At 63.6% G+C, this 111,545-nt stretch carries 113 protein-coding genes, 1 other RNA gene, 2 pseudogenes and 1 riboswitch (1 of these 117 running past the window's edge); of the genes and pseudogenes, 44 read left to right on the forward strand and 72 right to left on the reverse strand.

Going from position 1 to position 111,545, the window contains the following annotated elements:
• Positions 1–32 precede the first annotated feature (32 nt).
• Positions 33–1,100 (forward strand): alpha/beta hydrolase, encoded by a 1,068-nt coding sequence (locus FJ948_RS05225; protein ID WP_140702277.1) that lies wholly within the window; start codon positions 33–35, stop codon positions 1,098–1,100.
• Positions 1,101–1,164: 64 nt separating this feature from the next.
• Here FJ948_RS05225 and FJ948_RS05230 read toward each other — a convergent pair.
• From FJ948_RS05230 to FJ948_RS05240, 3 genes and pseudogenes are all read right to left on the reverse strand, one after another.
• Positions 1,165–1,897 (reverse strand): annotated as a pseudogene (locus FJ948_RS05230) (L,D-transpeptidase).
• Positions 1,898–2,111: 214 nt separating this feature from the next.
• Positions 2,112–3,545: a pyruvate kinase gene (gene pyk / locus FJ948_RS05235; RefSeq protein ID WP_140702279.1), complete on the reverse strand. Its 1,434-nt coding sequence runs from the start codon at positions 3,543–3,545 to the stop codon at positions 2,112–2,114.
• Positions 3,542–4,060: a DUF1036 domain-containing protein gene (locus FJ948_RS05240; RefSeq protein ID WP_181173617.1), complete on the reverse strand. Its 519-nt coding sequence runs from the start codon at positions 4,058–4,060 to the stop codon at positions 3,542–3,544. Before FJ948_RS05240 ends, pyk begins: the two co-directional genes overlap by 4 nt.
• A gap of 214 nt (positions 4,061–4,274) precedes the next feature.
• Here FJ948_RS05240 and FJ948_RS05245 point away from each other — a divergent pair, with 214 nt between their 5' ends.
• The 3 genes from FJ948_RS05245 (at position 4,275) to FJ948_RS05255 (ending at position 6,672) form a co-directional block, all read left to right on the forward strand.
• A complete protein-coding gene (locus FJ948_RS05245; protein ID WP_140702281.1) occupies positions 4,275–5,072 on the forward strand; it encodes an N-formylglutamate amidohydrolase in 798 nt (265 codons plus the stop codon).
• 11 nt (positions 5,073–5,083) lie between these two features.
• Positions 5,084–5,392 carry a DUF1244 domain-containing protein gene (locus tag FJ948_RS05250; protein WP_140702283.1) on the forward strand — a complete coding sequence of 103 codons (309 nt, stop codon included), beginning with the start codon at positions 5,084–5,086 and terminating at the stop codon, positions 5,390–5,392.
• A gap of 98 nt (positions 5,393–5,490) precedes the next feature.
• Complete coding sequence (locus FJ948_RS05255) at positions 5,491–6,672, forward strand: MFS transporter (protein ID WP_140702285.1); 1,182 nt, start codon at positions 5,491–5,493, stop codon at positions 6,670–6,672.
• Here the strand turns inward: FJ948_RS05255 and FJ948_RS05260 are convergent.
• Positions 6,630–7,544, reverse strand: a complete 915-nt coding sequence (locus tag FJ948_RS05260) for a LysR family transcriptional regulator (RefSeq protein ID WP_140702287.1) — start codon at positions 7,542–7,544, stop codon at positions 6,630–6,632. The two genes, FJ948_RS05255 and FJ948_RS05260, sit on opposite strands and share 43 nt — an antisense overlap.
• A gap of 119 nt (positions 7,545–7,663) precedes the next feature.
• Between FJ948_RS05260 and FJ948_RS05265 the strand changes: the two genes are divergently transcribed.
• On the forward strand, positions 7,664–7,873 hold the full coding sequence (locus tag FJ948_RS05265; protein WP_140702289.1) for a DUF680 domain-containing protein: 210 nt from the start codon (positions 7,664–7,666) through the stop codon (positions 7,871–7,873).
• Between the two features lie 145 nt (positions 7,874–8,018).
• A complete protein-coding gene (locus tag FJ948_RS05270) occupies positions 8,019–8,978 on the forward strand; it encodes an SDR family oxidoreductase (RefSeq protein ID WP_140702291.1) in 960 nt (319 codons plus the stop codon).
• A 65-nt stretch (positions 8,979–9,043) separates the two neighbouring features.
• Here FJ948_RS05270 and FJ948_RS05275 read toward each other — a convergent pair whose 3' ends face one another.
• The 5 genes from FJ948_RS05275 to FJ948_RS05295 all read right to left on the reverse strand — a co-directional run bounded on the left by FJ948_RS05275 (position 9,044) and on the right by FJ948_RS05295 (position 16,965).
• Positions 9,044–9,202 (reverse strand): DUF3309 family protein, encoded by a 159-nt coding sequence (locus tag FJ948_RS05275; protein WP_140702293.1) that lies wholly within the window; start codon positions 9,200–9,202, stop codon positions 9,044–9,046.
• A 96-nt stretch (positions 9,203–9,298) separates the two neighbouring features.
• Positions 9,299–12,475, reverse strand: a complete 3,177-nt coding sequence (locus FJ948_RS05280; protein ID WP_140702295.1) for an efflux RND transporter permease subunit — start codon at positions 12,473–12,475, stop codon at positions 9,299–9,301.
• Between the two features lie 79 nt (positions 12,476–12,554).
• A complete protein-coding gene (locus FJ948_RS05285; protein WP_140702296.1) occupies positions 12,555–13,730 on the reverse strand; it encodes an efflux RND transporter periplasmic adaptor subunit in 1,176 nt (391 codons plus the stop codon).
• A gap of 795 nt (positions 13,731–14,525) precedes the next feature.
• A complete protein-coding gene (locus tag FJ948_RS05290) occupies positions 14,526–15,656 on the reverse strand; it encodes a patatin-like phospholipase family protein (protein ID WP_140702298.1) in 1,131 nt (376 codons plus the stop codon).
• Positions 15,657–15,876: 220 nt separating this feature from the next.
• The gene (locus FJ948_RS05295) at positions 15,877–16,965 is read right to left on the reverse strand and encodes a citrate synthase/methylcitrate synthase (protein ID WP_140702300.1); all 1,089 of its coding nucleotides are present in this window, start codon (positions 16,963–16,965) and stop codon (positions 15,877–15,879) included.
• A 93-nt stretch (positions 16,966–17,058) separates the two neighbouring features.
• On the opposite strand from FJ948_RS05295, the gene FJ948_RS05300 reads away from it, so the two are divergent.
• On the forward strand, positions 17,059–18,201 hold the full coding sequence (locus tag FJ948_RS05300; RefSeq protein WP_140702301.1) for a citrate synthase: 1,143 nt from the start codon (positions 17,059–17,061) through the stop codon (positions 18,199–18,201).
• Positions 18,202–18,221: 20 nt separating this feature from the next.
• On the opposite strand, the gene phaR is transcribed toward FJ948_RS05300, so the two are convergent.
• Together phaR and FJ948_RS05310 are read right to left on the reverse strand one after the other, a co-directional pair.
• Positions 18,222–18,830: a polyhydroxyalkanoate synthesis repressor PhaR gene (gene phaR, locus FJ948_RS05305; protein ID WP_140702303.1), complete on the reverse strand. Its 609-nt coding sequence runs from the start codon at positions 18,828–18,830 to the stop codon at positions 18,222–18,224.
• An 81-nt stretch (positions 18,831–18,911) separates the two neighbouring features.
• Positions 18,912–19,145 carry a hypothetical protein gene (locus FJ948_RS05310; RefSeq protein WP_140702304.1) on the reverse strand — a complete coding sequence of 78 codons (234 nt, stop codon included), beginning with the start codon at positions 19,143–19,145 and terminating at the stop codon, positions 18,912–18,914.
• Here FJ948_RS05310 and FJ948_RS05315 point away from each other — a divergent pair.
• The 6 genes from FJ948_RS05315 (at position 19,126) to FJ948_RS05340 (ending at position 27,189) form a co-directional block, all read left to right on the forward strand.
• A complete protein-coding gene (locus FJ948_RS05315; protein ID WP_140702306.1) occupies positions 19,126–20,304 on the forward strand; it encodes an acetyl-CoA C-acetyltransferase in 1,179 nt (392 codons plus the stop codon). The genes FJ948_RS05310 and FJ948_RS05315 overlap by 20 nt on opposite strands.
• Positions 20,305–20,425: 121 nt before the next feature.
• The gene (gene phbB / locus FJ948_RS05320) at positions 20,426–21,151 is read left to right on the forward strand and encodes an acetoacetyl-CoA reductase (RefSeq protein WP_140702307.1); all 726 of its coding nucleotides are present in this window, start codon (positions 20,426–20,428) and stop codon (positions 21,149–21,151) included.
• A 727-nt stretch (positions 21,152–21,878) separates the two neighbouring features.
• Positions 21,879–25,268, forward strand: a complete 3,390-nt coding sequence (locus tag FJ948_RS05325; RefSeq protein WP_140702309.1) for a helicase-related protein — start codon at positions 21,879–21,881, stop codon at positions 25,266–25,268.
• Positions 25,269–25,281: 13 nt separating this feature from the next.
• Positions 25,282–25,668 carry an RNA-binding S4 domain-containing protein gene (locus FJ948_RS05330; RefSeq protein ID WP_140702310.1) on the forward strand — a complete coding sequence of 129 codons (387 nt, stop codon included), beginning with the start codon at positions 25,282–25,284 and terminating at the stop codon, positions 25,666–25,668.
• Between the two features lie 231 nt (positions 25,669–25,899).
• On the forward strand, positions 25,900–26,238 hold the full coding sequence (fdxA, locus tag FJ948_RS05335) for a ferredoxin FdxA (RefSeq protein WP_015315302.1): 339 nt from the start codon (positions 25,900–25,902) through the stop codon (positions 26,236–26,238).
• Between the two features lie 369 nt (positions 26,239–26,607).
• Positions 26,608–27,189, forward strand: a complete 582-nt coding sequence (locus FJ948_RS05340) for a CarD family transcriptional regulator (RefSeq protein ID WP_006327799.1) — start codon at positions 26,608–26,610, stop codon at positions 27,187–27,189.
• An 80-nt stretch (positions 27,190–27,269) separates the two neighbouring features.
• Here FJ948_RS05340 and FJ948_RS05345 read toward each other — a convergent pair whose 3' ends face one another.
• The 3 genes from FJ948_RS05345 to FJ948_RS05355 form a co-directional block, all read right to left on the reverse strand.
• Positions 27,270–28,037: an amino acid ABC transporter ATP-binding protein gene (locus FJ948_RS05345; RefSeq protein WP_140702312.1), complete on the reverse strand. Its 768-nt coding sequence runs from the start codon at positions 28,035–28,037 to the stop codon at positions 27,270–27,272.
• Positions 28,034–28,714, reverse strand: a complete 681-nt coding sequence (locus FJ948_RS05350; protein ID WP_140703861.1) for an amino acid ABC transporter permease — start codon at positions 28,712–28,714, stop codon at positions 28,034–28,036. The genes FJ948_RS05345 and FJ948_RS05350 overlap by 4 nt, the downstream gene beginning before the upstream one ends.
• Before the next feature lie 138 nt (positions 28,715–28,852).
• Entirely contained in the window at positions 28,853–29,626 is a 774-nt protein-coding gene (locus tag FJ948_RS05355; RefSeq protein WP_140702314.1) for an amino acid ABC transporter substrate-binding protein, read from the reverse strand.
• A gap of 310 nt (positions 29,627–29,936) precedes the next feature.
• Between FJ948_RS05355 and FJ948_RS05360 the strand changes: the two genes are divergently transcribed.
• Positions 29,937–30,800, forward strand: a complete 864-nt coding sequence (locus FJ948_RS05360) for an RNA polymerase factor sigma-32 (RefSeq protein ID WP_140702316.1) — start codon at positions 29,937–29,939, stop codon at positions 30,798–30,800.
• A 15-nt stretch (positions 30,801–30,815) separates the two neighbouring features.
• Here the strand turns inward: FJ948_RS05360 and FJ948_RS05365 are convergent, their stop codons facing one another.
• The 4 genes from FJ948_RS05365 to thiB form a co-directional block, all read right to left on the reverse strand.
• Positions 30,816–32,222 carry a M48 family metalloprotease gene (locus FJ948_RS05365; protein WP_246677489.1) on the reverse strand — a complete coding sequence of 469 codons (1,407 nt, stop codon included), beginning with the start codon at positions 32,220–32,222 and terminating at the stop codon, positions 30,816–30,818.
• Between the two features lie 321 nt (positions 32,223–32,543).
• Entirely contained in the window at positions 32,544–33,320 is a 777-nt protein-coding gene (gene thiQ, locus FJ948_RS05370; RefSeq protein ID WP_140702319.1) for a thiamine ABC transporter ATP-binding protein, read from the reverse strand.
• Entirely contained in the window at positions 33,313–34,932 is a 1,620-nt protein-coding gene (gene thiP / locus FJ948_RS05375; RefSeq protein ID WP_140702321.1) for a thiamine/thiamine pyrophosphate ABC transporter permease, read from the reverse strand. The genes thiQ and thiP overlap by 8 nt, the downstream gene beginning before the upstream one ends.
• Positions 34,933–35,451: 519 nt before the next feature.
• On the reverse strand, positions 35,452–36,450 hold the full coding sequence (thiB, locus tag FJ948_RS05380) for a thiamine ABC transporter substrate binding subunit (RefSeq protein ID WP_140702323.1): 999 nt from the start codon (positions 36,448–36,450) through the stop codon (positions 35,452–35,454).
• A 43-nt stretch (positions 36,451–36,493) separates the two neighbouring features.
• Positions 36,494–36,608: riboswitch (TPP riboswitch) on the reverse strand.
• Between the two features lie 86 nt (positions 36,609–36,694).
• Between thiB and FJ948_RS05385 the strand changes: the two genes are divergently transcribed.
• The 4 genes from FJ948_RS05385 (at position 36,695) to FJ948_RS05400 (ending at position 39,905) form a co-directional block, all read left to right on the forward strand.
• Positions 36,695–37,354 (forward strand): thiamine diphosphokinase, encoded by a 660-nt coding sequence (locus tag FJ948_RS05385; protein WP_140702325.1) that lies wholly within the window; start codon positions 36,695–36,697, stop codon positions 37,352–37,354.
• Between the two features lies 1 nt (position 37,355).
• Positions 37,356–39,173, forward strand: a complete 1,818-nt coding sequence (locus FJ948_RS05390) for an ABC-F family ATP-binding cassette domain-containing protein (protein ID WP_140702327.1) — start codon at positions 37,356–37,358, stop codon at positions 39,171–39,173.
• Between the two features lie 190 nt (positions 39,174–39,363).
• The gene (locus tag FJ948_RS05395; protein ID WP_140702328.1) at positions 39,364–39,606 is read left to right on the forward strand and encodes a type II toxin-antitoxin system CcdA family antitoxin; all 243 of its coding nucleotides are present in this window, start codon (positions 39,364–39,366) and stop codon (positions 39,604–39,606) included.
• Complete coding sequence (locus FJ948_RS05400; protein ID WP_140702330.1) at positions 39,606–39,905, forward strand: CcdB family protein; 300 nt, start codon at positions 39,606–39,608, stop codon at positions 39,903–39,905. The genes FJ948_RS05395 and FJ948_RS05400 overlap by 1 nt, the downstream gene beginning before the upstream one ends.
• 26 nt (positions 39,906–39,931) lie before the next feature.
• Here the strand turns inward: FJ948_RS05400 and FJ948_RS05405 are convergent, their stop codons facing one another.
• Positions 39,932–41,650 (reverse strand): hypothetical protein, encoded by a 1,719-nt coding sequence (locus FJ948_RS05405; RefSeq protein WP_140702332.1) that lies wholly within the window; start codon positions 41,648–41,650, stop codon positions 39,932–39,934.
• 75 nt (positions 41,651–41,725) lie between these two features.
• Entirely contained in the window at positions 41,726–43,024 is a 1,299-nt protein-coding gene (locus FJ948_RS05410) for an adenylosuccinate synthase (protein ID WP_140702334.1), read from the reverse strand.
• Positions 43,025–43,235: 211 nt separating this feature from the next.
• Here FJ948_RS05410 and FJ948_RS05415 point away from each other — a divergent pair, with 211 nt between their 5' ends.
• Positions 43,236–44,129 carry a DMT family transporter gene (locus FJ948_RS05415; protein WP_140702336.1) on the forward strand — a complete coding sequence of 298 codons (894 nt, stop codon included), beginning with the start codon at positions 43,236–43,238 and terminating at the stop codon, positions 44,127–44,129.
• 13 nt (positions 44,130–44,142) lie between these two features.
• Here FJ948_RS05415 and FJ948_RS05420 read toward each other — a convergent pair whose 3' ends face one another.
• From FJ948_RS05420 to glmM, 8 genes are all read right to left on the reverse strand, one after another.
• Positions 44,143–45,360, reverse strand: coding sequence for a cytochrome c (locus tag FJ948_RS05420; protein ID WP_140702338.1), 1,218 nt, complete (start codon positions 45,358–45,360; stop codon positions 44,143–44,145).
• Positions 45,357–47,123 carry a GMC family oxidoreductase gene (locus FJ948_RS05425; RefSeq protein ID WP_140702340.1) on the reverse strand — a complete coding sequence of 589 codons (1,767 nt, stop codon included), beginning with the start codon at positions 47,121–47,123 and terminating at the stop codon, positions 45,357–45,359. The genes FJ948_RS05420 and FJ948_RS05425 overlap by 4 nt, the downstream gene beginning before the upstream one ends.
• Positions 47,124–47,125: 2 nt before the next feature.
• On the reverse strand, positions 47,126–47,836 hold the full coding sequence (locus tag FJ948_RS05430; RefSeq protein WP_348642959.1) for a gluconate 2-dehydrogenase subunit 3 family protein: 711 nt from the start codon (positions 47,834–47,836) through the stop codon (positions 47,126–47,128).
• Positions 47,837–48,299: 463 nt separating this feature from the next.
• Positions 48,300–49,901, reverse strand: coding sequence for a phosphoglycerate dehydrogenase (serA, locus tag FJ948_RS05435; protein ID WP_140702342.1), 1,602 nt, complete (start codon positions 49,899–49,901; stop codon positions 48,300–48,302).
• Positions 49,902–49,964: 63 nt separating this feature from the next.
• On the reverse strand, positions 49,965–51,140 hold the full coding sequence (locus tag FJ948_RS05440) for a phosphoserine transaminase (protein WP_140702344.1): 1,176 nt from the start codon (positions 51,138–51,140) through the stop codon (positions 49,965–49,967).
• A gap of 233 nt (positions 51,141–51,373) precedes the next feature.
• Positions 51,374–52,234 (reverse strand): outer membrane beta-barrel protein, encoded by an 861-nt coding sequence (locus FJ948_RS05445; protein WP_140702346.1) that lies wholly within the window; start codon positions 52,232–52,234, stop codon positions 51,374–51,376.
• 207 nt (positions 52,235–52,441) lie between these two features.
• On the reverse strand, positions 52,442–53,302 hold the full coding sequence (locus FJ948_RS05450; RefSeq protein ID WP_140702348.1) for an outer membrane protein: 861 nt from the start codon (positions 53,300–53,302) through the stop codon (positions 52,442–52,444).
• Between the two features lie 237 nt (positions 53,303–53,539).
• Positions 53,540–54,892 (reverse strand): phosphoglucosamine mutase, encoded by a 1,353-nt coding sequence (gene glmM, locus FJ948_RS05455; protein ID WP_140702350.1) that lies wholly within the window; start codon positions 54,890–54,892, stop codon positions 53,540–53,542.
• Between the two features lie 369 nt (positions 54,893–55,261).
• Between glmM and FJ948_RS05460 the strand changes: the two genes are divergently transcribed.
• Entirely contained in the window at positions 55,262–56,101 is an 840-nt protein-coding gene (locus FJ948_RS05460) for a hypothetical protein (RefSeq protein ID WP_140702352.1), read from the forward strand.
• Between the two features lie 220 nt (positions 56,102–56,321).
• Positions 56,322–56,780, forward strand: coding sequence for a hypothetical protein (locus tag FJ948_RS05465; protein WP_140702353.1), 459 nt, complete (start codon positions 56,322–56,324; stop codon positions 56,778–56,780).
• Between the two features lie 229 nt (positions 56,781–57,009).
• Here the strand turns inward: FJ948_RS05465 and ftsH are convergent, their stop codons facing one another.
• The 10 genes from ftsH to ybgC form a co-directional block, all read right to left on the reverse strand.
• On the reverse strand, positions 57,010–58,938 hold the full coding sequence (gene ftsH, locus FJ948_RS05470; RefSeq protein ID WP_140702355.1) for an ATP-dependent zinc metalloprotease FtsH: 1,929 nt from the start codon (positions 58,936–58,938) through the stop codon (positions 57,010–57,012).
• A 123-nt stretch (positions 58,939–59,061) separates the two neighbouring features.
• The gene (tilS, locus tag FJ948_RS05475) at positions 59,062–60,429 is read right to left on the reverse strand and encodes a tRNA lysidine(34) synthetase TilS (protein WP_140702357.1); all 1,368 of its coding nucleotides are present in this window, start codon (positions 60,427–60,429) and stop codon (positions 59,062–59,064) included.
• 58 nt (positions 60,430–60,487) lie between these two features.
• Positions 60,488–61,582 (reverse strand): tol-pal system protein YbgF, encoded by a 1,095-nt coding sequence (ybgF, locus tag FJ948_RS05480; protein ID WP_140702358.1) that lies wholly within the window; start codon positions 61,580–61,582, stop codon positions 60,488–60,490.
• A gap of 179 nt (positions 61,583–61,761) precedes the next feature.
• Positions 61,762–62,268, reverse strand: coding sequence for a peptidoglycan-associated lipoprotein Pal (pal, locus tag FJ948_RS05485; RefSeq protein ID WP_140702360.1), 507 nt, complete (start codon positions 62,266–62,268; stop codon positions 61,762–61,764).
• A gap of 245 nt (positions 62,269–62,513) precedes the next feature.
• The gene (locus FJ948_RS05490; RefSeq protein WP_140702361.1) at positions 62,514–62,891 is read right to left on the reverse strand and encodes a four helix bundle protein; all 378 of its coding nucleotides are present in this window, start codon (positions 62,889–62,891) and stop codon (positions 62,514–62,516) included.
• A gap of 54 nt (positions 62,892–62,945) precedes the next feature.
• The gene (gene tolB / locus FJ948_RS05495; RefSeq protein WP_140702362.1) at positions 62,946–64,250 is read right to left on the reverse strand and encodes a Tol-Pal system beta propeller repeat protein TolB; all 1,305 of its coding nucleotides are present in this window, start codon (positions 64,248–64,250) and stop codon (positions 62,946–62,948) included.
• Positions 64,251–64,288: 38 nt separating this feature from the next.
• The gene (locus tag FJ948_RS05500) at positions 64,289–65,446 is read right to left on the reverse strand and encodes a TonB family protein (RefSeq protein ID WP_140702363.1); all 1,158 of its coding nucleotides are present in this window, start codon (positions 65,444–65,446) and stop codon (positions 64,289–64,291) included.
• Between the two features lie 7 nt (positions 65,447–65,453).
• Positions 65,454–65,909 carry a protein TolR gene (gene tolR / locus FJ948_RS05505; RefSeq protein WP_140702364.1) on the reverse strand — a complete coding sequence of 152 codons (456 nt, stop codon included), beginning with the start codon at positions 65,907–65,909 and terminating at the stop codon, positions 65,454–65,456.
• A gap of 10 nt (positions 65,910–65,919) precedes the next feature.
• The gene (gene tolQ, locus FJ948_RS05510) at positions 65,920–66,630 is read right to left on the reverse strand and encodes a protein TolQ (RefSeq protein ID WP_140702365.1); all 711 of its coding nucleotides are present in this window, start codon (positions 66,628–66,630) and stop codon (positions 65,920–65,922) included.
• Between the two features lie 300 nt (positions 66,631–66,930).
• Positions 66,931–67,404, reverse strand: a complete 474-nt coding sequence (ybgC, locus tag FJ948_RS05515) for a tol-pal system-associated acyl-CoA thioesterase (RefSeq protein ID WP_140702366.1) — start codon at positions 67,402–67,404, stop codon at positions 66,931–66,933.
• 53 nt (positions 67,405–67,457) lie between these two features.
• Between ybgC and FJ948_RS05520 the strand changes: the two genes are divergently transcribed.
• Positions 67,458–68,708 carry a cellulase family glycosylhydrolase gene (locus FJ948_RS05520; protein ID WP_140702367.1) on the forward strand — a complete coding sequence of 417 codons (1,251 nt, stop codon included), beginning with the start codon at positions 67,458–67,460 and terminating at the stop codon, positions 68,706–68,708.
• Positions 68,709–68,716: 8 nt separating this feature from the next.
• Here the strand turns inward: FJ948_RS05520 and FJ948_RS05525 are convergent, their stop codons facing one another.
• From FJ948_RS05525 to FJ948_RS30440, 11 genes are all read right to left on the reverse strand, one after another.
• Positions 68,717–69,613 carry a metallophosphoesterase gene (locus FJ948_RS05525; RefSeq protein WP_140702369.1) on the reverse strand — a complete coding sequence of 299 codons (897 nt, stop codon included), beginning with the start codon at positions 69,611–69,613 and terminating at the stop codon, positions 68,717–68,719.
• Between the two features lie 165 nt (positions 69,614–69,778).
• The gene (gene ruvB / locus FJ948_RS05530) at positions 69,779–70,816 is read right to left on the reverse strand and encodes a Holliday junction branch migration DNA helicase RuvB (protein WP_140702370.1); all 1,038 of its coding nucleotides are present in this window, start codon (positions 70,814–70,816) and stop codon (positions 69,779–69,781) included.
• Complete coding sequence (locus tag FJ948_RS05535; protein ID WP_210242264.1) at positions 70,813–71,217, reverse strand: type II toxin-antitoxin system VapC family toxin; 405 nt, start codon at positions 71,215–71,217, stop codon at positions 70,813–70,815. The genes ruvB and FJ948_RS05535 overlap by 4 nt, the downstream gene beginning before the upstream one ends.
• On the reverse strand, positions 71,214–71,498 hold the full coding sequence (locus FJ948_RS05540) for an AbrB/MazE/SpoVT family DNA-binding domain-containing protein (protein ID WP_140702371.1): 285 nt from the start codon (positions 71,496–71,498) through the stop codon (positions 71,214–71,216). The genes FJ948_RS05535 and FJ948_RS05540 overlap by 4 nt, the downstream gene beginning before the upstream one ends.
• Before the next feature lie 64 nt (positions 71,499–71,562).
• The gene (gene ruvA / locus FJ948_RS05545; protein WP_140702372.1) at positions 71,563–72,183 is read right to left on the reverse strand and encodes a Holliday junction branch migration protein RuvA; all 621 of its coding nucleotides are present in this window, start codon (positions 72,181–72,183) and stop codon (positions 71,563–71,565) included.
• A 28-nt stretch (positions 72,184–72,211) separates the two neighbouring features.
• A complete protein-coding gene (locus FJ948_RS05550; RefSeq protein ID WP_140702374.1) occupies positions 72,212–72,631 on the reverse strand; it encodes a type II toxin-antitoxin system VapC family toxin in 420 nt (139 codons plus the stop codon).
• Positions 72,609–72,878 (reverse strand): AbrB/MazE/SpoVT family DNA-binding domain-containing protein, encoded by a 270-nt coding sequence (locus FJ948_RS05555; protein WP_140702376.1) that lies wholly within the window; start codon positions 72,876–72,878, stop codon positions 72,609–72,611. Before FJ948_RS05555 ends, FJ948_RS05550 begins: the two co-directional genes overlap by 23 nt.
• 56 nt (positions 72,879–72,934) lie before the next feature.
• Positions 72,935–73,444, reverse strand: coding sequence for a crossover junction endodeoxyribonuclease RuvC (ruvC, locus tag FJ948_RS05560; RefSeq protein WP_140702378.1), 510 nt, complete (start codon positions 73,442–73,444; stop codon positions 72,935–72,937).
• A 93-nt stretch (positions 73,445–73,537) separates the two neighbouring features.
• Entirely contained in the window at positions 73,538–74,071 is a 534-nt protein-coding gene (locus tag FJ948_RS05565; protein WP_140702380.1) for a DUF1465 family protein, read from the reverse strand.
• 385 nt (positions 74,072–74,456) lie between these two features.
• Complete coding sequence (locus FJ948_RS05570; protein ID WP_140702382.1) at positions 74,457–74,837, reverse strand: hypothetical protein; 381 nt, start codon at positions 74,835–74,837, stop codon at positions 74,457–74,459.
• A gap of 1 nt (position 74,838) precedes the next feature.
• Positions 74,839–75,195, reverse strand: coding sequence for a hypothetical protein (locus tag FJ948_RS30440; RefSeq protein WP_140702384.1), 357 nt, complete (start codon positions 75,193–75,195; stop codon positions 74,839–74,841).
• Here FJ948_RS30440 and FJ948_RS05580 point away from each other — a divergent pair.
• Positions 75,173–75,724, forward strand: a complete 552-nt coding sequence (locus FJ948_RS05580; RefSeq protein WP_140702386.1) for a DUF2269 family protein — start codon at positions 75,173–75,175, stop codon at positions 75,722–75,724. The genes FJ948_RS30440 and FJ948_RS05580 overlap by 23 nt on opposite strands.
• A gap of 35 nt (positions 75,725–75,759) precedes the next feature.
• Here the strand turns inward: FJ948_RS05580 and FJ948_RS05585 are convergent, their stop codons facing one another.
• From FJ948_RS05585 to FJ948_RS05595, 3 genes are all read right to left on the reverse strand, one after another.
• Positions 75,760–76,530: a sulfite exporter TauE/SafE family protein gene (locus FJ948_RS05585; protein WP_140702388.1), complete on the reverse strand. Its 771-nt coding sequence runs from the start codon at positions 76,528–76,530 to the stop codon at positions 75,760–75,762.
• A gap of 116 nt (positions 76,531–76,646) precedes the next feature.
• Complete coding sequence (locus FJ948_RS05590; RefSeq protein WP_140702390.1) at positions 76,647–77,375, reverse strand: class I SAM-dependent methyltransferase; 729 nt, start codon at positions 77,373–77,375, stop codon at positions 76,647–76,649.
• Positions 77,376–77,451: 76 nt separating this feature from the next.
• Positions 77,452–77,910, reverse strand: a complete 459-nt coding sequence (locus tag FJ948_RS05595) for an Lrp/AsnC family transcriptional regulator (RefSeq protein WP_140702392.1) — start codon at positions 77,908–77,910, stop codon at positions 77,452–77,454.
• 130 nt (positions 77,911–78,040) lie between these two features.
• On the opposite strand from FJ948_RS05595, the gene FJ948_RS05600 reads away from it, so the two are divergent.
• The 9 genes from FJ948_RS05600 (at position 78,041) to FJ948_RS05640 (ending at position 86,126) form a co-directional block, all read left to right on the forward strand.
• Positions 78,041–78,946, forward strand: coding sequence for a DMT family transporter (locus FJ948_RS05600; protein ID WP_140702394.1), 906 nt, complete (start codon positions 78,041–78,043; stop codon positions 78,944–78,946).
• Positions 78,947–79,076: 130 nt separating this feature from the next.
• On the forward strand, positions 79,077–79,724 hold the full coding sequence (locus tag FJ948_RS05605) for a thiamine phosphate synthase (RefSeq protein WP_140702396.1): 648 nt from the start codon (positions 79,077–79,079) through the stop codon (positions 79,722–79,724).
• A gap of 1 nt (position 79,725) precedes the next feature.
• Positions 79,726–80,766: a tetratricopeptide repeat protein gene (locus FJ948_RS05610; protein ID WP_140702398.1), complete on the forward strand. Its 1,041-nt coding sequence runs from the start codon at positions 79,726–79,728 to the stop codon at positions 80,764–80,766.
• A gap of 165 nt (positions 80,767–80,931) precedes the next feature.
• Positions 80,932–81,498: an elongation factor P gene (gene efp, locus FJ948_RS05615; RefSeq protein ID WP_019861758.1), complete on the forward strand. Its 567-nt coding sequence runs from the start codon at positions 80,932–80,934 to the stop codon at positions 81,496–81,498.
• Positions 81,499–81,584: 86 nt separating this feature from the next.
• Entirely contained in the window at positions 81,585–82,385 is an 801-nt protein-coding gene (locus FJ948_RS05620; RefSeq protein WP_140702400.1) for an inositol monophosphatase family protein, read from the forward strand.
• Between the two features lie 138 nt (positions 82,386–82,523).
• The gene (locus FJ948_RS05625) at positions 82,524–83,210 is read left to right on the forward strand and encodes a hemolysin III family protein (RefSeq protein WP_140702401.1); all 687 of its coding nucleotides are present in this window, start codon (positions 82,524–82,526) and stop codon (positions 83,208–83,210) included.
• Positions 83,211–83,391: 181 nt separating this feature from the next.
• On the forward strand, positions 83,392–84,417 hold the full coding sequence (locus tag FJ948_RS05630; RefSeq protein WP_140702403.1) for a MotA/TolQ/ExbB proton channel family protein: 1,026 nt from the start codon (positions 83,392–83,394) through the stop codon (positions 84,415–84,417).
• 1 nt (position 84,418) lies between these two features.
• On the forward strand, positions 84,419–85,450 hold the full coding sequence (locus FJ948_RS05635) for a peptidoglycan -binding protein (protein WP_140702405.1): 1,032 nt from the start codon (positions 84,419–84,421) through the stop codon (positions 85,448–85,450).
• Between the two features lie 250 nt (positions 85,451–85,700).
• Entirely contained in the window at positions 85,701–86,126 is a 426-nt protein-coding gene (locus FJ948_RS05640) for a hypothetical protein (protein ID WP_140702407.1), read from the forward strand.
• Positions 86,127–86,276: 150 nt separating this feature from the next.
• Here the strand turns inward: FJ948_RS05640 and FJ948_RS05645 are convergent, their stop codons facing one another.
• Entirely contained in the window at positions 86,277–86,630 is a 354-nt protein-coding gene (locus FJ948_RS05645; protein WP_140702409.1) for a DUF1304 domain-containing protein, read from the reverse strand.
• 140 nt (positions 86,631–86,770) lie between these two features.
• Here FJ948_RS05645 and FJ948_RS05650 point away from each other — a divergent pair, with 140 nt between their 5' ends.
• Positions 86,771–88,255, forward strand: coding sequence for a carboxypeptidase M32 (locus tag FJ948_RS05650; protein ID WP_140702411.1), 1,485 nt, complete (start codon positions 86,771–86,773; stop codon positions 88,253–88,255).
• 87 nt (positions 88,256–88,342) lie between these two features.
• On the opposite strand, the gene FJ948_RS05655 is transcribed toward FJ948_RS05650, so the two are convergent.
• On the reverse strand, positions 88,343–90,142 hold the full coding sequence (locus FJ948_RS05655) for an ABC transporter transmembrane domain-containing protein (protein ID WP_140702413.1): 1,800 nt from the start codon (positions 90,140–90,142) through the stop codon (positions 88,343–88,345).
• Between the two features lie 204 nt (positions 90,143–90,346).
• Here FJ948_RS05655 and rpmE point away from each other — a divergent pair, with 204 nt between their 5' ends.
• Both rpmE and FJ948_RS05665 read left to right on the forward strand, forming a co-directional pair.
• Positions 90,347–90,568: a 50S ribosomal protein L31 gene (gene rpmE, locus FJ948_RS05660; RefSeq protein ID WP_140702415.1), complete on the forward strand. Its 222-nt coding sequence runs from the start codon at positions 90,347–90,349 to the stop codon at positions 90,566–90,568.
• A 96-nt stretch (positions 90,569–90,664) separates the two neighbouring features.
• Positions 90,665–91,003, forward strand: coding sequence for a hypothetical protein (locus FJ948_RS05665; RefSeq protein WP_140702417.1), 339 nt, complete (start codon positions 90,665–90,667; stop codon positions 91,001–91,003).
• Here the strand turns inward: FJ948_RS05665 and FJ948_RS05670 are convergent.
• On the reverse strand, positions 91,000–91,635 hold the full coding sequence (locus FJ948_RS05670) for a TetR/AcrR family transcriptional regulator (protein ID WP_140702419.1): 636 nt from the start codon (positions 91,633–91,635) through the stop codon (positions 91,000–91,002). The genes FJ948_RS05665 and FJ948_RS05670 overlap by 4 nt on opposite strands.
• Positions 91,636–91,805: 170 nt before the next feature.
• On the opposite strand from FJ948_RS05670, the gene FJ948_RS05675 reads away from it, so the two are divergent.
• Complete coding sequence (locus tag FJ948_RS05675; protein WP_140702421.1) at positions 91,806–92,282, forward strand: DUF1772 domain-containing protein; 477 nt, start codon at positions 91,806–91,808, stop codon at positions 92,280–92,282.
• A 33-nt stretch (positions 92,283–92,315) separates the two neighbouring features.
• Here the strand turns inward: FJ948_RS05675 and FJ948_RS05680 are convergent, their stop codons facing one another.
• The 3 genes from FJ948_RS05680 to FJ948_RS05690 all read right to left on the reverse strand — a co-directional run bounded on the left by FJ948_RS05680 (position 92,316) and on the right by FJ948_RS05690 (position 93,931).
• Entirely contained in the window at positions 92,316–92,642 is a 327-nt protein-coding gene (locus FJ948_RS05680; RefSeq protein WP_140702423.1) for a SelT/SelW/SelH family protein, read from the reverse strand.
• Between the two features lie 16 nt (positions 92,643–92,658).
• On the reverse strand, positions 92,659–93,408 hold the full coding sequence (locus FJ948_RS05685) for a YebC/PmpR family DNA-binding transcriptional regulator (RefSeq protein ID WP_140702425.1): 750 nt from the start codon (positions 93,406–93,408) through the stop codon (positions 92,659–92,661).
• A 199-nt stretch (positions 93,409–93,607) separates the two neighbouring features.
• Positions 93,608–93,931 carry a helix-turn-helix domain-containing protein gene (locus FJ948_RS05690; protein ID WP_140702427.1) on the reverse strand — a complete coding sequence of 108 codons (324 nt, stop codon included), beginning with the start codon at positions 93,929–93,931 and terminating at the stop codon, positions 93,608–93,610.
• Positions 93,932–93,982: 51 nt separating this feature from the next.
• Here FJ948_RS05690 and FJ948_RS05695 point away from each other — a divergent pair, with 51 nt between their 5' ends.
• Genes FJ948_RS05695 through FJ948_RS05705 form a run of 3 tightly spaced genes read left to right on the forward strand, consistent with a single transcriptional unit; the run spans position 93,983 to position 95,339 of the window.
• Positions 93,983–94,465, forward strand: a complete 483-nt coding sequence (locus tag FJ948_RS05695; protein WP_140702429.1) for an SRPBCC domain-containing protein — start codon at positions 93,983–93,985, stop codon at positions 94,463–94,465.
• A gap of 23 nt (positions 94,466–94,488) precedes the next feature.
• On the forward strand, positions 94,489–94,851 hold the full coding sequence (locus tag FJ948_RS05700) for a hypothetical protein (RefSeq protein ID WP_140702431.1): 363 nt from the start codon (positions 94,489–94,491) through the stop codon (positions 94,849–94,851).
• A 20-nt stretch (positions 94,852–94,871) separates the two neighbouring features.
• On the forward strand, positions 94,872–95,339 hold the full coding sequence (locus FJ948_RS05705) for an SRPBCC family protein (protein WP_140702433.1): 468 nt from the start codon (positions 94,872–94,874) through the stop codon (positions 95,337–95,339).
• A gap of 5 nt (positions 95,340–95,344) precedes the next feature.
• Here the strand turns inward: FJ948_RS05705 and FJ948_RS05710 are convergent.
• From FJ948_RS05710 to FJ948_RS05735, 6 genes and pseudogenes are all read right to left on the reverse strand, one after another.
• A pseudogene (locus tag FJ948_RS05710) lies at positions 95,345–95,631 on the reverse strand (BrnA antitoxin family protein).
• A gap of 59 nt (positions 95,632–95,690) precedes the next feature.
• Positions 95,691–96,458, reverse strand: coding sequence for a TerC family protein (locus FJ948_RS05715; RefSeq protein WP_140702435.1), 768 nt, complete (start codon positions 96,456–96,458; stop codon positions 95,691–95,693).
• 69 nt (positions 96,459–96,527) lie between these two features.
• Positions 96,528–97,352, reverse strand: coding sequence for a YmdB family metallophosphoesterase (locus tag FJ948_RS05720; RefSeq protein ID WP_140702437.1), 825 nt, complete (start codon positions 97,350–97,352; stop codon positions 96,528–96,530).
• Between the two features lie 62 nt (positions 97,353–97,414).
• A complete protein-coding gene (locus FJ948_RS05725) occupies positions 97,415–98,002 on the reverse strand; it encodes a 5-formyltetrahydrofolate cyclo-ligase (protein WP_140702439.1) in 588 nt (195 codons plus the stop codon).
• A 94-nt stretch (positions 98,003–98,096) separates the two neighbouring features.
• A non-coding RNA gene (gene ssrS / locus FJ948_RS05730) (6S RNA) lies at positions 98,097–98,252 on the reverse strand.
• Positions 98,253–98,277: 25 nt separating this feature from the next.
• The gene (locus tag FJ948_RS05735) at positions 98,278–98,847 is read right to left on the reverse strand and encodes a DUF4345 domain-containing protein (protein ID WP_246677460.1); all 570 of its coding nucleotides are present in this window, start codon (positions 98,845–98,847) and stop codon (positions 98,278–98,280) included.
• Positions 98,848–98,849: 2 nt separating this feature from the next.
• Between FJ948_RS05735 and FJ948_RS05740 the strand changes: the two genes are divergently transcribed.
• The gene (locus tag FJ948_RS05740; RefSeq protein ID WP_140702441.1) at positions 98,850–99,689 is read left to right on the forward strand and encodes a MoxR family ATPase; all 840 of its coding nucleotides are present in this window, start codon (positions 98,850–98,852) and stop codon (positions 99,687–99,689) included.
• A 40-nt stretch (positions 99,690–99,729) separates the two neighbouring features.
• Here the strand turns inward: FJ948_RS05740 and FJ948_RS05745 are convergent, their stop codons facing one another.
• The gene (locus tag FJ948_RS05745; RefSeq protein ID WP_140702443.1) at positions 99,730–101,268 is read right to left on the reverse strand and encodes an MFS transporter; all 1,539 of its coding nucleotides are present in this window, start codon (positions 101,266–101,268) and stop codon (positions 99,730–99,732) included.
• 140 nt (positions 101,269–101,408) lie between these two features.
• On the opposite strand from FJ948_RS05745, the gene FJ948_RS05750 reads away from it, so the two are divergent.
• The 4 genes from FJ948_RS05750 to msrB all read left to right on the forward strand — a co-directional run bounded on the left by FJ948_RS05750 (position 101,409) and on the right by msrB (position 104,489).
• Positions 101,409–102,272, forward strand: coding sequence for a LysR family transcriptional regulator (locus tag FJ948_RS05750; protein WP_140702445.1), 864 nt, complete (start codon positions 101,409–101,411; stop codon positions 102,270–102,272).
• A gap of 63 nt (positions 102,273–102,335) precedes the next feature.
• Positions 102,336–102,782 carry a GNAT family N-acetyltransferase gene (locus FJ948_RS05755; RefSeq protein WP_140702447.1) on the forward strand — a complete coding sequence of 149 codons (447 nt, stop codon included), beginning with the start codon at positions 102,336–102,338 and terminating at the stop codon, positions 102,780–102,782.
• Positions 102,783–102,788: 6 nt separating this feature from the next.
• Positions 102,789–103,979 carry a VWA domain-containing protein gene (locus FJ948_RS05760; protein ID WP_140702449.1) on the forward strand — a complete coding sequence of 397 codons (1,191 nt, stop codon included), beginning with the start codon at positions 102,789–102,791 and terminating at the stop codon, positions 103,977–103,979.
• Positions 103,980–104,084: 105 nt separating this feature from the next.
• A complete protein-coding gene (gene msrB, locus FJ948_RS05765; RefSeq protein ID WP_140702451.1) occupies positions 104,085–104,489 on the forward strand; it encodes a peptide-methionine (R)-S-oxide reductase MsrB in 405 nt (134 codons plus the stop codon).
• Positions 104,490–104,555: 66 nt separating this feature from the next.
• Here msrB and FJ948_RS05770 read toward each other — a convergent pair whose 3' ends face one another.
• The 7 genes from FJ948_RS05770 to FJ948_RS05800 all read right to left on the reverse strand — a co-directional run.
• The gene (locus FJ948_RS05770) at positions 104,556–104,855 is read right to left on the reverse strand and encodes a hypothetical protein (protein WP_140702453.1); all 300 of its coding nucleotides are present in this window, start codon (positions 104,853–104,855) and stop codon (positions 104,556–104,558) included.
• A complete protein-coding gene (locus tag FJ948_RS05775) occupies positions 104,852–105,301 on the reverse strand; it encodes a hypothetical protein (RefSeq protein ID WP_140702455.1) in 450 nt (149 codons plus the stop codon). The genes FJ948_RS05770 and FJ948_RS05775 overlap by 4 nt, the downstream gene beginning before the upstream one ends.
• 34 nt (positions 105,302–105,335) lie before the next feature.
• Entirely contained in the window at positions 105,336–105,596 is a 261-nt protein-coding gene (locus FJ948_RS05780) for a DUF2312 domain-containing protein (protein ID WP_140702457.1), read from the reverse strand.
• Between the two features lie 160 nt (positions 105,597–105,756).
• The gene (gene pyc / locus FJ948_RS05785; RefSeq protein ID WP_140702459.1) at positions 105,757–109,215 is read right to left on the reverse strand and encodes a pyruvate carboxylase; all 3,459 of its coding nucleotides are present in this window, start codon (positions 109,213–109,215) and stop codon (positions 105,757–105,759) included.
• Between the two features lie 285 nt (positions 109,216–109,500).
• The gene (locus FJ948_RS05790; RefSeq protein WP_140702461.1) at positions 109,501–110,619 is read right to left on the reverse strand and encodes a branched-chain amino acid ABC transporter substrate-binding protein; all 1,119 of its coding nucleotides are present in this window, start codon (positions 110,617–110,619) and stop codon (positions 109,501–109,503) included.
• 137 nt (positions 110,620–110,756) lie between these two features.
• A complete protein-coding gene (locus FJ948_RS05795) occupies positions 110,757–111,104 on the reverse strand; it encodes a DUF6867 family protein (protein WP_140702463.1) in 348 nt (115 codons plus the stop codon).
• Positions 111,105–111,120: 16 nt separating this feature from the next.
• On the reverse strand, positions 111,121–111,545 hold the 3' portion of the coding sequence (locus FJ948_RS05800) for an ABC transporter ATP-binding protein (RefSeq protein ID WP_140702465.1). 304 nt of this gene lie beyond the right edge of the window; 425 of the gene's 729 nt are visible here — the last part of the coding sequence; its start codon lies beyond the right edge, outside the window — the gene reads right to left on this strand; it ends in the stop codon at positions 111,121–111,123.

A 111,545-nucleotide genomic window follows, 5' to 3' on the forward strand; every position in this document is an offset into this window, starting at 1 on the left:
AACTAATCCCGCCCCGCCCCCGTATATCCCGCATGAACCTGATCTACGCCGTCCTCGCTTTCCTCGTCGCACTCATCTTGACCCTTGTCGGCGTGACCCGCGTCGGCTCATGGCTGGTCGAGCGCCGCGGTTCGCCGGTCGGCGCCTTCGCCGACATCGACGGCGCCCGCATCCACTATGTCCACATTCCCGCGCCAACCAATGCGGACCTGCCGCCGATCGTCTTCATCCATGGCGCCAGCGCCAATCTGAAGGACCAGATGCTGCCACTCAGGCCGTTGCTCGAAGGTCGCGCCGAAATGCTGTTCTTCGACCGACCGGGAGCCGGCTGGTCGGGACGCGGTCCCGGCAACAATGAAAATCCATCGGCACAGGCCAACACCATCGCGGCGCTAATGGACCATCTCGGCATCAAGAAGGCCATCATTGTCGGCCATTCCTTCGGCGGCGTGGTGACGGCGGCCTTCGCCCGCGAACATGCCGACAAGACGCTCGGCCTCGTCTTCCTGGCGCCGGCTACCCATCCCTGGCCTGGCGGCGCGACGTCCTGGTACTACGATGTGACCACTCTTCCGGTGATCGGCCGGCTGTTTTCCGAAACGCTGACCTATCCGGCCGGATCGCTGCAGATGGCCGATGCCACGACCTGCGTCTTCTCGCCCAACAAAGTGCCGGACAATTATCTCGCCTCGGCCTCGATCCCGCTGGTGCTGCGGCCATCGGCCTTTCGCGCCAACGCCACCGACGTCGCCGGGCTCTATCGCTATGCGCTTGGCGCGGCACCGCACTACAAGGAGATCACGGCGCCGACCGTGGTCATTTCGGGCGACAGGGACAAGGTCGTCTACGCGCATATCCATTCCGTTGGCCTGGTGCGCGACATAGCGGGCGCCGAGCTTGTCTGGGTTCACAATCTCGGCCACAAGCCGGACTGGATCGCCTCGGATCTCGTCGTCGGGGCCATCGAGAAAGTCGCTGGCAAGGATATCGATCTGGAGGCGATGGCCAGGACGGTCGAGACCCGGATATCGGGCGACGCCTATGGCGTGGGCAAATGCGCCGACATCAAGGAACCTGAAGCGGAGCTTGCGCCGACTTGACGGATGTCATCCAGGAGTCATCCGACGCGTGCGCCCCTCTCGGCAGACGTCGCCAGCCGCTAGTCTAGATGACCAGCAGCGGCGTCTTGCCGGGAACCCGAGCGTAGAGGTCCATGACGTCCTGATTGAACATGCGCACGCAGCCGGATGACGCGGATTTGCCGATCGATTTCCAGTCCGGCGATCCATGGATCCGGTAAAGCGTAGACCCCGTCCTTGAAGATGTAGAGCGCACGCGACCCGAGCGGGTTGCTGATGCCGGGCTGCATGCCCTGGCGCCATTTTTCCAGCTTCGGATCCCTGCGGATCATCGCCGAAGGCGGCGTCCAGGTCGGCCATTTGCGTTTCCACTGGACGATCGCGCGGCCCTTCCAGGAATAGCCCTGGCGCCCCAGTCCGACGCCGTAGCGCATGGCCTTGCCGCCCTCGAGCACCCAGTAAAGGTGCTTGTCGGTCGTATTGACCACGATCATGCCGGGTTTTTCGCCTGTCGGATCGTCGACGATCTGCCTCAGGAACCGCCCGTCGACCTTGGCGAACGGGATTGCCGGCAGCGCATGGCCGCCGTCTTCGACCGCGCTGTACATGCCCGCATAATCGGGCGACGCCGGGCTTACGGTTTCAGGCGCGGCGGCGTCGATGGTCGCCTTTTCCGGTTTCGGTTCGAGCGGAACCGGGGCAGGCGTGCTCGCCAAGCTGATCGACTGCCTTGGCAGTTGGGCACAGGCGGAGATGGTCGAAACGCCAATAAGCGAAAGCCCGGTCAGCAGGGACCGGCGTGAAACGGCAAATGACATTCAATATACTTTCAAGCGAAGGAAATTCGGGCGGGTGAGCGGCTGTTAGCGCCGCCTCACCGTGTCTTGTATAGTGGATCGCGGCAGCCCTGTGTCGAGACAAGGGCGGCGATGATTATCCAGACTTTTGTTGCACTGTGGCCACAGTGGGCTCTGCGCCAATGCATGTCGCCCAAAGGTGACGTCGGTTCGTGCGGTGTTCCCTCGGGAAGGCTTACCGGCCGGCTGTTTCCGACCCCACATAGGCGATCCGCAGCATGTTGGTCGATCCTGGCGTCCTGAGCGGCACACCGGCGGTGATGATGACGCGATCGCCGGGCTTGCCGAATTCTTCTTCGAGCGCAATGCGGCAGGCGCGGTTCACCATGTCGTCGAGATCGGTGGCATCGGGCGAGACGACACAGTGCGTGCCCCACAAAAGTGACAGCCGCCGCGCCGTGTTGAGGATCGGCGACAGCGCGATGATCGGCACTTGCGGCCGCTCGCGCGCGGCGCGAAGGCCTGTCGTGCCTGATGCCGTGTAGGTGATGATCGCCGACAGTTTCAGCGTCTCGGCGATCTCGCGGGCGGCCAGCGAAATGGCGTCGGCGCCCGTTGCTTCCGGCTCGGAGCGCTGCGCGTTGATGATGCCGGCATAGGTCGGGTCGGTTTCGACCTTGGCGGCGATGCGGTTCATCATCGCCACGGCTTCGACCGGATAGGCACCCGCCGCCGATTCCGCCGACAGCATGATGGCGTCCGCGCCCTCGAAGACGGCGATCGAGACATCGGAGACTTCGGCCCGGGTCGGCACCGGAGCGGTGATCATCGATTCCAGCATCTGCGTGGCGACCACCACCGGCTTGCCGGCGCGGCGCGCGGCGCGCGTGATCTGCTTCTGGATGCCGGGCACGGCTTCGAGCGGCATTTCGACACCGAGATCGCCGCGGGCGACCATCAGCGCGTCGGACAGTTCGATGATCTCGGCCAGCCGGGCCACAGCCTGCGGCTTTTCGATCTTGGCCATGATCAGCGCCCGGCCACGGGCGATCTTGCGCGCCTCGGCCAGATCTTCCGGCCGCTGCACGAAGGATAGCGCGACCCAGTCAACGCCCGTCGCCAGCACCGCGTCGAGGTCCTTGCGGTCCTTCTCGGTCAGCGCGCCGACCGGCAGGTCGGTGTCGGGCAGGCTGACGCCCTTCTTGTCGGAAATGGTGGTGCCGGCAATGACGGTGCAGACGATCGACTTGCCGTCGCTCTTCACCGCCTTCAGTTCGAGCTTGCCATCGTCGATCAGGAGGCGATGGCCTGCTTCGACCGAGCTCAGGATTTCGGGGTGCGGCAGATAGACCCTGGTCGACGTGCCGGGCTCGGGATTGTCGTCGAGCGTGAACGTCTGGCCCGGCGTCAACACTTCCTTGCCATTGGCGAACTTGCCGACACGCAGCTTCGGGCCTTGCAGGTCGGCCAGGATGCCGATCGGCCGGCCGACCTTTTCCTCGACGGATCGGATACGGCCGACCAGCGTGCGCATCAGCTCATGATCGGTATGGCTCATATTGATGCGGAACACATCGGCGCCCGCTTCGAACAGCTTCTGCAGCATCTCCTCGGACGAGGAGGCCGGACCGATTGTGGCTAGGATCTTGACCTTGCGGCTACGTCTCATTGACTATTCGTTCCCGGGGCGGCTGGGGCGCCTCCCGTTGCGGGCTCGTCGGTCAGCTGGACCATCCAGCTTGCCTGCTCGCCCGTGTCATATTCCTGGAATCCGGCGCGCTGGAAGCCCCGGGCGACGCAGTCGTTTACGCCGGCGATCTTGAACTCTTTTTCAGCCACGCACATGTTGATCGGGCCGTCCCAGCGTCCACCGCGCTCGGCGTCTTCTGCATAAAGATAGTAAAACCTTGATGACAGCGGCCCTTCGATCAACGTCTTGCAGCTCGATCCTTCGATGTGCCACCAGCCCTCGGTGATCCAACCGGCCTTGGCGCGGTAGCCGATGCCGACGCCGACCAGGTTTTGCGTGGCGTTGCAGACGCGGAAATCGGCACGCGCCGGTGAGGCCGCCACCATCGCGGACAGGCCCACGGCGAGCGTCAGGAGCGGCATGGCAAAGGCAAGGCGCGCGCGCTGCCCGCCGACGGAACCCATCCCAAAACCCCTGAAGAACCACATCAGCATCTCTCTGCGCCCCTTTTCGGAAAAGTCCGGGCGCATGTCAACGCGCCGTTTTGACCAATTCCAATCGATTTAGGAAGGCTCCCGGCGCACGATCCGTCGCCCTTGCCAGATTTCCCGGGAAACCTTGGCCAAACAACGGCATTGCGCACACGTCGTCTTCGTGGAATGACGATAGCATCCTCCCCGAAGGCCAGCGAACGACCATTTCCCGCCAATGACCCGATCCACAGTTTTCGCGCCCTTCGATATTGTCGAGGGCGACCGCAAGCGGGGCGTCGTGCTTCTGGCCGATCATGCCCGCCGCGACCTGCCGGAGGAGTATGGCAGCCTGGGCTTGCCTGCGGCCGAGTTCGATCGCCATATCGCCTATGACATCGGCGTCGAAGCGGTGACGCGCGAACTGGCGGCCCTGCTGGACGCGCCGGCGGTGCTCGCCAATTTCTCGCGGCTGCTGATCGATCCCAACCGGGGCGAGGACGATCCGACCCTCATTCGCCAGCTCTACGACGGCACCATCATTCCGGGTAATTATCCCCTGGCGCCGGAGGAGCGCGAAAGGCGGCTCGATCGCTTCTACCGCCCCTATCACGACGCCGTCGGCGCCATGATCGCGTCGGTGGCGCAGGCTTCGGGGCAAGCGCCCTTCATCTTCTCGGTGCATTCCTTCACCCCTGCCATGCAGGGCAGGCAGCGGCCCTGGCATGTCGGCATCCTCTGGGACAGGGACGACCGCGTGGCGCGGCCACTGATCGACATGCTCGCCGCCGATGCCAACCTCGTCGTTGGCGACAACGAGCCCTATGACGGCGCGCTGCGCGGCGACACCATGTTCAAGCATGCCATCGTCAATGGCTATGCCCACGCGCTGATCGAAATCCGCCAGGACCTGATAGCGGACCAGAAGGGCATTCTCGCCTGGGCCGGGCGGCTGGCCCCGATCGTTGACGCGATCGACCGCCGTGCCGATATACATGCGGTAAAGATGTTCGGCTCGCGCACCGGGCCGTTATGACGGAGGTTTCGATGACCCAACTCAGCGACGAGCAGAAGCGCGACTTCGAGGCCGCCGCCTTTCGCCGGCTGGTGAGCCATCTGCGCGAACGCAGCGACGTCCAGAACATCGACCTGATGAACCTGGCCGGCTTCTGCCGCAACTGCCTGTCGAACTGGTATCGAGAGGCGGCCAATGCCGAGGGCGTCGATCTCGGCAAGGATCAGTCGCGCGAGATCGTCTACGGCATGCCTTATGCCGAGTGGCAGGCGCTCAACCAGACAGAGGCTTCCGACGCCAAGAAGGCCGAGTTCGAGGCGCGGCGGCCTAGGGATCACTAAGTCCGTTTGGCCCAAATGCTTTCCCACAACAGCGCTTGACTGGAAATTGAATCGATCTAATTTGCCTCGCAAAGCCATTTTCTGACCGGAATCGACCCATGAATGCTTCCAACGCCATGCAGACGGCCATCCGCGGGCGATGGGCGGTGGCGGCCATTTTCCTCGCCAACGGTTTCCTGACCGGCAGCTGGGCGCCGCAGATCCCGGTGTTCCTGACCCGGCTGGATATTTCGAAATTCACCCTCGGCCTGCTGATCCTTCTGTTCGGCGCCGGCGCGGTCACCGCCATGACCTGGTGCGGTCACCTCATCTCCAAACATGGCTCGCGCACCGTGCTGCGCTGGTTCGCCCTGTGCGGCAGCCTCGGCCTGCTGGTCGTGGCGCTGGCGCCCGATGTGCCGCTGGCGGCCGTCGCCATGTTCATCTTCGGCGGCTCGATCGGCGGCATGGATGTCGCCATGAACGCCAACGCGGTGGTCGTGGAACGGCGGCTGGGGCGCGCCATCATGTCGTCCTCGCACGGCTTCTGGAGCCTTGGCGGCTTTGCCGGCGGCGCCCTTGGCGGCTTTGCCATCCAGACCTATGGCCATCTCGCCCATGCCGCGGTGGTGACCGTGCTTGCCTTCGCGGCCATCGCGGCGGCGGTGCCCCATATCGTGGCCGAAAACAGGCCGCAGGTGGCCGAGCATCATAAATTTACGTTGCCGGCAAACCCATTGGTCTACCTGATCGGCCTGATGGCCCTGCTGACGATGATTTCCGAGGGCGCGGTGCTTGACTGGGCGGCGCTGTATCTGCGGCAGGAACTCGGCGCCGACCTTGCCGTTGCCGGCCTTGCCTATGCGGCCTTCTCCGGCGTCATGGCGATCATGCGCTTCTTTGGCGATGGCGTCCGCAACCGCTTCGGCGCGGTGACGACGCTGCGCGGCTCGGCCATCGTCGCGGCCGCCGGCATGCTGATCGCCGGCCTGTCACCCTCGCCCTGGCTGGCCATCGCGGCCTTCGCGCTTTGCGGCTTCGGCATCGCCAACATGGTGCCGATCATCTTTTCGGCCGGCGGCAACCAGGAAGGCATGTCGTCGGGTACCGGCATGAGCGTCGTCACCACCATGGGGTATTCCGGCATTCTGGTGGCGCCGTCGGCGATCGGCTTCGTCGCCGAACATTTCAGCTTCGGCCCGATCTTCATCGCCATGTCGGCTCTGCTGATCGTCGTGCTTCTGATGGCCGGATTGGCTCACCGCGCCGAGTTTGCGGCCGAGCCGGCGCCTGCCGAATAGCGTTTCAAGTCCTCGTGCAGAAAGTCCGCCACGCGGCGGATGCGCACGCTGGTGCGCACGTCGCGATGCATGGCCAGCCATACCGGGAGGGTGGGCAATGACAGGCCGGGCAAAACCTTCTCCACCAGCGGATCGCGGTCCGCCAGCGGATCCTGGCCAAGACCAATGCCGTTTCCCGCCCGCACCGCTTCCCATAGAACGATCTGATTGTCGGCCCGGAAACGAAAACTGTTTCGGTTGACCGGGGCACCATACTGGGAAAAGGCTCGGATCATCTCGTCGCTGCGATCGAAGCCGATCAGGGCGTGATTGACAAGATCGGCCGGCTCCGCCGGGCGGCCGCGCCTGTCGAGATAGGAGGTCGCCGCACAGGCACAGAGCGCGATATCGCAGACCTTGCGCGCCACCAGTTCGTTCTGCGCCGGCTTGACCATGCGAATGGCGATGTCGGCATCCCGGCGCAGCAGGTTCTCGACCTGGTTCGAGGCAACGATCTCGACCTCGATGCCGGGTTCCTCGATGCCCAGCCTTGCCATCATGTCGGGCAGCACATAGGCCGCCACCACTTCGCTTGCGGCAATACGCACTGTGCCCTCGATCGCCTCGACCGAGCCCAGGGCGAGCCGTGAAAAGGCACTCGCCTGTTCGCTGACCGCCTTGCCGCGTTCGAACAGCGTGGCTCCCGCTTCCGTCAGCGCATAGCCGCTTCGCCCACGCCGGAAAAGCGTGACGCCGAGCACCTGTTCCAACTCCCCGATGTGACGGCCGAGCGTCGGCTGGCTTGCCGACAGCTTTCGCGCCGCGGCCGACAGGCTGCCGGTTTCCGCCACGGCGACGAAGCTCTTGATCAGGTTCCAGTCTATGTCATCCATTCAATAATGAATATCATGGCTACATCCGTAGTCAATTTTAATTCACCAATGAAACAGCGATATTCACCCTGCAGACACCGATAAGGACTGCAGCAACCAACCAACCAGGAGAAACTCAAATGACCAAGATCGCACTCACCGCCGCCGCCCTCCTCATCGCCGCAAGCACCGCTTTTGCCGGCAGCGACAAGTTTGGCTCGGACAATGCGAGTCAGCCGGCCGTCGCCAGCACCGACAACACGGTCACCAATTCGATCCGCAAATCCGAGGCGACCAATCAGAAGCCTGTCGTGCAGGGCAGCAACCGCGACCTCTTCGGCAGCCGCTGAACGGCGATGCCGGAGGATCCGGAAAGCGGCGGGCTTGTCCCGTCGCTTCAACTCAACCTCAGCACTTCAAAGCAAACCCCGCACTTCAAGGCAACCCGCACTTCAAGGCAAGCCCCGGACTTCAAGGCAAGCAAGGAGACCAGAAATGACCAAAATCGCAATTCTCGGTGCCAATGGCCGGCTGGGCCGCACAGTCGCCAAGGCCTTCATCGACGCCGGCTACGATGTGCGCGCCGTCACCCGCAACGGCAAGGTACCGGCTGAGCTCAAAGGCGCCACCGCATTTGCCGGCGATGCGCTGGACCGCCAGTCGCTGATCCTCGCCACGCAAGGTGTCGACATCATCTTCAACGGCTTGAACCCGATCTACACCGACTGGGGCAAATGCCTGCCGATGGCCGAAAACGTCATGGCCGCCTGCCATGCCAACGGTGCGCTACACCTCTTCCCCGGCACGGTCTACAATTACGGCTCGCCGATGCCGGTGGTGTTATCGGAAGATACGCCGTTCCATCCGACCACCGAAAAAGGCCGCATTCGCTGTGCCATGGAGGATCTGTTCCGCCGCGAGGCCGAGGCGGGCAGGGTGCGCACCATTCTCCTGCGCGCCGGCGACTTCTTCGGCGGCACCGGCAGCGGATCGTGGTTCGACCTGATCGTCGCCGCCAAGATCAACAAGGGCATCTACACAGCACCCGGTCCCGCTGACCTGGTGCATGAATGGGCCTATCTGCCGGACTTCGCCGTCGGCTTCGTCGCGCTTGCCCGCAATCTCGACAAGCTCGGTTTCTATGAGGCGCTGAACTTCCCAGGTCACGCCGTCACCGATCTCGAGATCAAGGCCGCCGCCGAGAAGGCCGTCGGCCATCAGTTGAAGATGACCGCGATGGCTTGGTGGGTGCTGTGCCTCGGCAGCCCGTTCGTGGCGATGTGGCGCGAGATCGTCTCGATGTCCTACCTGCGTTTCGAGCCGCATCGGCTGGCTTCGACGCGTCTGGAAAGCATCATCGGCGAGATCCCCCACACGCCTCTCGACCAGGCGGTGAACAAAGCCTTGCAGGATATTGGTATCGCCGTCGCACCCTCCCGGCGCCAAGCCGCCTGATCACTGAACTTGCTGGCATGAGAACGGCCGGGCTCGGTAAAGGCCCGGCCGTGAATCGTTACCGATCAGATCCTTCCCATCACCAGCAGGATCAGCACCACGACCAGGATGACGCCGACAATGCCCGATGGACCGTAGCCCCAGGAGCGCGAATGCGGCCATGCCGGCACCGCGCCGATCAGGATCAGGATCAGGATGATAACGAGAAGTGTGCTGATCGTCATTTTAAGCCCTCGCCGTCTGGTTGCATTGGAGGGAACAATGCAAAAGGCCGCCCGGTTGTTCCCGGACGGCCTTTGTTGCTTGGCTTGCGAAACGCTCTATTCCGCGGCCTTCGGGAAGCTGACTGCCGGCTCGGCGCCGACATCCGCCAGAGGCTCCGGGGACGAGATCTCGCCCTTGCCGCGCCGCAACAGCCGGCTGAACCAGCCGCGTTTGGCGCCCGGCTTGACCTTGGCGCGGGTGAACACCATCAGCATCGACGGGGTCACAACCAGCGTCAGAATGGTGGCGAAGGACAGGCCGAAGACGATCGCCGACGACAGCGAAATCCACCATTGCGTCGACGGCGCGTTGATCGTCGTCTCGTGATGGAAGATTTCCAGGCCAAGGCCGAAGGCGATCGGCAGCACACCAAGAATTGCCGACACCGCCGTCAGCACGACAGGACGCGCGCGCTCGCGGCAGGTCTGCAGCACCGCCTCCATCTTGTCCCAGCCTTCCTCGCGCAGCCGGTCATAGGTGTCGATCAGCACGATGTTGTTGTTGACCACCACGCCGGCGAGCGCGATGACGCCGATGCCCGACATGACGATGCCGAACGTCTCGCCTGTTATCAGCAGTCCGAGGAACACGCCGATCGTCGCCATGACGACGCAGGACAGCACCAGCCAGACGCTGGTGAACTTGTTGAACTGCGCGAGCAGCACCAGGAAGATCAGGAAGATCGCCGCGCCGAAGGCCTTGCTGAGGAAGGCGCTGGCTTCCGCGCTGTCCTCGTTCGAGCCGGCCAGCTTCCAGCGTATGCCGCTGCCCAGATTCATGTCGGTGACGGCCTGGGTGACCTCCTGCTGTACGACGGCGACTTGGCTGCCGGCCGTGACGTTGGCCTGCACCACCACGGTGCGGGCGCCGTCGATGCGGTTGAGGATGCCGACCGTCGGCTCGGGCTTGCGCACGACGAAGTTCGAGATCGGCACCGACCCTTGCGAGGTCTGCACCCTGAGCTCGTCCAGCGTCGACAGCGTGCGCCGGTCTTCCGGCAGACGCAGGCGGATGTCGACGGCGTCGTCCGCGCCGGCGGGCCGGTATTCGGAGAGCTTCAGCCCGTTCGTCACCAGCTGCACCACGGTGCCGACCGAAGTCGGGCTGATGCCGTATTGGGCGGCCTTGGCGCGGTCGACCTCGAGCGCCCAGTCGACGCCAGGCGGCGGCAGCCCATCGGAGATATCGATGACGCCAGGCACCTTGGCGATACGCGCCGCCACGGCGCGCGCCTTGTCGTCGAGGCCCGCGGGATCGACGGCCGAAAGCCTGATCTGGATCGGCTTGCCGGTCGGCGGGCCGGCTTCCGGCACGCGCACCTCGACGTCGACGCCGGGAATGCCGGCCATGACACCGCGCAAATCGCTCAGGATCTGGTTGGCGGATTTGCGTTCGCGCCAATCGATGAATTCGTACTGGATGACGCCGACCACGTCCTCGGGCACATCCTGGCCGCCGCCCTGCGTCTTGCCGACTCGGGTGTAGACCGATTTCACGCCGGGCCAGCCGAGCAATCTGTTTTCGGCGATCTTGGTCGCCGTATCCATTTCGGCCAGCGAAAGGTTGCCGCGGGCATGCACGTAGAGCAGGCCGTAATCCGGTTCGACGCTCGGGAAGAACTCGACACCCGCGCCATATTTCGAATAGCCAACGAAGATGCCCGCCAGCAGGACGACGGTCAGCACCAGGACCGTGATGGGAAAGCGCACCGCTTGCTTGACGACGGCCATGTACCAGCCATCGCGATTGTCGTCTTCGTGATGGTCCGGCGCCTTGGCGAAGATGGCGCCCAGGGTCGGCGCGAACACCAGCGCATAGAGCATCGAGGCCGACAGCGTCACGATCAGCGTGATCGGCATGTATTTCATGAAATCGCCGATGATGCCGGGCCAGAACAAGAGCGGCGAGAAGGCGGCGATGCGCGTCATCGTCGCGGCGATGACAGGGCCGGCCATGCGCTTGGCGGCCAGCGCGAAGGCCTCCTGCTTCGGCATGCCCTCGCTCATGCGTCGTTCGGCGAATTCGGTGACGATGATGGCGTCGTCGACCAGCATGCCGACCGCCAGGATGAGGCTGAACAGCACGATCATGTTGATCGTGTAGCCCATCATCGCAAGCAGCAGGATACCGATCAGGAAGGACGACGGAATGGCCAGCCCAATCAGCAGCGAGGCACGGCCGGAGAGCGCGTAGAGGATGACGATGAACACCAGGATCACGGCGATCATCACGTGGTTCTGCAGGTCGCCCAGCAACTGGTTGACGAAGACCGACTTGTCCTGCGTGTAGGTGACGTGCATGCCTTCGGGCATGGTCTTGACGAAGGCGTCGGAGACCTCCCTGACCTTGGTGAGTGTGTCGATCAGATTGGCGCCGATGCGCTTCTTGACTTCGATGGCGATGGCCGGCTTGCCGTTGAGGCGCGTGATCGTCGTGGCGTCGGCGAAGGTCGAGCGGATGGTCGCGATGTCCTTGGCCTGAACCACCGCATTGGGCCCGGCGACCACGGGAAGTGCAGCGACATCCTCGGGCGTCTCGATCAAGGACGGCACCTTGACGGCATATTTGCCCTGCGAGCCCTCGATGTTGCCGGCCGCGACCAGGCTGTTGGAGGCGCCGACCGCGCCGATCAGCTGGTCGAGTTGCAGGCCGTATGAAGACAGCTTCATCGGATCGATGACGACTTCGACGAGATCGTCGCGCGAGCCCTGCAACGAGCCTTCGAGAACGCCGGGCACTTCCTCGATGCGATCGCGCAGTTCACGCGCCGCCGCCGTCAAGACGCGCTCGGGCAATTCGCCCGATAGCGTGACGACGAGCACCGGGAATTCCGAGATGTTGACCTCGGTGACGACAGGCTCCTCGGCCGCCTGCGGCAGGTCGGCCTTGCCGTCCTGCACCTTGGAGCGGGTATCCTGCAGTGCTGTCGCCAGGTTCGTCTGCGGCTGGAACTCGACCAGGACGTAGCCGCCGCCCTGGAACGCGGCCGAGCGCATCTCCTTGAGGCCCTTCAGGCTTTTCAGCTTGCTTTCCATCGGCCGCAGCAGAAGTCGCTCGGAATCTTCAGGCGAAATGCCTTGATAGATCAGGCTGACATACATCATCGGAATCGGAACGTCCGGTTCCGCTTCCTTCGGCGTCGACTGATAGGCGACCCAGCCGGCGATCAGCAGGAAGACCAGGACCGAGATGGTCAGGCGGGCATTGTTGATTGCGAGTCTGACGATATCCATGACTTATGCCTGCTGTTGGCTTCGGGAGTGGCGAACGGACATGCTGTCGCCGGGCAAGGCCCGGCGCCGGCGCCCTGCGCTACTGCGTCCCGGCGGTGGCTTCACCGATCAGCTTGTTGATGGTCGCCTGGTCGGCCTCGACCGGGTTGACCTCGTCGCCTTCCTTCACCAGTTCCTGGCCGGCGACGATGATGCGCGCATCGGCCGGGATGCCGCCAAGCACGAGACCGGTCGGCGTGTCGTCGACCAGGTCGATCGGGAAGAACGCCACCTTGTTATCCTTGCCGACGGAGCGGATGCCGAGATCCCCCTTGTCGCCCAGCGTCACCACCGAGCGCGGCAAAAGCACCGCGTCGGTCGGCAAGGCGCTGAGCTGGATTTCCGCCGTCATACCGGCCGGCACCGAGCCATCGGCATTGGGGATGGCGATCTCGACGCGGAAGGTGCGGGTCGCCGACGAAGCGTCGCGGCTGATATAGCGCACGGTGCCTTCGACGGTCTGGCCGCTGACCAGCCGGACGTTGGCCTTGTCACCGATCTTGAGATAGCCGAGGTCGCGCTCGCTGATCTCGCCGCGCGCGATCACCGGGTCGAGCTTGAGGATGGTAGCCACCTCGCCGCCCTGCATGACGGAGCTGCCGAGTTCCACCGGCACCCGGTCGATGACGCCGTCGAACGGCGCTTTCACTTCGTTGCGGTCGAGCTCGGCCTGCGCGGTATCCAGCTGCGATTGCGCCAGGGTCAGATTGGAGCGGGCGGTGTCGAGCTGCAGCTTGGGCAAATTGCCGGTCCTCATCAGCCGCAGCGAGGCATCCAGTTCGGCCTGCCGCTGCGCGACGAGTTGCTTGGCATTGTCGCGCATCGAGATCTTTTCTTCCGCCGCCAGCATCAGCACCAGGTCGCCGGTCTTGACGTGATCGCCTTGCTTGACCGGCAGCTTTTCGATGATGCCGGCGACGCGGGTTGCCAGCACCGCGCGCTTGTCGGCCTCGGTCAGCCCCGAAATGCGGATGGCGCGCGCATAGGTCTTGCGCGGCGGTGTCACCACCGCGACGGTGCGCAACGGGGCCTTGGGTTCGGCTTCCGCCGTCTTCGGCTTGCTCGCGTCCGGCGCCTTGCCCTGCTCGACCTCGGCTGCCTTGGCCTTGTTGGCCGCTACGCTGCCGACCGACGAGAACTCGCCTGTCGCCATCCAGGCCGCGAAACCGATGAGCACAACAATGGCTGCAAGCTTGTGAAACCTGATTTTAGGCATCGTCGTTTTTCCGTTGCGGGTTCGGCCAGCACCGCGCCTTGCGTAGCGCGGGCGCGTCGCCGATATGGGTGCGCGCCTGACCGTGTTCAAATTGCCGTGATCGGCGAGCGCGCTTCTACATCAAAGTTGCACCGCAATATAGTCCGAAAGTTGCAGCAGCATTGCGTAGCCGGACAAGGTGTGACCGCGATGAAACGGTTCTCGTGACTTGCCCTGTTACTCTGCCGATGCCTGCCCCCGGTTGCCGATCCGCCCTTGAAACGCCGACCACGGGCGGCCGGTCCGGCCGGCCATGGGTCCGTCCGCCAGTCCCGAAATACAGCCGCCATGCAAATCGCGTCTCTGATTGGAAGCGCCGGTATGAAGCCAACGATCCTTATCCGTTCGGTCGGCAAGGGTCGATTGCCGTAGCGCGGCCAAATAACTGAAATTGCTTTGGAAATGGCTTCACAATTCCTTCAGGTCGCGTCCGCCCGACCCAGTCGGCCAAAGTCCAGACAGATGCTGAAAACGCCAATGCGTCGACGCTACGAAGCCCGGATCGGTATATCTTGACATGCGCGAGATCGGGCCCGAAGCGACGAGAGCGCTTGTATCTCGCCCCATTGACGATTCCTTGTCGACCGTTGCGCCCTTTGTTCGCGACCCCGCCTCGGACCCGCGCCGCTCAAACCGTCGGTGGCAGCAGGCGTCAGCATGATGTGGGCTCGCCCGCACGCCAGGGTTGCTGTCAGGCCAACAAGCTTTCTCCTCCGCGGCCCTTGCAATGCGTGCAGGCAAACGATGCCGACGGGCTCAGGCCCGACGGCGCTCTGCCTCCGGGTTCTTGCGCACGGCGAGGAATTCCTTCACCCGGCGGCCCGGTGCGGGACCACGCACCGGCTTGAAACCGTCATCGAGTTCGCCGGAAAGATCGAGCGTAGCGCGCTTGCCGACGGCGTCGTAATTCTCTTCAAGCCAGTCGCTGGCGGCGGTGCGGCCGAGGTCGCGCAGATAGGTCAGGAACGCCCATTCTGCATTGACCTTCGAGGATGCCGACAGATCCTTGAACGCCTCGTCGGCATCGATGCGATGCATGCGGATGTCGCGGTATTCGCCATGCGGCAGGCGGCCGGCAGCGATCAGTTCCTTGACGAAGGCGATCGAGCGGAACTCGCGCAGCAGCCCGGCATTGAAGGTGATCTCGTCGATGCGGTTCTGGATCTCGTTGGCGCTCCTTGGTGTCCCCTCGCGCACCACCGGATTGATCTGCACCAGAAGCACGTCCTCGGTCGCCGCCGTCTTGAAGAACGGATAGAGCGCCGGATTGCCGCCATAGCCGCCATCCCAGTAGGGCACGCCCTTGATCTCGACGGCGCGGAACAGTTGCGGCAGGCAGGCCGAGGCCATCACCGTGTCGAGGTCGATCTCGCCATCGGAAAATACCCGCAACTGCCCCGTCTCGACATTGGTGGCGGAAATAAACAATTCCATCGACTTGCAGGCGCGAACATTCCTGAAGTCGATCTCCTGCGCGACCACGTCGCGCAGCGGATTGAGGCCGAGCGGGTTGGCGACATAGGGCGAGAACACCCGCGACATGGTGTCGAAGAAGACATAGCCCGGCGTGTTCTCGATCGACCAGTTGCCCCAGGCAATGTCCCAGGGCATGCGTTGCACCGGACTGAACCGGCCCTTGGCCGCCACCGCGTGCCAGAAATCGTCGAGCTTTTTCCGCGCGCCCTCGACCCCGCCGCGCACGAAACCATCGGCCAATGCGACCGCGTTCATGGCGCCGGCGCTTGTGCCGGAAACGGCCGATATATCCAGCCTGCCGTCCTCGAGCAGCCGGTCGAGCACGCCCCAGGAGAAAGCGCCGTGCGAGCCGCCGCCCTGGAGCGCGATGTTGATCTTCTTCTTTTCCTCCGCCTTGCCGTTCTTCGTCATGGCGTTCCTGTCATCCCGATGCGCCAGCCTGCCCTTACGTCATTGAAAGGAATCAGCTATCGCCGACTTATGTTGCAGTGCACCATATAAGGACGAACCTAGGCAAGAACAGGAACACGGTCGCGTGATCACATGAAATTTCGGTCATGAGAAAAGCCCTCCGCCGTGCAAGGCGGAGAGGCGGGAGCTTCCAAAACAGGCATGAACTTGGCGGACAGGGCTAGGCGACGAGGTCCGGCACCGGCCCGACATACCGTGACTGCGGACGGATCAGCCGTCCGGTGGTCTGCTGTTCGCGGGCATGCGCAACCCAGCCGGCGACGCGCCCGGCGGCAAAGACATTGCTGAACGCGCCCGGCGGAAAGCCCGATGCTTCCAGGACGAGCGCGGTGTAGAACTCGACATTGGTCTGCAGCGAGCGGTGCGGCTTGGCGATCCGAAGCACCTCGAGCGCCGTCTGCTCGACGGTTTCGGCGAAGGCCAGCCGGCGGCCGGTCTCGCCTTCGCCACCAAGCTTGCGCACCACCGCTTTCAGCACATCGGCGCGCGGATCCCGCACGCGGTAGATGCGATGGCCGAACCCCATGATGCGCCGGCCTTGCGCGATCTCGTTACGCAGCCAGCCGGCCGCGTCGCCATGCGCGACGATGGCGTCGAGCATCTCGATGACCGGCCCGGGCGCGCCGCCATGCAGCGGTCCCTTGAGGGCACCGAGGCCCGCCAGCACCGACGACGTCAGCCCGGCCTGCGTCGAGGCAACCACGCGAGTGGCGAAGGTGGAGGCATTGAGGCCGTGGTCGCAGACGGTCACCAGATAGGTGTCGAGGGCCTTGGCCAGCTCGGGCGAAACAGACTTGCCGTTGAGCATGCGCAGCATGTCCGCGGCATGGTCGGCCCTGCCGTATGGCGCGACCGGCTGCTCGCCGCGCCGCAGGCGCAGCAGCGCCGGCGTCAGCACCGCGGGCGCCGCGATCAGCCGCAAGGCGTCCGTCAGCGTCTCGCCATCCGGCAGCAGCGCCATGCCGGCGCGCATGGCGCTGTAGACCTCAAGCGGGGCCAGCAAGGGCAGCGCTGGCACGACCCGGTCGAAGACATCGACGCGTGCCTCACCCAGTCTTGCCGCCAGTTCGGCGTCATCGGGCAGATTTTCGAAGAATCCGTCGAGCAGCAGGCGCACGACCTGGACGTAGCTCCATCGTCCAGCCAATTGCGCGAGCGCATGACCGCGGATCGTCAGATGACCGCCAAGTCCGTCCACATCCGACAGCGAGGTTTCCGCCGCCACCACATCATCGAGCCCATTCGCCATAGCCTTGTCTCCTTGAAGCTTTTCCCGATGGGAGATAAGGGTGAGCGCTATATCCATCAATCTTGATCAACAGAATCAATATCAGGGCCAAAAATGTCGGAATGGTTGTCGCGGGAGGAGGCACTGGAAAGGCTTCGCGTGAGGCCGCAGACACTCTACGCCTATGTCAGCCGTGGCCGCATCGGCATGCGCCCGGACCGCGAAGATCCGCGCCGCAGCCAATACCGCGCCGACGACATCGTCGCGCTGGCAACGCGAAGGGCGCGCGGACGCAGCCCCTCGGCCATCGCCGAAAGCGCGATCGCCTGGGGCGAGCCCTCGATCGTCACGGCGATTTCGACCGTCTGGCACAGCCGCCTCATCTGTCGGGGCCGGGACGCCGTTGCGCTGTCCGACCATGCCACGCTGGAAGAAACCGCTGGCGTGCTCTGGGCCATGCCTCAACCCGTTCGTTTCGAAGCGCCACCAACAGATGCGCCCCGCCCGCCCGGCCGCGCCCAGGCCTTTGCGCAACTCGCTCTGCTTGCCGGCCAGTCGCGGCCTTCCCTGGGACGGAGTGCCGCCTCGCTGTGCGCTGATGCCGCGCATGCGATCGGCGTGCTGGCCAGCGCCCTCGGCGCCGAGGCGGGGCCGGATCCGGTGCATATGCGATTGGCACGGGGCTGGTCGGTGGACGACGATGGCGCGGACGCGATCCGGCGCGCCCTTGTGCTGCTCGCCGATCACGAACTCAACGCTTCGACCTTCGCCGCCCGCGTCGCCGCCTCGACCGGCGCCTCGCCCGCCGCCTGTCTGATGGCGGGCCTGGCGACGCTGTCCGGCCCACGCCATGGCGGCGCCGGCGAAGCGCTGATGCAGTTGACCGAAGACGCGGCGCGGCATGGCGCCGATGCCGCGATCCGGCGCTGGCTCGGCCACGACCGGCCGCTGCCGGGTTTCGGCCATCAGCTCTATCCCGAGGGCGATCCCCGGGCCATGGCGCTTCTGGCGGTCATCGACAACACCGACGAGACATTGCGGTCGCTGGAAACCGCCGCCATTGCCGCGACCGGCGCGCCAGCGAATATCGACTTTGCCCTGGCCGTGCTGACGCGCGGCCTTGGCCTGCCGCGCGATGCACCGTTCCACCTGTTCGCGCTTGGACGCAGTGTCGGCTGGGCCGCGCATATGGTCGAGCAGATCCTGAGCGGCAGCATCATCCGGCCGCGCGGCCGCTATGAGGGATTGCTGCCGTAAACGGCGTGAGCGCTATGTGCTCACGACATCGTGTCGAGCTTGCGCTGCATGGCCGCGATCTGGCTTTTCAGCTCCTGAAGGTCGTCGGACTTCTCAGGCGCTTCCTTCCTGGCTGGCTCGATCGGGGCAGCGGCCGGCGCCGGGCCAATGGGCGGAAATGGTGTGAACAGCCGCATCGCGTTCTGGAACATTTCCATGTTGCGCCGGGTCTGCTCTTCGAGCGCCTTCATCGGCGTCGCCATCTTCATCACGTCGAGCGGCGACTTGCCGATGGCGCCCTTCATCTGCTCGCGAAAGCGCTCCTGCTCCTTGGAGAAAGCCAACATCGACTGTTCGAGGAAGCTCGGCACGATCATCTGCATCTGGTCGCCATAATAGGCGATCAGCTGGCGCAGGAACGGGATCGGCAGCATGTTCTGCCCGTCCTTGTTCTCCAGCTCGAAGATGATCTGGGTCAGCACCGGATGGGTGATGTCGTCACCGGTCTTGGCATCCTGGACGGTGAATTCCTCGCCCTTCTTGACCATCTCGGCCAGATCCTCGAGCGTCACATAGGTGCTCGTCCCCGTGTTATAGAGGCGGCGGTTGGCGTATTTCTTGATAATGATCGGGTCGTCTTTTGCGGCCATCTGCATCCTCCCCGGACACCGGCAAGCCTGCGTAAGCAGCCGGTAACGATTGCGCCCTTTTTGAGGATATGCGCAAAAGCCTCACAATTCCAAGCAGTTTGTGCACTGCGGGATCATATAATGCTGCATAGCAGGCAAAACATGCTGCGCAGCAGCGGCCGTACCCTCGGCGCGGCGAGACGCGACCTGCTTGCGGCGCATGGGCGCCATGCCGATTTCCGGTTTGACTTGGGGTTGGGAAACGGCAAGAAAAGTCCCCAACGGCACAACAACACCTTGAAGTCTGGAGAAGAAAATGTCCGCTTCCATCGTCATTGCCAGCGCCGCGCGCACGGCCGTCGGCTCCTTCAACGGCGCCTTCGCCGCCACCCCCGCGCATGAACTCGGCGCCGTCGTCGTCAGGGAACTTTTGGCGCGTGCCGGTGTCGAGGCGGCCGAGGTGGACGAGGTCATCCTCGGCCAGGTGCTGACCGCGGCGCAAGGTCAGAACCCGGCCCGCCAAGCCTCGATCCTTGCTGGCCTGCCCAAGGAAACCACCGCCTGGGGCCTCAACCAGGTGTGCGGCTCGGGCCTGCGCGCCATCGCGCTCGGCATGCAGCAGATCGCCACCGGCGACGCCAAGGTGATCATCGCTGGCGGCCAGGAATCGATGTCGCTGTCCCCGCACGCCGAGCACCTGCGCGCCGGCGTCAAGATGGGCGACTACAAGATGATCGACACTATGATCAAGGACGGGCTGTGGGACGCCTTCAATGGCTATCACATGGGCAACACCGCCGAGAACGTGGCGCGCCAGTTCCAGATCACCCGCGACGACCAGGACCAGTTCGCGCTGGCCTCGCAGAACAAGGCCGAAGCCGCGCAGAAGGCTGGCAAGTTCAAGGACGAGATCGTCGCCTTCACCATCAAGGGCAAGAAGGGCGACACCATTGTCGACCAGGACGAATATATCCGCCATGGCGCGACGATCGACGCCATGACCAAGCTGAAGCCGGCCTTCGACAAGGACGGCACGGTGACCGCCGCCAACGCCTCCGGCATCAATGACGGTGCCGCCGGCGCGCTGCTGATGACCGAAGCCGAAGCCGCCAGGCGCGGCATCACCCCGCTGGCGCGCATCGCCTCCTGGGCGACCGCCGGCGTCGATCCCGCTATCATGGGCACCGGCCCCATCCCCGCCTCGCGCAAGGCTCTGGAAAAGGCAGGCTGGTCCGTCGGCGATCTCGATCTTGTCGAGGCCAACGAGGCTTTCGCGGCGCAGGCCTGCGCCGTCAACAAGGACATGGGCTGGGATCCCTCGATCGTCAACGTCAATGGCGGCGCCATCGCCATCGGCCATCCGATCGGCGCCTCGGGCGCCCGCGTCTTCAACACGCTGATCTACGAAATGCGCCGTCGCGGTGCCAAGAAGGGCCTCGCCACGCTCTGCATCGGCGGCGGCATGGGCGTCGCCATGTGCGTGGAAGCGCTCTGAAGAAAGTGAGCAGTGAATAGGAGTAGCGAATAGGGAAGAATGGCTTCAGCGCGGCGGGACATCAAATCCCTACTCGCTATTGGCTACTCCCTACTCACTCTTCCGACCAAAGGGAGGACATATGACCAAGGTTGCAATCGTCACGGGCGGATCGCGCGGTATCGGCGCGGCCATCTCGATCGCTTTGAAGAACGCCGGCTATTCGGTTGCCGCCAACTATGCCGGCAATGACGAGGCCGCGGCGAAATTCAAGGCCGAGACCGGCATTCCAGCCTACAAATGGTCCGTCGCCGATTATGACGCCTGCGCCGCCGGCATCAAGCAGGTCGAAGCCGATCTCGGCCCGGTCTCGGTGCTGGTCAACAATGCCGGCATCACCCGCGACGCCATGTTCCACAAGCTGACGCGAGAACAGTGGAAAGAGGTGATCGATACCAATCTGTCCGGTGTTTTCAACATGACGCATCCGCTGTGGGGCGGCATGCGCGACCGCAAGTTCGGCCGCGTCATCACCATCTCCTCGATTAACGGCCAGAAGGGCCAGGCCGGCCAGGTCAATTACTCCGCCGCCAAGGCGGGCGACATCGGATTCTCCAAGGCGCTCGCGCAGGAAGGCGCGCGCGCGGGCATCACCGTCAACGTCATCTGCCCCGGCTACATCGCCACCGAGATGGTCAAGGCGATCGACGAGAAGGTGCTCAACGAGCGCATCATCCCGCAAATCCCGGTCGGCCGCCTCGGTGAACCGGAGGAGATCGCGCGCTGCGTCGTCTTCCTTGCTTCCGAGGATGCCGGCTTTATCACCGGCTCGACCCTCACCGCCAATGGCGGCCAGTATTTCGTCTAGGCGTTGATTTCGGCTGGCCCACCGGCCGGCGGCCTTGACCGGCGAAAACGGGTCGGGAAACCGATCCGTTTTGCAATTGATGCTCTGGAGCTACAGCGCCCCGCTGGCACCGGCTGACTCAATCCGGCACGCAAGGGTTAATGGGGGTGGCGCCTCTGTGCGAAACCGTGTGGCCAAGCCTGTGGATTATCGGTGGATAAGTTGTTCACAACACAAGATATTGAGGGAACAAACCAAGAAAATATCGCCGGCGCCGCTTTGTCGCCGATTCGTTCCGGCTTTGAGCGCAATGTTAACATTAATGGCCACGATTGCCTGCAATTCCTTAACACCGAGTTCAGAAAGATTAACAATATCATAATGTTGAGCGCGTCGCGCCATGCCTCGCGTATCGTTTACCGGCAAAAGTTAAGGGCAGGATACACTTAGCATAAAACGGGCCAGTTCGGTGATTCAGCATGTGGTGAAGCTCATGGTCATAAAATCCATATCTAGCCGTGAACAAAAGCTGAATCTGACGGAGTCACCGATTCGTCGCTGATTCGTTCCAGACTCGTTCCAACTGTTAAGCAGGGGCTGATTTGCGGGCTGACGCGGGCACCTTCGGAACCCGGACGGAACATTCCGCTTTCGCTTCGCGCCTGAAATCCCTATGTGTCGGCTGTCATACGCGCCGTCCAGGCACGCTCCCGACAACGAGAGGCCAGAAAGCCTTATTTCCGAGCCGATGAACATCCAGCAGAAACACACCGAGCCGCTGATCCTGTCGGGCCGCGACGTGACCGCCGTGCTTGGGCCGACCAACACGGGCAAGACCCATCTCGCCATCGAGCGCATGGTGGCGCACGAAACCGGCGTCATCGGCCTGCCGCTGAGGTTGCTGGCCCGGGAGGTCTACAGCCGCGTCTGCGAAAAGGTCGGCGCCCACAAGGTCGCGCTGATCACCGGCGAGGAGAAGATCCAGCCGCCGGGCGCCAAATATTCGGTCTGCACCGTCGAGGCCATGCCGCGCGAGACCGACGCTGCCTTCGTGGCAATCGACGAGGTGCAACTGGCCGGCGACCTCGAGCGCGGCCATATCTTCACCGACCGGATCCTACATCTGCGCGGCCGCCAGGAAACGCTGCTACTCGGTGCCGCCACCATGCACGGCATTCTCCAACGGCTGCTGAAGGGCGTCTCCGTGGTGACGCGGCCAAGGCTGTCGCATCTCGCCTATGCCGGCTCCAAGAAACTGACCCGCCTGCCCAGGCGCACCGCGATCGTCGCCTTCTCCGCCGACGAGGTCTACGCCATTGCCGAACTGATCCGCCGCCAGCAAGGTGGTGCGGCCGTCGTGCTCGGAGCGCTCTCGCCGCGCACCCGCAATGCCCAGGTGGCGCTGTTCCAGTCCGGCGACGTCGACTATCTCATTGCCACCGACGCCATCGGCATGGGCCTCAATCTCGATCTCGACCATGTCGCCTTTGCCCAGAACCGCAAGTTCGACGGCTACCAGTACCGCAATCTGACCGCGGCCGAACTTGGCCAGATCGCCGGCCGCGCCGGGCGGCATCTGCGCGACGGCACCTTCGGCGTCACCGGTCAGGTCGATCCGCTGGACGAGGATCTGGTCCAGAAGATCGAGAGCCATGATTTCGACCCGGTGAAGGTGCTGCAGTGGCGCACCGCCCAATTCGATTTCGCCAGCCTTGAGGCGCTGAAGCGCTCGATCGAAACCAACGCCCCGGTCGAGGGCCTGACACGCGCGCTGCCGGCCGTCGACGCGCAGGCGCTCGAACATCTCTCCCGCGACGAAGACATCCGCGCGCTTGCGACTAATGCCAAGCGCGTGGCGCTGCTTTGGGAAGCCTGCGCGCTGCCCGACTACCGCAAGATCGCGCCCGCCCAGCATGCCGACCTGATCGCCTCGATCTATATGGACCTCGCTCGCCACGGCCATGTCGACGAAAACTACATGGCCGAGCAGGTGCGCCGCGCCGACACCACCGAGGGCGACATCGACACGCTGTCGCACCGCATCGCCCAGATCCGTACCTGGACATTCGTGTCGAACCGGCCCGGCTGGCTGGCCGATCAGGCACACTGGCAGGAAAAGACGCGCGAAATCGAAGACAGATTGTCGGATGCGCTGCATGAGCGGTTGACGAAACGCTTCGTAGACCGCAGGACTTCCGTCCTCATGCGGCGCCTTAGAGAAAATACCATGCCTGAAGCCGAAATCAGCCCTACCGGAACCGTCCTTGTCGAAGGCCATCACGTCGGCGAGTTGCAAGGGTTCCGCTTCACCGCCGACCAGACCGCCGGCGGCGAAGACGCCAAGGCCGTGCGCACGGCCGCGCAAAAGGCGCTGGCCGCCGAATTCGATGCCCGCGCGGAGCGCTTCGGCGCCTGCGCCAATGGCGACCTCGCGCTCGGTTCGGACGGCACGCTGCGCTGGATCGGCGCGCCGATCGGCACGCTGGTTTCGGGCGAGGACGCGCTGAAGCCGCGCCTGGTGCTTCTGGCGGACGAACAGCTCACCGGCCCGGCGCGCGACAAGGTCGCCGCGCGTGCCGAGCGCTTCGTCAATTTCCAGATCGAGTCCCTGCTGAAGCCGTTGGTCGACCTGAAAAATGCCGAGCAGATTTCCGGCATCGGCCGCGGCATCGCCTTCCAGTTGGTCGAGAATTTCGGCCTCATCAACCGCCGCGACATCGCCGAAGAGATGAAGTCGCTCGACCAGGAAGGCCGCGCCGCACTGCGCCGGCTCGGCGTGCGCTTCGGTGCCTACCACGTCTTCGTGCCGGCGCTGATCAAGCCCGCGCCGGCCGGACTGGTGACCTTGCTGTGGGCGTTGAAGAACGACGGCAAGGACAAGCCTGGCTTCGGCGATGTCGTCCATGCGCTGGCATCGGGCCGCACCTCGGTTGTCATCGATCCGGCCTTTGACAAGGCCTTCTACAAGCTGGCCGGATACCGCAATCTCGGCCGCCGCGCCGTGCGCATCGACATTCTGGAGCGGCTGGCCGACCTGATCCGCCCGGCGACCAACTGGAAGCCCGGCCTCGGCCAGCGTCCGGACGGCGCCTATGACGGCCAAGCCTTCATGGTGACGCCGCCGATGATGTCGATCCTCGGCGCCACCGCCGACGACATGGAAGAAATCCTCAAGGGGCTCGGCTATCGCGCCGAACCGAAGCCGGCGGCGGAAGTCAAGGCACGGCTGGAAGCGCAGGACAGTGCCGCGCGGGAAGCCGCAGCGGCCAAGCTCGCGGCCGAAGAGGCCGCGCGCGCCGAACAAGCCAAGGCAGCGGAACAGGCGGCGGCGCCGGCCGTCGTCGAGGGTTCGGAGTCGTCGCCCGATGTGGACGCGGAGACCGTATCCGAGGTTCCAGCCGAAATCGTTGCGGACGCTCCGGCGGAGGCTGTCGCGGAAGAGCAATCAGAAGCGACCGCCGAGGTTGCGGATGAGGAGACGCCTGTAGCTGAAGCCGCCGAGCCGGCACAGGTTGAACCACAAGCCGAACCTGAAACCGCCGAACCTGAAGCTGCGGCGGTTGAAGCCTCGCCCGCGGACGAAGCAGCGCCGGCGGAGCCGGCCGCTGACGCTTCCACCTCGACGGAGGCGGCCGAACCCGTTGCCGTGGCGGAAGCCGCGGCTGAACCGGCCGCCGAAGCCGAAGCGCCAAAGCCTATCCTGCTGTGGCGGCAAGGGCGCTTCGACCAGCGCCCCCGCCATCACGAAGGCCGAAACAATCGCCAGCGCAACGGCCAGGCGCGCGGCCGCGGCAACGCGCCGGCCGATGCCGCCGCCGCACCCGCCACGCCAGGAGAGCGTCCCGCCCATGAAGGACGCCGCGACGGCGCCGGCAAGCCGCGCTTCGACCGCTCGAAGTTCAAGCCCAAGCCTGGCACCGAAGGCGAACAAAGGCGCGACGGCCGCCCGCAAGGCGATCGTGCCGAGCGCCGCGAAGGCCGGCCGGACTGGAAGGGCGGCAGGCCGGAAGGCAAGGGCGGGCCGCAAGGCGGCAAGCCTGCATTCCAGGCCAAGCCACGCGAGGAGCGCCCGGTGCGCTTCGACCCGGATTCCCCCTTCGCCAAGCTCGCCGCCTTGCGCGACCAGCTAAAGAAGTAGGCTCGGCACTTCGATGGTTGCTGAAGGCCGCCAGCGCATCGACAAATGGCTGTTCTTCTCGCGTGCGGTCAAATCGCGCTCGCTGGCGGCCAAATTGGTGGTCGCTGGCCGCGTGCGCATCAATCGCGACAAAGCAGCGCAGGCTTCCGATCTGGTCAAGCCGGGCGACGTGCTGACCATCACGCTCGACCGGCGTATCTTCGTCTGGAAAGTGCTTGGCGCTGGTGCGCGACGCGGCCCGGCCGAGGAAGCCCGCACCCTTTATGAAGACATGTCGCCGCCGCCCACACCCAAGGGCGACGCCCTTCCCGATGCCATCCCGGCGCTGCGCGAGGCTGGCAGCGGCCGCCCGACCAAAAAAGAGCGCCGCCAGACCGACCGGTTGCTCGACGAAGATTGAGCCCCCGTCGAACAGAAGCGGAGTGCTCCGCAGGCAACCGCAGGCAAAAAACAAAACCGGCGCCGGCAAACGGGCGGTGCGCGAGGCATGCCAGGCCTTCGCGGCGGCGCCCTTGCGGATTTCCATTCCCAAACCTTGGCGTCGCTGGGAATGGCCACCCTTGCAAGCGACCGATAAAGGCGTTACCTCACGGAAAAAGCCAGCAAAAACTGGACGTCCCGGAGCCGCCCGATGACCTATGTCGTGACCGACAACTGCATCAAATGCAAATATATGGACTGCATCGAGGTCTGTCCGGTCGACTGTTTCTACGAAGGCGAGAACATGCTCGTCATCCATCCCGACGAGTGCATCGACTGCGGCGTCTGCGAACCGGAATGCCCGGCCGACGCGATCAAGCCCGACACAGAGTCGGGCCTCGACAAATGGCTGCAGATCAACACCGAATATGCCGACAAATGGCCCAACATCACCGCCAAGAAGGAGCCGCCGGCCGACGCCAAGAGCTTCGACGGTGAGGCCGGCAAGTTCGAGAAATACTTCTCCGCCGAGCCCGGCGAAGGCGATTGACAACACCGCTGTAAAGGCTTGTATGACGTAGCGTAACAGGCAAGTCGGATTAACCGCCTTGACAGGCGGCGATTGGTTATGGCCTCCGCTTACGCAGCAAAACCTTGATTCTTCCGACTTTTTGTGTTACATCAGCGAAACATGCCGGTGACACAACGTCGATTTATGGCGCAGACGCCCCAAATCACTGAAAGGTGAAAATCCCACTCCGGACCAGAGCGATCTGGGCCAGGCGGTCGCAATTCGTGCGGTTTGCCGGTCCCGACTTTTCCGGTGGGTTCATCTGTTGTGCGGCTAATGATCGGTGACCCCGATCACGTGAGTTCAGCCGGCACCGCCGCCGGCCCACAACAAGGAGTTCAGGGCGTAATGGCAACGATCACCCCGCAGAAGAAGTCCACGGCCGCGCGTCACGGTTTCAAGACCGGCGAGTACATCGTCTATCCGGCGCATGGCGTCGGCCAGATCGTCTCGATCGACGAGCAGGAAGTGGCTGGCCACAAGCTGGAACTGTTCGTCATCGACTTCCAGAAGGACAAGATGCGCCTGAAGGTGCCGGTCGCCAAGGCGACCTCGATCGGCATGCGCAAGCTGTCGGAAGAGGATTATGTCGAGCGCGCGCTGAAGGTCGTGCAGGGTCGCGCCCGCGTCAAGCGCACCATGTGGTCGCGTCGCGCCCAGGAATATGATGCCAAGATCAATTCGGGCGATTTGATCTCGATCTCGGAAGTCGTGCGCGACCTCTACCGCGCCGACAACCAGCCGGAACAGTCCTATTCCGAACGCCAGCTCTACGAGGCGGCACTCGACCGCATGGCGCGCGAGATAGCGGCCGTCAACCGTATGTCGGAAACCGAAGCCGTGCGCCTGATCGAGGTCAACCTCAACAAGGGACCGAAGCGCGGCGCCAAGGCCGACAACGAGGAAGCCGAGCAGGAAGAAGCTGCCTGAATCCCCTCGTCCTAGAGTTCACGAAAAACCCGGCCTCGCGCCGGGTTTTTTGTCTTTGGCATTGCCGGAGATTGCCGCGGCTATGCGCCGCCTTCCTTCTCCGCCTCCTGCTTCAGCGTCGCGATGAATCGCTTGGTGCGTTCGCGCTCCGGATTGCCGAACAGCGTGGCGGACGGCCCCTGCTCGACGACGACGCCGGCGTCGAGGAACACCGCTTCCCGGGCGATCTTGGAGGCGAGGCGCAGATCATGCGTTGCCATCACCATGGTCGTTCCCTCGCTGGCGAGTTGACCGAGCACATCGACCACCTCCTGCGCCAACTCCGGGTCGAGGGCGGAAGTCGGCTCGTCGCACAGAAGCACCTTGGGTGACGGCGCCAGCGCCCGGGCGATCGCCACGCGCTGCTGCTGGCCGCCCGACAGCGTCGCCGGCCAGGCATCGACCTTGTGTGCCATGCCGACCTTCTCCAGCAGGGCCAGCGCCCGCTCACGGGCCCTTGCCTCCGGCCATTTCAGCACCGTGACCAGGCCTTCCATGACGTTCTCGATGGCCGTGCGGTGTGGAAACAGCTGGAAATTCTGGAACACCATGCCGGTCTGCAGCCGCAGGCGCCTGATGTCCGCGGCCGGCACCTTCACGCCCGGGCGGAACTCGAGCGTCTCGTCGCCGATGCGCACCGAGCCCGAGGTCGGGATCTCCAGCAGGTTGATGCAGCGCAGCAGCGTGCTTTTTCCGCCACCCGAAGGACCCACCAGCGCGGTGACACTGCCTTCGGCAATGGTAACCGTCACGCCCTTCAGCACGAGATTGTCGCCGAACCGCTTCTCGATGTTGGTCAGGCTGATCATGAGCGTGCCTCCAGGAAGCCGCCATAGCGGTTGAGCCGCTCCTCCAGCCGCGTCTGCAGGGCCGACAGCACCGAACTCAAGGCGAGATAGAGGATCGCCGCCTCGACATAGAGGATGAGCGGCTCATAAGTGGTGGCGACGATGCGCTGCGCCGCCTGGAACATCTCCGGCACGGTGATGGCGGCGGCCAGCGAGGTATCCTTGACCAGCGAGATGAAGGTGTTGGAGAGCGGCGGCACCGCGACGCGTCCGGCCTGCGGCAGGATGGTGCGACGCATCGCCTGGCTCCAGGTCATGCCGATCGAGTAGGCGGCCTCCCACTGGCCTTTGGGCACCGAGCCGATCGCCGCGCGGATGATTTCCGATGTGTAGGCGCCGATGTTGAGGGTGAAGCCGATCAGCGCAGCGGTAAAGGCATCGAGCAGGATGCCGACCGAAGGCAGGCCGTAGAAGATCAGGAACAGTTGCACCAGGAGCGGCGTGCCGCGGAAGATCCAGACATAGAAGCGCACGAGGGCGACCAGCGGCTTGGGGCCAAACAGCCGGCCAAGCGCCGCGCCCAACCCCACCGTCAGGCCAAGCACGAAGGACAGCAGCGTCAACGGCACGGTAAAGATCAACGCGGCCCACAACAGCGAAGGCAGCGACTCCAGCATCAGTTGCAGCCAGTGCGGCACGAAAGATCCTCCGGAATGGACGAGCGGCGTCATCGAACGCGAATGCGCCGGCCATATCACGACAAAAGCGGCGAGCCGTCAAAGACGGCTCGCCGCTGAGGGGGGTTCGGGACCTGCGGAAGGCCCCCGTGCGTGAAATTACTTCGACACGTCCTGGCCGAAATAGGTGTCGGCGATCTTCTGATAGGTGCCGTCGGCCTTGATGTCGGCCAGCGCCTTGTTGATGGCCGCGACCAGTTCCGGGTCGCCCTTGCGGACGATGACGCCGGAGTAATCGGCATTCTCTTCCTGGGCGGCGATCTTCACATTGGCGTCGGGCTTGTGCTTCTTGAAGTCGAGGAACGACAGGCTGTCATTGATGGTGGCGTCGGCACGGCCGGTCAGAAGCAGCTGGATCGACTGGTCGAAGCCATCGGTGCCGACCAGTTCGGCGCCGTTCGATTCGGCCAGCTTGCCAAAATTGGAGGTCAGCGACTGTGCCGACTTCTTGCCCTTGAGGTCGGCGAAGGTCTTGATGTCGGTGTTGTCGCCGCGCACGATCAGCACCGCCTTGGAGGCGATGTAGGGATCGGAGAAGTCGTACTTGGCCTTGCGGGCGTCGGTGATGCCGACTTCATTGATGACGGCATCATAACGGCTGACGTCGAGGCCGGCGATCAGACCATCCCACTTGCCTTCGAGGAACTCGACCTTGACGCCGAGCTTGTCGCCGATCGCCTTGGCGATTTCGACGTCGAAGCCGACCAGTGCGCCGGAAGCGTCATGATAGGTGAAGGGCGCGTAAGTGCCTTCCGTGCCGACCTTGATGACCCCGGCTTGCTTGATCTGGTCGAGATTGGCGCCGGCATGGCCCGATGCAACGGCGAGCGCCTGCAGCGTTCCGGCGATGATGAGCGACTTGAGCCATTTCATTTTTCTGTGATCCCGTCCTTGGCCTGATGTCAGGCATGTTGTGAGGGCTGGAAAATGACAGATGCAGGGCGAAAAAATAAGGAATGAAATTTCAAAGACAGGTAACTCCAGAAATCAAATTCTCTGAAGATATTTCTTTGCGCATTCGGAGGCTCCAGGCAGCCGCGCCGAAATTGCCCGGACTTTGGCGCGCGCCCGCCTGCGGCGGCGGAACCTTTCCCGCGCACGGCAGTTTTGGCTGTTCTAGGGCACGACGCCGTCATTTCAAGCCGGTGCCTGTCATTCGCACCGCCTGAGCCAGGAGCGCCTTATGATGGAAGACACGGCAGGTCGGATCATGGTCCGCGCGGCAATGAGGGCGCCTTACCTCGAGCGCGACGAGGAGCATCGTCTCGCATTGCTCTGGAAAGAGGACAACGACCAGAACGCATTGCACAGCATCACCGTGGCCCATATGCGGCTGGTCATTTCCATGGCCTCCAAATTTCGCCACTACGGCCTGCCGCTCGGCGACCTGATCCAGGAAGGGCATGTCGGCTTGCTGGAGGCAGCCGCCCGCTTCGAGCCCGAGCGCGAGGTGCGGTTTTCGACCTACGCGACGTGGTGGATCCGCGCTTCGATGCAGGACTATATCCTGCGCAACTGGTCGATCGTGCGCGGCGGCACCAGTTCGGCGCAGAAGGCCCTGTTCTTCAATCTCAGACGTTTGCGCGCCCGCCTAGCGAACGGCGCCGAGCCGCTTTCCAACGAGACGCTCTATCGTGAGGTTTCGGTTGCGCTCGGCGTTTCAGAGGCTGATGTGGCAATGATGGATTCGCGGCTGTCCGCGCCGGATTCCTCGCTGAACATGCCGCTTGCCGACGATTCCGGCGCCACCGAGCGGATGGACTTCCTGGTCGCGGACGACCCCCTGCCCGATGAGGTCGCCAGCGACACGATCGATGTCGAACGCCGTTCTGGATGGCTGAAAACAGCGCTCGGCGCGCTCAACGCACGTGAACTCAGGATCATCGAGGAGCGCCGGCTGAGCGACGAGGGCGCCACGCTCGAGGCGCTCGGCGAGACCCTCGGCATTTCCAAGGAGCGCGTCCGCCAGATCGAGGCCCGTGCCATGGAAAAGCTGAAAGTGGCGCTGGTGAAGCAGAACCCGGAATTCCTGGCGACCGCCGCCTGATTCCCGCAACGAGCGCTACTTGTCGGTGACGATCTTGACCTTGTCGCCGGCCGAAACCGCAGCCCCCGGCGACAACGCATTGAGCACGCGGAACAAGTCGAGCTTGCGGTCGACCCCTACCATCTGAGCGGCAAGCGAGCCCATGGTTTGACCCGGCTGCACCGTAAGCACACGGATATGCAGCGGCTTCAGGGCCGCTTTTTCAGCCGGGCTCAGGATGCGGAAGGATCCGCTGACCGAACGCGCCACCGTTTCCAGCGAGGTGCTGGCCGACGGTGCCGCGGTCAGCAGGCGATAGACCTGGCCGCCGGCGCGGATCACCGCGATGTCGAACTGCCAGCCCTCGGCGCCGGCATGTGCGGTCGCCGCCTCGTTGCCGTTGATGGTTTCCTGCTTGACGGTGCTGTCGACGAGGCCTGCCACCCAGCCGCTTCTGATATAGTCGGTCAAGGCGCGGTTCTTGTCGATCGAAACGCCGTCGAAGCGGATCGCTATGTCGCCGGGACCGGTCGCCGTCACCGCTGCCGCCGAATTGTCGATGATGAAACCGTCCGGCACCGTGAACGACACGCCAAGGCCCGGATGCAGGAAGGTCTCGCCCCGTACATACCCTTCTTCCGGCGTATCGCCATAGAGCAGGCCATCTATGCCGGCAAGGAAGGAATCGCGGTCGCGCGTGCCGAAGCCCGGGGGGCCGAACTGGCGCGCGTGGCGCTGCGCCAGATCGATGCGCTGCGGTGTGTTGGGATGCGTGGCCAGGAAGTCGAGGCTGGCGTCGGTGGCGCCTGATATCGAGCGGAAATCGGTATAGGCCGACATCGACTGCAGGAAGCGACCGGCCGCGTAAGGATCGTAGCCCGCCTCGCCGATCGACTTGATGCCGATGGCGTCGGCCTCCAGTTCCTGGTTGCGCGAGAACTGCGCCAGCCTGAGCTTACCGCGGATCAGCGCCGCCTTGGCGGTCGGGCTGTCGCCGAGCACATCGGAAACCACCTTGGTTGCCAGGCCTTCCTCGGCCTCCAACTGCTGGCGCTGCAGCCCGTGATTGGCGGTGACATGGCCCATTTCATGCGCGATGACGGCGGCGAGCTCGGACGAATCATTGGCCAGCGCGAGCAGGCCGCGCGTGATGTAGAGATAGCCGCCCGGCAGCGCGAAGGCGTTGACGTTGGGCGAATTGAGGATGGTGATGCGATAGGTCTGGGTCGGGTTGGCCGATACCACGGTCAAATTGCCGACCACCTTGGCGACCATGCGCTCGAGCTTGGGATCGGAATACTCGCCGCCATAGGTCGCCAGGATGCGCGGATGCTGCGCCTTGGCGAGTTCGGCAAGCTTGCTGTTGGCGGCGACATTATCCACCGTGATCGGCTTGTCGGACGGCTGGAAGCCGGATTCCTGCACGTCCGGCGGCGTGAACATCTGGCAGCTGGCGAGAGCCACGGCAAAGCCGGCCAGCGCCAGAAAGCGCGCCAGCGGATTGCGTCTTGCTCTGTCAACGCCGATCGCCAGAACGGCTTCCTTTCAGATCCTGGGCGCATGACCATGAAAATCGGGGGCGATCTTCGGAGTCTTCATGCGCAAAAAACAAACTGCTACAGCATCCGTCACGCGGCCCTCGGGGCGTGCGGCGGATGCTGTAGGCAAATCACGGCCTGTGCCGGACCATTGGGCGGACCTAGCCACACTACATGGACCATGGCAAGCAAGCGTCCCTTCGCCAGAAGCCGGTTTGACCGTAAATTATGTCGGCTTCCGGGCAATATCTCGTGATACGGCATCCCCTCCACTGGCGCCGATATAGCGCCGGAATGCCTCTGGACCAGCCCCGGCGAAGAAATCGTCCGCGGCGCCTGCGGCGGCGACGGCGCCATTGTCCAGAAACACCACATTCTGGCCGATGCGGCGGGCATCCTGCGGCTGGTGCGTGACGAACAGCACCGTCATGCCACGCTCGGCATGCAGGTCGGCAACCAGGTCGAGCATGTCGTTTCGCAGGGCGGGCCCAAGCGAGGCGAAGGGCTCGTCGAGCAGCAGCACCGGGCGGTCACGCACCAGCACGCGGGCAAGGGCGACACGCTGGCGCTCGCCGCCCGAGAGTTCGCGCGGCAGCCGCTTCTGCTTGCCGGCGAGGCCGGTGCGCGCAAGCGCCTCCGCGATATCGGCATGGTCGGCTTCTGTCAGCCGCAACGATGGCGAACGGCCGAGCCCGACATTCTGCTCGACGGAAAGATGGGCGAAAAGATTGTTTTCCTGAAACACCATCGACACCGGCCGCGAGGCTGGCGGCGAGGCGCCGACATCGGCTCCGCCGATCAGCACGCGGCCGGACAGTGGCGTCTCGAACCCGGCCACCAGATTGAGCAGCGTCGACTTCCCCGATCCGCTCGGCCCCATGATGGCGGTGATTTCGGCCGCCGCGAACGCGACATCGAAGGAAAGCGGAGCCTCGCCATAGGTGAACGAAACCTTGTCCAGCTGCACTGGAACACCCTTCCTGGCAATCGCTCCGTCAGACATCGCGGCCCTTCTCCCTTCCCAGCCAGTCCGCTGCCAGCACCAGTGCCAGGCAGACCAGGCCGAGCAGCAGCGCCAGGCCGGCGGCGTCCTGCGTGCGGTAGCTGCCCATGCGTGCCAGGAGAAGGTAGGGCAAGGTCTGCACGGAATCACTGCCGAACAGGGCGATGACGCCGAGATCGCCAAGCGACAGCGCCATGGCGAAGGCAAAGGCGGTGGCAAGCGGGCGCCGCAGCGACGGCCAGTCCACCAGCCGCAACCTGGCCAGGCCGGAAATGCCAAGCTGCGCGCAGAGCCGTTCGTGGCGCTCGCTTGCCGCATCATAGGCGGGGCGGATGGCGCGCAGCGCGAAAGGCATCGCCATGACGGCGTTGACGGCGACGACCATGAGCGGGGCGATGGCAAAGACGTCGCCGGCATGGCGCAACAGAAGGAACCAGCCGGCGCCGATGACGATTGGCGGAACCACTAGGACAAAGCCGGCACCGGTGTCGGTTGCGTGTTCGAGCAGCGTCCTCGGACCGGCGCGTCGGTTCAGCGCCAGCGCCCGCCGCGCCATGGTCAGCGCCAGCGACAGCATCACCGAAAGCAGCGCCGAAAGGAAGGCAAGCACCGCACTGGTCTCCGTCGCCTGCCGCACAGTGGCCTCGCCGGCCAGCCGGCCGAGATCGGCGCCCAATCCGGCCATCACGGTCGCGGCCATCGGTCCCGCGACGAACAGCAGCGCCAGCACGATAAGCAAGGCATTCAGCAAAGTCTCGGTCCCGTTGACGGAAACGTAGCGGCGCGGCGCGACCGGCAGGTTCGCATCGCCGACGACATTGGCGCCGAGCCGCGTCAGCGCCAGCACCACGATGAAGGTCAAGCCGATCTGCAGCAATGTCAGCGCGACAGCCCCCGCGGGATCGAAATCGAAGCGCAAGGCCTGATAGATGCCGACTTCGAGCGTCGTCGCGGCCGGCCCGCCGCCGAGCGTCAGCACGATGGTGAAGGATGTGATGCAAAGCATGAAGACCAGCCCGGCGACGCCGGGCAGAGCGGCGCGCAACGTCGGCCATTCGATCAGCCGGAACGCCGGACGCGCGCCCATGCCGAGCTGGCTCGCCAGCCGCCACTGGTCGGAGGGAATGGTTTGCAACGCTTCCAGGAACAGGCGGGTGGCCAGCGGCAGGTTGAAGAAGACATGCGCGACGAGAATGCCGGACAGGCCGTAGATGCCCCGCCAGCCCTGGCCGCCGACGGCACCGAGCATGCCGGCGAAGTAACCGGCACGGCCATAGAGCGCCAGGATGCCGAGCGCCGCGACGATCGCCGGCAGCGCCAGCGGCACGGCGAAGAGTTGCAGAATGAAAGCGCGGGCGAAGAAGCGTGGATGCCGCGACAGGGCTCGCGCCACGAACAACGCCGGTATCACCGAAAGCAGGGTCGATAGGGTTGCCTGCCAGAGCGTGAAGCGCACGACGCGCAGCAGGTAAGGATCGAAGGCCGCCCAGGCGCCGGAGAGGTCATGCGCGCCTTCGAGGAGCAGTCCGGCAAAGGCGCCGCCGATCAGCAGCGCGATCCCGGCGAGCGCGACGACGCCGGCGGTGATGCGGGGATCAGACGCGCGTTGCACGCCGCACCGTCGGCAAATGGGCGAAACTTAGGGAGCGTGGCGCTCTACGGCGCCCCCCTCTGTCCTGCCGGACATCTCTCCAGCGGAGGCTACTTTCCTCTCCCTCCGGAGGGGGGAGAGGTGGCGCCGCGAAGCGGCGACGGAGTGGGGGAACCACCTGGCAACCACCCCAGCGAGCACAAGAACGAGGATCGCGTGCTAGCATCGTCTTGATCCGCGCCAGGGTCGCCCCCCACTCCGTCGAGCTGCGCTCGACACCTCTCCCCCGATCAACGGGGGAGAGGAAGGGTGCCAAGCCATCCGAGCCGGCGCCAATCCTTAACGGCAAAGGCTCCCTTCCGAAGATTGCGTGATCTCTCCCCCCTTGAGCGGGGTGAAGAGTGGTCCGCGAAGCGGACGGGAAGCTAATTGCTTTGCATTCCGAACGACGAAAGCCCGGAGCGGCAGCTAAGGGCCGGGGCCGACAGGACAGAGGGGGGCGCCGTAGAGCACTCATCTCACGAAACTAGCCCACTAAACCTACTTGCTCATCACCGCCAGCCATTCGTCCACCCAGGCCTTGCGGTTGGCCGCGACTTCCTCTGGGCTGAACAGCAAGGTCTTGGTCGGCTTGACCAGCTTGTCGAAGGCCGGGTTGAGCGGCTTGTCGGCCTTGCCGGCCGGGAACATCCAGTTGGTCTCGGGGATGGCGTCCTGGAATTTCGGTCCGGTCATGAAGGCCATGAACTTTTCCGCCAGCGGATTCTTGGCTCCCGTGGTGGTGATGCCGGCGACCTCGATCTGCAGGTATTCGCCCTCTTCGAACGACGCGGCCTGGTAGCGCTCGGTATTCTCGGCGACCATGTGATAGGCCGGCGAGGTGGTGTAGGACAGCACCATCGGCGCCTCGCCCTTGGTGAACAGGCCATAGGCCTCGCTCCAGCCCGGCGTCACGGTCAAGACCTTGGTCTTGAGCTTGGCCCAGGCTTCCGGCGCCTTGTCGCCATAGACCGACTTCACCCAGAGCAGCAGGCCGAGGCCGGGCGTCGAGGTGCGCGGATCCTGGATGACGATCTTGTCGTCGGCGCTGCCCTCGACCAGGTCCTTCAGGCTTTTCGGCGGCGTCTTCAGCTTCTGCGTATCGTAGACGACGGCGAAATAGCCATAGTCAAAGGGGACAAAAGTATCGTCGCTCCAGCCGCCCGGCACATTGACATCGCTCACCGCGCCATGCGGCGCGAACAGGCCTGTGGCCTTGGCATCGGCGGTGAGATTGGTGTCGAGGCCGAGCACGATGTCGGCCTTGGTCGAGGCGCCTTCCAGCTTGACGCGGTTGAGCAGCGCGACGCCGTCGGCGACCGAGACGAACTCGACATCGCAGCCGCATTCGGCCTCGAATGCCTTTTTCACCACGGGACCGGGACCCCAGTCGGCGGTGAAGCTCTCATAGGTGTAGACGGTGAGCTTGTCCTTGGCCAAGGCCGGCCCGGACAAGGCCACTGCAGTGGCTGCGATGAGAGAATATAAAAGCGTGCGCATCGGCGCCTCCTTCGTTTGCGTTGAAAGGAATTGAGGCGTCGGACTGTCCGAAACGTCTAATCCCTCCGCCGGTACAAACCGGATCAGGTTCAGCGGGTTGGCGAGACTGCCTCTCAGCCGGCCCGCGAAATTCGCGTCCGGCACCCCGTTAGAGCGCTTCGACACATAGGCCGGCCCGAAGACCCGCGCAAGTGGGAGTTTGCCGCCTTCCGTTTCCCGTGCCGGGCTGGTAAGGCGACGGGATATGAGCACATTCACCATCCTGCTTGGCGGCGATCTCATCCGCACGCCCCGGCTCGACCGCCAGGTCGAAGGCTCGCGCGTCATCGCCGCCGACGCCGGCATCGGCCATGCCCGGGTGCTGGGCCTTGTCCCGGAATTGTGGGTGGGCGATTTCGATTCGGTTCCGGCCGATCTACCTGCTGACCTCGCCGCCGTACCCCGCCAGACCTTCCCGGCGGAAAAGGACAAGACCGACGGCGAACTGGCGATCGCGGCCGCACTCGGGCACGGGGCGACCCGTCTCGTGCTGGCGGGCGCTTTCGGCGGCAAGCGCGCCGATCACGCCTTCCTGCATCTGGCGCTTGGCCTGCGGTTGGCCGAGGCCGGAACGGATGTGCTTTTGACCAGCGGCGCCCAGGAGGCTGTCCCCTTGCTCAACGGCAGGACGAGCTTCGATTATGCCGACAGCACGCTGTTTTCCATTCTGGGCTTTTCCGAACTCTCCGGTCTGACCGTCACCGGCGCCAAATGGCCACTCGACAAGGTCGAGGTGGCTTTCGGTTCGTCGCTGACCATTTCCAACGAGGTCAAGTTCGACAAGACCGGGGGCCGCCTCGACATAGCGCTCGGCAACGGCCGCGCACTGCTGCTCGCCCATCCCTATCCACTGCCTGAAAGCTGACATGGCCCCGCCTCTTCTCAATCTCGACGGGATAAGACTGACTTTTGGCGGCACGCCGCTGCTCGACGGCGCCGCCTTGAGCGCGGCGGCCGGCGACAAGATCGCGCTGGTTGGCCGCAACGGGTCGGGCAAATCGACGCTGCTCAAGATCGCCGCCGGCCTGATCGAACCGCAGGACGGCGAGGTGTTCCGCCAACCTTCGGCGACGGTGCGCTATCTGCCGCAAATGCCCGACATGGACGGCTTCGCCAATGTGCGGGCCTATGTCGAAGCCGGGCTCGGGCCGGCCGACGATCCCTACCGCGCCAGCTACCTGATGGAACATCTCGGCCTGTCGGGCGAGGAGCGGCCTGGCGACCTCTCCGGTGGCGAGGCCAGGCGCGCCGCCCTGGCTCGCGTCATGGCGCCGGAGCCCGACATTCTGCTGCTTGATGAGCCGACTAATCACCTCGATCTCTCGGTGATCGAATGGCTGGAAGAGGAACTCGTCCGCACGTCCTCGGCGCTGATCGTCATCTCGCACGACCGCCGCTTCCTGGAGCGCGTGTCGCGCGCCACCGTCTGGCTCGACCGTGGCCAAACCCGTCGGCTGGACAAGGGTTTTGGCCATTTCGAGGAATGGCGTGACCTGGTGCTGGAAGAAGAAGAGCGCGAACAGCACAAGCTCGGCCGCCAGATCGTGCGCGAGGAACACTGGCTGCGCTATGGCGTGACGGCACGGCGCAAGCGCAACATGCGACGCCTCGGCGAACTGCAGACCATGCGCCAGCGGTTTCGCGGTCATCGCGGCGCCGAAGGCAGCGCGACCATGGTCGCCAGCGACGCCGCCGAGTCCGGCAAGCTGGTGATCGAAGCGAAGAACATCGAGAAGAGCTTTGGCGACCTCACCGTGGTCAAGGGCTTCTCGACCCGCATCCAGCGAGGCGACCGCGTCGGTCTGGTCGGGCCAAATGGTGCTGGCAAGACGACGCTTCTGAAGATGCTGACCGGCGAATCGGCGCCGGATGCCGGCTCGGTGCGGCTCGGCACCAATCTGGAGATCGCCACGCTCGACCAGAAGCGCGAGGCGGTCGACCCGCAGGAGACGCTGGCGCAATACCTGACCGACGGGCGCGGCGAGAACCTCGTCATCAATGGCGAGCAGCGCCATGTCGTCTCCTACATGAAGGACTTCCTGTTCAAGCCGGAGCAGGCGCGCACGCCGGTGCGCGAACTGTCCGGCGGCGAGCGGGCGCGGCTGATCCTGGCGCGCGTGCTGGCGCGCCCGGCGAACCTTCTGGTGCTCGATGAGCCGACCAACGATCTCGACATGGAGACACTGGAACTGCTGCAGGAACTGGTCGCCGGGTTCGCCGGCACCGTCATCCTGGTCAGCCACGACCGCGATTTCCTCGACCGCACCGTCACCAGCATCATCGCGCCTGACGGCGGCGGCCGCTGGGTCGAATATGCCGGTGGCTATTCCGACATGCTGGCGCAACGCGGCGGCACCCGGCTCGACGACCGCAAGGCGCGCGCCAAGTCCGAAACCAGCGATGCGCCCACTGCCAAGGCTGAACCCGCCGCACAAAAGGGGCCGTCCAAAAAATTGTCGTTCAAGCAGAAATTCGCGCTGGACTCGCTTCCCAAGAAGATCGAGGCGGTGACCGCGTCGATCTCGCGCCTGGAGAACAACATCGCCGATCCGGCCTATTACGAGCGCGATCCGGTCTCGTTCCAGAAAACCATCGCCGCCCTCGACAAGGAGCGCGCCACCTTGGCGGCGCTCGAGGAAGAGTGGCTGGAGCTGGAGATGCTGCGGGAAGAGATGGAAGGGTGAAGAGCGTTCGGCCGTAGGTCGATCGCGATCGACAACGATCTTTCGCTTGAAGCCACAAACGGCGAAAGCTTGAACGCCCGAAAGGCTGGGAGCCAGCGAAGGCCCGACGCTCCGTTCGCAGCCAGAGTTGACTGATTATTGCCTCCGCACCGGAATGCGCATACATTATGCGCATGTTGCGGAGGCTATTATGCGTAAGATTGCCCTGAATGCGATCCGCCAACCGGCAAATCTGTCGATCGACTCTAACCTCATGAGGGAAGCCAAGGGGCTTGATGTGAATGTCTCGCGCGCCGCGGAAGCCGGTATCGCGGAAGCGGTGGCGGCCGAAAAAACGCGGCTATGGAAGCTTGAGAACCGTGCCACGATGGAGTCGTGGAACGACTACATCGACAAAAACGGAATCCCGTTGGAAGAGTACCGGCAGTTCTGATGCCCCGCTATGATGTCTTCGCCGGTCGCGTCGAAGGCAACTATTTGCTCGACGTTCAATCCGATCTGCTCGACAATTTCAGGACGCGCGTGGTCGTCCCGCTTCTGCCGGTCGCAACGGTGCCGCCGCCGATGCGAAAGCTTCATCCGATCTTTGACATCAACGGCCGGAAGCTGGTTATGGCGACACACCTGATTGCTACCGTTCCGGCAAGCGAATTGGGTGAAAGTCGGCTGAACTTGACGAAACATCACGATGACATCGTCGCCGCGCTCGACATGCTGTTCCAGGGCTTCTGATCGAAGGCGGCCGTTACGCCGTCTGCTCAACCCGCCGTCTTCGCCTGCCAGGCCTTGATCGCCTCGTCGAACACTTTCTCGCCGGGAATGCCCTTTTCCATGGTCAGCAGCGCCCGCCGTCCGGTCTTGTAGACGACCGGCACGTCGATCCAGTCCTGGCCGCGCAACAGGGTCATATTGGCGTCTTCGTCGGCCTTGGTGTCGTTGAGCGCGACGAGGAAGAAACCGTCGGCGATCTTGGCCGGAATGCCGATCAAGGGGCTGCCGGCGTCCTGTTCCGAACTCTTCATGGCGACGCGCAATATGTTGTCGACGCCGCCGCCCTCGAAGCCGTCGGGCGTCAGGAAGATCATCTCGATAATGTGGCTGGCCGGCAAGGTCTGGTCGGTGTTGCGGCGGATGGTCATGCGCAGCTGGATGTCCTTGCCGGGAATGGTCGCCTCGGCGCGGATCGCCGGCTCTGGCGGCAGGTCGCCGCCGGGCGATTCCTGCACCAACGACCAGACGATGTTGCCGGGTTCGGCCGAACCTTGGGCGGTGCTGGTGCGCTCCTCATAGAAGATTGCCTTCTGGCCGACCGGAACCGAGGCTGGAGCCACGGCCGGAGCCGCCGGCGTGGCACCTGCCGGCGCGGGCGGCGGTGTGGCGGCCGCATCGGCCGGTGCCGCGGGCGCGGCTCCGGCGGCGGGCGGTGTCGCCGGCGTGGCGCCTGGCGCGGACGTGGTCGCGGTCGGCGTGCCTGCCGCGGGCGTATCGGCCGGTGCCGGAACCGCCGGCGCCGCGGTGGCCGGCGCATTCGTTGCCGTTGGCGGCGTCGTCAGCGCGGCGACGGATTCACCCTCGCCTATGCCGCTTTGTCCACCGGCCGGGCCGGGATCGGTTTCGCCACCCTCGGGCGTCAGCCGCTGCGTGAATTTCGTGCCTTCGGCACCCGCGGGCGCCGGTGGCGTCGCCGCCGCATCGGTCGCGGGCTTGGCCGGCGCCGGTTTCACCGGTTCGACCTTGGCGACAACCTTGCTGTCGCCCAGGCCCAGCATCTTGCCGAAGGCGTCCTTGTTCAGCCAGATACCGTAACCACCGCCGGCAACGACCAGCAGCGCGACGGCGGCGGCGATCAACCCGCCATAGCCGCGCTTGCGTTCGGCCGGGCGCAAACGCTCGAAAGTGTCGGTGCCCGCCGGTCTTTCGTCATTGGCAAAGACGTCGTCCTGGTCGTCCTCCCGATCCGTTTCCATCCCCGCCAAGGGCTTCTCCGAAAAGTCCGGAACGGGCTGCACCGGCGTCGGCCTTTGCCAGCCCGGTTCGGCCTTGGCGGCTGGAGCGGGACGGTAGGGTTCGGGGTTCGCCACGGGCTGCGCCGGCTTGTACGGCTCCGGCCTGGCCGGGGCAGGGGCGGGCCGATACGGAGACGGCGCGGGAATGGCGGCAGCCTCCGCCTTCACTGGCTGCTTAGTGTGGTTCGACTGGTTCTTGTTACGGTCGATGGAGGAAAAGATGTGCTCCAGCTCCGCGAGCGGATCCGTTTCCGGCACAGTCTTGGCATAGTCCCGTTCGACGCCTGCGATGGCGTCCTCCAGCGAGCGTTTCTGCCTGTCTATGGCCTCGGGAGCCATCGGCGGCGAATATTCCGCAAGCTTCTTGGCCAGCATGGAACGAACGCTGCTATAGATGCGCGCACGCTTCTCGGGCGTCTCGTCGCCGTGCTTCTCGAAGGCGTTTTTCAGAACAGCAACGAAATCTGCCATGCTTCAGTCGACCTGTATTTTGCTTCCGCGCCGGCCCCCGCAAATCAGCCGCGATGCCCGGAAAGGCTTCAGAAACTAGTCTTGAAACGGATCGGTCACAAGTATCGTGTCGTCCCGTTCCGGACTGGTGGAAAGGAGTGCCACCGGCGCGCCGATCAGCTCCTCGATGTATCGGACATACTTGACCGCCTGCGCCGGCAGATCGTTCCAGCTGCGTGCGCCGGCGGTGGTGCCTTTCCAGCCTTCCAGCGTCTCGTAGATGGGTTCCACGCGGGCCTGCGCGCCCTGGCTTGCCGGCAGGTAGTCGATCGTCTCGCCATCGAGCCTGTAGCCGGTACAGACCTTGATCTCGTCCAGCCCGTCGAGCACGTCGAGCTTGGTCAGCGCGATGCCCTTGATGCCGTTGACGGCGACAGCTTGGCGCACCAGCACCGCGTCGAACCAGCCGCAGCGGCGCTTGCGCCCGGTGACGACGCCGAATTCATGGCCGCGCGTGCCGAGGAACTCGCCGATCTCGTTCTTCTGCTCGGTCGGGAACGGGCCTTCGCCGACGCGCGTTGTATAGGCCTTGGTTATTCCCAGGACATAGCCGACGGTCCCGGGGCCGACACCGGAGCCGGCGGCGGCCTGGCCGGCGACCGTGTTCGACGAGGTGACGAACGGATAGGTGCCGTGGTCGATGTCGAGCAGCGTGCCTTGCGCGCCCTCGAATAGGATGCGCTCGCCGGCGCGGCGTTTGTCGTCTAGCACCTTCCAGACGCGGTCCATATAGGGCAGGATCTCATTCGCGACCGTGGTCAATTCCTGCATAATCGCATCATGCGTGACTTCGTCATGGCCAAGCCCGCGACGCAGCGCATTGTGGTGCGTCAGCAGCCTGTCGACCTTCAAGGGAAGCGTTTCCAAATCCGCCAGATCCATCACCCGCACCGCGCGCCGACCCACCTTGTCCTCATAGGCCGGACCAATGCCCCGGCGGGTCGTGCCAATCTTTGTTCCGGAATTTGAAGCGGCATCCTCGCGGAACCCGTCCAGCTCCCGGTGTACGGACAGGATAAGCGCCGTGTTTTCGGCTATTTTCAGGCGATCCGGCGTCACGTCCACGCCCTGCGCTTTGAGTTTTTGCACTTCGGCGACGAAAGCATGCGGATCGAAGACCACGCCATTGCCGATGATGGACAGCTTGCCTTCCCGCACGACGCCCGAAGGCAAGAGCGAAAGCTTGTAGACCTTGCCGTCGACGACCAGCGTGTGGCCGGCATTGTGGCCGCCCTGGAAACGCACCACGACATCGGCGCGCTCCGACAGCCAGTCGACGATCTTGCCCTTGCCCTCGTCGCCCCACTGCGAGCCGACGACCACCACATTGGCCATGTTTCTTTTCCCTTGAGACGCCGCAGCGCGGCTTGGATATGGTTCGAAACGACAGGCCTCTATAGCGTCAAGACCTCGCGAGTGCGACCTTTCTTTGGCGCCGAAAATGCCCTGAGGCACAACAATTTTCGGCTTTGACATCATTTACTTGGGCCGACGGGGGCAATAGGCCGGCAAACACCGCGGCCCATGCCGCGGCCGGAAGCCCACGATGCATCGAAGCGCCTACATGTTCCTGTTGCTCACCACCTTGTTGTGGGGCGGCAATTCTGTGGCCGGCAAGCTGGCGGTCGGCCACGTCTCGCCGATGACGCTCGTCTTTCTGCGCTGGATGCTGGCCGTGGCGATCCTGCTGCCGATCGGCTGGCGCACGATCCAGGAGGATTGGCCTGCCGTGCGCAGGCACTGGCTGGTTCTGGCTGCGCTGGGCGCCAGCGGCTTCACGCTGTTCAACACGATCTTCTACACCGCGCTCAATTACACCACCGCGATCAATGTCTCGATCGAACAGGCGGCGATGCCGATCCTGATCATGACCGCCAATTTCATTTTCTTCCGCCTGCGCGTGAACTGGGCGCAGATCGCCGGCGTGGTGCTGACTATCCTCGGCGTCATCCTGACGGCCTGTCATGGCGATCCGCGCCGGCTGCTGACGCTGGAGCTCAATTTCGGCGACGCCATCATGCTGGTCGCGGTCGTCCTCTACAGCGGCTATTCGGTCGGATTGCGGCTGAAGCCGGCGATGCGCTGGCAGAGCCTGATGCTGGCCATGTCCTTCGCGGCACTCATCACCTCGCTGCCCTTTTTCCTGTGGGAAGCCGCCGCCGGCAAGGTGATCGTGCCCGATGCGCGCGGCTGGGCTGTCATCGTCTACACGGCGATCGGCGCCTCGGTGATCTCGCAGATAACCTATATCAGGGGCAACGAGTTGATCGGCGCCAACCGCGCCGGCCTGTTCATCAACCTGGTGCCGATCTTCGGCACGCTGCTTTCGGTGCTGATCGTCGGCGAGACGTTCCAGCTCTATCAGGCGCTGGCGCTGGTTCTCGTGCTGGGCGGCATCGGGCTCGCCGAATACAGCGGGCGCAGGACCTCCCGCCTCTGACGGCGCGCCGAAATTACGGTACCAATTCCTTGCGCACCGCCGCGATATCTTCGGACGAGACCGCCGGAGCGGAATTGCCCCAGCTGCCGCGCACATAGGTCAGCACGTCGGCGATTTCCTGGTCCTTCAGCCGCCATGCCAGCGAGGGCATCGAAGGCGTCGTCGGCGCGCCGGCCGTGTGCACCGCCTGGCTTCCGGCGAGAACGACGCGGGCTAGCGTTTCGGGATTGCCTTGGGCGACGATGGAATTGCCGGCCAGCGTCGGGAACAACGCCCCGGCCCCGGCGCCATCACCGCCATGGCAGGCTGAACAATTGTCGTGGTAGATCGCCTCGCCGGCCACCATCCGCGCCGCGTCGGGTTTGGGCGCCTGCGCATTGCCGGTGTCCGACCCGAGGCTCTTGAGATAGACGGCGACGGCCTTGAGATCGGGATCCGTCATCTTCGAGGTCGAGTTCTCGATCGCCTCGGCCATCGGACCGGACGCGATCGAATGCGCGTTGACGCCGGCCTTGAGGTAAGCGACCACATCCTCTTGCGACCATCTGCCAAGGCCGGATTGTGCATTGTTGGTGATGTCGGGAGCGAACCAGCCCTGCAGCGACGCCCCTTGCAGGAAGCTGGAGTCCTGATCGGCGCCCAGGAAGGATTTGGGCGTGTGGCAGGTGCCGCAGTGCCCGGCGCCCTGGACGATATAGGCGCCGCGATTCCACTCCGCCGACTTGGAGGGATCGGCCTCGAAGCTTGCCTCGGTGAAGTTCAGCAGGTTCCAGCCCCACATCGACAGCCGGATGTTCAGTGGAAACGGCAACTGGTTGACCTCGACCTTGTTCGAGACCGGCTCGACCGTGGTGAGGTATGCCCAGAGGTCGGAAATGTCCTGCTCGGTCATCCTGGTATAGGCGGGGTAGGGCATGGCGGGATAGAGCCGCACGCCATCGTGGCCGACGCCGGTCTTCATCATGTTGCGGAAATCGATCTCTGACCAATTGCCGATGCCCGTCTCGTGGTCCGGCGTTATGTTGGGCGGCACCAGCGCGCCGAAAGGCGTTTCGAGCGGCAGGCCACCGGCCAACGGCTTGCCGCCCGGCCTCGTATGACAGCCCGCGCAATCGCCGAGCACGGCCTGGTATTGGCCGCGGATGATCTGGTCGGCCTGGTCGGCGGCAAGTGCCGGCGTGATCGCCAGCAGGGCCGCGCTGGCGTAGAGTGACGCTGCGAGCGCTTTCATGCCTGCACCAGCGGCGCGCCGGGATTGCGCAGATACTGGTTGCGGATGGCGTCAGCAGCGCGATAGGCGAGCGCGCCGACCGTTCCCGTCGGATTCTTGCCGGCATTCTGCGGAAAGGCCGAGGCGCCGATGACGAAGACGTTGGGCACATCCCAGCTTTGCAGGAAGCTGTTGACCGCGCTCTTCTTCGGGTCCGTTCCCATGATGGCGCCGCCGGTATTGTGGGTGCTTTGATAGGGGACGCTGTCCCAGCCCTTCTTGCGGCGGCCGACATTGTACTGCTTGCCGCCAAGCGTCTTGGCGATCTCCTCCATCCGGTCGCAGAGATAGTTCGACATCCTGATATCGTTGTCTGGAAAATCGAAGGTCATGCGCATCAGCGGCCGGCCGAAGCGATCCTTGTAGGTCGGGTCGAGGTCGAGATAGTTGGTGCGCGTCGCGTAGCTGCTGCCCTGCGAGGAGAAGCCGAGCGTGCTTTTGTAGCCCGCGACGGTCGCCTTCTTCCAGGCGCTGCCCCATTTCGGCGTGCCGGGCAGCGTCGGCCTTGTCCCGATCGGACGTCCATTGGTGGGGATGCAGTTGATGCCCGCGCCGCCGACGAAATCGAGCCCGCCATGATCGAAGGCGTCGCCATTATAGTCGTCGATCGTCTGGCCGAGCGCGCCCGCGGCAATGAACGGATTGAAGTTCTTGTCATCGAAGAACACCTGCACGCCGGCATTGGTCTGGTAGCAATAATTGCGCCCGACCGTGCCCTCGCCGGTGACGGGATCGTAGATCTTGCCGATGCCCGACAGCATCATCAGCCGGGCATTGTGCAGGCCGTAGGCGCACAGCAGCACGAGATCGGCCGGCTGGAAGAATTCCTGTCCCGACGTATCGACATAGGTGACACCCCGCGCGGACTTGCCGCCGGCGGCGAGATCGACATGCAGCACCTCGCTGTCGGTCCGGACCTCGAAATTGGCCTTCTTCATCAGGACCGGGAGGATGGTGGTCTGGGCGCTAGACTTGGAATAGTTGGCGCAGCCGAAACGCTCGCAGAATCCACAATAGGTACACTGCCCCATGGTGATGCCGAGCGGATTGACATAGGTCCGCGACATGTTGGCCGACGGTGTCGGGAACGGGTGCAATCCCATGGACCGGCCGGCATTGGCGAACAGGGTCGGCGCGTAGGTCATCTCCATCGGCGGGTTCGGATAATCCCGGGACCGCGGATCCTCGAACGGGTTGCCGCCTTCCTGTATCTGCCCCTTGATGTTGCCGGCCTTGCCCGAGATGCCCGCCAGATATTCGAACTGGTCGTAATAGGGCTCCATCTCGGTGCCGGTCACGCCCCAGTCCTCGACCTGGAGATCGGCGATCCGCGCCGCGCCATACCTCTTGGTCAGGTTGGTCTTGATCTGGAAATCCGAATCCCAGAACCGCCAGGTGTGGCCGTTCCAATGGACGCCTGCGCCGCCGACGCCATTGCCGGGCAGGAACGAGCCGAAATCGCGCATCGGCAGCGCCGTCTGCGAGGTGTCGTTGCGCATCGTCAGAGTTTCGACGGCGGGCTGCAGGAACAGGTCGCGCCGCACGCTGTAGCGCAGTTCGTCCTGAGCGTAGCCGATGTTGAAATCGGTTGCCGTGTCGCGCCAGGGGCCACGCTCGATGGCCAGCACGTCCAGGCCCTGATCGGTCAGTTCATGCGCAAGGATGGATCCAGTCCAGCCGAGGCCAACGATCACAACGTCCTTGCGGGGCAGTATCGTCGTCATGGTCAGCTCCTTTTCACGAGCCATTCCGGGCTGCCCTCGATGGAGACGGGCGGCCTCGGATAGGGCTGATTGTGCTTGCTGACGTGGTCCCGGTAGTCATAGCGCGCGCCGGGAAAACCGAGCATGCGCCACGAGACCATGTCCTTGTTTCCGCCATAGACCGGATCGGCGAAGAACCCTTCCATGGTGTTCTGCAGCAGAAGCCCGAAGAAGCCGGCGGCCTTGACGCCACCGGGCAATTCGACCTTTCCGGCTTCCATGGCGGTCAGGAACGCATCCTGGTCGGCCGGCTGGAGCTCGACGAATGTCTTGCCGTCGCGCTGCTTCAGGAAAGCGTCGATGGCGGCAAGGCCCGAGCGATAGCGTTGGGCCGGGTTCGCCTCGCCCTGATATCCCTGCGTGGGCAATCCCGGCAGGAACGGTCCTTTCGTGTAGAGCCGGCTCGACGTTCCGAACGCGCCCGTCAACTGACGGTCTATATAGACGGCGCAGCCAGCCTCCTTGCCGCCCATCGACAGGTCGTCGGCGGGAATGATGCGGTCGACGATGGCTTCGACCAGGGCGGCTTCCTGCGGCGTGAAGAACTGCCAGCCGCCTGACACGACCTGCACCGGCGGATCGGACGACAGCGGCGCCCAAGGCAGCGAGCCCGACAAGGATCGGGCAAAGCTTGCCGATGTTGCCGTGACCGTAAACATCGCAACCGAAGACATAAAAAGACGCCGGCTCAGGCGGACAGTATTATAACGATCCATCGAAGGCACTCCGACAGTAACAGACACGCGCCACGGAACACGCACAAATCATGACCAAACTAGTTGGGTTTAAGTCATGCCTATCCATTGGAGTCAGCGTGCGGAAAGAAACCGCCATCGTCAAGCAGATCACGAAATCGTTAGATTAGGCCAAGCCGTCTGCTTATCGCCGTCCGCTAATGTACTGGCGACTAAACGATATAATCTTATTCGATGGAGGCAAAGGGGACCGTCGGCCGCCGCTCCGGCGATAGCCGAATTGACCGGGATACGACAGGCCAACCATCCGTTGCGCGCGGCGTCTGGCTGCGACGGCGCAATCCGCCGGATGGTGTCGGCGCTGATGGAAACGCCCCGCTTGCATGCCTGCAAACGGGGCGTCGTAAATGGTATCGCTTGTCGCCCGTGATAGGTGCGGGGATTAGATCCCGCCGACGTCGAACTGCAGCCGCTTTGCCGAGTCGATCGACTTGTGGTCGCGCACCTGCGCCAGCACCTTTTCCGGGAACGGCGCGTCGAGATAGAGCAGCGCGATGGCGTCGCCGCCCGGCCGGTTGCGGCCAAGCTGGAAGTTGGCGATGTTGACATCGTTCTCGCCGCACACCGTGCCGAGCAGGCCGATGATGCCGGGCGCATCGGCGTTGGTCGTATACAACATGTGCTGGCCGACTTCGGCGTCGAGATTGATGCCCTTGATCTGGATGAAGCGCGGCTTGCCGTCGGAGAAGCAGGTGCCGGCGATCGAGCGGGTCATATGCTCGGTCTTGACGGTCAGCTTGATATAGCCGTCGAACACGCCCGACTTGTCGCGCTTGACCTCGGCGACGATGATGCCGCGCTCCTTCACCATGATCGGCGCCGAGACCATGTTGACGTCGGCGACCTGCGGGCGGATCAGTCCGGCAAGCGCGGCACTGATCAGCGCGCGCGTGTTCATCGTCGCGGTCGAACCATCGAACAGAATCTCGACCTCGCTGATCGGATCGTCGGTGACCTGGCCGACAAAGGCGCCCAGCACTTCGGCGAGCTTCACGAACGGCTTCAGCCGCGGCGCTTCTTCCGCCGTGATCGACGGCATGTTGATGGCGTTGGAGACCGCGCCCTTGATCAGGTAGTCGGCCATCTGCTCGGCGACCTGCAGCGCGACATTCTCCTGCGCCTCCGCCGTCGAGGCGCCAAGATGTGGTGTCGCCACCACGTTCTCCATGCCGAACAGCGCATTCTGCTCGGCCGGCTCGACCTCGAACACGTCGATGCCGGCGCCCGCCACCTTGCCGCTCTTCAGCGCCGCGACGAGGTCGGCCTCGACCACCAGCCCGCCGCGAGCGCAATTGATGATGCGCACGCCCTTCTTCATCTTGGCGATCGCCGCCGCGTCGATGATGTTGCGCGTCTTGTCGGTCAGCGGCGTGTGGAGCGTGATGAAGTCCGCACGGGCGAAGAGTTCGTCCAGTTCGACCTTGTCGACGCCGAGTTCCTCGGCGCGCTTGTCCGACAGGAACGGGTCGAAGGCGACGACATGCATCTTCAGCCCGACGCCGCGTGTGGCGACGATCGAACCGATATTGCCGCAGCCGATGACGCCCAAGGTCTTGCCGGTGATCTCGACGCCCATGAAGCGGTTCTTCTCCCATTTGCCGGCATGGGTCGAAGCATTGGCTTCCGGGATCTGGCGGGCGAGCGCGAAGATCATCGCCACCGCGTGTTCGGCCGTCGTGATCGAATTGCCGAAGGGCGTGTTCATCACGATGATGCCCTTTCGGCTCGCCGCCGGGATATCGACATTGTCGACGCCGATGCCGGCGCGGCCGATGACCTTGAGATTGGTTGCGGCGTTGATCAGCTTCTCGGTGACCTTGGTCGCCGAGCGGATGGCGAGCCCATCATACTGGCCGATCACTTCGGCGAGCTTTTCCTTGTCCTTGCCGAGATCGGGCAGATAGTCGACCTCGACGCCGCGATCCTTGAAGATCTGCACGGCGGTGGGTGAGAGTTTGTCTGAGACGAGAACGCGGGGCGCCATGGCGGCCTCCTTGAAAATGGGATTGGTCCGGAAATGGGCGGCCCGCGAGCCGCCACAGGATTCTCAGGCAGCCGCTTTCAGCGACGCCTTCTGGCTGGCAAAAGCCCAGTCGAGCCAGGGCAGCAGCGCCTCGAGATCGGAGGTCTCGACGGTTGCGCCGCACCAGATGCGCAATCCCGGTGGGGCGTCGCGGTAGGAACCGATGTCGTAGGCGACGCCTTCCTTGTCGAGCGTCGAGACAAGCCCCTTGGCGAACGCCGCCTGCCCGTCGGCGTCGAGCGCCGCGATATACGGGTCGCTGAAGGACAGGCAGACCGACGTGTTCGAGCGCGTCGCCGGCGCGGCGGCGAGATGGCCGAGCCAGGATGAGCTCTCCACGAACCGGTCGAGAACCGCGGCATTGGCATCCGCCCGGGCGACCAGCGCATCGAGCCCGCCGATCGACTTCGCCCAATTGAGCGCGTCGAGATAGTCCTCCACGCACAGCATCGACGGCGTGTTGATGGTTTCGCCCTTGAAGATGCCCTCGATCAGCTTGCCGCCCGAGGTCAGGCGGAAGATTTTCGGCAGCGGCCATGCGGGCTTGTAGCTCTCCAGCCGTGCGACGGCACGTGGGCTGAGGATCAGCATGCCATGCGCGCCCTCGCCGCCCAGCACCTTCTGCCAGGAGAAGGTCACGACATCGAGCTTCTCGAAATCGAGCCTCTGCGCGAAGGCGGCCGACGTCGCATCGCAGATGGTCAGGCCCTTGCGGTCCGCCGGGATGAAATCGCCGTCCGGCACGCGCACGCCCGAGGTCGTGCCGTTCCAGGTGAAGACCACGTCGCGGTCGAAATCGATCTTGGCCAGATCGGGCAGCGCGCCATAGCCGGCCTCGATCTTTCTGGTATCGGCGAGTTTCAGCTGCTTGACCACATCGGTGACCCAGCCGGAGCCGAAGCTTTCCCAGGCGACCATGTCGACGCCGCGCTCGCCGAGCAGCGACCACAGCGCCATCTCGACAGCACCTGTGTCCGAGGCCGGCACGATGCCGATGCGGTAGTCCTGGGGAACGTTGAGAATCTCGCGCGTCAGCTCGATCGCCTGCTCGAGCTTGGTCTTGCCGATCTTGGCGCGGTGGGAACGGCCAAGCGCGGCGGATTTCAGCGCCTCGACCGACCAGCCGGGGCGTTTTGCGCAGGGACCTGAGGAAAAATTGGGATTTGCCGGACGGAGTCCGGGCTTCGCATGCGTCGTCATCGTGGTCTATCCTTCCAGATAGTGGCCCCTCGTTGGGGAGGGGTGGCCCACGGACGGCGATATGCGTTCAGGCCTCGGGCGTCAAGAGGAAAGTTTTTGTCGCTGGCAGGATACCAGATGCACGTCGCCCAAAGTGCACAGCGGTTTGGGCGACGTGCAATCAGGATCTCGCGCTTTCAAACGCAAACGGCGGACCACAGGATCCGCCGCCAAAGTCCCGGTCTTTGCCAAGCCTACCAGAGATCGTAGCGCAGCCCGAGCTTGACCGTCTGGTAGTCGATGCCCTTGTGAATGTTGAAGGCGCCATTGTCATAAGCGACATATCTGCCGTCCGGCACCGAGAAATATTCATAGCCCAGATCGACGGAAACGTTCTTGGTAACCTGGTAAGATAGCCCGGCGCCAATCGAGTAAGCGAAGTTGAATTTGGCAGCCGTATCGGTTTGGCCATCATACCCTGCAGGGTCATTACAGAAAAACCCGCCCGTTCCGGCAGAGTTTACTGGCGTTTCCACACAATCCTTCGCGCCAATGCTCTTATAATATTTGTTGTAGGCAAGGCCGATACCACCGCCAATATACGGAGTGATCCCAACATAAGTGCCGAGATCGACATAGCCGTTGGCCATGACGCTGTAAGCTTTGTTGCTGCCGTTGTCGAACTGATCGCATGGCTGCGATGCGGGCGCGGAATTGATGGTTCCGAAACCGTCATCTACGAGCGTCGTGCCTTTACAAGTGGTGGCAAGCTTCTGATGATCCGCGAATTTATTGGTCGGCAGGATCCCGCCATTCAGTTCCACCCGAAGATAGTCGTTGACGTGATAGCCCATGCCGACGCTGCCCGTAAAAAGGCTGCTCTCGGACGTAAAGCTGTTCAGGGGCCCGCTCGAGACCTCCTCGTGATCGAATGGGTGGCTGAACGCGTAGCCGACGTCGCCGCGCAAGTACCAACCCGAGCCAACCTCGACCGGCACATAGTCCGGCGCCTGGTCGACATAGATCGGCGGATCGTAATCTGCGGCGAGTGCGGACGTTAGCGGCAACAGGGCGAATGCGCCAAGCGCCAGCGCCGTACGCGATATTGATATCATGGTCCCCGGCTCCCGAATTCCGCGCCGTCAAACAAGCAACGGCGGCCAACGTTTCACGAGCCATTGTTAACCATAGTGGTTAAGTGCCGGTTAAGGCTAACAGAGCGTTAGCGAATTGATTTTCGAACGAGCTGACTTCGGATTGTCTCAAACGAAAACCGCCCGGCTGATACCGGGCGGTCGACGAATTCTGGAAGTCCGAGGCGGTTACTTGGTGTAGATCGGCTCGGGTTCCGGCTGGTAGGCCACCACAGGTGCGGCGCAACCATTGTTGCCGCCGAACTGGTAGCGCAGGCCGCCGCGCACCTCGTGGGTGTTGAAGCCATGGTCGAAGCCCGGCCCGGCGCCCGGCGTGGCGCCGGCTGGACCATATTCGAACATGCGACCGCCCTGGATATGGGAGAAGCGGTAGCCGGCATCGAGGATGACTTTGTCGGTGAGGCAGTAGGAAGCACCGGCCATGACCGCATAGGCGAAGCGCCAGCTGGATGTTCCCGGGTTGGACTCGGTAGCGCCCGGCGTCGGGTCGTAGACAGTATCCCACTTGACGCGCGCGCCACCGATACCGGCGCCAACATAAGGCGTGATGCCGTGCCAGGTGCCGATATCGACATAGGCATTGGCGAGCAGCAGCAAGGCGCTCATCTTCGACGATTCGACCGAGGTCGTGGTAGCATCCGAAGTGCCGCCGCTAAAGTTCGACTTGAACCAGTAGTCGGCGGTCAGGTCGGTGCGGAAGTGTTCGTTGATCTTGTAGCCGACGCCGGCGCCGAGCGAGAATCCGCCCTTGAGCTTGCCATAGTCGAAGGACTTGCTGCCGGCGACCCCGACAGGAGGTCCGCACGGGCAAGGGTCGGCTCCGTAAGTGATGTAGTCGATGTCGCCCACCTTCGACTTGTGGTAGTCGATGTCGCCACGGATGTACCAGCCGCCAACGTCGACCGGTTGCTCGTAGACCGGCGGCGGTGCCTCTTCGACCTGCGGCTCGGGCAGGTCGGCTGCGAACACTGGCCAGGCCAGGCCCGCGAACAGCAGCGCGAACAGGGCCTTTCTTGCTGTATTGAACATGCTTGTCACCCCTAGAAATCCTCGGAACGCCGATCGTGTCCGAATGAGATTGGCTTTCAGGCGTGGATAATGAATTGCAAAAGTTAAAAGGCGTTTAACCCTGTCGATTAACCACGAATCTCTAAAATCCGAGGGATTCGGCAATGATTTCGACAGAAATTGACCGGTTCCGCGGCCAACAAAAAAGCCCGCCGAGGGGCGAGCTTTCGATGCGTTGTCTTCCAGGCGGAGCGCAGATCAGGCGGCGCTGCGGGTTTCCGAAATGACCTCGACGATATCGTTGACGACCGCCTCGACCAGTTGCGGATCGTCACCCTCGGCCATGACACGGATCAGCGGTTCGGTGCCGGATGGACGGATGACGAGGCGCCCCGCCTTGCCGAGGCGATTGCGGGCATCCTCGATCGCGGCCTTGACCGGGGCTTCCTCCAACGGCTTGCCGCCGGCGATGCGAACGTTCTTCAACAATTGCGGCACCGGCTCGAACTTCCTCGACAGTTCGCTCACCGGGCGGCCCTGCCGCTTGATGCAGGCCAGCACCTGCAGCGCCGAGACCAGCCCGTCGCCGGTCGTCGAGAAATCGGACAGAACGATGTGGCCCGACTGCTCGCCGCCGACATTGAGCCCATGCGCGCGCATATGCTCCACGACATAGCGGTCGCCGACCTTGGTGCGGTGCAATTGCAACTTCATGTCGCCGAGGAAGCGTTCGAGGCCGAGATTGGACATGACGGTCGAAACGACGCCACCGCCGGCCAGCCGCCCGCTCTGGTGCCAGGACTCGGCAATAAGCGCCATGATCTGGTCGCCATCGACGATGGCGCCGTTCTCGTCGACGATGACGACACGGTCGGCGTCGCCGTCGAGCGCGATGCCGATGTCGGCGCGCACTTCATGCACCTTCTTCTGCAGCCCGGCCGGATGGGTCGAGCCGCATTCCCTGTTGATGTTGAAGCCGTTGGGTTCGACATTGATGGCCACGACCTCGGCGCCGAGCTCCCACAACGCCTCGGGCGCCACCTTGTAGGCAGCACCGTTGGCGCAATCGACGACGATCCGCAGACCCGAAAGCGACATCGAGCGCGGCAGCGTGCGCTTGGCGAATTCGATGTATCGGTCATGCACGCCGTCGACGCGCTTGGCGCGGCCAAGTCCGTCGGAATCGGCGAGCGCCAGTTCGATATCTTTGTCGAGCATGCTTTCGATGCGTTCTTCGATCTCGTCGGAGAGCTTGTAGCCATCCGGCCCGAACAGCTTGATGCCGTTGTCGTAATAGGGGTTGTGCGAGGCCGAGATCATGACGCCGATGTCGGCGCGCAGCGAGCGTACCAGCATGGCCACCGCCGGGGTCGGGATGGGGCCGAGCAGGAACACGTCCATGCCGGCGGCGCAAAGGCCGGCCACCATCGCGTTTTCGATCATATAGCCGGAAAGCCTGGTGTCCTTGCCGAGCACGACACGATGGCGGTGGCTGCCGCGCTGGAACGAGAGGCCAGCGGCCATGCCGACCCGCATCGCGATTTCGGCGGTCATCGGAAACTTGTTGGCGCGCCCGCGAATGCCGTCCGTGCCGAAGTAATTCCCTGCCATGCTAGCCAGTATCCCTGATTGTCCTTAGCCGGCACGTCATGCCACAATTGGCCGTCGCGCCTCGATCACATTGTGTGATTATATGTTACCAATCCTTAGAAAATCATTGTTGTGCGCTGCACACAACATGGCCACCGCCTAGCATGGGAACACTGTTGCGCCACAATATACCAGTTTTGCGAGCCATTCGGCGCAGATGCACCCTGAAAATTCTTGCCATGTCGGCCCTGACGCCCAAAGATTTCATCACCTTGTCGTTAGAACGCGACTTTCGGCGATATATAAGCCACCTGGCATCTGGCGCAACCGATCGTTGAGCGTTATTGATTCGCTGGGACGTATAATGGGCTGCAGCAACGGAGAAACGCTATGCTCATCCACCGACTTGCCACTCTGACCGGCCTTGCGGTCGCGACGTTGTTCCTGGCGGCGCCAGCCAATGCGCTGACGATGGCCGAGTGCAGCACGAAGTATAACGCCGCCAAGGACGCGGGGACACTTGCCGGGGCGACCTGGAACCAGTTCCGCAAGGCGCAATGCGGTACCGACGCCGCAGCCACCACGGACACCAAGGCGGCCACGACCAAAGCCGCCGAGACGAAGCCGGCCAAGACGACCAAGGCCGCGGCCGCCGCCGATGACGGCGCTGCCAAAGGGCTGACCGCCAAGGAATGCAGCACCAAATACCAGGCGGCCAAGGCCGCGGGCACGCTGAACGGCATGAAGTGGAACGACTTCCGCAAGACCGAATGCGCCGCTGGCGCATCCGCTGCAGCAACCACCACCAAGCCGGCCACCACCAAGGCGGCTGCCGCTCCGGCCGATGGCGGCAAAGGGCTGACCATGGCCGAATGCAGCACCAAGTACCAGGCGGCCAAGACGGCAAACACGTTGAAGGGCCAGAAGTGGAACGACTTCCGCAAGGCCGAATGCGGCGCCGGCGCGTCCGACGATGACAGCGTGCCTGCCCCCAGCGAGGCGACCTACACCAAGGAGCCGGCAAAGCCGACGACGGTTGCACCCAAGGGCGTCACTTTCCCCTCCGCGATCTCGGCGAAATATGCCAGCGAGACCCCCGGAAAGGGCCGCATGCATACCTGCCTCGACCAATATTACGTCCTCAAGGACGCCAACGCGCTCGGCGGCCTGAAGTGGATCCAGAAGGGCGGCGGTTTCTACAGCCTTTGCAACGCCAAGCTGAAGGGCTGACCGCCTAGCCACATTCTCCAAACAAAGGCCCGCGCATCGCAAGATGCGTGGGCCTTTTTGTTGCGCGCTAAAGCGTGCGGCCTGCTCGCATCTGCATACCGGGGAAGGGTCGGCATCATCAATTCGCCCACGCCGATAACTCGCAAAGATTCTGATTGAACATATCAAGAACAAACAGTATACAAAAAGACGTCTGCTTGTTATCAACCAGGAGGGTTTTATGCGCGGTTTGAAATTGGCGGTATTGGCTGTGACGGCATCGGTTGCTTGGAGCGTCGCGCCGGCAAGCGCCCTGACGATGAAGGAATGCGGAGAGACCTATCGAGCAGCCAAGGAAGGCGGCACCCTGAACGGCATGGACTGGTCCGCTTTCCGCAAGGAGAAATGCGCGACATCAGCTACGGAAGGTGCCAGCGCGGATACGGTCAAAACCGAGCCGCAGCCGACAAAGGAAGCCAGCGCGGCGGTCGCTCCCACCGTAGCGCCGGCGGGCGTGACATTCCCGACCACCCTTGCCGCCGAGTTCAAGGCCGAAAAGCCCGCGAAGGCGCGGATGAAGACCTGCCTGCAGGGTTACCACGGCAACAAGGAGGCGGGGACGTTGAACGGCCTTCGCTGGATCCAGAAGGGCGGCGGCTATTACAGCCTTTGCAATGCGCGGCTTAAAGCTGAATCATAAAAATCGAATACGGCGGATAAAGCGGTCACCGTTTTCCGCGGACGTTGGACCTTCATCCTCGGGCTTGTCCCGAGGATCTGCTGTCGCGGGCGACATCTGGGCGCCGGATATGAGTTTGAAAACCGCCAACTCGGTTGCGTTGGCAGGTCCTCGGGACAAGCCCGAGGATGGCGCTCCAACGTACGTCCGGCCGGCTCATGGCGTTCCGTGAACGGTGAACCGCTCTGGCCTAGCTCGACGGCTGTGGCTCCATGCCGCCTTCCGGCTCGGGGCCCTTCTTGCGGCGACCACCGGACTTCGGCACGGCCGAGCCACGGCTGGGCGGTGTGTCGTCGCCAAGATCGCGCGAGGGTTTGTTGCCCGCGATCAACTGCTTGATCTCCTCGCCCGACAGCGTCTCGTATTCGAGCAGGCCTTGCGCCAGCGCGATCCATTCCTTCTTCTTCTTGGTCAGGATGGACTTCGCGGTCGAGTAGGCCTCGTCGATCAGGCGGCGCACTTCGCCGTCAATGATCTGCGCGGTCTCTTCCGAGATGTTCTGCGTGCGCGCCACCGAATGGCCGAGGAACACTTCCTCCTGGTTGTCGCCATAGGCGACATGGCCGAGCTTGTCGGAGAAGCCCCAGCGCGTGACCATGGCGCGCGCCAGCTTGGTCGCCTGCTCGATGTCGGAGGAGGCGCCCGACGTGATATTCTCCTTGCCGAACTTGAACTCCTCGGCGACGCGGCCACCCATCATGATGGCGAGGCGCGAGACCATGTATTTGTAGCTCATGGAGTAGCGGTCGCCTTCCGGCAACTGCATGACCATGCCGAGCGCCCGGCCGCGCGGGATGATTGTCGCCTTGTGCAGCGGATCGGCCGACGGAACGTTGAGCGCCAGGATGGCGTGGCCGGCCTCATGATAGGCGGTCAGCTCCTTCTCGGCCTGCGTCATGGCCGAGGAGCGGCGCTCCGCGCCCATCATGATCTTGTCCTTGGCGTCCTCGAACTCGGCCATGGTGACGAGGCGCTTGTTGCGCCGCGCCGCCATCAGCGCGGATTCGTTGACCAGGTTCATCAGGTCGGCGCCGGAAAAACCGGGCGTGCCACGGGCGACCACCTTGAGGTCGACATTGGGCGCCAGCGGCACGTTGCGCACATGCACCTTGAGGATCTTCTCGCGGCCGACGATGTCGGGGTTGGGCACCACCACCTGGCGGTCGAAACGGCCCGGACGCAGCAGCGCCGGATCGAGCACGTCGGGCCGGTTAGTGGCGGCGATCAGGATGATGCTTTCGTTTGACTCGAAACCATCCATCTCGACCAGCAGCTGGTTCAGCGTCTGCTCGCGTTCGTCATTGCCGCCGCCGAGACCGGCGCCGCGATGACGTCCGACGGCGTCGATTTCGTCGATGAAGATGATGCAGGGCGCGTTCTTCTTGGCCTGGTCGAACATGTCGCGAACACGGGACGCACCGACGCCGACGAACATTTCGACGAAGTCCGAACCCGAAATGGTGAAGAACGGCACGTTGGCTTCGCCAGCGACCGAGCGGGCAAGCAGCGTCTTGCCGGTGCCGGGAGGGCCGACAAGCAGCACGCCGCGCGGAATCTTGCCGCCCAGGCGCTGGAACTTCTGCGGATCGCGCAGGAATTCGACGATCTCTTCCAGATCTTCCTTGGCTTCATCGACGCCGGCGACGTCCTGGAACGTGACGCGGCCATGCGCTTCGGTCAGCAGCTTGGCCTTCGACTTGCCAAAGCCCATGGCGCGCCCGGAACCGGATTGCATCTGGCGCATGAAGAATATCCATACGCCGAGGATGAGGATCATCGGCAGCCAGGAGATCAGGTAGCCGAACAGCGAATTGGAGCCGTCGGTCTCGGGCCGCGCATTGATGGTGACGTTCTTGTCCTGCAGCCGCGAGACCAGTTGGGGATCGCCCGGCGAATAGGTCTGGAAGCCGCTGGAATTGTCGGTGTAGGTGCCGGTGATGCGGGCGCCGGCGATGGTCACCGTCTTGACCCGGCCCGCCGCGACATCCTGCAGGAACTGCGAATAAGGCACATCGCTCGAAGCCCCACGCGTCTGCGGCGTCTGGAACAGATTGAAGAGGGCGATGAGCAGGACCGCTATGATCGCCCAGAGCGCGAGGTTGCGATAATTCGGATTCATCAATTGTCCCGTTGGCGTCCGCGAGCGGACACGCGTCGTGAGAGGAAACTTGGGCCTAACATAGGGAGAGCACCTCCCCTTGCCAAGCAGAACAGCATGTCTGGGTTAAGCTTTCGCGCAGCATCAACCGGCACTGTGGCCGCGCCATGGCAAGGCAGGAAGCGGCGCCGCGCCGATCAACCCTGCCACGGAGCGCGCCAGAGCCAGATCGAAGGACGGCAGGAAGCGGCCAAAGGGAGCAACGACGGGTGAGGCCACGAACCCTTGCGATGCCGGCCAATCGGCAGCAGGCCCACCCCTCTCGGCGGTTTGCTGCAAGGCCGGTTCGGCGGCCAACGCCGCGCGCATCAGGCTTAGCGGAGTTTCGCCCCGGGCGACAGCCAGCCGCTTCGCCGCCGCTGCCCCGAAGGGCGCGATCAACAATGCGTTGCTGGCGTCGTTCAACGTGATCTGACGCCGGCCGTCCCAGATGGTGGCGTCTACCATGGCCGGGGCCACCGGCAAGCCTCGCATCTCCCGGCGCAGGAAGATGCCGGCGCGCCGGAAGTCGACCACCGTCCGCGACAATGTGGCGCAAAGAAATCCGGCCTTCAGCCGGCCGAACAGCGCCTCGCCGCGGGCCTGGTCCGGCGGAAAGGCCATCCCGCCCGAAGTCGCCAGAAGAATGCGCAATGCGTAAACGGCCGCCCGCTCATCGGCCACGCTGAGCAGGGCCGGATCGAGCCGGATGAGGCCCGCTGCCGGCTGGCTGGCAAAGCGCTCGACCAGACAGCCGGCAGCGTCGCCAAGCCGCGTCCGGGCGCCGGCCTCGCGCGCGGCCAATGCCAGCGCCTCGGTCATGCGCCGCGCGCCAGCCTCGCCGGCAAGGGTTGCGCGCATGCGCGGTCGCTCGAAGGCTTCATCCGCATTGGTCGGGTCCTCGGCCCAGCCCACCTGCTGGCGCCGCAGGAAATCGCGCAGCGCCTGGCGCCGCACGCCAAGAAGCGGTCGCACGATCCAGTCGCGCCAGTCATGCAAGGTGGCGGGCGCCATGCCGGCAAGGCCCCGGCCCTCGTCGCCGGCCGCATCGTTGCGGTCACGCCGCATCAGCACGGTCTCGGCCTGGTCATCGGATGTATGTCCGGTCACGATCAGGCCGATGCCTTCCGCCCGGGCGGCGCCCGCCAGCAGCCGGTAGCGCGCCTCGCGCGCCGCCGCCGGCAGGCCGGTCGACGGTTTTTCTCCGGCCCAGGCCAGGATGCGGTGGGCGATGCCGCGTTCGGCGCAAAGCTTCGCCACGGCCCGCGCCTCATCGGCCGAACCTCGCCGCAAGCCGTGGTCGATCGTGACCGCGAGCAGCTTCGCGGACGGTGCGGTTTTGTCGAGATGTTGTTTGAGAAGGAGAAGGAGCGCGGTCGAGTCGCTGCCGCCGGACACGGCCGCAACGGCGCCGTTGGAAAAATCGATATGCGAAAAAATTCCGGTCGAAAGATCAGGCCCGATGTCGAGCATCAATACATGTCGCGCAAGAGGGGTCCCGGTTTTGGGACGACGACATGCCTCGGAAAAGTCAGCACGCAGCCAGGGCCTTCTCCTGCTTGACGCGTTCCTTGAGCGTGGCGGAAATATCGGGGTAACGCTTGCCGACCTCGCTGAAGGTGGCGCAGGCGACATCGTGCTGCTTGAGGCCGACCAGCGACACACCGAGCTTCAACAGCATGTCCGGGGCCTTCTTGGCCTTGGGGTAATCCTTGCTGGCGGCGAGGAACACCTCGGCCGCGTCGCGGTATTTCTGCTGACCAAGCAGCGATTCACCCAGCCAGTAATGCGCGTCCGCCGTCTTGGCGTCCTTGGGGAAGCGGGAGATATGGTCGCGGAAACCCTGTTCGGCGGTGCCGTAGTCGCCCGACAGGATGAACTGGTAGGAGTTGCGGTAGAGCTCTTCGGGATCCTTGGTGGAGGGCAGCGCCGCGACCACCGTGCCGCCGGACTTGCCGGACTTGGCCGGTGCGCCGGTGGCTGGTGCCGTGTCCTGTGCCGGCGCGGTTGCCTGGGTGCTGCCGCCGGCATCGATCACATTGCCATTCTTGTCGACGGTGATGGAACCAAAGGTCTTTTCGGGCGCTCCGGTACCTGGGATCACCTTGCCAGGGTCGCCATCGGGGGACTCGACGATGACGTCCTCGACCGTCTTGCCGCCCGCGGATTGATCGCCGCCGGGCGCGGCGCCGGCATCAGCCGGCGCCTGGGTTGCCGGGGCCGAGGCCACGTCGGTGTTGGTTCCGGTGGTGGCATCGGATTTCTTCTGCGCCGGCGGTTGTCCACCTTGCGAACCGCCTTCGAGCTGCTGAAAGCGGAACTCGTTGTCTTCCTGCTGTTTGCGGATCTGCTCCTGCATCTGCAGGATCTGGAAATTGAGTTCCTCGACCTTGCCGTTCAGCTGCCGCAACTGGTCCTCGAGCCCGGTCACGCCGGCGCCGCTCGACTGCGCGAACTGGACCTGATCCTGCTTTTTCTTCTCACCGAAAAGGCTGGGCAACTCGAGTGTCGGCAGATGGAAGGAAAAGCCGCTCTCGGTTGGTTGCCCGGTACCGCTCGCCAAAGCGGTTACGCCTGATAGGAGCAGCAGCGCCAGGGTGCCGCTCAGAACCGATCTCAAATGCATGTGCCTCTCGCCGTCCAATCGTTAGCTTGTTCGCGCCTTCCAATCGATGTGAGACCAGCCAAGCGCCCTCGGCTCATAGCAGGGCGCGAGACTTCGGCCAAATTTTGTTTCGGGCGTCGGGATATGAAAAAGGCGGCCCGAGGGCCGCCTTTCACAAAGAGGTGTTGTATTTTTGCCGATCAGGAACCGGCGCCGCTGAGCGTGGTGACCGCGCGGCGGTTCTGCGACCAGCAGGAGATGTCGTCGCACACGGCGACCGGGCGTTCCTTGCCGTAGGAAATCGTCTTGAGGCGGCTGGCCGCGACGCCTTTGGAAACCAGGAAGTCGCGGGTGGCCGCGGCGCGGCGGGCACCGAGCGCCAGATTGTATTCGCGCGTGCCGCGTTCGTCGGCATGGCCTTCGACGACGATGGCATACTGCTTGTACTGGTTCAGCCACTGCGCCTGGCGTGACAGCGTCGTCTGCGCATCGGCACGGATCGAGGTCGAGTCCGTGTCGAAGAAGATGCGGTCGCCGATGTTGACGGTGAAGTCCTGCGCCGAGCCCGGCGTTGCCGCGCCCGCGCCGTTGAGGCCAAGATCAGCCGCGTTGTTCGGCGTCTTCTTCGAGGCGCAACCGGCGACGGCGAGCATCGCCACCAGCGCGATCATGACTGGGTTTCTGGTAAGTGCTGCGATACGGCCCATGCCGCCTCTCCTTCGTATTCGAGTGGTCGTGTTTCGAGTGATTTCGTTGATCACCCAGTAACCACGTTTGGGTTAACCGGCATTCAAGAAACACGGTTAAAATTTGGTTTAGGCTGCCCGTCCGCAGCCGTTTCGTCCAAGCCACAGTTGGCGCGGACCCTAGGCGGAAATGCGGCCAAAACGCGACGAGGCTATGAAAAAAGAGGAATTGAAGAACTGACGAATTGAAGAATTGATGAAAAGAATCACTTTAGCCTTTCCCTCAGATTTACCAGCATTCCATAAATGTGGACGTAGGATTGCAACCATTGCTCGCGCTGGGCTTGCGTAATGTAATCAAGATCGAACGCATACGAAATCCATGTCTCTACTTCGCTGCACGATCCCATAGCCATCGAGACGAACCGCGCGAATTCAGCCTTCGAATGGCTCTGCTTGGCGAAGCCTTCGGCAAGGTTGGCGCAGATTGCCTTGCTGGATCGGCGCAACTGGTCGGCTAATGCGTATTGCTCGATTTTCGGGAAACCGAGCGTGGCTCTGTGAACGTCGAGGGAAACTGCATAAGCACGCTTATAGACCTCCAAATCTTTCGCGCGCTTGATGTAGCTACCCTCCGTCTCCATTTTTGCGTTCCACAATTCCTCAATTCTTCAGTTCTTCAATTCCTCAATTCCCCTTCACTCCAGCAGCGGCGACCAGGCCGGATCTGAAGCAAAATTCGCCGTCGGGACCGGCTGCTCGTTGCGACCGCTGAGATCGACGGAAACCAGTTTCGGGCCGCCATTGGAGTCGCGGAAGAACATCAGCACGCGGCCGTTGGGTGCCCAGGTCGGCCCTTCCTGCTGGAAGCCGGACGACAGGATGCGCTCGCCAGAGCCGTCGGTCTTCATGACGCCGATCTGAAATTCGCCGCCGCTCTGCTTGGTGAAGGCGATGAGGTCGCCGCGCGGCGACCACACCGGCGTCGAATAGACGCCGTCGCCGAAGGAGATACGGGTCTGGCCCGAACCGTCGGCGCCCATCACGTAGATCTGCGCGCGACCGCCACGGTCGGAGGTGAACACCACCTTGCTGCCGTCCGGCGAATAGGAGGGCGAGGTGTCGATGGCGGTCGAGTTGGTCAGCCGCGTGGTCGAACGGCTGCGCAGGTCCATGGCGAAGATGTTGGAATTGCCGTCGTCGCGCAGCAGGCTCATGATCACCTTCTGGCCGTCGGGCGAGAAGCGCGGCGCGAACGTCATGCCCGGAAAATTGCCGACCAGTTCGCGTTGCCCGGTCTCGATCTGCAGGAGATAGACCCGGGGCTGGCCGCTCTCATAGGACATGTAGGTGATTTCCTGCCGGTTCGGCGAGAAACGCGGCGTCAGCACGATCGACCTGCCGTCCGAGAGATAGCGCACATTGGCGCCGTCCTGGTCCATGATGGCGAGGCGCTTCTTGCGCGCGTTCTTGGCGCCGGACTCGTCGATGAAGACGACGCGTGTGTCGAAATAGCCCTTCTCGCCGGTGATCTTCTCATAGATCGCATCGGCGATGATGTGGGCGACGCGGCGTTGATTGGCGTCGTTGGCGAAAAACTGCTCGCCGGCCAGCTGCGTGTTGCCAAAAATATCCCACAGCCGGTACTGGGCGCGGATGCGGCCATCCGCTTCCTTGCTGACGCTTCCGGTCACCAGAGCCTGCGCGTTGATGACCTTCCAGTCTTCATAACGGGGAGGGGCGTCGGGGTTCGAGATCTTTTCGACAAAGGCGGCCTTGTCGATCGGCGCGAACAGTCCTGACCGTTTCAGATCGGCTGTGACGATTGCCGATATCTGCGCTCCGAGCTCTCCCTGAAAGTCGGGGATGGCGATCGGCATCGGCTCGACATTGCCTTTGTTGACGTTGAGCTCGAGGGTTGCCCGAGCAGGCAAGGTGGCGACAGAGATTATGCCCATCGCCATCGCGGCGACCATCAGGAGCGGCTTGAGGATGGATTTCATGTCTTCTCGCTTCTCTTGCTGATTTTTGGGTGCTCAGGCTAAAGGCCAAGCATCGCTCTTGGATCGAAGTTGACGCGAACGTCAGACCATATGTCCTGCTTCCCCGCGGGAACCTGCAATCCGGCAACGTCGCATTTCTGCACGGCGCGAACCGCACTGGCGTCGAATTGGGGGTTGCCGCTGGACTTTTCGACAGTCGGGCGGCCTTCCAGCTTGCCCGAGGCGTCCAGGTTGAAGCGGATGACCACGGTGAAATCCTCGGACCCTTCGAGGCCAACCGGAAGGGTCCAGCAATGACCGAGCTGATCTTCCAGGGCCCCCTGCTCCGACTTCGACAGCTTCTGGCCCTGATCCTTGTCACCGCCGAGCGAAGCCTGCTGTGTCGAGCGCTTGGCGCCGCCGCCGGACGGTTTCTGCTTGTCGAGCAGGGCTGATATCTCGTCGGCGTTGTACTGCTTTTCATCGGACTTCGGCTTCGACGAGGCTTCCTTGACCGGCTTCTCGGCATCCTTGCGGTCCGGCGCCTTGGCGCTTTCGGCCTGTGCCGGCTGCGGCTTAGGCCGCGCTTCCGGCGCGGGCGCCGAACTCGGCAGTTGCGTCTCTTCGGTCGGCGGATCCTTGGCTATCGCCTCGGCGACGGCATCCGGCTTGACCTCGGGCGTCGGATCGATGGCCGCGGTCTTGTCCTGCGGCGGCGGGGTCGGCGCCGGCTTGGCCGGTGTCGGCTTGGGTTCCGTCTGCTTGACCGGCTCGGGCTTGACCTCTTCCTTGGGCGTCGGCGCCGGCGCCACTTCCGTCGCCGGAGTGGGTTTCGGCTTTTCCTGCGGTTTCGGCACGTCCTCGGTCTTCGGCTGTTGCTTGGGCGTGGGCGCGGGGGGCGGGGCCGACGTCGTGTCGACCGGTTTCGGCTTGGCTTCCGGCGTTATCGGTTTGTCCGTGTCGGTGCTGTTCTCGCCCACTTTCTGCGCATCGGCCACGATATCGGGACGCTTGGTCGGCGTTGGCGCCGGCTTCTCATGCATCACGGCCTTCTTGTCGCCCTGCAGCGTCTGCGCGATGGCTTCCATCGGCACGATATCGACCGCGACCGACTCCACGTCGGCCGACGGCAGCGCGGCCGGCGCCGACAGCGTGAACAGGCCGAAGGCCAGCGCCGCCGTATGCAGGATCACCGATGTGGTGAGGCCGGTCCTCATCGTGGGTCTATTGATCCTGTTCCTGCAGTGAAACCAGGCCGATGTTCTTGTAGCCAGCGGCCGAAATGCGGGCCATGACCTTCATCGCCGTGCCGTAGTCGGTCGACTTGTCGCCACGAATGAAGATGCGTTCCTCGTAGCCGGTCTTGGAAATCGCCTGCAGCTTGGCGACCAACTCGTCCATCGGGATCTCGGTCTCCTGCAGGAAAATCTTGCCGGTGGCGTCGATCGAAACGGTGATCGGCTGCGTGTCGGCGTTCATCGCCTTGGCCTGCGTGTCCGGCAGATCGATCGGCACGCCGACCGTCAGCATGGGTGCCGCGACCATGAAGATGATCAAAAGCACCAACATCACGTCGACCATCGGCGTGACGTTGATTTCCGACATCAGCGCGTGATGGCGGCCGCGCCGCCTGTGGCCGCGCCCGCCGCGTCCTCCACCCATGCCTACGGACATACCCATCAGTTACTCCTCAGGCCTTCGGCGCGACTTTTTCATCGATTTGGCGCGAGAGTATGGCGGAGAACTCGTCGGAGAACCCTTCCATGCGCACCGCGATCTTGCTCGCGTCGGACGACAGCTTGTTGTAGGCGATGACCGCGGGAATGGCGGCGAGCAGGCCGATGGCCGTCGCCAGCAGCGCCTCGGCGATGCCGGGCGCGACCACCGCCAGGCTGGTGTTCTTGGAACCGGCAATGGCCTGGAACGAGGTCATGATGCCGATGACGGTGCCGAACAGGCCGATGAAGGGCGCCGCCGAGCCGGTGGTGGCGAGGAAGCCGAGGCGGCCTTCGAGCTTCTCCATCTCGCGGGTCAGCGCCAGGTCCATGGCCTTGTCGATACGGGTCTGCAGGCCGAGCGGCGACTTGGCGCCTTTCTCGAAACTCTTCTTCCATTCGCGCATGGCGGCAACGAAAATGGCGCCCATGCCTGTCGTCTTGCGGTCGGCGAGGGTGCGGTAGAGCTCCTCCAGCGACTGCCCGGACCAGAAGACCTGCTCGAAGCGGTTCAGCGCCAGCCGCATGCGGCCATAGGCGACCAGCTTGTCGACGATGATCGCCCAGGTCCACACCGAGGCGCAGAGCAGCCCGATCATGACCAGCTTGACCACCCAGCTGGCCTGCATGAACAGCGCCCAAATCGACAATTGCGCGCCCGGGTCGGCGAGTGCGATATTTTCCATCGTTACGTCCTTAAGATTTCCGGGCGAAGCTGGCGGCTGGCCCATGGCATCCCTTGTGGTCGGTTCGCACGAAGCTACCGGACACCCCAAACCGTGCCGTTAGCGGCCTTTTCGGGGCAAATATTGGTGAAAGGAAGGCGTTGGATAACGCCAATCTTCACCAATCTCTTCATGAACCGTTATGGTTAAGGATGGGTTAGTATATAAGGCGCGGCGCATTGCCGCGCCCGGGAGTATGGCGACCAGTATTTGCGCGCATGGCAACCGGCATTTACCGGCGGTCGAGACCAGACCGGCGGTCTAGCCGGAGGTCTTTGGCATAAACGCCGCGACCCATTCTTTTGGAAACCGGCGCGGCCGGCCGTTCTCGCCGATGATCGCCGCCTCGACCTTGGCCTCGACCAGCACCTCGTCGCCCCGCTTGAGCTGCTGCGCCATGAAGATGCGCGCTCCGGAAATCTCCTGCGTGCGGGTGTCGACGGTCAGAATGTCATCGATGCGGGCGGGGACGCGAAAGTCGATCTCCATGCGGCGCACCACCCACACGATCTTCTCGCCATGCTTGCCTTCGGCGAGTTCGGTGTGATGCACGCCGGTGAGCCTGAGATAGTCGGAGCGGCCGCGCTCGAGGAATTCGAGATAGCGCGCGTGGTAGACGACGCCCGAGAAGTCGGTGTCGGCATAATAGACCCGCGCCATCAGCCGGTGGCCGGACGTCGTCAGCGCGCCGGAGAGCCCAGCCAGCAATGCCGTGGATTCACCATGATCGCCCATTGCGCTTCCCTTTTGGATGCCGACACGGCAGGTATTTTTGGCGCAATGATCCGATGGCACTGTTGACGACGATGATCAAGACCTTGACGGCAGTCGTGCTGGCGCTGGCGGCTTCGACACTTTCGGGTGAGGCGGCGACCTTCTCGATGAAGCGCGGTCTCAACCTCGACCAATGGATCACCTGGCCGGGCGAGGATCAGTGGCGCGATGCCAAAACCATCCTGCCCTACCCGGAATGGCGCAAGTTCCTCAATGAGGATGACCTCAAGGCGCTGAAGGATGCCGGCTTCGATTTCCTGCGCATGCCCGTCGATCCGTCGCCTTTCCTCTCGGACAAGACATCCGGCCTTCGCGACGAGCTCTATGCCAGCGTGCTGGACTCGGCGCGCATGATCAACCGCGCCGGGCTGAAGGTCATCGTCGACATGCACCTGATCCCGGCCGGCGGCAGCCGCAAGATCGGCATGGCTGAGGTGATGGACGACCCCGTGACCTTCGACCGCTACGTCGAGATGGTGCGCCGCATGGCGCGCACGCTGGCGGGCGAGGATCCTGGAAAGGTCGCTTTCGAACCGATGAACGAACCGATCGTCGATTGCGACAGCGACGGCACCAGCCTGTGGCCCGACCGCCAGCGCAAGCTGTTCGCCGCGGCGCGCGCCTCGGCGACGAAATTGACGCTGATCCTGACCGGAGCCTGCTATTCTTCTGCCTCGTCGCTGCAGAAGATCGACCCGAAGGCGATCCCCGACGACAACGTCATCTGGACCTTCCATTCCTACGATCCGTTCCTGCTCACCCACCAGGGCGCGACCTGGGCTGGCGACTTCATCCCTTACGTGACCGGCCTGCCCTATCCGCTGACGGCGGTGCCCAAGGCTGAGCTCGACGTGACGCTCGACACCATCCGCGCGCGGATCAAGGCCGAGGCGCCATGGGCGAGGCAGAGCGGACTGCTTGCCTATCTCGACGAGCAGGTCGCCAGCATGGACAGCCCCGACAGGCTGCTTGGCCTGATGGACGCGCCGTTCAAGGCCGTCGAAGCCTGGGCGAAGGCCAACGGCATCAAGCCGGAAGACATCACGCTGGGCGAGTTCGGCATGATCCGCCAGGAATACGGCAATGCCTATGTCATGCCGGCGCAATACCGTGCCGCCTATGTCAGGGACATGATCGCGCGCGCCGAGGCGCACGGCTTTTCATGGTCGGTGTGGAGCTATGGCGGCGCCTTCGGCATCGTCGATGCCTTCAATGGCGACAAGGCCGAGCCTGACGTTATGGACGCGATCCGAAGCCTGCCCTGAAGTGCCGGTCAGCCGAGGTCGATCTGCAGGATTTCCGGGCGCATGCCGAAACGGATGGGCAGGTTGCTGAAGCCGAGCCCGCCCGAGACGATCAGATTGCGGTCGTTCTCCACGACATGGCCATAGGCATACCGATTGCCGTACTGCGACGGCACGATGGGCGAATAGCCGAACAGCCGCACCTGCCCGCCATGGGTGTGTCCCGACAGCGTCAGCGACACACGCCACGGCACTTTTGGAAATATGTCCGGCTCGTGCGCCAGCAGGATGACAGGCGAGGCGTCGCTGACCTTGGCCAGCGTGCCGTCGAGATCGTCCAGTCCCCTCGGAGGCTCGTGCTTCCTTTTCGGCAACAGCGCCAACTGGTCGGCAAGGCCGGCGATCCACACGCCATGTCCGTCCTTTTCCAGGCGCACGGCGTCGTTCTCCAGCACCGGGATGCCGGCCTTCTCCAGGGCCTTGCGTGCGATCGTCGGGCCAACCTCGGCACGCTGCGCGAACCCGTCGGCCCACCAGTCGTGATTGCCGAGGATCGACAGCACGCCGAGCGGCGCCTTGAGGCCCGACAGGGCACCAGCCCATTCCGGCGGCGTCACCCTTTGCGACACCAGGCGCATGCCGGCGATGTAGTCGCCGAGCAGCACGATCAGGTCCGGCTGCAAGGCATTCGCCTCCTCGGCAAGCGAGGCAATCCGTTCCGGCGTCATCCACGGCCGGCAGGCATGGATGTCGGCGAGCGCGACGACGCGCAGCTTCAGGCCGTCAGGCCAATGCGGCGGCGTCAGCGCATAGCGCTTCACATGCGTCAGCAGCATCGGCTCGATGCCGACGGCATAGGCGCTGAACGAGGCAACCGACAGGAACGACCCGCCGATGAAGCGCAGGAATCCGCGTCTGGTTATCATTGGTTGGCTCCGGCACCTGGATCGTTCACCCATGCCCTGAAGGCAGCGGGCCGATACAATCCATGAATACGCCGGCAAGCCGGCGAAGATGAGGAGAATTTGCGCAGGCCCGTTCACTGATGCTTGATCACGGGTCCGGGAACCCGTCGCTGATCGCTTGCCCGGCTATTCTTCCTGGAACAGGTTGATCTGCTGTTGCGCAAGATCCTTTGGCGCATCGAGGCCCAGATGACGCCAGGCATTGGCGGTCAGCATGCGGCCGCGCGGCGTGCGCTGGATGAAGCCCTGCTGGATCAGATAGGGCTCGATAATGTCCTCGATGGCGTCGCGCGGCTCGGACAGGCCGGCCGCGATCGTCTCGATGCCGACCGGCCCGCCACCGAAATTGCGGGCGATCATCGAGAGGTAGCGGCGGTCAAGCGCGTCGAGGCCGAGTGCGTCGACCTCGAGCCGGGTCAAGGCTTCGTCGGCGACCAGCCGGTCGACATGGCCGTCGCCGGCGACCGAGGCGAAATCGCGCACGCGGCGCAACAGCCGGCCGGCGATGCGCGGCGTGCCGCGCGCGCGCCGCGCGATCTCGAGCGCGCCGTCGTCGCCGAGCGGCATCTGCAGGATGCGGGCGCCGCGCCGCACGATCTGCTCCAGCTCCTCGACCGTGTAGAAATTGAGCCGCACCGGAATGCCGAAGCGGTCGCGCAGCGGATTGGTGAGCAGGCCAAGCCGCGTGGTGGCGGCGACCAGCGTGAAACGGGCAAGGTCGATCTTGACCGAGCGCGCCGCCGGCCCCTCGCCGATGATCAGGTCGAGCTGGAAATCCTCCATCGCCGGATAGAGGATTTCCTCCACCGCCGGGTTGAGCCGGTGGATCTCGTCGATGAACAGCACGTCGCCTTCCTCGAGATTGGTGAGCAGGGCCGCGAGATCGCCGGCCTTGGCGATAACCGGGCCGGAGGTTGAGCGGAAATTGACGCCGAGCTCACGCGCCATGATCTGCGCCAGCGTCGTCTTGCCTAGCCCCGGCGGTCCGACGAACAGCACATGGTCGAGCGCTTCCTTGCGGCCCTTGGCGGCCTCGATGAAGACTTTGAGGTTTGCCCGCACCGCCGCCTGGCCGACGAAATCGTCAAGCGTCTGCGGCCGCAGGGTCTGCTCGGCATCCTCGCCGCGTTTGTCGGGAGCAATGAGGCGGGGAGAAAGGCTCATGCCAGCAATTCCATGCTTGCGATGGACCTTGCAGCCCGCTGATCGAAAGTGACCGTGTGGGAACAGCCCGCATTTCGGTTGTGTTCGGCGATGAGCGCATCGGAAAAGTCAACCTGCGGCATGTTGGACCTTTCGAGCGCGATCACGATGGCATCGAAATCCTCGAACACCAACGTTCTGATTTTCAGCAGCCTTTGGACTGCCGCAAGGACTTGTTCCTTGGACATCCTGTAGCGAGAAATGAGCGACCAACTGAACTCGACCAGGACAATCAGACTGACAAAGCCTGGGGTATCCTCACTAAGACCTTTGCCGAAAGCCAAGGCTTTTGCCCTTTGCTCGGCATCATCGTTCAGTACCATTCGAAGCAGAACGTTCGTATCGATGCCTATCGACGTCACGCGTCGCCCTCACGCCCGCCATTCGGCGCACCCCCGACAACATGCCGCCCAACCGCGTCCCGAACCTCGGCATCGATTTCCTCGAACGAAGCCGGACCGCCGGGTGGATCTCCCAGGAATCCGGCGAGGTCAGCAAAGTCGAGATTGCGCGGCGTTCCGATCAAGTAGCCATCCACCACCGTCCAGGCGATCATGTCACCGGCCTTGAGCGACAACGCATCCCTGACGTCCTTTGGGATGGTAAGCTGGCCTTTCGATGTCAGGCTTGCATAAGCACCCATTCTTCTTACTTTCTAAGAAATTCCTTACAAAACATATTGTAGTTGGAATTTTGTTTTCAAGCAATCACCGCGCCAGTTCCCTCAGCCCGAAGCGGATGAGCTTCGAGGCATCGGCATCCTCGCCCGCGGTCTTCAGCGCGGCCGACACCGCATTGGCGGCGGTGTCGCGGGAATAGCCGAGATTGACCAGCGCCGAGACGGCGTCGGTGATCGGCGCCGGCGCCACGCCTTCGCCGAGCTCCTGTTTCAGGCCGATCGTGCCGGAGGCAGCGCCGGCATAGGCCGGCGCCTTGGCCTTCAATTCGGTGACGATGCGCTCGGCCACCTTCTTGCCGACACCGGGCGCACGCGAAACCATGGCGATGTCGCGCAACGCGATGGCATTGGCGAGGTCGGCCGGCGCCAGCGTCGACAGGATGGCGAGCGCCACCTTGGCGCCGACACCCGGCACATTGTTCATCAGCAGCCGGAACCATTCGCGCTCGAGTTGCGACTGGAAACCATAGAGCCGGATCATGTCCTCGCGCACATAGGTCTCGATGAACAGCACCACCGCTTCGCCGGGCGAAGGCAGTGCGGCAAGCGTGCGGGTCGAGCAGTAAGCGACATATCCGACGCCGTGGATATCGACGAGACAATGGTCTTCGTCGATATCGTCGAGCGTGCCCTTGAGCTTGCCGATCATGCCAGATCTTTCATGGAAGATAGGCCCCTCATGGGTGCGTTTCCGGAGAGATGATATCGATGTCGGGGAAGTAACTGCGATAACGCGCGGCGTCTCGGGTCAAAAGACGATGTCCGGCAACGGCCGCATGAGCGCCAATAAAGAAATCAGGCAGGGTGCGCTCCCGAACACCGCCGGCCCGGCGGTAGCGGGAATGCGTGACGCCCGCAAGGAATGCAGCGTCCCAAGGTACAAGTTGGCGATCCATCTCGAGCATGTCGACCGCTTTTCGAAGCGCCGTCTCCGTCGCGATCAGCGGCGCCAACTCGGACCAGACGATGGTATTGACGACCAATGCGCCGTCGCCTCGGCACAGGGCGATTTTAGACGCTGACCATTTTCTCAGAGGCCCGGCTGGCCCCCAAACATCGATCAGGACATTGGTGTCAATCAACGTCGAGATCTTCACGCGGGCCTCTCAACCACTCCATGTACTGGTCGCTGGTCATGCCCCCCAGATCCAATGTCCCCTCCATTTGGTCGAGAACATTGCTGAACCTGCGCAATTTCTCCTCCTCGGAGAGGTCCCCGTCGACGGCAACCAGCCGGACGTCCCCATTGGTGGCCACGAACTCCACCTCGGAGCCGGGCCCTATGCCCAGATGGTCCCTTATAGGTTTGGGGATCGTGACCTGCCCCTTGACGGTGACGCGCATGGTAATACCTCTGCGGTATTACTTACCCTATAGCCATGAACAAGTCAAGAACATCACTAACCGGCGAGCGCCAGCCGATAGGCGGCACTTTGCCGGTGATGCGCGTGGCAAATCGCGATGGCCAGCGCGTCGGCGGCGTGTTCGGTGTCGAAGATCGCTTTCGGCAACAGCACCTTCACCATCATGTGGATCTGCTTCTTGTCGCCATGACCGACGCCGATCACCGCTTTCTTCACCGCATTGGGCGCGTATTCGGCGACGACGAGGCCCGCCCGCGCCGGCACCAGCATGGCGATGCCGCGCGCCTGGCCGAGTTTCAGCGTCGCCACGGCGTCCTTGTTGACGAAGGTCTGTTCGACCGCGGCCTCATGCGGCATGGCCTGGTGCAGGATTTCGGCGAGCCCGTCATGCAGTTGACAGAGCCGCGTCGCCAGCGCCGCCTTGTCTTCGGAGCGCACGGTGCCCGAAGCGACGAAGCGCAAGGAATTGCCGAGGCTCTCGACTATGCCCCAGCCGGTGCGCCTGAGCCCCGGATCGATACCGATGATGCGAATCGCGTCCCCCATGCCGTGAGTGTACCTCCGGCGGACAGCGATGCCAGCGAAAAGTGAACAAACCGGAAACGACCGCCCGCCAACAGGGGAAGGCTTCGACGTTTCTCAGTTACGGGCGAAGGCGGTGTTGAGGAGGCTGATCTGGTCCGAGACCGGATTGGGCCGGCGAGCCACGGGCTGCATGTCGACCATCGCGCCGGCGCCATAAATCTCTTCGTCCATGCGGCGCACCAGGGCCTGCAGGCGCAGCGACCGATTGACGAGGTCGAGGAAATCGTTCGGCAGTTCAGCCCAGCCGGCCGCCTCGTCATGGGCGGAAGCGGTGTCGAGGCGCACCTTCGACTTTTCCGAAGCGACCTGATCGCGCGTCATCTCGCCGGAATTCGCCGCGCGCTGCAAAAGCAGCCATGAGGCGACCTGCATCAGCCTGGTTGTCAGCCGCATCGATTCGGCCGCGTAGAGCGTGGCCGCCAGCCGCGACAGTTTCTTGGCCTCGGCCCGGCCTTTGCCGTCGAGATACTCCGCCGCCTGTTCAACCAGGCCCATGCCTTCCTGGTAAAGCGGTTTGAAGGAGTGCGAAAACACCCGGCGTTCCGCCAGCTTGACGGTTTTCGCAATGCCCTTCGACGGCTCGTTCATTGATAACGCCCCTGCACTTGCAACCGGCCGATTCGGCTCTGTGCCGATACACCCGTGACCTTATAAAACTGAAGCTTGAAAATGCGCTTCGTCCGGGGTGAAGGCAAGTACATGTTTAACAGAAGGTTAACGGCGACCGGCGTCGCGGGATGCCGCCGGAACGCGGACAAAAAAAGAGCCGCGGATAAGGCGGCTCTCAGGAGTTTAACAGGGAGGCGTCAAACAAAGTGGCTCCAACCACTCGGTAAGAATCCAGATCACTGGATGGACATAGTAAACGCCTGTAAAGCTTAATGAACCCTTAACATCCCTGATATTTTTTGACCCGACACGCTGCTCCTGTGCCGTAACAGCACAGCCGCACAGGCCAGGTTTCGGCCTTCCCTCAGGCCTTTTTCCACACCACCGGCAAGGCAATGAAGGCGAACAGCAGCATGCCTGCGTAGAAGCCGATCGAAGATATCCCCAGCAATGGCTCGATCCCCGGATTTCCGGCAAGCAGTATATAAAGGCCGATCATCAGCCCGATGCCGCTGATTGCCGTCAGCCAGAAATGGACGAGGGCCAGCGTCTTTTGCCTGGCCGCCGGAAACAGGTGATAAAAGAACGCGAAGACCGCCGACATCAGCCAGCCAGCCACCATGATGTGGGCGTGGGTCGGCATCTGGCCATGGTCTTCGCTGATCGCCATGTGAATGCCGAGCGCCATGCCGCACAGCGCGTAGATGATCGCCAGCGTGAAGAAATTCCGTGCTACGCCTTGCATATTAGTCCCCCTGGATGCCTTTTCCCGTTTTCGGGAATGGGTTGATCGTCAGACGATTTTCATCGCCGCCGGCTCGCCAGCGTTGGCGCTCTAGCATCGCCCATGTTTCCAGACGATGTCGCGCTTCCCCTCCCGACACGTCGTATATTAGCAGAAACAAATCCGGGCACCCGCGTTCGTTGTAGGTTGTACCCGTGAAAAAGGGGGTCGAAACACAGCCGGATTTTTCACGACATCGTTCCGAAACACGCGCCGCGCTAAACGCCCGCTCCTCTGGCGGCTGGCGCAGATCCGCGCCACCGCGAACCCGGAAGAACTGTCCCAAGGAGCAACGCATGGACTGGTATTCGATCGTCAAATTCCTCCACGTCGTCACGGCCACCCTGTGGGTCGGCGGCGGCTTCGTTCTGTTCCTGCTTGGCCTGCTTGCCGAGCGCGCCGGCAACATCGACGACAAGCTGCAGGCGATGCGCGCCAGCGGCGAACTGGGCGGCCGCTTCTTCGCGCCGATGTCGATGCTGACCCTGGTCTTCGGCCTCGTCATGTGCGGCTTCTGGGTCGGCTTTTCCGATCTATGGGTCGTGATCGGCCTCGCAGGCTACGCCACGACCTTCTCCATCGGCATGTTCATCTTCAAGCCGACCGGCGAGCGCATGGGCGCGATGATCGCCAAGGACGGCGTCACGCCGGCCGTTCTTGGCGTTGGCCAGCGGATGATGCGCGTAGCGCGGTTCGACTATGCCGTGATGCTGGTCGTCGTCGCCGACATGGTGCTCAAGCCCACACCGCATGACATCGGCATTCTGGCCGGCATGGCGTTGGTTGTCGCGATCGGCGCCATCCTGGCATTCGCTGGCGCCCGTCGCCTCGTCCCGAGCACCGCCTGACCAACCGCGAGCGCGGCGCAAAGCCGACACGCCCGCTACATCAGGCCGGCGATGCCGTCCCACAGAAGCTTCAGCGCCACGACCGCGACAGTGGCGTAGGTAAAGGGATAAAAAACCTCCGGCCGCATGCGCCGCACCAGCCACGCGCCGGCGACGGTCGACAGCGGCGCCAGCGGCATCAGCACGGCGGATGCCGTCAGATTGGCGGTGTCGAACTGGCCGAGCGCGAAATAGGGGATGAGCTTCAGCGCGTTGGTGGCGGCAAAGAAGATCGCCGCCGTGCCCGACAGCACCTTGGGGTCGAGCCGGATCGGCAAGGCATAGACCTGGAAGGGCGGTCCACCGACATGGGCGACGAAGCTGGTGAACCCGGCGACCGTGCCCCATACGGCCGCAGCCACGCGATTGGGTGCGGCTGCATGGTCGGAACCATGGCGAAACTGCAGATAGAGCCAGCGCAGCACGAAGATGATGGCGACGGCGCCGACGATCAGCCGCACCGCTTCCTCGGTGACGAGTGCCGCCGTCAGCCAGCCAAGCCCGATGCCGATGATGGCGCCCGGCATCATGTCGACCAGCATCTTGCGGTCGTACACGCCCCACCACGTCCACACCGAGACGATGTCCATCAGGCACAGGATCGGCAGCAGGATGGCGGCAGCCTGCACCGGCGGCATGGTCAGCGCCATCAGCGGCACGCCGACGAAGCCGACGGCGCCGCCGAAGCCGCCCTTGGACAAGCCGACCAGAATGACCGCCGGGATGGCGGCCGCGTAGAACCACGGATCGAGAAGCAGGCCTGACATGGAAGGGACTGGTCTGGAGGGAAAGCGCGTCAACGCCTGAATAGCCCAGAATCGCCTGCTCGGCGACCGCAAATATAGGCTGGCAGCGGCATATCGGGCCGACCAGCTTTGAACACCTATCGGCGCGCCGAAACCAGCAGGAACATCGGCCGTTCCAGCTCTTCCGCCAGTTCCGGCCTGGCCGCGATCTGCGCGTCCGTCGGACGGAATTCCTCGACATGTTCGATCGTGAAACCCGTGCGGATCAGCGTGTTGAGCGTGGTGCCGATGGTGCGGTGATGTTTCACCACTCCCTTGGCCAGCCAGTCGGTCTTCCGCGGCCCTTCCACCAGATACCGGTCGACAGGCCAGGTCTTTTTCCCCGCCCCATCGATCGACCAGCCCGGACTGGTCGGCGCCATGTAGATCGGATGCTCCGTCGAGAAGACGACATGGCCGCCGGGTGACAGGGCCTGATGCACGGTCCCGAACAGGCGCTCGATGTCCTCGACATAGTGCAAGGCGAGCGAACTGTAGGCGAGGTCGAAGCTGGCTTGTGGCAGGCTGAGCTGGTCGAGGTCGGTTCTCGCATAGATGATACCCGTATCCGGGCCGGCCGCTCTCGCGCGGGCAAGCATCTTCTCCGACAGGTCCAGCCCAAGCACCTGCGCCGCCCCATGCTGATGCGCCCAGCGGCAGAACCAGCCGAAGCCGCAGCCGAGGTCGACGATCCTCAGGCCCGCGACATCGGGCAGCATCGCGCGCAGCGCCGGCCATTCGGCGGCCCCATCCAGGCCCTCGACCGAGCGGCCAAGCTTACTGTAGCCCGCGAAGAAATCCGGCTGATCGTAAATGTTCTGTGCCATCTTCTCTTGCTCCTCGGCCATCCGGCGGAAAGACCGACATTTGCCGACCGCGCCTTTCCACCATGGCCTGGCGGAGTCAAGACGACGAGGCCGGCGGCAACCCCAGTGGCGGCGGACGCCGCCGGATCGGCTGCGCCTTGACGATGGCGGTACTGGTCTCGGCCTTGTCGGCGATACGGTCGAGAATGCCGTCGAGATCGCCGATCGAGCGCACGAACAGACGGGCGACGAAACAATCGTCGCCGGTCACCTTGTCGCATTCGCCAAATGCTTCCATTTCCTCGATCAGTTTCTGGACGATGTGCAGCTTGCCCGGCAGAGGTTTGATCCGCACGATCGCCTGCAGCGTATAGCCCAGCGCCAGCGGATCGATCTCGACGGTGAACGCCCGGATGACGCCGCGCTCCTCGAGGCGCCGCAACCGCTCCGAAACGCTCGGCGACGACAGCCCGATCTGGGCCGCCAGATCCTTCAGCGAGGTCCGCGCATCCCTGACCAGGATTTCCAGCAGATTTCGGTCAAGTTCGTCCAGCATTTCTTTTTTCTCGGATTCCAGGGTGACGCCTAATATAATTAGGAAATATATCCATATCGCCTTTACGAGGAGATGGAAAGCCCCGACACCGCATGAGATTATGCTGGCTCAACGGGTTCAGAGGCTTATCATGAACGATACGGTACGCGGCACGGTCGAGATGTCGGCCGCAATGGCGATGCTGGGAACGATCGGATGGTTCGTCATCATGTCCGGCCAGCCGATCATGGATGTGGTGTTCTGGCGTTGCGCGTTCGGCGCGCTGACACTGCTCGTCATCTGCGCTTCGCTTGGATTGTTGCGCAACAGGCTGTCGATGCGCATCATCGGCCTCGCGGCACTCGGCGGCGCGGCCATCGTCATCAACTGGCTGCTGCTGTTCGGCGCGTTCTCACGCGCCTCCATCTCGATCGCCACCGCGGTCTACAACACGCAACCCTTCATGCTGGTCGGCTTCGGCGCGGTCTTCTTCGCCGAGCGGCTGACATTGGCCAAGCTGACCTGGCTCGCCATCGCCTTCGCCGGCATGGTTCTGATCGTCGGGGCCGCCCCAGACGCCGGCGATGTCGGCACGAACTATTTCGCCGGCATCCTGATGGCGCTCGCCGCCGCCTTCTTCTGGGCCGTCGCGGCAATCGTCACCAAGAAACTCAAGGGCACCCCGCCGCATCTGATCGCACTCATCCAGGTCTGCGTCGGCGTCGTCATGCTGGCGCCCTTCGCCAATCTTTCGCGTCTTCCCGCCGACCCATGGAGCTGGGCCATGCTGGCAACGCTCGGCATCGTCCACACCGGACTGATGTACATCCTGATGTACGGCGCCATCCAGAAACTGCCGACGCATCTGCAGGGGTCGCTGTCCTTCATCTATCCGGTGGTGGCGATCCTGGTCGATGTCACCGCCTTCGGCCACCGCCTGCATCTCAGTCAGGTCGTCGGCGCCGCCGCCATCCTGATCGCTGCCGCCGGCATGAACCTCGGCTGGACATTGTGGAAATCGAGACCGTCCGCCGCGAGCCCCCAGCCGATCAAGTAAGGCGGCACGCCGGCTGCAGGCCGGTCAAAACGCGATCCTGGCTGCCCGCCTGTTCAAAGCGGGCAGTTTGCTCTATGCCGCAATCCAACCATCTTCGCCCGGCATAGGCGAAACCCGGGATCGAAGAACCATGAACGACGCCACACCCCCAAATCGTTGCCGCATCGTGCTGATCGCGCCGCCCGGCGTGCCGGCCGCCCGCATTGCCGCCGCATTCGACGGCGGCGACGTCGCCTCGCTGATCCTGCCGGAGAACGGCATGGACGAGGCCTCCTTCCAGGCCTTCGCCGAGCAGGTCGTGCCGGCGGCGCAGGCCGCGGGCGTGGCCGTCATCATCGCCGGCGACACCCGCATTGCCGGCCGGGTCCAGGCCGACGGCATCCATGTCGAGGTCTCCAAGGCCGAACTCGCCGAGACGATCGAGCATTTCCAGGCGAAAATGATGGTCGGCGCCGGCGGCGCCAAGACGCGTGACGACGCGCTCGAGCTTGGCGAGACAAGGCCGGACTACATCTTCTTCGGCCGCTTCGGCTACGACAACAAGCCCGAGCCCCATCCGCGCAACCTGTCATTGGGGGAATGGTGGGCGCGGATGATCCAAATCCCTTGCATCGTCGAGGCCGGTTTCGATCTTGCATCCGTCGAAACCGTGGCCGCCACCGGCGCCGAATTCGTCGCGCTGTCGAGTGCCGTGTTCGCCGACGGCGTCGATCCGAAGGCAGCGATAGCCCGGGCCAATGCGCTGCTCGACGAAACAGCGCCGCGCTTCGAGGATTGACGTGTCCCTGGCAAGGCTTTCCCTTCAGGCCCTGCTTGCGGCGGCGATGATCCAGGGCGCCGCCGCCGAAACCATACCCTTGCCGCAACCCAAGCCTGAAACCGGCGTGCACACCGACAAGCCGATCGAAAAGCAGTTGCCGCAGCCCGCCACCACGGCGGAGCCCGCACCGCTGCCCTCGGTCGACAGCGTCAATCCCGACCGCTTCGGCGCCAAGCCGGCGGACGCCGCCTATGGCGCCTTCCAGCGCGGGCTTTACAAGACGGCATACAATCTGGCGCTGGTCCGCGCGCAGAACGGCGACCCGGCGGCGCAGACGCTGGTGGCCGAGATCCTGTCGCGTGGGCTGGGTGTGCCGCTGAACTCGGCCGAGGCCGCGAAATGGTACGCGCTGGCCGCCGAGCAGGGCGTGCCGGAATCGCAGTTCCAATATGCGCTGATGTTGCTCGACGGCCGTTACGTCAAGAAGGACACCAAGGGAGCCTACGCCCTGATGCAGGCGGCCGCCGAGGCCGGCAACCAGCTGGCGCAATTCAATTTCGCGCAGATGCTGGTGCAGCAGGATTCAGGCGACGCCGGCCTGGCCAAGGCGGTTTCCTACTATGAGCGCGCTGCCGCGACGGGTCTCGCCGACGCGCAGTACGCCATGTCGCAGATCTATGCCAACGGCGTCGGCGGCAAGCCGCGCGACGATGCCCAGGCACGGCGCCTGCTGGCGCAGGCCGCCCGCCAGAACTACGACACCGCGCAGATCGATCTCGCCGCCTGGATGATCGAAGGCCGCGGCGGCGCGCGCGACCTGAAATCGGCTTTCGGCTGGACGAAGCAGGCCGCCGAAGGCGGCAATGTCGCGGCCCAGAACCGCCTGGCAAAACTCTATATGCAAGGCATCGGCACCGATCCGGATCTCGTGCTCGCCGGCGCCTGGTACATAGTCGCCCGCCGCGCCGGCCTCATCGATCAGGAGATGGACGATTTCCTGCAAGGGCTGAGCGACGACCAGACCAAGCAGGCCCTGCAGAAGGCGAACCGCCTGCCCTGAGGACAGCTGGCAAGATCTGCCGGCGCCAGCCCCCTTGCCCGGCCCAAATGGGCCCCTCCCTTGCCTCTCCGGGCGATTTGTGGTCTTGGAGCCCTAAATCGCTTGTCACGGCGAACATCCCATACCGACGGCCCAGCCGTTGGCAGCATCCCGGATCCCATCATCATGGCCAAGATCAATGGCAACGAAATCCGTCCCGGCTACGTCATCGAACACGATGGCGGCCTCTGGGTGGCGGTCAGGACCAACACCGTCAAGCCCGGCAAGGGCGGCGCCTACAACCAGGTCGAACTGAAGAACCTCATCAACGGCACCAAGCTCAACGAGCGCTTCCGCTCGGCCGAGACCGTCGAGCAGATCCGGCTCGACCTTAAGGATTTCTCCTTCCTCTACGAGCAGGACGACGCGCTGGTGTTCATGGACACCCAAAGCTACGAACAGCTCGAACTGAACAAGGACTTCGTCGGCGACCGCGCCGCGTTCCTGCAGGACGGCATGATGGTGACGGTCCAGCTCTACGAGGAGCGGCCGATCGGCATATCGCTCCCCGACTACGTGACGCTGACCATCACCGAGGCGGATCCCGTGGTGAAGGGCCAGACGGCGGCGTCCTCCTACAAGCCGGCGGTACTGGAAAACGGCATTCGCGTGCTGGTGCCGCCCTTCATCGGCGCCGGCGAGCGCATCATCGTCGACACCAACGAAATCACTTACGTGCGCCGCGCCGACTGATCCGTGCCGCCCAAAAGTGGCCCCCAATTTGGGTCACCGGCATTTATCGAGACAGAGTTTAAAGCGCCGCACCAGGAAGAAGCACTATGGCACGCTCAGCCCTCCTCAACGTCATGGTCCAGGCCGCAATGAAGGCCGGCCGCTCGCTGTCGCGCGACTTCGGCGAGGTCCAGAACCTCCAGGTCTCGATGAAGGGCCCCGGCGATTATGTCAGCCAGGCCGACCGCAAGGCCGAGGACATCGTCTTCGCCGAATTGTCGAAGGCGCGCCCGGGCTACGGCTTCCTGATGGAAGAGCGCGGCGCCGTCGCCGGCGATGACAGCCAGCACCGCTGGATCGTCGATCCGCTCGACGGCACCACCAATTTCCTGCACGGCATTCCGCTGTTCGCCGTCTCTATCGCGCTCGAGCGCCAGGGCCAGATCGTTGCCGGCGTCATCTACAATCCGGCCATGGACGAGCTCTATACGACCGAGCGCGGCGGCGGCGCCTTCATGAATGATCGCCGCCTGCGCGTCGCCGGCCGCACGAAGCTTGTCGACACGGTGATCGGCTGCGGCGTACCGCATCTCGGCCGCGGCCATCACGGCAATTTCCTGGTCGAACTGCGCAACGTCATGGCCGAGGTCTCCGGCATCAGGCGCCTGGGTTCGGCCTCGCTCGATCTTGCCTATGTCGCCGCCGGCCGCATGGACGGGTTCTGGGAAGTCGGTCTGTCGGCCTGGGACATCGCCGCCGGCTTGCTCCTGATCCGCGAAGCGGGCGGCTTCGCCTCCGACATGGATGGCGGACAGGATATGCTCGACACCGGCTCGGTCGTCGCCGGCAACGAGATCATCCAGCGCGCGTTGCTGAAGGCGGTGAAAAAGCCGCTGGCGCCGCGCTGAGGAAAAGTGCGGGCCGCCCAGGAATTTGCCTGGAAGCAAATGCCTGGCGCGCTGAACCGCCGCAGTCGCAAAACCGCAAACAAAGCTTGAAATACTGTCCGGCGGTTGCCCAGATAACGGGCGACGCTAGGACGATAGATGACCAACACGCCGCCACAGACGGAAATTCCCTTCATCGGACGCTGGCATTATTCGCGCGCCGAGATGATCGCCGACGGGATCGTCCATGCGGTCGGCATCGTGCTGGCGATCGCCGCCGGTTCGGCGTTGCTGGCGCTCGCCGCCTTCCGGGTCGGGCCCGGCGAATACACCGCCGCGGCCTTCTATGTCGTCTCCTTGCTCACCGTGCTCTCGGTATCGCTGACCTACAATCTGTGGCCGGTGACCTCGCCCGCGAAATGGATCCTGCGGCGTTTCGATCATGCCGCGATCTATCTGTTGATCGCCGCCACCTACACACCCTTTCTGGCCCAGTTGGGAGCCTCGCCGCTGGCGAGATGGATGATCGTACTGGTCTGGGCCGCGGCGGCAACGGGGATTGCCATCAAGGTGTTTTTCCCGGGGCGCTTCGACAGGCTGGCGATCGTCTTCTACCTTGCCATCGGCTGGAGCGGCATCATCCTCGTCAAACCGCTCGTCGAGACGCTGCCGACCACGTCGATCATGCTCATCGTCGCCGGTGGTGTCGTCTATTCCTGCGGCGTCATCTTCTTCGCCTGGAAGGCGCTGCGTTTCCACAACGCGCTCTGGCACGGCTTCGTCGTCACCGGCGCCGGCCTGCATCTGGCGGCCATGGTCGACTGCCTGGTCATCAACCGCCTCTGATGCGCCGGCCGCAAAGGCCGCCGGTGGCAATATTGCCAAGCACCATTCAATTTGGTCACAATTCCGTTTAGAGTCGCCAACTACGTGATCGGCGGCGCTGGAGCAATTCCAGGGAAAGCGTGAGCGGTTTCCCGTTCGGAATTGCGTGAAGGCAAAATAGAGCATCGGAAACGGGGCACGGATGGCTTTTCTCAGATCCTTCGGCATGGGCAGGCGCTCCGACGTACTGGTCTACGATCCGCACAAATTGTCGAGTCCGCAGGTCTTCCTGCTGACCATGGTCATCTTCCTGGCCATCGTCGCCTTCATCGCCGCCATCCTGACCCGCCAGGTCACGACCGCTTTCGTCACCAATCCCGGCCTCAACGGCCTGATCGTCGGCGTGCTGGTCGTCGGTATCCTGCTGGCGTTCACGCAGGTCGGGCGGCTATTTCGCGAGGTGCGCTGGGTCAACTCCTTCCGCGCCGGCTCGGAAACCACGGAACCGGTGCTGCTGGCGCCGATGAAGGCAATGATCGGCCGCTCCTCGTCGATGGCCTTTTCGACCTCCTCGATGCGCACAATGCTCGATTCCATCGCAACGCGCCTCGACGAAAGCCGCGACACCTCGCGCTACCTGGTCGGCCTGCTGGTGTTCCTCGGCCTGCTCGGTACCTTCTGGGGCCTGTTGAACACGATCGGCTCGATCCGCGAGACCATCGAATCCCTCGATCCAGGCACGGGTGACGCCGCGGCGGTGCTCGATTCGCTGAAACAGGGCCTGTCGGCGCCGCTGGCCGGCATGGGCACCGCCTTCTCGTCCTCGCTGTTCGGCCTCTCCGGCTCGCTGGTACTCGGCTTCCTCGACCTGCAGGCCGGCCGCGCCCAGACGCGCTTCTACACCGAACTCGAAAACTGGCTGTCCTCGGTCACCGATCTGTCGTCCGACATCGTCGTCTCCGACCCGGCCAAGGCCGAACCTTCCGACGAGATCCGCCTGTTGTCGGAGCGGCTGCGCAGCATGCAGGAGAACGGCGGCGGCTCCAACCCTCGCGTCGCCACCGCCATGGCCAATCTCGCCGACGGCATTTCCGGCCTGGTGAAGAACATGCGCTCCGAGCAGCAGATCATGCGCGACTGGGTCGAGGCCCAGTCCGACGAGCAGAAGGCGATGCGCAACACGCTGGAGAAGATCGCCGACGCCCTGAAGAAGCCCGAGGTTCACTAGCATGGCGCTTGCCAGGGGCCGGCGTACCGATCGCCGCATCGATTATTGGCCTGGCTTCGTCGACGCGCTGTCGACGCTGCTGCTCGCCATCATGTTCCTGCTCACCGTTTTCGTGCTGGCGCAGTTCCTGCTCGGCCGCGAGATCTCCGGCAAGGACACGGCGCTGTCGCGCCTCAATTCGCAGATCAACGAACTGACCCAGCTGCTCGCGCTGGAGCGCTCGACGGCGCAGGACAAGGAGGATTCGCTCGCCAATTTGCAGGCGTCCCTGTCGGCGGCCGAGGCGGAAAAAAGCCGGCTCGAACAATTGCTGGCACAAGGCGCCGGCGCCGGTGACGCCGCCAACCAGCGTGCCGCCGAACTGGGCGGTGAACTCGACAACCAGCGCCAGATCAGCCAGCAGGCGCTGAGCCAGGTCGAGATCCTCAACCAGCAGATCGCGGCCTTGCGCAAGCAGATCGGCGCGCTCGAGGATGCCCTCAACGTTTCCGAAACGCGCGACCGCGATTCCAACACCAAGATCGCCGATCTCGGCCGTCGCCTGAACGTGGCGCTGGCGCAGCGTGTGCAGGAATTGAACCGCTACCGCTCCGATTTCTTCGGACGGCTGCGCGAAATCCTCGCCGACCGCGAGAACATCCGCATCGTCGGCGACCGCTTCGTCTTCCAGTCGGAGGTGCTGTTCCCGACCGGCTCCGAAGTGATCAACGATGCCGGCAAGGTCGAGATGAAGAAGCTCGCCGACGCCATCATCGAATTGCAGAAAGAAATCCCGCCGGAGATCAACTGGGTGCTGCGCGTCGACGGCCACACCGACAACAAGCCGCTTTCAGGCAATGGCCGCTACCGCGACAATTGGGAACTGTCGACGGCACGCTCGACCTCGGTGGTCAAGTTCCTGATCGAGAACGGCGTGCCGGCCAACCGGCTGGTCGCCGCCGGTTTCGGCGAGTTCCAGCCGCTCGATCCCGCCGACACCGACGAAGCGCGCAACAAGAATCGCCGCATCGAGCTGAAGCTCACCGAACGTTGATCCATCATCACGCGAACTCACGCGAAGTTGTTCGCCGGCTCAACTCTAGGGCGCAGAGATCGGCCGGCAAGGCCTGAAAAGATTATCTTTTTTTAATTACACTTCGCGCCAAGGCGCTCCTAGCTTGCCGTGCAGGGCCGAGAACCGCCGGCGATGCCTCCCATCGCGACGCGACGGAACTGGACGACCCAAAATGGTCGGAAGGCGGGCGGCGCGGCCGCTCTCCCTTCCCAGCAGGAGGAAGCGCACCATGCGCTCATCAGCATCTCTCAAGACTGCAACGCTTGCGGCAATTCTCATTGCCGTCCCGCTCGCCGGCGCTTACGCCGCGGGCCATCACAAGGGCGCCCTCGATGCCACCGCCCCGACCGACTTGACGGGCCCGCGTGTCGAAGCCGTCATTGACCAGGTTCAGGGCGTCCATCAGGGCATCGTCGACGCCAGGCAGGCCAACAACATCACCCCGGCCGTCGCGGAGCGCCTGGATATGCGCGCCGCCCGCATCGGCCAGGCCGCCGAGAGGATAGCCGCGTCGGATCACGGCAGGATCCCGGCCGCGCAATACCATGACCTGCTGCGCCGGCTCGACAATGTCGATCAACGTCTGATGGTCGACACCGGCAGCGGTTTCCTGATGGGTGATGGTGCCGACGGCGGAAACTATCCGAACGGCTGAAGCCATCCTGTCTGAAGGGCCCAAGAGGAAGGGACCATCTTGGCGCCTTCGGGACCCCAATCCCGCGGGCGCCCTTTTTCCTCACCGGCCCATCTTGCCTGCCAGCCTTGCCCTGCCTACCAACCCATCCTGCCTACCAACCCATTCTGCCTACCACCCAAGCCAGACCGCGATCAGGGCGATCGCCGCCGGCACGGTCTGGATGAACAGGATCTTGCGGCCGACCGTCGCCGCACCATAGAGACCGGCAATGGCAACGCACAACAGGAAGAAGACCTTGACCTGGAAACCGCCGGCGCCGAGGTAAAGCCCCCAGATCAGGCCGGCGGCGAGAAAGCCGTTATAGAGACCCTGATTGGCGGCGAGCACTTTGGAGGCGCTGGCGAATTCCGGCGTCAGGCGGAATGTCTTGTGCCCACGCGGCGTGTCCCAGAGCACCATCTCGAGATAGACGATGTAGACATGGATCAGGGCCACCAGCCCGACCAGTAGGTTGCCGATCATCTGCTCCCCCTTCATGCCTCGCCCGCAGCATTTCATGTCTGGCATCGCCTGCGCAAGGTGTATCCGCCGGAGGCATCCGAGGGTTGCCATTGCTTTTGCGTTGGTGTCTTTTCGCGCCGTCCTCAACCACGGAAGCCGCCATGTCCTTTAACAAACTCGACGATCTCGGCCACAAGCTCGAAGCGCTTGAACATGCGCTGGCAATCCTCGGCGCCGATGAAGCGACCCACATGGCCGTCGGTGGCGGCGAGAAGCGCGCCGAGGCGATGGCGGCCCTTGCCGGCATGTATCACACCAGGGCGACCGCGCCCGAAATATCGGACTGGATCGCCGCGGCCGAAGGCGAGGCATTGGACGATGAGCAGCGGGCCGCCCTCGCCGAACTGCGGCGGCAATACACCAACCTGACCTGCCTGCCGGTCGAATTCGTCGAGCGCCAGACCACGGCGCGCATGCGCTGCGAGCAATTGTGGCGCGCGCTGCGCGCCAAGAACGACTGGGCTGGCTTCCAGCCGGCGCTGGAGGGCGTGGTGGCTCTGGTGCGCGAGGAGGCGGCCCTGCGCTCCGACGTGCTCGGCCTGGCTCCCTATGACGCGCTGATGGAGCAATACGATCCCGGCAACCGCACGGCCGATATCACCCCCGTCTTCGCCGACCTGAAGGCCTTCCTCAAAGGCTTCGTGCCGGAGGCGCTGGCGATACAGGAAGCGCGGCTGCGCAAGCATCCGCTGAAACCGCTTTCGGGCATCTATGCCATCGACCGGCAGCGCGAGCTCGGGCTTGCCATGATGGCCGCGGTCGGCTTCGACCTGACCCATGGCTCATTGTCTGTGTCGCACCATCCCTTCTGCGGTGGCGTGCCGAGCGACGTGCGCATCACCACGCGCTACAAGACGTCGGATTTCCTGTCGGCGCTGATGGGCGTGCTACACGAGACGGGTCACGCGCTCTATGAACAGAACCTGCCCAAGGCATGGTCGCACTGGCCGCTCGGTAAGGCCCGCGGCATGGCGGTGCATGAAAGCCAGAGCCTGTTCGTCGAAAAGCAGGTCGGCCGCAATCCGGCCTTCTGGCGCTGGGCGCTGCCGGTGGTGGAAAAACATCTTGGCGAGGCCTGGTCGCTCGACGATCTCCTGCCCCATGTACACCGCGTCGAGCGCGGCTTGATCCGCGTCGATGCCGACGAGGTGACCTATCCGCTGCATGTGATCCTGCGCTACGAACTGGAGCAGGAGCTTGTCTCGGGTCGCCTGGAGGTGGCTGACCTGCCTGAAGCCTGGGATGCCAGGATGCGCGACTATCTCGGCCTTTCAACCATCGACAATCCGGCCGATGGACCCATGCAGGACGTGCATTGGCCAGGTGCCGCCTTCGGCTATTTCCCCTCCTACACGCTGGGCGCGATGATGGCGGCGCAACAATGGGCCGCGCTGGTGCGCGAGCATCCTTCAGCCGACGATGATCTCGCCAAAGGGAATTTCGAGGCGATCAACGGATGGCGCCGTGAGAAAATCTGGTCGCAGGGGTCGCGCTGGTCGACGCCGGACCTGCTCGAACGCGCCACCGGCGAAAAACTCAACGCCGTCTATTTCGTCAATCACCTGAAGCAGCGCTACGGCGGATGAGATCGGCCGCGTGACCGACGGCGGCAGCCGAAGCGACAATGCCGCCTGGGATGACAATTTTCGTTACGCCGAGGCGAGTAGGGCCCGTTACTCCGCCGCGCCCCTGAAGGCGCTGGCTCCGGTCTCGAATTGCAGCTTGGCCAGCCGGGCATAGATGCCGCCCTTGGCGACCAGGCTCTGGTGCGTGCCTTCCTCGACGATGCGGCCGCCGTCCATGACCAGGATCCTGTCGGCCTTGAGCACCGTCGCCAGCCGGTGGGCGATCACGATGGTGGTGCGCCCCCGCATCAGCCGCTCGAGCGCCGTCTGCACAAGCGTTTCGCTTTCGGCGTCGAGGGCCGAGGTCGCCTCGTCGAGCAAAAGGATCGGCGCGTCACGCAGGATGGCGCGGGCGATCGCCACCCGCTGGCGCTGGCCGCCCGACAGCGTCACGCCGCGCTCGCCGACCTGGCTGTCGTAGCCTTTTTCGAGCTTGAGGATGAATTCGTCGGCCAGCGCGTCCTTCGCCGCCGCCTCGATCTCGGCCTCGCTGGCGCCGGGCCGGCCAAAGCCGATATTGTCGCGTGCGCTCGCCGCGAAGATGGTGACGTCCTGCGGCACGATGGCGATGCGCTGCCTGACCGCAACGGGATCGGCCTCGCGCACATCGACCCCGTCGATCAGGATTTTTCCTGTCTCCGGATCGTAGAAGCGCAGGATCAGCGAGAACACAGTGCTTTTGCCGGCACCCGAGGGGCCGACGATGGCCACCGTCTCGCCGGGCTTGACCGAAAAACTCAAGCCATGGACGGCGGCGCGGTCAGGCCTCGCCGGATAGGAGAAGGAGACGTCGTCGAAGACGATCGCGCCCTTGGCGACCGCCGGCAGCGGTTTCGGACTGGCCGGCGCCTGGATCGCCGGCGTCTCGGCCAGGATCTCGGTCAGCCGTTCGGCCGCGCCGGCTGCTTGCGCGAGTTCGCCCCAAACTTCCGAGAGCGCGCCGAGCGCGCCGGCGGCGAACACCGAGTAGAGCAGGAACTGGCCGAGCGTGCCGGGCGATATCATGCCGTCGAGCACGTCGCGCGAGCCGAACCACAGCACCGCCACGACGGACGAAAAAATGGTGAAAATGGCGAAGAAGGTCAGGAAGGAGCGTGCGAAAATCGAGGCGCGTGCCGCCTCGAAGGCGGCTTCCACCGCGCCCGAAAAGCGACCGGTGACCAGTTTCTCATTGGTGAAGGCCTGCAGCGTGCGCACCGCGCCGATCTGCTCGCTGGCATAGGCCGTCGCGTCGGCAAGCGTGTCCTGCGCCTGCCTCGACTTGCGCCGCACCGAGCGGCCGAAGGCGACCAGCGGCAGCACGATGATGGGAATGGCCGCGATGACGAGGCTGGACAGTTTCGGGCTGGTGACGACCATCATCCCCACCGCGCCGAGGCCGAGGATGACATTGCGCAGCGCCACGGACGCGGTGGCGCCGACGGCCGACTTGACCTGCGTGGTGTCGGCGGCGAGCCGTGACACGATCTCGCCCGACTGGGCGGTGTCGAAAAAGGCAGGCGACAGCGTCGTCACATGGGCGAAGACGTCGCGCCTGATATCGGCGACGACGCGCTCGCCGAGCGTGATGACGAAATAGTAACGGCCGGCCGACGCCGCCGCCAGCACGGCGGCCATCGCCACCAGCGCCGCGAAGTACTCGGCGATGAAGGTGGTGCCGGTCGACGAGAAACCATGGTCGATCATGCGCCGTACCGCCAGCGGCAGCGCCAATGTGGTTGCCGCCGCGATGGCCAGCGAGATGAGCGCGCCGACGACCAGCGTGCGATATCCCGCGATATAGGGGAACAGGCGCCTGAGCGGCTTGAGCGAGCGTCGGCGCTCGTCTGCGCTGCTTGATTGCGCCATTCTGGGTGTTCCTCTAGCCGCCTCGGCCTATGCGCCTGAATTGCGCTTGCCACGGCCTTGTGATTCAATTCCGGCTGATGTATAGGCACGCCGACCGTTTTAGAAGCCGTGGCTCCTCAATAGCTGCGGCTTCGAGTTTTAAAAAGGGGCGCATCGACGCAGGCTTATGCCCGTCCGCCGCGCCAGCAAGCCAGGAACCGAGCCATGAAGAGCGCCATTCACCCCGACTACCACACCATCAAGGTCGTCATGACCGACGGCAGCGAATACACGACCCGTTCGACCTGGGGCAAGGAAGGCGATACGATGAACCTCGATATCGACCCGACGACCCACCCGGCCTGGACCGGCGGCCAGCAGACCCTGCTCGACCGCGGCGGCCGCCTGTCGAAGTTCAAGAAGCGCTTCGAGGGCTTCGGCCTCTAAGCCAAGCGACCTTCGCAGTTCAAAGACCCGCCCTCGTGGCGGGTTTTTTGTTGACCTCAAGCCCCTGCCTTGAACGCAATTGGTCACGGAGGCCATATGTCCATTCTCGACGATCACCGATGGTCCGGTCTCAAGGGCGGATACAAGGTTACATATCATCCACGACCGGCCCTGCGAGCACTGGCCCTCCGCTACAATGACGAGACAATCTGGAACCCGCCGATACCAGATTGGATCGAACCCCACTACAAAGCCGCCTGGCAGACGCTTTTCCATTTGGCGCTGAGGGATCTGCAAACCGAGGCAGATGAGACGATTGTGGCCTCCGCATCGGCTGTGGTCACGCTCCATCGCGGTATGCTCAGCCTTGCCCGGATGGTAATGTGCACGGATGACGAGCGTGCTGAAATGCTTCGCAGCTATCTCGGCCGCTAGCCCTCTTCAGGAAGCAATTCTCTGAGCGCCATGCGCTTGTAGGCAGCCACCAGCCTGTCGCCTTCCTGCCGGTCGACCGAGATCGCCAGCCGCACGGCCGCCTCGCCCATCTGCCAGACCAGAAACGCCGTCGTCTCCAAGGCTTCGGCATCGGCATCGGGCTTTAGCCGCCTCAAGACGGCACTGAGGAATTCGGCGTTGGCGCGGCTGTCGGCGAGCTCGAGCTGGCGCAGTGTCTTGTCGGCCTGCGTGCCCGACCAGATGTCGCGCATCACCGGCTCGGCCAGGAACAGCCCATAGTAGATATCGACCAGCTCCGAAAACGCTCGGCCCAGCCCCTCCGCATCCGTGACGTCCTTGAGCGCCTCTGAGATGCAGGCCTGGCTTTCCACCGTATAGCGCTCGGCCAGCGCCCAGACGATCGCCCGCTTGTCGGGAAAGAACTGGTAGAGCGAGCCGATCGACACGCCTGCCCGTTCCGCCACTTCGCCCATCCGCATGGCATCGCTGCCTTGCTCGGCGATCAGCGCCGAGGCGGCGGCAAGCATGCGCTCGACCCGTTCGCGGCTGCGCTGCTGGCTTGGTGCCTTGCGCGGCGAAGCGATCTGCTCGTTGGCCGCTGTGCCTTCCATGACTGTCTCCAACAAATGCACTCGGCAAAATCGACCCGAATGGCTTGACTCACAAAATACGAGGGTTTATCACGTTTTGCAAATGTGAGGATTACTCATATTTTGTAACGGAGGAACCCGAAATGACTGACACAATGAAACCGCCGCTACCGGCATCTGGAGCAACTGAGATGACCAGGCTTCTTCCCGCCCTCACCATCATTGCCGCGATCGGCTCGGGCGTCGTCGGCGGCGTGTTCTTCGCCTTTTCCAACTTCGTTATGGCGGCACTTGCCCGGCTGCCCGTTCCAACTGGCATCGCCGCGATGAATTCGATCAACATCACGGTGATCACCCCCACCTTCATGACCGCGCTTTTCGGCACCGGACTGATCTGCCTGGTGCTTATAGCCACCGCCCTCATGGGCTGGAGCCAGTCCGGCTCGTACTGGCTGCTGGCCGGCGCGGTGATCTACCTGATCGGCAACCCGATCGTGACCATGGTTTTCAACGTGCCGCTCAACGATTCGCTCGCCGCCGTCGACCCGGCCAGCAGCAACGGCGCCGCCGTGTGGGCGAACCATCTGAGCCAATGGGTGATGTGGAACCACGTCCGCACCGTCACCGCCATCGCGGCGATGGCCTGCTTTATCTTCGCATTGCTCTGAAGAGGTCTAACGAGACGCAAAAAAAGACTCCGCTCAGGCGGGGTCTTTCTGCGTGTCACCCTTCGACGTGTGACCCTTGCGGTCGGCATGGCCGAGATCGCGATCCGGATCGATCACGTCGCGGACCAGTTGCTTCAGTTTTGCCGCATCCGGAAAACCGCCATCGCGCTTGCGGTCCCAGACCAGCACATCGTTGCAGGAGATGGTGAAGATGCCGCCGGTGCCCGGCACCAGCGTCACCTCGCCGAGTTCGGTACCGAAGGTTGAAAGCAACTCCTGCGCCATCCAGCCGGCACGCAGCAGCCACATGCACTGCGTGCAGTAGGTGATGCGGACGGCGGGCAACTGAGCTGTGCTCATGTCGGACGGCCTTCTCTCACGCCGCGCTGAGCTTGGCCATGGTCTCGTCATCGACCTCGAAATTGGCGTAAACGCTTTGCACGTCGTCGTCGTCCTCGAGCGTGGCGACCAGCTTCATCAGCGACTGCGCGCGCTCCTCGTCGACCGGGACATTGTTCTGCGGCTGCCAGATCGGCTTCACCGATTCGGCCTCGCCCAGCGAGGCTTCCAGGGCCTTCGACACGTCGCCGAGATTTTCGAAGGAACAATAGATTGTGTGGCCTTCCTCGTCGGACTCGACATCGTCGGCGCCGGCTTCGATCGCCGCCTCCATGACCTTGTCGGCGCTGCCGGCCGAGGCCGGATAATAGATTTCGCCGACGCGGTTCCACATGAACGACACCGACCCGGTTTCGCCGAGCGCGCCGCCGGCCTTGGTGAAGGCTGCGCGCACATTGGAGGCCGAACGGTTACGGTTGTCGGTCAGCGCCTCGACGATCAGCGCCACGCCGCCGGGACCATACCCTTCATAGCGCACGGCTTCATAGTTTTCGGCATCGCCCATCGAGGCCTTGTTGACGGCGCGCTGGATGTTGTCCTTGGGCATCGACACCGCCTTGGCGTTCTGGATGGCCAGGCGCAGGCGCGGATTCATCGATGGGTCGGGCGTTCCGCTCTTGGCGGCGACGGTGATTTCGCGCGCCAGCTTGGAAAACATTTTCGACCGCACCGCGTCCTGACGGCCCTTGCGGTGCATGATGTTCTTGAACTGTGAATGGCCAGCCATGGCACCCCTGTCGTGTTCGGCTAGAGCATCTTGCCGCGAGATGCGCGACCTCGCTTTCCAAAACACTCGAATTCAAAATTTCAGAACGTCCCTGATGCGTCCGGATGGACGCGCGGCGCTCTTGTCGGAATGGCCGGCTTATAGATAAATCGGCTCAATTCGTCCAGCCGCGCCGCACTAAGGCGACCCCGGGACGTGTCTATGCTTCAAGATCGGACTTCAGCCGGTCGATGATGCTGAGCGCATGGCCGGCATACTGGCTGATCCAGCGGTCGTGGATCTGCTTGATCGGAAGTGCGTTGAGATGGTTCCAGCGCTCGCGTCCTTCGCGGCGCGCAACGATCAGGTCAGCCTCCTCCAGCACCTTGAGGTGCAGCATGACGGTGCAGCGATCAATGTCGGGAAAGACCTCGCACAGCATGCCAGTGGTTTTCGGCTCGTCTTTCAATTGATCCAGCATTTCGCGCCGGCGCGGATGCGCCAGCGCCTTGAAAACATTATCGTCCTGCGATCGGCTTGACATGTTATGTTTCTATAACATATCGTTGTCGCGATCAAGCGAGGAGCTGTGGATATGTCTCTTGGGTTCAGAATTTCCGGCCGCATCGGCAAACCGGTCGCCGAGGTCTTCGACGCGGTCGTCAATCCGAAGAAGCTGAGCGGCTATTTCACCACCATCGGCGGCGCCAGCGCGCCGTTGGTTGCCGGTTCTGGTGTCGTCTGGTGGGGCAAGGTGCCTGTCGAGGTCGACGAAGTGGTCAAGGACAGCCGCATCGTGCTGCGCTGGGATGCCACCGACGCCGACGGCAAGCCGGCTTACAAGACCCGCATCGAGATGAATTTCGAACCGCTCGACGATGGCGGCACCTTCGTCACCATCGCCGAGAGCGGCTGGCGGGAAGGCGCGGTCGGCCTGAAGAAATCCTACCTCAATTGCGAGGGCTGGTCGCAGATGCTTGCCTGCATGAAGGCCTATGTCGAATACGGCATCAACCTGCGCGACGGTTATTACCGCAGCGAGATGAAGGGCGAGCCCGCCAGCGAAGACAACATTTGAACGCCAAGAAAATGGAGCCAGCAATGACCGCGAAGATCACCGGCGGCATCAACATCGCCATGAAGGTGCCGCCGCACCAATACGAGGCGACGATCGCCTTTTACCGGGACGTCGTCGGCCTCAAGCCGTTCACCGCCAAGGCGCCGGCCGTCGGCTTCGAGCTTGGACCCAACCGCCTGTGGATCGACGAGGCACCCATGATGAGCCAGGCGGAAGTCTGGCTGGAGCTGTTCACGCAGGATTTTTCAGGCGCCGCCGAGCGTCTCGCCGACGCCGGCATCACGAGATGCGATGCCATCGAACCGCTGGGCGAAGGGTTCCGCGGTGGCTGGATCACCAACCCGGCCAACATCGTTCACATGGTCCGTGAACCCGACGCCTGGTGAGTTCGGAAAGGAGAACGGCAATGCAGATCCATGAAACGCCCACGGCCGAGGCCGGCATGCTGATCCGGCGGCCCATCGCCGACGTGTTCGAGGCCATTGTCGACCCGGCGATCACGACAAAATTCTGGTTCACCCATGGCAGCGGCCGGCTGGATGGGGGCAAGGAGGTGCATTGGGAGTGGCGCATGTACGGCGTCTCTACGACGGTCCGCGTGAGCGAAATCGTCAGGAACGAACGGATCGTGATGACGTGGAGCGACCCGCCTACCACCGTGGTCTGGATCTTCACGGAAATGCCCGGCCGGACAACCTTCCTCGAAGTTCGCAATTTCGGCTTTGCCGGCAATGGCGACGAGCAGGTGAAAGGAGCGGTCGGTTCAACCGGAGGCTTCACGCTGGTGCTCGCCGGCGCCAAGGCCTGGCTGGAACAGGGCCTGACGCTGGGCCTCATCGGTGATCGGCACCCGAAGGGAGTACCGGCAGGTTAAGCGACTCAGGATCGCCCCTTTTCCTGTTCGATCACATGGCGGCGGAGCACGTGATTAATCTCGGTTTGATAGCCCCCGCCTCCGACATGTTCCTTGATCCATGAAGCACGTCGGCATCGAGCCGAATGGTCACCGGCTGCTTGACTGGGCGGTAAAGATTCCCGCGACGGGCGTGTATCCAGTTCTCGGCCGGAGCCTCCGGAATATCGGAAGTATCAATCTCGCTGTCAGGCAAATCGGCCAGTTTTGCAAGCTGGTCTCGCTGGTCGTGGCTAAGATCCTTCCTGCTCATAGGGCCTCCTTTCATCCGGGGTCGCTTTCCGAGCCCCGACAATCCGTAGCGTCCGCGCTCTAATGCCCGTCGCTGGATTTCGCTTTCTTGCGTCGCCGCGCCAGCATGTTGAGGCCCTCGACCAGCGCCGAGAAACCCATCGCCGCGTAGATGTAGCCCTTGGGCACATGGTAGCCCATGCCATCGGCGATCAGCGTCATGCCGATCATCAGCAGGAAGCCCAGTGCCAGCATGACGATGCTGGGGTTCTTGGCGATGAAATCCGCCAGCGGCCCGGCCGCCAGCATCATCACCGTGACGGCCACGATGACCGCGATGTACATGATGGCGATCTCGTCGGTCATGCCGACGGCGGTGATGATGGAATCGATCGAGAAGACCAGGTCGAGCAGCAGGATCTGGAAGATCGCGCCGGCGAGCGAGATCTTGAGCGTTTCGCCCAGCATCGTGTCCTGATGGTCGTCGGGGTCGACCGTGTGATGGATCTCCTTGGTCGCTTTCCACACCAGGAACAGGCCGCCGGCGATCAGGATCAGGTCGCGCCAGGAGAAGCCGTGGCCGAACGCGGTAAACACCGGCGTCGTCAGCTGGACGATGATGGAAATGGTGGCGAGCAGCACCAGGCGCATGATCAGCGCCGCCGAGATGCCGAGCCGGCGCGCGCGCGCCCTCTGCTCCTCCGGCAGCTTGTTGGTCAGGATCGAGATGAAGATCAGATTGTCGATGCCGAGCACAATCTCGAGCACCACCAGCGTCAGCAAGGCGACCCAGGCGGTCGGATCGGAAACGAATTGAAAATGCGGCGCCAGGAATTCAATAAGCTGCATGGAGGTCGTCCCCCTACGATCTAGAGCAGTGTCGCCGGCAATTAGGTACTGCGAACCTCTATATCAATGTCACGACCAGAAGGACGGTGCCGTTTCTTCCAATCGCGGCCCGCGACGAAACGGCGCGATCTTCTCGGTCAGCCCCGTGCGGTCGGAAATATCGACGCCGACGCCGCACAATGTCGCCGGTCCGGTCGCTGCCTCGAAACGTCCTTTCGGCACTTTCGACAGGAACCGATTGAGCGGCTCCTCCTTGTCCATGCCGAGCGAGGAATCATAGTCGCCGCACATGCCGGCATCCGACAGGTATCCGGTGCCGCCATTGAGGATCTGGTGATCGGCGGTGGGCTGGTGCGTGTGGGTGCCGACGACGAGGCTGGCGCGGCCGTCGACGAAATGCGCGAAGCACATTTTCTCCGAGGTCGCCTCCGCATGGAAGTCGATGATCACCGCATCGGCCTGCTCGCCGAGCGGACAGGCCGCAAGCTCACGCTCGCCGGCCTGGAACGGGTCGTCGAGTTCGGGATGCATGAACACCCGGCCCATGATGTTGGCGACCAGAACACGCGCCCCGCTTCTGGCGATATAGACGCCGGAGCCGCGTCCGGGCGTGCCCTTGGGAAAGTTGGAGGGACGCAGGAAGCGCTGTTCGCGCGGCGCGAAGGCCAGCGCGTCGCGCTGGTCCCAGACATGGTTGCCCGTGGTCACCACATCGGCGCCGGCCGCGATCGTCTCGCGAAAAATCTCTTCGGTTATGCCGAAGCCGCCGGCGGCGTTCTCGCCGTTGACGATGACGAAATCGAGTTTGAAGTCGGAGATCAGCCCAGGAAGTTGTTCCCACACAGCGGTGCGGCCCGTCTTTCCAACCATGTCCCCGAGGAAGAGAAGTCTCATCTATGCCTGATCCCGAAAAGTTGCATGACTTTTCGGCAAAGATCATGCGTTCAAAGAACTATCTACAATTTTGGCGCGAAGCGGCGCAACCCGCTCTCGGTGAGTATTTCCGGGATGACCACGTCATGGGGTTCGTCCGGAACTTGCGAAACTTCTTGGCAGTCGAACGCGATGCCGATCAGCCGGGGCGCATGCCCCTTGTCGACGAGCTTCGCGATCGCACGGTCGTAATAGCCGGCGCCATAACCGATGCGGTGGCCGCGCGCGTCGAAGGCGGCGAGCGGCACCAGCATGACCGAGGGGTCGAGAACTTCGGCCTCCGCGTGCGGCCCGACCGTGCCAAAGCCCATGTCGACCATCGGCGCGCCACGCACCAGTTCGCGAAAGACGATCGTGGTCTTGTCGAGAATGGCGGGCAGGCAGAGCCGTGCGCCCTTCTCACGCAATGCGAACATCAGCGGCCTGACATCGACCTCCGAGCGCATCGGCCAGAAGCCGGAGACGATCTCACCCGGCCCGATCTCCAGGTGGTCGCGCGCCGTCTCCGCCATCTCGAGCGCCGCCTCCACCCGCCACAGTTCATCAAGCGCGTCGCGGCGCCCAAGGGCCTCGAGCCGAAGCTGCTTTTTCAGATCTTTCGAAGATGTCATGCCAGGACGATAGAAAAGGCCGTATCAGGATTGCGTTTTAGGAGCGACGTTTTCTACCGCATCACCCACAGGAATGCGTGGAGATGGCAATTAGTGACGATCCACACAACCGGTGGAGAGGTCGATCCCGGGTGCCTACAAAGTAGGTGGGCGCCGTGTGAGAAAACCCACGGGTCTTCCCAGGGACAGCTCCCTAAGGATCGTTAAGGCCCCGGGGAAAAGTGTCTCCTGCCGGGAAGCGCAGACCGTCTTCCCCAATATAGGCCGCTGGCCGGCTAAGCGCCAGAGAGTTGCCCCCTCCCGGCGGCTTTATTCGCGACACGGCCCTGCCACACGACCAGCGCCGGTACTGCGAGCAGCTCGACGCATAGCCCGGCGACGTGACCCAGCGAAGGCGCGCCGACCAAAAACAACGAAACAAGCCGCGCCAGGCCGCCCGTGAACGTGCAGGCGGCAAGCAACCGGAACCGCTCGGTCTTTGCCTCTATGCCGGGAATGCAGCTGTACCAGGCAATACCAACAGCCAGGAAAAACCCGGACAGGAAGCGGAAATGGCTGTCGAGATCGACCGGCCATGGTGCGGCTACATGCAGGAACGCCGGTCCGAACAGAATGCCCTCGATACCGACCAGGACCGGCGTTGCCGCCAGCACCGCGACAACGATCTGTAGCGCCGTCTTGGCTGAAATTTTTCCGTCCATGTTGCCCTTTCGGCCTGCTGGGCGGCCTTCCCTCATGAACGGATAATTTTGATCCCGGGTTTCAAGCCCATTCGCCGCAGCAGGCATACCCTTGCACAGGTTGAGCCGCCTGCTTACGGTCGCCCGGAACGAACCGAGGAGCAAGAATGCGTTTCGAAGGTACGGCGGACTACGTCGCCGACAAGGATCTGATGGTGGCGGTCAACGCGGCGATCGCGCTGGAACGGCCGCTGCTGGTCAAGGGCGAGCCCGGCACCGGCAAGACGGAACTTGCCCGGCAGGTGGCGGCGGCACTCGGCCTCGACCTCATCGAATGGCATGTCAAGTCGACGACGCGGGCGCAACAGGGCCTCTACGAATATGACGCCGTCTCGCGGCTGCGCGACAGCCAGCTCGGCGACGCGAGGTTCAATGACATCAGGAACTACATCAAGCGCGGCAAGCTTTGGGAGGCCTTCGCCGCCGGCAAGAAAGTCGTGCTTCTGATCGACGAGATCGACAAGGCCGACATCGAATTCCCCAACGACCTCCTGCAGGAACTCGATCGGATGGAGTTCTTCGTCTACGAGACCGGCGAGACGGTCCGCGCCGCCGTGCGGCCCATCGTCATCATCACCTCCAACAACGAGAAGGAACTGCCGGACGCCTTCCTGCGCCGCTGCTTCTTCCACTACATCCGCTTTCCCGATGTCGAGACCCTGCACAAGATTGTCGACGTCCACTATCCCGGCATTAAGCAGAACCTGGTGCGCGCCGCACTCACCCAGTTCTACGAAATCCGCGACGTGCCGGGGCTGAAGAAGAAGCCGTCGACATCGGAGGCGTTGGACTGGATCCGGCTGCTGGTCGCCGACGACATCGCGCCCGAGGATTTGCGCGCCGACGCCAAGAACGCGCTGCCCAAGCTGCACGGCGCCCTGCTGAAGAACGAACAGGATGTGCATCTGTTCGAACGGCTGGCCTTCATGGCGCGACGGCAGGGGTGAAGATCGAGCGAAGCTCCCGCCACGAGCAGGCTTCGGCCGCTCACTCGGCGGCGGCAAACCTTCTCTCCAGCGGCGCGACGCGCTTCGGTCCGAAGATGACGAAACCGATGACCGACAGGGCAAGAACGCCAATCCCGCAATAGAGCATGACCCAGCCGAAGCCATGGACCAGGGATGCATGTACGATAGCGCCGGACGGGTCGAGGGTTGCAAGCGAGGGCGTCTCCCGCACAAGATCGGAGAGATTGCCGGTGGCGATCCTTTCCGCCAGCGTCCTTATCTCACCGGCATCAAGAGCCGGGCCGAGCGCCTTGCCGAGATAAGCGGCGATGCCTTGCGTCAGCAACAGGCCCAGAACCGCTATGTTGATGGCGAGCGTGATCAGCCGCGCGCTGATATCGATGCCGGAAGCCATGCCGGCCCGGTCCGGCGAAACCGCGCCGGTCGTGGTGTTGGTGGTCGGTGAATTGGTCAGGCCGATGCCGATTCCGGCGATCAGCGTGCCCGGCAGCATGGTCATCCAGTTCGCTCCCTCCAGCCCGGACCCGACCCACATGGCGATGAAGCCGATCCCCAGCGTCAACAGGCCGAGCGGAATGGCAATCCGCGCCTGATACCGTGCACGCAGGCGCTCGGCGAGCGGCGGCATAACCATGAACGGTAGCGTATAGACCAGCAGCAGAAGGCCGGTGGTTGTGCTGTCGTAGCCAAGCACGCCGGAATAATAGATCGGCAGATAGATGATGAACGGCCAGTAGCTGAAGTTCATGCCGATCGCGCCCATGATCGCGCCCGAAAACTGGCGGATGCGGAACACGGAGAAATCGAACATCGGATAGGGATTGATCTTTTCGGCGACAACGAATGCGATGAAGGCCGCCACCGACGCGATGGTCACGCCGATGCGGACGCCTGTGCCGAGATCGCCACCTTGCGTGATCAGATAGGAGAAGCCGAAAACCGCGGCCGAAAGTGTCAGCATGCCCGCCCAGTCGAGCTTCCGGGCGTTGTGATCGCGCGATTCCGTCACCCCGGCGCCGATGAAGGCGAGCGCCAGGATAGCCAGCGGCACGTGGATGAGGAACACCCACTGCCAGTTGGACAACGCCACGATGAGGCCGCCAATGGCGGGGCCGAACCCGAGCCCGATGCCGGCGACGACGCTCCACGCGACGAAGGCCTTGCCGCGCGCCTTTCCATCCTGGAACTGATGCGACAGCACGGCCACGCTGCAGGTCAGCATCGCCCCGCCCGCGAGCCCCTGCAGAAAGCGCGCGGCAATCAACAGCGGCGCGCTGGTCGCCAGGCCGCACAGCAGCGATGCGAGGCCGAAGGCGACGGTTGTCGCCACCATCACGCGCTTGCGGCCGAAACGATCGGCCAGGGTGCCGGTCGCCATCAGCACCGTGGTGCAGGCGATCGTGTAGGCGTTCATGATCCATTGCAGGTCTTTGAAGTCGGCGGCGAGAACGCTTTCCAGTTTCGACAGGATCACCGGCACGCTGGAGATTTCGAGCCCGAACAGCAGCGACGCCAGGCACACGCCGGTCAGCGCGATGGTGTTTCGTTCAAACGGCATATCGGTCCTCGCAACATTGAGATGAGCGGCAGTGCTCTTCCGCTGTCAGCGTGGAATAAAGGAGACGCGACCATGAAAAAAGGCTATGAAGCCCTATTTCAGAAATGACAAAATCGAATGCCTGCCCAAAGAGGTCCTGAATGACCAGCCTAGACGTCGATGCCGTTCGCACCTTTGTGATGGTGGCCGACCTGCAGAGCTTTACCCGCGCCGCCGCCGCGCTCGGCAGCACCCAGGCAACGATCAGCGTCAAGCTGCGCCGGCTCGAGGAAAAGCTCGGGGCGCGGCTGATCGAACGCACGCCGCGCCGGGTCAGCCTGTCGCCGAAGGGAGCGGTTTTTCTCCCCTCCGCACGAGATTTCCTTGCCGCGCATGAGCGCGCCATGGCGGAGTTTGCCGCGGCCCCTTGCCGGCTTGCGCTCGGCTTTGTCGATCACGCGGCCGGCCCGGAGCTTTCCGTCCTGATCGCCCAGATCCACGCGCATGATCCGTCGCTCACGCTCAGTCTGAGGATCGACACCAGCACGGTGCTGAAAGAGGCGTTCGATCGCGGCGAACTTGATGCGATCATCGTGCACCGCGAAGGCGACAGCCGTCCGGGCCGGACCTTGTCGCGCAACCATTATGGCTGGTTCGCGACCCCTTCCTTCGAATGGCAGCGCGGGACGCCGCTACGCCTCGCTCTCCTGAGCACCATATGCAGCTGCCCGGACCGTGTGCGGGCGGTCGAGACACTGGACAAGGCTGGCATCGCCTGGGAGGAGTCCTTCGTCGGTGGCGGTGGCGCGGCCGTCAACATTGCGGTGTCGGCGGGCTTTGCGGTTTCCGCCCTCGCCCACCGCGTCGCGCCTCCAGGACTGGTCGAAGTCAGCCGCAAGCTCGGCCTGCCGCCGCTTGATCCGTCCGAAGTGGTGCTGCATTCGCACAGGCTGGCGCCGCGAGCCCGCGAGGCACTGCATATGCTGGCGACCGCATTTGGAGAGTACAATTCGCCGGCGGTTTAGGCGAAGCTGCGCGCAACCCTGATTCCGTCCGGACGGATACGGATCAGGCCTTGGAGGAACGAAATGACCGAAATCACCGTCCGCCCGCTCGCGCAATCCGACCATGCCGACTGGCGGCGCCTGTGGACCGACTACCTGACCTTCTACGAGACGAAGCTGCCGGAAGAAGTCTACGCGATCACCTGGAAGCGGCTGTTTACGGAAGGCGAGTTCGAGCCGAAGGGTTTTATCGCAACCCTAGACGGCAGGGCCGTCGGCCTCACCCATTATCTCTACCACCGCTCCGGCTGGTCGGAGAAAAACAACTGCTACCTGCAAGACCTGTTCGCCGACACTGATGTGCGCGGCAAGGGCATCGGCGCCGCCCTCATCGAAGCGGTGAAGCAGGAAGCCGGCAAGATCGGGGTGAAAAACGTCTACTGGATGACGCACGAAACCAACGCCACCGCGCGCAAGCTCTACGACCGCGTCGCGCGCAGGACGGGCTTCATCGAGTATGATTTGCTGTAACCGGCCATGTTCCTTCCCTTCTTCCTCGAACTGAAGGCAGCACGCGTTCCCGTCTCGCTCAGGGAATATCTCTCTCTGCTCGAAGGGCTGGAAGCCGGGCTTGTCGATTATGACGTCGAGGGGTTTTACTACCTCGCCCGCGCCGCCCTGGTGAAGGACGAGCGCCACATCGACCGCTTCGACCAGGTCTTCGCGCATGTCTTCAAGGGCATCGAGGCGCTGGGCGGACCGGATGCGGTTGATGTCGCCAATATCCCTGAGGAATGGCTGCGCCGGCTCGCCGAAAAGCACCTGACCGAGGAAGAGAAAAAACTGGTCGAGGGGCTCGGCGGTTTCGAGAAGCTGATGGAGACCTTGAAGCAGCGGCTCGAGGAGCAGAAGGGCCGTCACCAGGGCGGCTCGAAATGGATCGGCACTGGCGGCACTTCGCCCTTCGGCGCCTATGGCTACAATCCCGAAGGCGTGCGCATCGGGCAAGCTGAAAGCCGCAACCGGCGCGCGGTGAAAGTCTGGGACAGACGCGAATTCAGGAATTTCGACGACGCGGTCGAACTCGGCACCCGCAACATCAAGATCGCGCTGAAGCGCCTGCGCCGCTGGGTGCGCGAGGGTGCCGAGGAAGAGTTCGACCTGCCCGGCACCATCCACGCCACCGCCGAGCACGGCTATCTCGATGTCCAGACACGGCCCGAGCGCCGCAACGCGGTGAAGCTTCTGATGTTCTTCGATGTCGGCGGCTCGATGGACGATCACATCAAGAGCGTCGAGGAGCTGTTTTCGGCGGCGCGCGCCGAATTCCGCCAGCTCGAATATTTCTATTTCCACAACTGCCTCTACGAAGGCGTGTGGAAGGACAATCGCCGCCGCCATGCCGAGGTGATTTCGACCTTCGACCTCATCCACAAATACGGCCCCGACTACAAGGTCATCGTCGTCGGCGACGCCTCGATGAGCCCTTACGAGATCGCTCACCCCGGCGGCTCGGTAGAGCATTGGAACCCGGAAGCCGGTTCGGTTTGGCTCGGCCGGCTCTTGCAGCAATGGCCGAACGCGGTGTGGCTGAACCCCGAGAGCGAAAAGAACTGGGGCTACACCCATTCGATCGCCATGATCCGCGGCATCTTCGGCGACCGCATGTTCCCCATGACGCTCGCCGGGCTGGAGGCGGCGACCAGACAATTGTCTCGGAAACATTGAGACGGGCGACATGCCAGACACTGGGCAGACGTGTAACAAACGCCTATCTTTTGGCGAATAGCGATTACAACCAACAACGAGCCGCCAAGGCCGAGGAGATTCTTCATGGACACCCACGCCTATCCCGTCACCCGCACCGATGCCGAATGGCGCGCCCGGCTGACTCCTGAGCAATACGCCGTCATGCGCAACCACGGCACCGAGCGGCCGGGCAGCTGCGCCCTGCTCTACGAGAAGCGCGCCGGCACTTTTTCCTGCGTCGGCTGCGACCAGCCGCTGTTCCAATCCACGCTGAAGTTCGAGAGCGGCACCGGCTGGCCGAGCTTCAACGATCCCGTTCCGGGTTCGGTCGAGAACACCGTCGACCGCAGCTACGGCATGGTCCGCACCGAATGCCACTGCTCCCGTTGCGGCAGCCATCTCGGCCATGTCTTCGAGGACGGCCCGCCGCCGACAGGCCTGCGCTACTGCATCAACGGCGTGGCGCTGAAATTCGAGCCGGCGGCCTGAACGAGGCGTCAGCATCTCTCGCGAAGGGCGGCTGCGGCCGCCCTTTTTCGTAATTGGATGCCTGCCTCAGACGACGACCGTGGCGATCAGCCAGAGCGCCGAACCCAGCATCATCAGCGAGGCCTTGGCGCCGCCGGATTTCTCGGCGGTCCGCCAGACGGCGAGAGCGAGAAAGACGTTGTAGGGCACCGGGGCGAAATGCACCGCCAGCACCAGCGCGAGCGGCATCTTCAGGCCGAGCAGCACCAGGGCGGCCGCCGATGAAGCGATGTTGATTGCAGTGGCGATCAACATCGTGTCGCGCCAGAACAGCCGCTCCAGCGGTATCTGCCCACGCCAGCGCGCGCCGAAGAAATCCACCATCATGGCGGCTTACCCCGCCCAAGCACTTCGACAACAGCGTGCTCGACACGCGAGCATTCCGTCACCAGCCAGTCGGTCATCGCCGGCCAATTGTCCTCGGCAAAGCAGTTCACCCGCCACATCGAATTGATGCCGAGGCCTTCGCAGCTTTGTTCCGGCCGGAGCTTCAGCCTGTCCTCGATCGCCGGCCGGAACGGCTCCAGCCGCGCCCACGCCTGCGTGGCGCCGAACTTCTCGTTGCGGCCGAAGAAGACGCCGACATGGTTCTGCGCCGGCGCGACATACATGGAAAGGACCAAAGCGAAATCCGGCAGCCCGCGCTGCCAGAACCAGGGCCCGCGCCGCGCCAGCCGGGCTCTTTCTTCCGGATGCCGTTCGGCAAACAGCGACCAGAAGCCGCGATGACGGAATTCCAAGGCACGACGGCCGCCGAAGTCGAACTCACTCATGGTCGACCCCGGAAACCATCATGAGCCCTTGGCCTTACTCCATGCCGAGCGCGGCCATGTACAGATCAAGGATGGCATCCTCTTCCTGGCGCTCGGCCTGGTCCTTCTTGCGCAACCGGATGATGGTGCGAATTGCCTTGGTGTCGAAGCCGGTGCCCTTGGCCTCGGCGAACACTTCCTTGATGTCGTCGGAAATCGTCTTCTTTTCTTCCTCGAGCCGCTCGATGCGCTCGATCAAGGCACGCAGCTGGCCGGCGGCAACAGTCTGGCTGGTTTCGGTGATATCGTCGGCCATGTTTTTCTCCAGGGAACGGTTCCGCGCCGCGACTCGGGAACCGTGCCGCGGCGAATTTCAGCGGTTCGATGCCCGACCGGGGCCGGCGGGTCAAGCTGTTATCGAATGAGCGGTGAGGGCTGCCGTCAGAAGCCGCCAGCCATCCAGCAAGGGTGCCTGGCTAATTGAACGCTATGAGCAGATCCTTGGCATCGATCTGGTCGCCTGCCTTGACCAGCACCTCGGCAACCGTGCCGTCGCGCTCGGCATGCAGCGCCGTCTCCATCTTCATCGCCTCGATGGAAAGCAGCACGTCGCCGGCCTTCACCGCCTGGCCAGCTGCCACCGAGAGCGCCGAGACCACGCCCGGCATCGGTGCCCCGACATGCGCCTCGTTGCCGGGCTCGGCCTTGCGGCGTGCCTTGGCGGCGGATGCGCCATGCGCCCGGTCGGGCACCTTCACGCGGCGCGGCTGGCCGTTGAGCTCGAAGAACACGGTGACCATGCCTTTGTCGTCGACATCGCCGATGGCGAGGCAGCGCACGACCAGCGTCTTGCCCTTCTCGATATCGACGAAAATCTCGTCTTCGGACTTCATGCCGTAGAAATAAGTGGGCGTCGGCAGGACGCTGACCGGGCCATAGGTCTCCTGCGCCGCGACGAAGTCGGAAAACACCTTCGGATACATTAGCCACGAGGCGAACTCGTATTCCGACAGCTTGCGCTCGAGCTTGTCCTCGATCTCCTTGCGGCTCTTTTCGAGGTCGGCCGGCTTGAGCAAGGATCCAGGCCGCGCCGTGATCGGCTTGTCGCCCTTCAGCGCCTTCTTCTGCAGCTCCTGTGGCCAGCCGCCCGGGGACTGGCCTAGATCGCCGCGCAGCATCGACACGACCGAGTCCGGGAAGGCGATGTCGCGCGCCGGGTTCTCGACATCGGCAACGGTCAGGTCCTGGCTCACCATCATCAGCGCCATGTCGCCGACGACCTTGGACGACGGCGTCACCTTGACGATATCACCGAACATCAGATTGACGTCGTGGTAGGTCTGCGCCACCTCGTGCCAGCGTGTCTCCAGCCCGAGCGAACGTGCCTGTTCCTTCAGATTGGTGAACTGCCCGCCCGGCATTTCGTGCAGATAGACCTCCGAGGCCGGCCCTTTCAGGTCGCTCTCGAAGGCGGCGTACTGGTTGCGCACCGCTTCCCAGTAGAACGAGATCTTGCGGATCCATTGCGGATCAAGGCCCGGATCGCGCTCGGTGCCCTTCAGCGCTTCGACGATCGAGCCCAGACATGGCTGCGAGGTGTTGCCGGAGAAGGCGTCCATCGCCGCGTCGATGGCGTCGACGCCGCTTTCCACCGCCGCCAGCACCGTCGCGGCCGACAGGCCCGACGTGTCGTGGGTGTGGAAATGGATCGGCAGGTCGGTCGCTTCGCGCAGCGCCTTGAAAAGCACACGGGCCGCCGCCGGCTTCAGCAGGCCGGCCATGTCCTTGACCGCGATGATGTGGGCGCCGGCGGCCTGCAATTCGCCGGCCAGCCCGACATAATATTTGAGATCGTATTTGGCCCGCGCCGGATCGAGGATGTCGCCGGTATAGCACATCGCCGCTTCGATCAGCTTGCCCTCGGCCCCCACCGCGTCCATGGCGACGCGCATGTTCTCGACCCAGTTCAGGCAGTCGAAGACGCGGAACAGGTCGATGCCGCCCGCCGCCGCCTGCTTGACGAAATGCTGCACGACATTGTCGGGATAATTGGTGTAGCCGACGCCGTTGGCGCCGCGCAGCAGCATCTGCAGCAACAGGTTGGGCGCGGCTTCCCGCACCAGCGACAGCCGCTCCCACGGATCCTCGGTGAGGAAGCGCATGGCGACGTCGAAAGTGGCGCCGCCCCAGCACTCCAGCGACAACAGTTGCGGCAGCGCCCGCGCGTAAGTGCCGGCGATGCCGGCAATGTCATGCGTGCGCACGCGCGTCGCCAGCAGCGACTGATGGCCGTCGCGCATCGTCGTGTCGGTGACCAGCACTTGCCTCTGCTCGCGCATCCAGGCGGCGAATTTCTCCGGCCCAAGCACGTCGAGCTTCTGCTTGCTGCCACCAGGCACATTGCCGTTGAGGTAGGGCACCACGGGCGCTGCCGCGTCCGCCTTCGGCATTGGCCGGCCGCGCGTCTCGGGATGGCCGTTGACGCTGACGTCGGCCAGATAATTGATGAGCTTGGTGGCGCGGTCCTGGCGCTTGACCTGCTGGAACAGCTCCGGCGTCGTATCGATGAACCTGGTCGTATAGGAATTGTCGGCGAAGCTCGGGTGATTGATGATCGCTTCGAGGAAGGTGAGATTGGTGGCGACGCCGCGGATGCGGAATTCGCGCAGGGCGCGGTTCATGCGGGCGATCGTCTCGGCCGGCGTCGGCGCCCAGGCGGTGACCTTCTCCAGCAGCGGATCGTAGAAGCGGGTGATGACCGCGCCGGAATAGGCCGTGCCGCCATCGAGGCGGATGCCGAAGCCGGTGGCGCCGCGATAGGCGGTGATGCGGCCATAGTCCGGAATGAAATTGTGTTCGGGGTCTTCCGTGGTGATGCGGCATTGCAAGGCATGACCGTTCAGCCGGATGTCCCGCTGCGCCGGCACGCCCGATTCCGGCGTGCCGATGGCGAAGCCGTCGAGGATGTGGATCTGCGCCTTCACGATGTCGATGCCGGTCACCATCTCGGTGACGGTGTGCTCGACCTGGATGCGCGGATTGACCTCGATGAAGTAGAACTTGCCGGTGTCGGCGTCCTGCAGGAATTCGACCGTGCCGGCGCCGATATAGCTGGTCTCGCGCGCGATCTTCAGCGCGTAGCCGCAAAGCTCCTGGCGCAGGTCCTCGCTGAGATAGGGCGCCGGCGCGCGTTCCACCACCTTCTGGTTGCGGCGCTGGATCGAGCAGTCGCGCTCGAACAGATGCACGGCGTTGCCATGCGTGTCGCCAAGCACCTGCACCTCGACATGCCGGGCGCGCTCGATCAGCTTTTCGAGATACACCTCGTCCTTGCCGAAGGCGGCTTTCGCCTCGCGCTTGCCTTCCATGACCTCGCGGGCGAGCTCGGCCTCGGAACGGATGGCGCGCATGCCGCGGCCACCGCCTCCCCACGAAGCCTTCAGCATGACCGGATAACCGACCGTCTTGGCGAGCTCCTTGACGGCTTCCATGTCGTCCGGCAATGGATCGGTGGCCGGCACCACGGGCACGCCGACCTCGATGGCGAGATTGCGCGCGGCGACCTTGTTGCCGAGGCGCCGCATCGTGTCCGGCTTCGGACCAATGAAGGTGATGCCTGCTTGCGCGCAAGCCTCGGCGAATTCGGGGCTTTCCGACAGCAGCCCGTAGCCGGGGTGGATGGCATCGGCGCCCGACAGCCTGGCGACGCGGATCACCTCCTCGATCGACAGATAGCTCTCGATCGGCCCCATGTCCTTGCCCAGATGCGGGCCACGCCCGACCTGGTAGCTCTCGTCGGCCTTGAAGCGGTGCAGCGAATATTTGTCTTCCTCGGCCCAGATCGCCACGGTTTTGAGGCCCAGCTCGTTGGCCGCGCGAAAGACGCGGATGGCGATTTCTGACCGGTTGGCGACGAGGATCTTCGTGATGGCCAAGGATTGGGCTCCAGCAACGGAAGGAACGGGAAATCGGGGCAATAATTAGCGTGAAAATGCTGCAGTGCAAACAAAATCGGCACAGATTTAAACCGATTTAGGTCAATTGTCCGGCCAACACTCGCACGCATCGGTTCGAACGGACGGAACAATGGCGACAATTTCGATCCTGGATGCGATCTCTCCTGGCTGACGAAGGCTCACCCTGACGTAGCCGGCTGCAGGCGCGCGTAAAAAATGCCCGGCGCGAGGCGCCGGGCATCGTTGGTTGCGGAACCGAATGAATTACGACTTCGGGAACCAGGAATACTTCCCGTCGTCCTTCTTCTTCCATTCGTACATGATGTAGCCCGGCAGCTTCGGGTCGCCCTTGGCGTCGTAGGCGAGATCGCCCAGCACGGTCGGGTACGGTCCGTTTTCATGCAGCGCCTTGGCAACGGCCTGCGGGTCGTTCGACTTGGCGTTGGTAGCCGCTTCGGCGATCGCCTGCACGGCTGCGTAGGCGTAAAGCGTGTAGGCTTCCGGCTCGAAACCCTGCGCGCGGAACTTCTCGACGAGTTCCTTGTTGGCCGGGATCAGGCGCGGGTCGGGGCCAAACGTGTTGAGCGTGCCGGCGACGGCGTCGCCCGCGATCGCGGCCAGTTCGTCCGTGACGATGCCGTCACCCGACATCAACGTGGCCTTGAGGCCCTGGTCCGCGGACTGGCGGATGATCAGGCCGGCTTCGGTGTGCAGGCCACCCCAATAGATCAGGGTGACGCCGGCTTCCTTCATCTTGGCGATGAGCGCCGAGAAGTCCTTGTCGCCGACATTGACGCCTTCATACATCACTTCCGTGACGCCGGCGGCATTCATCGCCTTCTTGGTTTCGTCGGCAAGGCCCTGGCCATAAGGGGTCTTGTCATGGATGACCGCTACCTTGGCATCCTTGAAATTCGCCGCGATGTAGGCGCCGGCGATGCCGCCCTGCTGGTCGTCGCGTCCGCAGGTACGGAACACGTTCCACAGGCCACGCTCGGTGAACTTCGGATTGGTCGCGGCCGGCGTGACTTCGACGATGTTGTTTTCAGCGTAGACTTCCGAGGCCGGGATCGACACGCCCGAGTTGAAGTGGCCGACCACGAACTTGACGCCGTCGCCGACGAACTTGTTGGCGACCGAGATGCCCTGCTTCGGATCGGAGACGTCGTCGCCGACTTCGAGCTTGATCTGCTCGCCATTGATGCCGCCCTTGGCATTGATGTCGGCAACGGCTGCTTCCGCGCCCTTCTGCAGCTGTGCGCCGAAGGCAGCGTTCGGGCCGGTGATCGGACCGGCAACGCCGAACATTACATCAGCCCACGCATTGCCGCCGAACGCGACGAGCGCGGTCAGGGCCACGGCGGACAAAAGTGACTTTTTCATTTAAACGCTCCCATTAACGGAGTGGGCGTGGATGAAGCTTTCATGCGATGCCCACCCTTATCGCAGAAAGCATAGTTTGCCGATTTTCAGGCACTTGTCACGCCGATTCATCCCTGACGCGGCGTTAATGATGAACGTCAACCTTTCGGTTTCCAGCTCAAGATTGAAGCTCTTTCGTAGAGCCAATTATACTGTGTGACCATCTGGTTCGTTCGTGTGTATTGATAGCCGACGAAGCCCAGTATCATCAGCACGATGGTGTCGACGATATAGTAATGCAGCGAGAACATCGTGCCGTTGAACAGCGCGTGGTGGATGAAGCGGATGCCGACGCCGAGCCCGAGCAGATAGGCAAACAGCTGGATGAAGCTGCGCCATGTCTGGGCACTGGCTTTGCCCGTCATCCATGCCGCCCAGCCGCCGAGCAGGCAGGTGACGAAGAAGAACTGCCAGACCGACGGTTCCTCGTAGAGAATGCCTTGCATGGGAAGTCTCCTGAACTCAGTGATGTCCGCCTTCGAGATAGGCGGCGCGCACTTCCGGATTGGCGAGCAGCTCCTTGCCGGTGCCGCTCATCGTCACATTGCCGTTGACCATGACATAGCCGCGCGTGGCGAGCTTGAGCGCGCCGAACGCGTTCTGCTCGACCAGGAACACGGTCAGCCCCTGCGTGCGATTCAACTCACGGATGGCATCGAATATCTGCTTGACGATCAGCGGTGCCAGACCCAGCGACGGCTCGTCGAGCAGAAGCAGCTTCGGCCGCGCCATCAGCGCGCGCCCGATCGACAGCATCTGCTGCTCGCCGCCCGACAGCGTGCCGCCGCGCTGGGCGATGCGCTCCTTCAGGCGCGGGAACAGGGTGAACACCTTCTCGACGTCCTCGTCATAGTGCTTGAGGTTGTCGAGGCTGGCCCCCATCTGCA

It is taken from the genome of Mesorhizobium sp. B2-3-12 (assembly GCF_006442205.1).
Taxonomy (GTDB): domain Bacteria; phylum Pseudomonadota; class Alphaproteobacteria; order Rhizobiales; family Rhizobiaceae; genus Mesorhizobium.

Coding starts and splice junctions, on each gene's coding strand:
- FJ948_RS05225 (WP_140702277.1), top strand. CDS start 33: ATGAACCTGATCTACGCCGTCCTCGCTTTCCTCGTCGCACTCATCTTG.
- pyk (WP_140702279.1), bottom strand. CDS start 3,545: ATGAGACGTAGCCGCAAGGTCAAGATCCTAGCCACAATCGGTCCGGCC.
- FJ948_RS05240 (WP_181173617.1), bottom strand. CDS start 4,060: ATGCTGATGTGGTTCTTCAGGGGTTTTGGGATGGGTTCCGTCGGCGGG.
- FJ948_RS05245 (WP_140702281.1), top strand. CDS start 4,275: ATGACCCGATCCACAGTTTTCGCGCCCTTCGATATTGTCGAGGGCGAC.
- FJ948_RS05250 (WP_140702283.1), top strand. CDS start 5,084: ATGACCCAACTCAGCGACGAGCAGAAGCGCGACTTCGAGGCCGCCGCC.
- FJ948_RS05255 (WP_140702285.1), top strand. CDS start 5,491: ATGAATGCTTCCAACGCCATGCAGACGGCCATCCGCGGGCGATGGGCG.
- FJ948_RS05260 (WP_140702287.1), bottom strand. CDS start 7,544: ATGGATGACATAGACTGGAACCTGATCAAGAGCTTCGTCGCCGTGGCG.
- FJ948_RS05265 (WP_140702289.1), top strand. CDS start 7,664: ATGACCAAGATCGCACTCACCGCCGCCGCCCTCCTCATCGCCGCAAGC.
- FJ948_RS05270 (WP_140702291.1), top strand. CDS start 8,019: ATGACCAAAATCGCAATTCTCGGTGCCAATGGCCGGCTGGGCCGCACA.
- FJ948_RS05275 (WP_140702293.1), bottom strand. CDS start 9,202: ATGACGATCAGCACACTTCTCGTTATCATCCTGATCCTGATCCTGATC.
- FJ948_RS05280 (WP_140702295.1), bottom strand. CDS start 12,475: ATGGATATCGTCAGACTCGCAATCAACAATGCCCGCCTGACCATCTCG.
- FJ948_RS05285 (WP_140702296.1), bottom strand. CDS start 13,730: ATGCCTAAAATCAGGTTTCACAAGCTTGCAGCCATTGTTGTGCTCATC.
- FJ948_RS05290 (WP_140702298.1), bottom strand. CDS start 15,656: ATGACGAAGAACGGCAAGGCGGAGGAAAAGAAGAAGATCAACATCGCG.
- FJ948_RS05295 (WP_140702300.1), bottom strand. CDS start 16,965: ATGGCGAATGGGCTCGATGATGTGGTGGCGGCGGAAACCTCGCTGTCG.
- FJ948_RS05300 (WP_140702301.1), top strand. CDS start 17,059: ATGTCGGAATGGTTGTCGCGGGAGGAGGCACTGGAAAGGCTTCGCGTG.
- phaR (WP_140702303.1), bottom strand. CDS start 18,830: ATGGCCGCAAAAGACGACCCGATCATTATCAAGAAATACGCCAACCGC.
- FJ948_RS05315 (WP_140702306.1), top strand. CDS start 19,126: ATGTCCGCTTCCATCGTCATTGCCAGCGCCGCGCGCACGGCCGTCGGC.
- FJ948_RS05310 (WP_140702304.1), bottom strand. CDS start 19,145: ATGACGATGGAAGCGGACATTTTCTTCTCCAGACTTCAAGGTGTTGTT.
- phbB (WP_140702307.1), top strand. CDS start 20,426: ATGACCAAGGTTGCAATCGTCACGGGCGGATCGCGCGGTATCGGCGCG.
- FJ948_RS05325 (WP_140702309.1), top strand. CDS start 21,879: ATGAACATCCAGCAGAAACACACCGAGCCGCTGATCCTGTCGGGCCGC.
- FJ948_RS05330 (WP_140702310.1), top strand. CDS start 25,282: ATGGTTGCTGAAGGCCGCCAGCGCATCGACAAATGGCTGTTCTTCTCG.
- fdxA (WP_015315302.1), top strand. CDS start 25,900: ATGACCTATGTCGTGACCGACAACTGCATCAAATGCAAATATATGGAC.
- FJ948_RS05340 (WP_006327799.1), top strand. CDS start 26,608: ATGGCAACGATCACCCCGCAGAAGAAGTCCACGGCCGCGCGTCACGGT.
- FJ948_RS05345 (WP_140702312.1), bottom strand. CDS start 28,037: ATGATCAGCCTGACCAACATCGAGAAGCGGTTCGGCGACAATCTCGTG.
- FJ948_RS05355 (WP_140702314.1), bottom strand. CDS start 29,626: ATGAAATGGCTCAAGTCGCTCATCATCGCCGGAACGCTGCAGGCGCTC.
- FJ948_RS05360 (WP_140702316.1), top strand. CDS start 29,937: ATGATGGAAGACACGGCAGGTCGGATCATGGTCCGCGCGGCAATGAGG.
- FJ948_RS05365 (WP_246677489.1), bottom strand. CDS start 32,222: ATGTTCACGCCGCCGGACGTGCAGGAATCCGGCTTCCAGCCGTCCGAC.
- thiQ (WP_140702319.1), bottom strand. CDS start 33,320: ATGTCTGACGGAGCGATTGCCAGGAAGGGTGTTCCAGTGCAGCTGGAC.
- thiB (WP_140702323.1), bottom strand. CDS start 36,450: ATGCGCACGCTTTTATATTCTCTCATCGCAGCCACTGCAGTGGCCTTG.
- FJ948_RS05385 (WP_140702325.1), top strand. CDS start 36,695: ATGAGCACATTCACCATCCTGCTTGGCGGCGATCTCATCCGCACGCCC.
- FJ948_RS05390 (WP_140702327.1), top strand. CDS start 37,356: ATGGCCCCGCCTCTTCTCAATCTCGACGGGATAAGACTGACTTTTGGC.
- FJ948_RS05395 (WP_140702328.1), top strand. CDS start 39,364: ATGCGTAAGATTGCCCTGAATGCGATCCGCCAACCGGCAAATCTGTCG.
- FJ948_RS05400 (WP_140702330.1), top strand. CDS start 39,606: ATGCCCCGCTATGATGTCTTCGCCGGTCGCGTCGAAGGCAACTATTTG.
- FJ948_RS05405 (WP_140702332.1), bottom strand. CDS start 41,650: ATGGCAGATTTCGTTGCTGTTCTGAAAAACGCCTTCGAGAAGCACGGC.
- FJ948_RS05410 (WP_140702334.1), bottom strand. CDS start 43,024: ATGGCCAATGTGGTGGTCGTCGGCTCGCAGTGGGGCGACGAGGGCAAG.
- FJ948_RS05415 (WP_140702336.1), top strand. CDS start 43,236: ATGCATCGAAGCGCCTACATGTTCCTGTTGCTCACCACCTTGTTGTGG.
- FJ948_RS05420 (WP_140702338.1), bottom strand. CDS start 45,360: ATGAAAGCGCTCGCAGCGTCACTCTACGCCAGCGCGGCCCTGCTGGCG.
- FJ948_RS05425 (WP_140702340.1), bottom strand. CDS start 47,123: ATGACGACGATACTGCCCCGCAAGGACGTTGTGATCGTTGGCCTCGGC.
- FJ948_RS05430 (WP_348642959.1), bottom strand. CDS start 47,836: ATGTCTTCGGTTGCGATGTTTACGGTCACGGCAACATCGGCAAGCTTT.
- serA (WP_140702342.1), bottom strand. CDS start 49,901: ATGGCGCCCCGCGTTCTCGTCTCAGACAAACTCTCACCCACCGCCGTG.
- FJ948_RS05440 (WP_140702344.1), bottom strand. CDS start 51,140: ATGACGACGCATGCGAAGCCCGGACTCCGTCCGGCAAATCCCAATTTT.
- FJ948_RS05445 (WP_140702346.1), bottom strand. CDS start 52,234: ATGATATCAATATCGCGTACGGCGCTGGCGCTTGGCGCATTCGCCCTG.
- FJ948_RS05450 (WP_140702348.1), bottom strand. CDS start 53,302: ATGTTCAATACAGCAAGAAAGGCCCTGTTCGCGCTGCTGTTCGCGGGC.
- glmM (WP_140702350.1), bottom strand. CDS start 54,892: ATGGCAGGGAATTACTTCGGCACGGACGGCATTCGCGGGCGCGCCAAC.
- FJ948_RS05460 (WP_140702352.1), top strand. CDS start 55,262: ATGCTCATCCACCGACTTGCCACTCTGACCGGCCTTGCGGTCGCGACG.
- FJ948_RS05465 (WP_140702353.1), top strand. CDS start 56,322: ATGCGCGGTTTGAAATTGGCGGTATTGGCTGTGACGGCATCGGTTGCT.
- ftsH (WP_140702355.1), bottom strand. CDS start 58,938: ATGAATCCGAATTATCGCAACCTCGCGCTCTGGGCGATCATAGCGGTC.
- tilS (WP_140702357.1), bottom strand. CDS start 60,429: ATGCTCGACATCGGGCCTGATCTTTCGACCGGAATTTTTTCGCATATC.
- ybgF (WP_140702358.1), bottom strand. CDS start 61,582: ATGCATTTGAGATCGGTTCTGAGCGGCACCCTGGCGCTGCTGCTCCTA.
- pal (WP_140702360.1), bottom strand. CDS start 62,268: ATGGGCCGTATCGCAGCACTTACCAGAAACCCAGTCATGATCGCGCTG.
- FJ948_RS05490 (WP_140702361.1), bottom strand. CDS start 62,891: ATGGAGACGGAGGGTAGCTACATCAAGCGCGCGAAAGATTTGGAGGTC.
- tolB (WP_140702362.1), bottom strand. CDS start 64,250: ATGAAATCCATCCTCAAGCCGCTCCTGATGGTCGCCGCGATGGCGATG.
- FJ948_RS05500 (WP_140702363.1), bottom strand. CDS start 65,446: ATGAGGACCGGCCTCACCACATCGGTGATCCTGCATACGGCGGCGCTG.
- tolR (WP_140702364.1), bottom strand. CDS start 65,909: ATGGGTATGTCCGTAGGCATGGGTGGAGGACGCGGCGGGCGCGGCCAC.
- tolQ (WP_140702365.1), bottom strand. CDS start 66,630: ATGGAAAATATCGCACTCGCCGACCCGGGCGCGCAATTGTCGATTTGG.
- ybgC (WP_140702366.1), bottom strand. CDS start 67,404: ATGGGCGATCATGGTGAATCCACGGCATTGCTGGCTGGGCTCTCCGGC.
- FJ948_RS05520 (WP_140702367.1), top strand. CDS start 67,458: ATGGCACTGTTGACGACGATGATCAAGACCTTGACGGCAGTCGTGCTG.
- FJ948_RS05525 (WP_140702369.1), bottom strand. CDS start 69,613: ATGATAACCAGACGCGGATTCCTGCGCTTCATCGGCGGGTCGTTCCTG.
- ruvB (WP_140702370.1), bottom strand. CDS start 70,816: ATGAGCCTTTCTCCCCGCCTCATTGCTCCCGACAAACGCGGCGAGGAT.
- FJ948_RS05540 (WP_140702371.1), bottom strand. CDS start 71,498: ATGGGTGCTTATGCAAGCCTGACATCGAAAGGCCAGCTTACCATCCCA.
- ruvA (WP_140702372.1), bottom strand. CDS start 72,183: ATGATCGGCAAGCTCAAGGGCACGCTCGACGATATCGACGAAGACCAT.
- FJ948_RS05555 (WP_140702376.1), bottom strand. CDS start 72,878: ATGCGCGTCACCGTCAAGGGGCAGGTCACGATCCCCAAACCTATAAGG.
- ruvC (WP_140702378.1), bottom strand. CDS start 73,444: ATGGGGGACGCGATTCGCATCATCGGTATCGATCCGGGGCTCAGGCGC.
- FJ948_RS05565 (WP_140702380.1), bottom strand. CDS start 74,071: ATGAACGAGCCGTCGAAGGGCATTGCGAAAACCGTCAAGCTGGCGGAA.
- FJ948_RS05570 (WP_140702382.1), bottom strand. CDS start 74,837: ATGCAAGGCGTAGCACGGAATTTCTTCACGCTGGCGATCATCTACGCG.
- FJ948_RS05580 (WP_140702386.1), top strand. CDS start 75,173: ATGGACTGGTATTCGATCGTCAAATTCCTCCACGTCGTCACGGCCACC.
- FJ948_RS05585 (WP_140702388.1), bottom strand. CDS start 76,530: ATGTCAGGCCTGCTTCTCGATCCGTGGTTCTACGCGGCCGCCATCCCG.
- FJ948_RS05590 (WP_140702390.1), bottom strand. CDS start 77,375: ATGGCACAGAACATTTACGATCAGCCGGATTTCTTCGCGGGCTACAGT.
- FJ948_RS05595 (WP_140702392.1), bottom strand. CDS start 77,910: ATGCTGGACGAACTTGACCGAAATCTGCTGGAAATCCTGGTCAGGGAT.
- FJ948_RS05600 (WP_140702394.1), top strand. CDS start 78,041: ATGAACGATACGGTACGCGGCACGGTCGAGATGTCGGCCGCAATGGCG.
- FJ948_RS05605 (WP_140702396.1), top strand. CDS start 79,077: ATGAACGACGCCACACCCCCAAATCGTTGCCGCATCGTGCTGATCGCG.
- efp (WP_019861758.1), top strand. CDS start 80,932: ATGGCCAAGATCAATGGCAACGAAATCCGTCCCGGCTACGTCATCGAA.
- FJ948_RS05620 (WP_140702400.1), top strand. CDS start 81,585: ATGGCACGCTCAGCCCTCCTCAACGTCATGGTCCAGGCCGCAATGAAG.
- FJ948_RS05625 (WP_140702401.1), top strand. CDS start 82,524: ATGACCAACACGCCGCCACAGACGGAAATTCCCTTCATCGGACGCTGG.
- FJ948_RS05630 (WP_140702403.1), top strand. CDS start 83,392: ATGGCTTTTCTCAGATCCTTCGGCATGGGCAGGCGCTCCGACGTACTG.
- FJ948_RS05635 (WP_140702405.1), top strand. CDS start 84,419: ATGGCGCTTGCCAGGGGCCGGCGTACCGATCGCCGCATCGATTATTGG.
- FJ948_RS05640 (WP_140702407.1), top strand. CDS start 85,701: ATGCGCTCATCAGCATCTCTCAAGACTGCAACGCTTGCGGCAATTCTC.
- FJ948_RS05645 (WP_140702409.1), bottom strand. CDS start 86,630: ATGATCGGCAACCTACTGGTCGGGCTGGTGGCCCTGATCCATGTCTAC.
- FJ948_RS05650 (WP_140702411.1), top strand. CDS start 86,771: ATGTCCTTTAACAAACTCGACGATCTCGGCCACAAGCTCGAAGCGCTT.
- FJ948_RS05655 (WP_140702413.1), bottom strand. CDS start 90,142: ATGGCGCAATCAAGCAGCGCAGACGAGCGCCGACGCTCGCTCAAGCCG.
- rpmE (WP_140702415.1), top strand. CDS start 90,347: ATGAAGAGCGCCATTCACCCCGACTACCACACCATCAAGGTCGTCATG.
- FJ948_RS05665 (WP_140702417.1), top strand. CDS start 90,665: ATGTCCATTCTCGACGATCACCGATGGTCCGGTCTCAAGGGCGGATAC.
- FJ948_RS05670 (WP_140702419.1), bottom strand. CDS start 91,635: ATGGAAGGCACAGCGGCCAACGAGCAGATCGCTTCGCCGCGCAAGGCA.
- FJ948_RS05675 (WP_140702421.1), top strand. CDS start 91,806: ATGACCAGGCTTCTTCCCGCCCTCACCATCATTGCCGCGATCGGCTCG.
- FJ948_RS05680 (WP_140702423.1), bottom strand. CDS start 92,642: ATGAGCACAGCTCAGTTGCCCGCCGTCCGCATCACCTACTGCACGCAG.
- FJ948_RS05685 (WP_140702425.1), bottom strand. CDS start 93,408: ATGGCTGGCCATTCACAGTTCAAGAACATCATGCACCGCAAGGGCCGT.
- FJ948_RS05690 (WP_140702427.1), bottom strand. CDS start 93,931: ATGTCAAGCCGATCGCAGGACGATAATGTTTTCAAGGCGCTGGCGCAT.
- FJ948_RS05695 (WP_140702429.1), top strand. CDS start 93,983: ATGTCTCTTGGGTTCAGAATTTCCGGCCGCATCGGCAAACCGGTCGCC.
- FJ948_RS05700 (WP_140702431.1), top strand. CDS start 94,489: ATGACCGCGAAGATCACCGGCGGCATCAACATCGCCATGAAGGTGCCG.
- FJ948_RS05705 (WP_140702433.1), top strand. CDS start 94,872: ATGCAGATCCATGAAACGCCCACGGCCGAGGCCGGCATGCTGATCCGG.
- FJ948_RS05715 (WP_140702435.1), bottom strand. CDS start 96,458: ATGCAGCTTATTGAATTCCTGGCGCCGCATTTTCAATTCGTTTCCGAT.
- FJ948_RS05720 (WP_140702437.1), bottom strand. CDS start 97,352: ATGAGACTTCTCTTCCTCGGGGACATGGTTGGAAAGACGGGCCGCACC.
- FJ948_RS05725 (WP_140702439.1), bottom strand. CDS start 98,002: ATGACATCTTCGAAAGATCTGAAAAAGCAGCTTCGGCTCGAGGCCCTT.
- FJ948_RS05740 (WP_140702441.1), top strand. CDS start 98,850: ATGCGTTTCGAAGGTACGGCGGACTACGTCGCCGACAAGGATCTGATG.
- FJ948_RS05745 (WP_140702443.1), bottom strand. CDS start 101,268: ATGCCGTTTGAACGAAACACCATCGCGCTGACCGGCGTGTGCCTGGCG.
- FJ948_RS05750 (WP_140702445.1), top strand. CDS start 101,409: ATGACCAGCCTAGACGTCGATGCCGTTCGCACCTTTGTGATGGTGGCC.
- FJ948_RS05755 (WP_140702447.1), top strand. CDS start 102,336: ATGACCGAAATCACCGTCCGCCCGCTCGCGCAATCCGACCATGCCGAC.
- FJ948_RS05760 (WP_140702449.1), top strand. CDS start 102,789: ATGTTCCTTCCCTTCTTCCTCGAACTGAAGGCAGCACGCGTTCCCGTC.
- msrB (WP_140702451.1), top strand. CDS start 104,085: ATGGACACCCACGCCTATCCCGTCACCCGCACCGATGCCGAATGGCGC.
- FJ948_RS05770 (WP_140702453.1), bottom strand. CDS start 104,855: ATGATGGTGGATTTCTTCGGCGCGCGCTGGCGTGGGCAGATACCGCTG.
- FJ948_RS05775 (WP_140702455.1), bottom strand. CDS start 105,301: ATGAGTGAGTTCGACTTCGGCGGCCGTCGTGCCTTGGAATTCCGTCAT.
- FJ948_RS05780 (WP_140702457.1), bottom strand. CDS start 105,596: ATGGCCGACGATATCACCGAAACCAGCCAGACTGTTGCCGCCGGCCAG.
- FJ948_RS05790 (WP_140702461.1), bottom strand. CDS start 110,619: ATGAAAAAGTCACTTTTGTCCGCCGTGGCCCTGACCGCGCTCGTCGCG.
- FJ948_RS05795 (WP_140702463.1), bottom strand. CDS start 111,104: ATGCAAGGCATTCTCTACGAGGAACCGTCGGTCTGGCAGTTCTTCTTC.